111 protein-coding genes, 2 tRNA genes, 7 pseudogenes and 1 riboswitch (1 of these 121 running past the window's edge) are annotated in these 110,213 nt (G+C 62.8%); of the genes and pseudogenes, 60 read left to right on the top strand and 60 right to left on the bottom strand.

The window, feature by feature from the left end; all coding sequences use genetic code 11:
- Positions 1–488 carry the beginning of a hypothetical protein gene (locus tag M2D63_RS07050; RefSeq protein ID WP_285862115.1) on the bottom strand. It extends 652 nt beyond the left edge of the window, so the window shows 488 of its 1,140 coding nt (coding positions 1–488); the start codon lies at positions 486–488; its stop codon lies off the left edge, out of view.
- An 87-nt stretch (positions 489–575) separates the two neighbouring features.
- Here M2D63_RS07050 and M2D63_RS07045 point away from each other — a divergent pair, with 87 nt between their 5' ends.
- Positions 576–1,193 carry a D-Ala-D-Ala carboxypeptidase family metallohydrolase gene (locus tag M2D63_RS07045; RefSeq protein ID WP_405309296.1) on the top strand — a complete coding sequence of 206 codons (618 nt, stop codon included), beginning with the start codon at positions 576–578 and terminating at the stop codon, positions 1,191–1,193.
- Here the strand turns inward: M2D63_RS07045 and M2D63_RS07040 are convergent.
- Entirely contained in the window at positions 1,181–2,059 is an 879-nt protein-coding gene (locus M2D63_RS07040) for a LysR substrate-binding domain-containing protein (RefSeq protein WP_285862113.1), read from the bottom strand. The genes M2D63_RS07045 and M2D63_RS07040 overlap by 13 nt on opposite strands.
- Before the next feature lie 123 nt (positions 2,060–2,182).
- Between M2D63_RS07040 and M2D63_RS07035 the strand changes: the two genes are divergently transcribed.
- The gene (locus M2D63_RS07035; protein ID WP_285862112.1) at positions 2,183–2,797 is read left to right on the top strand and encodes a LysE family translocator; all 615 of its coding nucleotides are present in this window, start codon (positions 2,183–2,185) and stop codon (positions 2,795–2,797) included.
- Between the two features lie 62 nt (positions 2,798–2,859).
- Here the strand turns inward: M2D63_RS07035 and M2D63_RS07030 are convergent.
- Positions 2,860–2,936, bottom strand: a tRNA-Met gene (locus tag M2D63_RS07030).
- A gap of 86 nt (positions 2,937–3,022) precedes the next feature.
- A complete protein-coding gene (locus M2D63_RS07025; RefSeq protein ID WP_285862111.1) occupies positions 3,023–3,784 on the bottom strand; it encodes a FecR domain-containing protein in 762 nt (253 codons plus the stop codon).
- A gap of 175 nt (positions 3,785–3,959) precedes the next feature.
- On the opposite strand from M2D63_RS07025, the gene M2D63_RS07020 reads away from it, so the two are divergent.
- The 5 genes from M2D63_RS07020 (at position 3,960) to M2D63_RS07000 (ending at position 8,238) form a co-directional block, all read left to right on the top strand.
- Entirely contained in the window at positions 3,960–5,177 is a 1,218-nt protein-coding gene (locus tag M2D63_RS07020; RefSeq protein WP_285862109.1) for an MFS transporter, read from the top strand.
- 77 nt (positions 5,178–5,254) lie between these two features.
- Positions 5,255–5,398, top strand: a complete 144-nt coding sequence (locus M2D63_RS07015) for a hypothetical protein (protein WP_285862108.1) — start codon at positions 5,255–5,257, stop codon at positions 5,396–5,398.
- 103 nt (positions 5,399–5,501) lie between these two features.
- Entirely contained in the window at positions 5,502–6,659 is a 1,158-nt protein-coding gene (locus M2D63_RS07010) for an MFS transporter (RefSeq protein ID WP_285862106.1), read from the top strand.
- 419 nt (positions 6,660–7,078) lie between these two features.
- Positions 7,079–7,402 (top strand): hypothetical protein, encoded by a 324-nt coding sequence (locus M2D63_RS07005; protein ID WP_285862105.1) that lies wholly within the window; start codon positions 7,079–7,081, stop codon positions 7,400–7,402.
- An 80-nt stretch (positions 7,403–7,482) separates the two neighbouring features.
- The gene (locus M2D63_RS07000) at positions 7,483–8,238 is read left to right on the top strand and encodes a FadR/GntR family transcriptional regulator (protein WP_285862104.1); all 756 of its coding nucleotides are present in this window, start codon (positions 7,483–7,485) and stop codon (positions 8,236–8,238) included.
- 115 nt (positions 8,239–8,353) lie between these two features.
- Here M2D63_RS07000 and M2D63_RS06995 read toward each other — a convergent pair whose 3' ends face one another.
- The 16 genes from M2D63_RS06995 to M2D63_RS06920 form a co-directional block, all read right to left on the bottom strand.
- Positions 8,354–9,937 carry an aldehyde dehydrogenase (NADP(+)) gene (locus M2D63_RS06995; RefSeq protein ID WP_285862103.1) on the bottom strand — a complete coding sequence of 528 codons (1,584 nt, stop codon included), beginning with the start codon at positions 9,935–9,937 and terminating at the stop codon, positions 8,354–8,356.
- A gap of 136 nt (positions 9,938–10,073) precedes the next feature.
- Positions 10,074–11,627, bottom strand: coding sequence for a galactarate dehydratase (gene garD / locus M2D63_RS06990; protein WP_285862102.1), 1,554 nt, complete (start codon positions 11,625–11,627; stop codon positions 10,074–10,076).
- Between the two features lie 70 nt (positions 11,628–11,697).
- The gene (locus tag M2D63_RS06985) at positions 11,698–13,074 is read right to left on the bottom strand and encodes an MFS transporter (protein WP_285862101.1); all 1,377 of its coding nucleotides are present in this window, start codon (positions 13,072–13,074) and stop codon (positions 11,698–11,700) included.
- 109 nt (positions 13,075–13,183) lie between these two features.
- Positions 13,184–14,095, bottom strand: coding sequence for a 5-dehydro-4-deoxyglucarate dehydratase (gene kdgD, locus M2D63_RS06980; protein ID WP_285862100.1), 912 nt, complete (start codon positions 14,093–14,095; stop codon positions 13,184–13,186).
- A 167-nt stretch (positions 14,096–14,262) separates the two neighbouring features.
- Entirely contained in the window at positions 14,263–15,072 is an 810-nt protein-coding gene (ppk2, locus tag M2D63_RS06975; protein ID WP_285862099.1) for a polyphosphate kinase 2, read from the bottom strand.
- A gap of 105 nt (positions 15,073–15,177) precedes the next feature.
- Positions 15,178–16,608, bottom strand: a complete 1,431-nt coding sequence (locus M2D63_RS06970) for an aldehyde dehydrogenase family protein (protein WP_285862098.1) — start codon at positions 16,606–16,608, stop codon at positions 15,178–15,180.
- Positions 16,609–16,621: 13 nt separating this feature from the next.
- Entirely contained in the window at positions 16,622–18,121 is a 1,500-nt protein-coding gene (locus tag M2D63_RS06965; RefSeq protein WP_285862097.1) for a cytosine permease, read from the bottom strand.
- 95 nt (positions 18,122–18,216) lie between these two features.
- Positions 18,217–18,612, bottom strand: a complete 396-nt coding sequence (locus M2D63_RS06960; RefSeq protein WP_285862095.1) for a nuclear transport factor 2 family protein — start codon at positions 18,610–18,612, stop codon at positions 18,217–18,219.
- 208 nt (positions 18,613–18,820) lie between these two features.
- Complete coding sequence (gene ychF / locus M2D63_RS06955; RefSeq protein WP_285862094.1) at positions 18,821–19,921, bottom strand: redox-regulated ATPase YchF; 1,101 nt, start codon at positions 19,919–19,921, stop codon at positions 18,821–18,823.
- 22 nt (positions 19,922–19,943) lie between these two features.
- Positions 19,944–20,528 (bottom strand): aminoacyl-tRNA hydrolase, encoded by a 585-nt coding sequence (gene pth / locus M2D63_RS06950; RefSeq protein WP_285862093.1) that lies wholly within the window; start codon positions 20,526–20,528, stop codon positions 19,944–19,946.
- 76 nt (positions 20,529–20,604) lie between these two features.
- A complete protein-coding gene (locus tag M2D63_RS06945) occupies positions 20,605–21,204 on the bottom strand; it encodes a 50S ribosomal protein L25/general stress protein Ctc (RefSeq protein ID WP_285862092.1) in 600 nt (199 codons plus the stop codon).
- A gap of 139 nt (positions 21,205–21,343) precedes the next feature.
- Positions 21,344–22,285: a ribose-phosphate pyrophosphokinase gene (locus M2D63_RS06940; protein WP_009405962.1), complete on the bottom strand. Its 942-nt coding sequence runs from the start codon at positions 22,283–22,285 to the stop codon at positions 21,344–21,346.
- A gap of 48 nt (positions 22,286–22,333) precedes the next feature.
- Positions 22,334–22,408, bottom strand: a tRNA-Gln gene (locus tag M2D63_RS06935).
- Between the two features lie 34 nt (positions 22,409–22,442).
- Positions 22,443–23,288 carry a 4-(cytidine 5'-diphospho)-2-C-methyl-D-erythritol kinase gene (gene ispE, locus M2D63_RS06930; RefSeq protein WP_285862091.1) on the bottom strand — a complete coding sequence of 282 codons (846 nt, stop codon included), beginning with the start codon at positions 23,286–23,288 and terminating at the stop codon, positions 22,443–22,445.
- A gap of 1 nt (position 23,289) precedes the next feature.
- Positions 23,290–23,907, bottom strand: a complete 618-nt coding sequence (lolB, locus tag M2D63_RS06925; RefSeq protein WP_285862090.1) for a lipoprotein insertase outer membrane protein LolB — start codon at positions 23,905–23,907, stop codon at positions 23,290–23,292.
- A gap of 4 nt (positions 23,908–23,911) precedes the next feature.
- Complete coding sequence (locus tag M2D63_RS06920) at positions 23,912–25,639, bottom strand: tetratricopeptide repeat protein (RefSeq protein ID WP_285862089.1); 1,728 nt, start codon at positions 25,637–25,639, stop codon at positions 23,912–23,914.
- Between the two features lie 176 nt (positions 25,640–25,815).
- On the opposite strand from M2D63_RS06920, the gene hemA reads away from it, so the two are divergent.
- From hemA to M2D63_RS06890, 6 genes are all read left to right on the top strand, one after another.
- Positions 25,816–27,093 carry a glutamyl-tRNA reductase gene (gene hemA, locus M2D63_RS06915; protein WP_285862088.1) on the top strand — a complete coding sequence of 426 codons (1,278 nt, stop codon included), beginning with the start codon at positions 25,816–25,818 and terminating at the stop codon, positions 27,091–27,093.
- On the top strand, positions 27,090–28,172 hold the full coding sequence (prfA, locus tag M2D63_RS06910; RefSeq protein ID WP_285862087.1) for a peptide chain release factor 1: 1,083 nt from the start codon (positions 27,090–27,092) through the stop codon (positions 28,170–28,172). The genes hemA and prfA overlap by 4 nt, the downstream gene beginning before the upstream one ends.
- Positions 28,173–29,003 (top strand): peptide chain release factor N(5)-glutamine methyltransferase, encoded by an 831-nt coding sequence (gene prmC, locus M2D63_RS06905; RefSeq protein WP_285862086.1) that lies wholly within the window; start codon positions 28,173–28,175, stop codon positions 29,001–29,003.
- Positions 28,997–29,752 carry a molybdopterin-synthase adenylyltransferase MoeB gene (locus M2D63_RS06900; protein ID WP_285862085.1) on the top strand — a complete coding sequence of 252 codons (756 nt, stop codon included), beginning with the start codon at positions 28,997–28,999 and terminating at the stop codon, positions 29,750–29,752. Before prmC ends, M2D63_RS06900 begins: the two co-directional genes overlap by 7 nt.
- Positions 29,745–30,545, top strand: coding sequence for a glutamate racemase (gene murI / locus M2D63_RS06895; protein ID WP_285862084.1), 801 nt, complete (start codon positions 29,745–29,747; stop codon positions 30,543–30,545). Before M2D63_RS06900 ends, murI begins: the two co-directional genes overlap by 8 nt.
- Positions 30,546–30,659: 114 nt before the next feature.
- Complete coding sequence (locus M2D63_RS06890) at positions 30,660–31,178, top strand: acyloxyacyl hydrolase (RefSeq protein ID WP_285862083.1); 519 nt, start codon at positions 30,660–30,662, stop codon at positions 31,176–31,178.
- A 38-nt stretch (positions 31,179–31,216) separates the two neighbouring features.
- Here the strand turns inward: M2D63_RS06890 and M2D63_RS06885 are convergent, their stop codons facing one another.
- From M2D63_RS06885 to M2D63_RS06865, 5 genes are all read right to left on the bottom strand, one after another.
- Positions 31,217–31,921 carry an SDR family oxidoreductase gene (locus tag M2D63_RS06885; RefSeq protein ID WP_285862082.1) on the bottom strand — a complete coding sequence of 235 codons (705 nt, stop codon included), beginning with the start codon at positions 31,919–31,921 and terminating at the stop codon, positions 31,217–31,219.
- Entirely contained in the window at positions 31,918–33,363 is a 1,446-nt protein-coding gene (gene phrB, locus M2D63_RS06880; protein ID WP_285862081.1) for a deoxyribodipyrimidine photo-lyase, read from the bottom strand. Before phrB ends, M2D63_RS06885 begins: the two co-directional genes overlap by 4 nt.
- Positions 33,354–34,268, bottom strand: coding sequence for a MerR family transcriptional regulator (locus tag M2D63_RS06875; protein WP_285862080.1), 915 nt, complete (start codon positions 34,266–34,268; stop codon positions 33,354–33,356). Before M2D63_RS06875 ends, phrB begins: the two co-directional genes overlap by 10 nt.
- Positions 34,258–35,226 carry a DUF523 and DUF1722 domain-containing protein gene (locus M2D63_RS06870; RefSeq protein WP_285862079.1) on the bottom strand — a complete coding sequence of 323 codons (969 nt, stop codon included), beginning with the start codon at positions 35,224–35,226 and terminating at the stop codon, positions 34,258–34,260. Before M2D63_RS06870 ends, M2D63_RS06875 begins: the two co-directional genes overlap by 11 nt.
- A 143-nt stretch (positions 35,227–35,369) precedes the next feature.
- A complete protein-coding gene (locus M2D63_RS06865) occupies positions 35,370–36,356 on the bottom strand; it encodes an NAD(P)/FAD-dependent oxidoreductase (RefSeq protein ID WP_285862077.1) in 987 nt (328 codons plus the stop codon).
- 182 nt (positions 36,357–36,538) lie between these two features.
- Here M2D63_RS06865 and M2D63_RS06860 point away from each other — a divergent pair, with 182 nt between their 5' ends.
- Together M2D63_RS06860 and hemH are read left to right on the top strand one after the other, a co-directional pair.
- Positions 36,539–37,444: a TIGR01777 family oxidoreductase gene (locus M2D63_RS06860; RefSeq protein ID WP_285862076.1), complete on the top strand. Its 906-nt coding sequence runs from the start codon at positions 36,539–36,541 to the stop codon at positions 37,442–37,444.
- Between the two features lie 13 nt (positions 37,445–37,457).
- Positions 37,458–38,471: a ferrochelatase gene (hemH, locus tag M2D63_RS06855; protein ID WP_285862075.1), complete on the top strand. Its 1,014-nt coding sequence runs from the start codon at positions 37,458–37,460 to the stop codon at positions 38,469–38,471.
- A gap of 57 nt (positions 38,472–38,528) precedes the next feature.
- On the opposite strand, the gene M2D63_RS06850 is transcribed toward hemH, so the two are convergent.
- Positions 38,529–39,791, bottom strand: coding sequence for a uracil-xanthine permease family protein (locus M2D63_RS06850; protein ID WP_285862074.1), 1,263 nt, complete (start codon positions 39,789–39,791; stop codon positions 38,529–38,531).
- A 2-nt stretch (positions 39,792–39,793) separates the two neighbouring features.
- Positions 39,794–40,432 (bottom strand): uracil phosphoribosyltransferase, encoded by a 639-nt coding sequence (gene upp / locus M2D63_RS06845; RefSeq protein WP_285862073.1) that lies wholly within the window; start codon positions 40,430–40,432, stop codon positions 39,794–39,796.
- 162 nt (positions 40,433–40,594) lie between these two features.
- Here upp and M2D63_RS06840 point away from each other — a divergent pair, with 162 nt between their 5' ends.
- The 4 genes from M2D63_RS06840 (at position 40,595) to M2D63_RS06825 (ending at position 42,557) form a co-directional block, all read left to right on the top strand.
- Positions 40,595–41,152, top strand: a complete 558-nt coding sequence (locus M2D63_RS06840) for a hypoxanthine-guanine phosphoribosyltransferase (RefSeq protein ID WP_274117932.1) — start codon at positions 40,595–40,597, stop codon at positions 41,150–41,152.
- A 4-nt stretch (positions 41,153–41,156) separates the two neighbouring features.
- Positions 41,157–41,630 carry a WbuC family cupin fold metalloprotein gene (locus M2D63_RS06835; RefSeq protein ID WP_285862071.1) on the top strand — a complete coding sequence of 158 codons (474 nt, stop codon included), beginning with the start codon at positions 41,157–41,159 and terminating at the stop codon, positions 41,628–41,630.
- A 101-nt stretch (positions 41,631–41,731) separates the two neighbouring features.
- Positions 41,732–42,199, top strand: a complete 468-nt coding sequence (locus M2D63_RS06830) for a hypothetical protein (RefSeq protein ID WP_285862070.1) — start codon at positions 41,732–41,734, stop codon at positions 42,197–42,199.
- A 70-nt stretch (positions 42,200–42,269) separates the two neighbouring features.
- A complete protein-coding gene (locus M2D63_RS06825; RefSeq protein ID WP_285862069.1) occupies positions 42,270–42,557 on the top strand; it encodes a PA4642 family protein in 288 nt (95 codons plus the stop codon).
- A 54-nt stretch (positions 42,558–42,611) separates the two neighbouring features.
- Here the strand turns inward: M2D63_RS06825 and mqo are convergent, their stop codons facing one another.
- Both mqo and M2D63_RS06815 read right to left on the bottom strand, forming a co-directional pair.
- Positions 42,612–44,117 carry a malate dehydrogenase (quinone) gene (gene mqo / locus M2D63_RS06820; RefSeq protein WP_285862068.1) on the bottom strand — a complete coding sequence of 502 codons (1,506 nt, stop codon included), beginning with the start codon at positions 44,115–44,117 and terminating at the stop codon, positions 42,612–42,614.
- 605 nt (positions 44,118–44,722) lie between these two features.
- Positions 44,723–44,956, bottom strand: coding sequence for a hypothetical protein (locus M2D63_RS06815; protein ID WP_285862067.1), 234 nt, complete (start codon positions 44,954–44,956; stop codon positions 44,723–44,725).
- A 177-nt stretch (positions 44,957–45,133) separates the two neighbouring features.
- On the opposite strand from M2D63_RS06815, the gene M2D63_RS06810 reads away from it, so the two are divergent.
- Complete coding sequence (locus tag M2D63_RS06810) at positions 45,134–45,718, top strand: YajG family lipoprotein (protein ID WP_285862065.1); 585 nt, start codon at positions 45,134–45,136, stop codon at positions 45,716–45,718.
- Positions 45,719–45,780: 62 nt separating this feature from the next.
- On the opposite strand, the gene M2D63_RS06805 is transcribed toward M2D63_RS06810, so the two are convergent.
- Complete coding sequence (locus tag M2D63_RS06805) at positions 45,781–45,987, bottom strand: hypothetical protein (RefSeq protein ID WP_285862064.1); 207 nt, start codon at positions 45,985–45,987, stop codon at positions 45,781–45,783.
- A gap of 161 nt (positions 45,988–46,148) precedes the next feature.
- On the opposite strand from M2D63_RS06805, the gene M2D63_RS06800 reads away from it, so the two are divergent.
- Positions 46,149–46,409 (top strand): hypothetical protein, encoded by a 261-nt coding sequence (locus M2D63_RS06800; protein WP_133212023.1) that lies wholly within the window; start codon positions 46,149–46,151, stop codon positions 46,407–46,409.
- 8 nt (positions 46,410–46,417) lie between these two features.
- Here the strand turns inward: M2D63_RS06800 and M2D63_RS06795 are convergent.
- Positions 46,418–47,503 (bottom strand): annotated as a pseudogene (locus M2D63_RS06795) (1-acyl-sn-glycerol-3-phosphate acyltransferase); the annotation flags it as partial.
- A gap of 121 nt (positions 47,504–47,624) precedes the next feature.
- Here M2D63_RS06795 and M2D63_RS06790 point away from each other — a divergent pair.
- The 3 genes from M2D63_RS06790 to M2D63_RS06780 are packed head-to-tail and all read left to right on the top strand — an operon-like array spanning position 47,625 to position 48,704.
- Positions 47,625–47,807, top strand: coding sequence for a CPXCG motif-containing cysteine-rich protein (locus M2D63_RS06790; protein WP_285862063.1), 183 nt, complete (start codon positions 47,625–47,627; stop codon positions 47,805–47,807).
- The gene (locus tag M2D63_RS06785) at positions 47,807–48,067 is read left to right on the top strand and encodes a putative signal transducing protein (protein ID WP_285862062.1); all 261 of its coding nucleotides are present in this window, start codon (positions 47,807–47,809) and stop codon (positions 48,065–48,067) included. The genes M2D63_RS06790 and M2D63_RS06785 overlap by 1 nt, the downstream gene beginning before the upstream one ends.
- A 13-nt stretch (positions 48,068–48,080) precedes the next feature.
- On the top strand, positions 48,081–48,704 hold the full coding sequence (locus M2D63_RS06780; RefSeq protein ID WP_285862061.1) for an SOS response-associated peptidase: 624 nt from the start codon (positions 48,081–48,083) through the stop codon (positions 48,702–48,704).
- A 43-nt stretch (positions 48,705–48,747) separates the two neighbouring features.
- On the opposite strand, the gene M2D63_RS06775 is transcribed toward M2D63_RS06780, so the two are convergent.
- On the bottom strand, positions 48,748–49,491 hold the full coding sequence (locus M2D63_RS06775) for a methyl-accepting chemotaxis protein (RefSeq protein WP_405309321.1): 744 nt from the start codon (positions 49,489–49,491) through the stop codon (positions 48,748–48,750).
- Positions 49,492–49,602: 111 nt separating this feature from the next.
- Positions 49,603–49,797, bottom strand: a pseudogene (locus M2D63_RS06770) (HAMP domain-containing protein); the annotation flags it as partial.
- 1,244 nt (positions 49,798–51,041) lie between these two features.
- Here M2D63_RS06770 and M2D63_RS06765 point away from each other — a divergent pair.
- Positions 51,042–51,857 (top strand): M48 family metallopeptidase, encoded by an 816-nt coding sequence (locus tag M2D63_RS06765; protein ID WP_285862059.1) that lies wholly within the window; start codon positions 51,042–51,044, stop codon positions 51,855–51,857.
- 64 nt (positions 51,858–51,921) lie between these two features.
- On the opposite strand, the gene M2D63_RS06760 is transcribed toward M2D63_RS06765, so the two are convergent.
- The 5 genes from M2D63_RS06760 to M2D63_RS06740 all read right to left on the bottom strand — a co-directional run bounded on the left by M2D63_RS06760 (position 51,922) and on the right by M2D63_RS06740 (position 55,763).
- On the bottom strand, positions 51,922–52,509 hold the full coding sequence (locus tag M2D63_RS06760) for a TMEM165/GDT1 family protein (protein ID WP_285862058.1): 588 nt from the start codon (positions 52,507–52,509) through the stop codon (positions 51,922–51,924).
- Positions 52,510–52,597: 88 nt separating this feature from the next.
- Positions 52,598–52,717, bottom strand: a riboswitch (yybP-ykoY riboswitch).
- A 39-nt stretch (positions 52,718–52,756) separates the two neighbouring features.
- On the bottom strand, positions 52,757–53,755 hold the full coding sequence (locus M2D63_RS06755) for a class I SAM-dependent methyltransferase (protein ID WP_285862057.1): 999 nt from the start codon (positions 53,753–53,755) through the stop codon (positions 52,757–52,759).
- A 51-nt stretch (positions 53,756–53,806) separates the two neighbouring features.
- The gene (locus M2D63_RS06750; RefSeq protein WP_285862056.1) at positions 53,807–54,772 is read right to left on the bottom strand and encodes a 2-hydroxyacid dehydrogenase; all 966 of its coding nucleotides are present in this window, start codon (positions 54,770–54,772) and stop codon (positions 53,807–53,809) included.
- 28 nt (positions 54,773–54,800) lie between these two features.
- On the bottom strand, positions 54,801–55,172 hold the full coding sequence (locus M2D63_RS06745; RefSeq protein ID WP_285862055.1) for a MerR family transcriptional regulator: 372 nt from the start codon (positions 55,170–55,172) through the stop codon (positions 54,801–54,803).
- A gap of 12 nt (positions 55,173–55,184) precedes the next feature.
- The gene (locus tag M2D63_RS06740) at positions 55,185–55,763 is read right to left on the bottom strand and encodes an NAD(P)H-dependent oxidoreductase (RefSeq protein WP_285862054.1); all 579 of its coding nucleotides are present in this window, start codon (positions 55,761–55,763) and stop codon (positions 55,185–55,187) included.
- 201 nt (positions 55,764–55,964) lie between these two features.
- Here M2D63_RS06740 and M2D63_RS06735 point away from each other — a divergent pair, with 201 nt between their 5' ends.
- From M2D63_RS06735 to M2D63_RS06685, 11 genes are all read left to right on the top strand, one after another.
- A complete protein-coding gene (locus tag M2D63_RS06735; protein ID WP_285862053.1) occupies positions 55,965–56,594 on the top strand; it encodes a LysE family translocator in 630 nt (209 codons plus the stop codon).
- Between the two features lie 123 nt (positions 56,595–56,717).
- Complete coding sequence (locus M2D63_RS06730; RefSeq protein WP_285862052.1) at positions 56,718–58,400, top strand: fatty acid--CoA ligase; 1,683 nt, start codon at positions 56,718–56,720, stop codon at positions 58,398–58,400.
- A 333-nt stretch (positions 58,401–58,733) separates the two neighbouring features.
- On the top strand, positions 58,734–60,617 hold the full coding sequence (locus M2D63_RS06725; RefSeq protein ID WP_285862051.1) for a DUF1302 domain-containing protein: 1,884 nt from the start codon (positions 58,734–58,736) through the stop codon (positions 60,615–60,617).
- 27 nt (positions 60,618–60,644) lie between these two features.
- Positions 60,645–62,009 carry a DUF1329 domain-containing protein gene (locus M2D63_RS06720; protein ID WP_285862050.1) on the top strand — a complete coding sequence of 455 codons (1,365 nt, stop codon included), beginning with the start codon at positions 60,645–60,647 and terminating at the stop codon, positions 62,007–62,009.
- A 207-nt stretch (positions 62,010–62,216) separates the two neighbouring features.
- Positions 62,217–64,940 (top strand): LuxR C-terminal-related transcriptional regulator, encoded by a 2,724-nt coding sequence (locus M2D63_RS06715; RefSeq protein WP_285862049.1) that lies wholly within the window; start codon positions 62,217–62,219, stop codon positions 64,938–64,940.
- Positions 64,941–64,995: 55 nt separating this feature from the next.
- Complete coding sequence (locus tag M2D63_RS06710; protein WP_285862048.1) at positions 64,996–65,580, top strand: MliC family protein; 585 nt, start codon at positions 64,996–64,998, stop codon at positions 65,578–65,580.
- Between the two features lie 106 nt (positions 65,581–65,686).
- Entirely contained in the window at positions 65,687–65,872 is a 186-nt protein-coding gene (locus M2D63_RS06705; RefSeq protein ID WP_353050861.1) for a hypothetical protein, read from the top strand.
- A complete protein-coding gene (locus M2D63_RS06700) occupies positions 65,842–67,449 on the top strand; it encodes a tetratricopeptide repeat-containing response regulator (protein ID WP_285862047.1) in 1,608 nt (535 codons plus the stop codon). The genes M2D63_RS06705 and M2D63_RS06700 overlap by 31 nt, the downstream gene beginning before the upstream one ends.
- The gene (locus tag M2D63_RS06695; protein ID WP_285862046.1) at positions 67,446–68,138 is read left to right on the top strand and encodes a sensor histidine kinase KdpD; all 693 of its coding nucleotides are present in this window, start codon (positions 67,446–67,448) and stop codon (positions 68,136–68,138) included. Before M2D63_RS06700 ends, M2D63_RS06695 begins: the two co-directional genes overlap by 4 nt.
- 85 nt (positions 68,139–68,223) lie before the next feature.
- Positions 68,224–68,868, top strand: coding sequence for an MBL fold metallo-hydrolase (locus tag M2D63_RS06690; RefSeq protein ID WP_285862045.1), 645 nt, complete (start codon positions 68,224–68,226; stop codon positions 68,866–68,868).
- A 92-nt stretch (positions 68,869–68,960) separates the two neighbouring features.
- Entirely contained in the window at positions 68,961–69,656 is a 696-nt protein-coding gene (locus tag M2D63_RS06685) for an OmpA family protein (RefSeq protein WP_285862044.1), read from the top strand.
- A 178-nt stretch (positions 69,657–69,834) separates the two neighbouring features.
- Here M2D63_RS06685 and M2D63_RS06680 read toward each other — a convergent pair whose 3' ends face one another.
- From M2D63_RS06680 to M2D63_RS06665, 4 genes and pseudogenes are all read right to left on the bottom strand, one after another.
- Entirely contained in the window at positions 69,835–70,413 is a 579-nt protein-coding gene (locus tag M2D63_RS06680) for a hypothetical protein (protein ID WP_285862043.1), read from the bottom strand.
- A 155-nt stretch (positions 70,414–70,568) separates the two neighbouring features.
- The gene (locus M2D63_RS06675) at positions 70,569–71,471 is read right to left on the bottom strand and encodes an acyltransferase (protein ID WP_285862042.1); all 903 of its coding nucleotides are present in this window, start codon (positions 71,469–71,471) and stop codon (positions 70,569–70,571) included.
- A 2-nt stretch (positions 71,472–71,473) separates the two neighbouring features.
- Positions 71,474–73,570 (bottom strand): phosphate acetyltransferase, encoded by a 2,097-nt coding sequence (pta, locus tag M2D63_RS06670; protein ID WP_285862041.1) that lies wholly within the window; start codon positions 73,568–73,570, stop codon positions 71,474–71,476.
- Positions 73,571–73,679: 109 nt separating this feature from the next.
- A pseudogene (locus tag M2D63_RS06665) lies at positions 73,680–73,799 on the bottom strand (DUF3565 domain-containing protein); the annotation flags it as partial.
- Between M2D63_RS06665 and M2D63_RS06660 the strand changes: the two are divergent.
- From M2D63_RS06660 to M2D63_RS06650, 3 genes are all read left to right on the top strand, one after another.
- Positions 73,768–74,253: a peptidylprolyl isomerase gene (locus tag M2D63_RS06660; RefSeq protein ID WP_285862040.1), complete on the top strand. Its 486-nt coding sequence runs from the start codon at positions 73,768–73,770 to the stop codon at positions 74,251–74,253. The pseudogene M2D63_RS06665 and the gene M2D63_RS06660 overlap by 32 nt on opposite strands.
- Before the next feature lie 156 nt (positions 74,254–74,409).
- Positions 74,410–74,892: a glutathione peroxidase gene (locus tag M2D63_RS06655; RefSeq protein WP_285862039.1), complete on the top strand. Its 483-nt coding sequence runs from the start codon at positions 74,410–74,412 to the stop codon at positions 74,890–74,892.
- Between the two features lie 102 nt (positions 74,893–74,994).
- The gene (locus M2D63_RS06650; RefSeq protein ID WP_285862038.1) at positions 74,995–76,098 is read left to right on the top strand and encodes an NADH:flavin oxidoreductase; all 1,104 of its coding nucleotides are present in this window, start codon (positions 74,995–74,997) and stop codon (positions 76,096–76,098) included.
- Here M2D63_RS06650 and M2D63_RS06645 read toward each other — a convergent pair.
- Positions 76,067–77,275, bottom strand: coding sequence for a glycosyltransferase family 1 protein (locus M2D63_RS06645; protein WP_285862037.1), 1,209 nt, complete (start codon positions 77,273–77,275; stop codon positions 76,067–76,069). The two genes, M2D63_RS06650 and M2D63_RS06645, sit on opposite strands and share 32 nt — an antisense overlap.
- A 114-nt stretch (positions 77,276–77,389) precedes the next feature.
- Here M2D63_RS06645 and M2D63_RS06640 point away from each other — a divergent pair.
- Together M2D63_RS06640 and M2D63_RS06635 are read left to right on the top strand one after the other, a co-directional pair.
- Positions 77,390–78,226: pseudogene (locus tag M2D63_RS06640) on the top strand (PAS domain-containing protein); the annotation flags it as partial.
- A gap of 114 nt (positions 78,227–78,340) precedes the next feature.
- Entirely contained in the window at positions 78,341–78,772 is a 432-nt protein-coding gene (locus M2D63_RS06635; protein WP_403044630.1) for a methyl-accepting chemotaxis protein, read from the top strand.
- A gap of 3 nt (positions 78,773–78,775) precedes the next feature.
- Here the strand turns inward: M2D63_RS06635 and M2D63_RS06630 are convergent, their stop codons facing one another.
- Complete coding sequence (locus M2D63_RS06630) at positions 78,776–80,116, bottom strand: amidohydrolase (protein ID WP_285862035.1); 1,341 nt, start codon at positions 80,114–80,116, stop codon at positions 78,776–78,778.
- Positions 80,117–80,267: 151 nt separating this feature from the next.
- On the opposite strand from M2D63_RS06630, the gene M2D63_RS06625 reads away from it, so the two are divergent.
- On the top strand, positions 80,268–81,209 hold the full coding sequence (locus tag M2D63_RS06625; RefSeq protein ID WP_285862034.1) for a LysR family transcriptional regulator: 942 nt from the start codon (positions 80,268–80,270) through the stop codon (positions 81,207–81,209).
- A gap of 2 nt (positions 81,210–81,211) precedes the next feature.
- Here the strand turns inward: M2D63_RS06625 and M2D63_RS06620 are convergent.
- The 3 genes and pseudogenes from M2D63_RS06620 to M2D63_RS06610 form a co-directional block, all read right to left on the bottom strand.
- A pseudogene (locus tag M2D63_RS06620) lies at positions 81,212–81,403 on the bottom strand (EI24 domain-containing protein); the annotation flags it as partial.
- A 320-nt stretch (positions 81,404–81,723) separates the two neighbouring features.
- Positions 81,724–82,221 carry a hypothetical protein gene (locus M2D63_RS06615; protein WP_285862033.1) on the bottom strand — a complete coding sequence of 166 codons (498 nt, stop codon included), beginning with the start codon at positions 82,219–82,221 and terminating at the stop codon, positions 81,724–81,726.
- A gap of 139 nt (positions 82,222–82,360) precedes the next feature.
- Positions 82,361–83,266: a helix-turn-helix domain-containing protein gene (locus M2D63_RS06610; protein ID WP_285862032.1), complete on the bottom strand. Its 906-nt coding sequence runs from the start codon at positions 83,264–83,266 to the stop codon at positions 82,361–82,363.
- Positions 83,267–83,393: 127 nt separating this feature from the next.
- Between M2D63_RS06610 and M2D63_RS06605 the strand changes: the two genes are divergently transcribed.
- Complete coding sequence (locus M2D63_RS06605) at positions 83,394–84,542, top strand: DNA cytosine methyltransferase (RefSeq protein WP_285862031.1); 1,149 nt, start codon at positions 83,394–83,396, stop codon at positions 84,540–84,542.
- A 526-nt stretch (positions 84,543–85,068) separates the two neighbouring features.
- Here the strand turns inward: M2D63_RS06605 and M2D63_RS06600 are convergent.
- The 5 genes and pseudogenes from M2D63_RS06600 to cysZ form a co-directional block, all read right to left on the bottom strand.
- The gene (locus tag M2D63_RS06600) at positions 85,069–85,635 is read right to left on the bottom strand and encodes a recombinase family protein (RefSeq protein ID WP_285862030.1); all 567 of its coding nucleotides are present in this window, start codon (positions 85,633–85,635) and stop codon (positions 85,069–85,071) included.
- A gap of 439 nt (positions 85,636–86,074) precedes the next feature.
- On the bottom strand, positions 86,075–86,305 hold the full coding sequence (locus tag M2D63_RS06595; RefSeq protein ID WP_405309250.1) for a helix-turn-helix domain-containing protein: 231 nt from the start codon (positions 86,303–86,305) through the stop codon (positions 86,075–86,077).
- Between the two features lie 229 nt (positions 86,306–86,534).
- Complete coding sequence (locus M2D63_RS06590) at positions 86,535–87,227, bottom strand: hypothetical protein (protein ID WP_285862029.1); 693 nt, start codon at positions 87,225–87,227, stop codon at positions 86,535–86,537.
- Between the two features lie 180 nt (positions 87,228–87,407).
- A pseudogene (locus M2D63_RS06585) lies at positions 87,408–87,596 on the bottom strand (DUF6538 domain-containing protein); the annotation flags it as partial.
- A gap of 54 nt (positions 87,597–87,650) precedes the next feature.
- Positions 87,651–88,415, bottom strand: a complete 765-nt coding sequence (gene cysZ, locus M2D63_RS06580; protein WP_285862028.1) for a sulfate transporter CysZ — start codon at positions 88,413–88,415, stop codon at positions 87,651–87,653.
- 265 nt (positions 88,416–88,680) lie between these two features.
- Here cysZ and M2D63_RS06575 point away from each other — a divergent pair, with 265 nt between their 5' ends.
- Together M2D63_RS06575 and trxB are read left to right on the top strand one after the other, a co-directional pair.
- Positions 88,681–89,280 carry a peroxiredoxin gene (locus M2D63_RS06575; RefSeq protein WP_285862027.1) on the top strand — a complete coding sequence of 200 codons (600 nt, stop codon included), beginning with the start codon at positions 88,681–88,683 and terminating at the stop codon, positions 89,278–89,280.
- Between the two features lie 134 nt (positions 89,281–89,414).
- Positions 89,415–90,377: a thioredoxin-disulfide reductase gene (gene trxB, locus M2D63_RS06570; protein ID WP_285862026.1), complete on the top strand. Its 963-nt coding sequence runs from the start codon at positions 89,415–89,417 to the stop codon at positions 90,375–90,377.
- A 119-nt stretch (positions 90,378–90,496) separates the two neighbouring features.
- Here the strand turns inward: trxB and nadC are convergent, their stop codons facing one another.
- Entirely contained in the window at positions 90,497–91,345 is an 849-nt protein-coding gene (nadC, locus tag M2D63_RS06565) for a carboxylating nicotinate-nucleotide diphosphorylase (RefSeq protein ID WP_285862025.1), read from the bottom strand.
- Between the two features lie 150 nt (positions 91,346–91,495).
- On the opposite strand from nadC, the gene M2D63_RS06560 reads away from it, so the two are divergent.
- The 8 genes and pseudogenes from M2D63_RS06560 (at position 91,496) to M2D63_RS06525 (ending at position 100,539) form a co-directional block, all read left to right on the top strand.
- The gene (locus M2D63_RS06560; protein ID WP_285862024.1) at positions 91,496–93,679 is read left to right on the top strand and encodes a DUF1631 domain-containing protein; all 2,184 of its coding nucleotides are present in this window, start codon (positions 91,496–91,498) and stop codon (positions 93,677–93,679) included.
- Positions 93,680–93,758: 79 nt separating this feature from the next.
- A complete protein-coding gene (gene ampD / locus M2D63_RS06555) occupies positions 93,759–94,325 on the top strand; it encodes a 1,6-anhydro-N-acetylmuramyl-L-alanine amidase AmpD (protein WP_285862023.1) in 567 nt (188 codons plus the stop codon).
- The gene (gene ampE / locus M2D63_RS06550) at positions 94,322–95,155 is read left to right on the top strand and encodes a regulatory signaling modulator protein AmpE (protein WP_285862021.1); all 834 of its coding nucleotides are present in this window, start codon (positions 94,322–94,324) and stop codon (positions 95,153–95,155) included. The genes ampD and ampE overlap by 4 nt, the downstream gene beginning before the upstream one ends.
- Positions 95,156–95,344: 189 nt before the next feature.
- Positions 95,345–96,487 (top strand): annotated as a pseudogene (locus M2D63_RS06545) (HAMP domain-containing protein); the annotation flags it as partial.
- A 141-nt stretch (positions 96,488–96,628) separates the two neighbouring features.
- Complete coding sequence (locus M2D63_RS06540) at positions 96,629–97,342, top strand: methyl-accepting chemotaxis protein (RefSeq protein WP_405309317.1); 714 nt, start codon at positions 96,629–96,631, stop codon at positions 97,340–97,342.
- Positions 97,343–97,511: 169 nt separating this feature from the next.
- On the top strand, positions 97,512–98,723 hold the full coding sequence (fabV, locus tag M2D63_RS06535) for an enoyl-ACP reductase FabV (protein WP_285862017.1): 1,212 nt from the start codon (positions 97,512–97,514) through the stop codon (positions 98,721–98,723).
- A 179-nt stretch (positions 98,724–98,902) separates the two neighbouring features.
- Positions 98,903–99,601 carry a GNAT family N-acetyltransferase gene (locus M2D63_RS06530; protein ID WP_285862015.1) on the top strand — a complete coding sequence of 233 codons (699 nt, stop codon included), beginning with the start codon at positions 98,903–98,905 and terminating at the stop codon, positions 99,599–99,601.
- The gene (locus tag M2D63_RS06525) at positions 99,598–100,539 is read left to right on the top strand and encodes an alpha/beta fold hydrolase (RefSeq protein ID WP_285862014.1); all 942 of its coding nucleotides are present in this window, start codon (positions 99,598–99,600) and stop codon (positions 100,537–100,539) included. Before M2D63_RS06530 ends, M2D63_RS06525 begins: the two co-directional genes overlap by 4 nt.
- Here M2D63_RS06525 and M2D63_RS06520 read toward each other — a convergent pair.
- From M2D63_RS06520 to M2D63_RS06505, 4 genes are read right to left on the bottom strand one after another with little or no spacing between them, the layout of a single operon-like run.
- On the bottom strand, positions 100,532–100,870 hold the full coding sequence (locus M2D63_RS06520; RefSeq protein ID WP_285862013.1) for a HopJ type III effector protein: 339 nt from the start codon (positions 100,868–100,870) through the stop codon (positions 100,532–100,534). The genes M2D63_RS06525 and M2D63_RS06520 overlap by 8 nt on opposite strands.
- Positions 100,863–101,159, bottom strand: coding sequence for a DUF1244 domain-containing protein (locus tag M2D63_RS06515; protein ID WP_285862011.1), 297 nt, complete (start codon positions 101,157–101,159; stop codon positions 100,863–100,865). Before M2D63_RS06515 ends, M2D63_RS06520 begins: the two co-directional genes overlap by 8 nt.
- Before the next feature lie 24 nt (positions 101,160–101,183).
- Complete coding sequence (gene folM / locus M2D63_RS06510) at positions 101,184–101,882, bottom strand: dihydromonapterin reductase (RefSeq protein ID WP_285862010.1); 699 nt, start codon at positions 101,880–101,882, stop codon at positions 101,184–101,186.
- A 55-nt stretch (positions 101,883–101,937) separates the two neighbouring features.
- A complete protein-coding gene (locus M2D63_RS06505; protein WP_285862008.1) occupies positions 101,938–102,507 on the bottom strand; it encodes an antibiotic biosynthesis monooxygenase in 570 nt (189 codons plus the stop codon).
- 226 nt (positions 102,508–102,733) lie between these two features.
- Between M2D63_RS06505 and M2D63_RS06500 the strand changes: the two genes are divergently transcribed.
- A complete protein-coding gene (locus M2D63_RS06500; protein WP_285862007.1) occupies positions 102,734–103,684 on the top strand; it encodes a MerR family transcriptional regulator in 951 nt (316 codons plus the stop codon).
- Here the strand turns inward: M2D63_RS06500 and M2D63_RS06495 are convergent.
- Positions 103,669–104,286, bottom strand: coding sequence for a hypothetical protein (locus M2D63_RS06495; RefSeq protein ID WP_285862006.1), 618 nt, complete (start codon positions 104,284–104,286; stop codon positions 103,669–103,671). The two genes, M2D63_RS06500 and M2D63_RS06495, sit on opposite strands and share 16 nt — an antisense overlap.
- Positions 104,287–104,358: 72 nt before the next feature.
- Complete coding sequence (locus tag M2D63_RS06490) at positions 104,359–104,817, bottom strand: PAS domain-containing protein (protein WP_285862004.1); 459 nt, start codon at positions 104,815–104,817, stop codon at positions 104,359–104,361.
- Between the two features lie 141 nt (positions 104,818–104,958).
- Here M2D63_RS06490 and M2D63_RS06485 point away from each other — a divergent pair, with 141 nt between their 5' ends.
- Positions 104,959–105,414 (top strand): flavodoxin, encoded by a 456-nt coding sequence (locus M2D63_RS06485; RefSeq protein ID WP_285862003.1) that lies wholly within the window; start codon positions 104,959–104,961, stop codon positions 105,412–105,414.
- Here M2D63_RS06485 and M2D63_RS06480 read toward each other — a convergent pair whose 3' ends face one another.
- Positions 105,415–106,302 carry a LysR family transcriptional regulator gene (locus M2D63_RS06480; RefSeq protein WP_285862002.1) on the bottom strand — a complete coding sequence of 296 codons (888 nt, stop codon included), beginning with the start codon at positions 106,300–106,302 and terminating at the stop codon, positions 105,415–105,417.
- A 97-nt stretch (positions 106,303–106,399) separates the two neighbouring features.
- Between M2D63_RS06480 and M2D63_RS06475 the strand changes: the two genes are divergently transcribed.
- The 5 genes from M2D63_RS06475 to M2D63_RS06455 all read left to right on the top strand — a co-directional run bounded on the left by M2D63_RS06475 (position 106,400) and on the right by M2D63_RS06455 (position 110,027).
- Positions 106,400–106,786 (top strand): CidA/LrgA family protein, encoded by a 387-nt coding sequence (locus tag M2D63_RS06475; protein WP_285862001.1) that lies wholly within the window; start codon positions 106,400–106,402, stop codon positions 106,784–106,786.
- Positions 106,776–107,462, top strand: coding sequence for an LrgB family protein (locus M2D63_RS06470; RefSeq protein ID WP_285862000.1), 687 nt, complete (start codon positions 106,776–106,778; stop codon positions 107,460–107,462). The genes M2D63_RS06475 and M2D63_RS06470 overlap by 11 nt, the downstream gene beginning before the upstream one ends.
- A 187-nt stretch (positions 107,463–107,649) precedes the next feature.
- Entirely contained in the window at positions 107,650–108,555 is a 906-nt protein-coding gene (locus M2D63_RS06465) for an alpha/beta fold hydrolase (protein WP_285861999.1), read from the top strand.
- Between the two features lie 128 nt (positions 108,556–108,683).
- The gene (locus M2D63_RS06460) at positions 108,684–109,598 is read left to right on the top strand and encodes an SDR family oxidoreductase (protein ID WP_285861998.1); all 915 of its coding nucleotides are present in this window, start codon (positions 108,684–108,686) and stop codon (positions 109,596–109,598) included.
- Positions 109,599–109,673: 75 nt separating this feature from the next.
- On the top strand, positions 109,674–110,027 hold the full coding sequence (locus M2D63_RS06455) for a hypothetical protein (protein ID WP_285861997.1): 354 nt from the start codon (positions 109,674–109,676) through the stop codon (positions 110,025–110,027).
- Positions 110,028–110,213: the final 186 nt, after the last annotated feature.

Raw genomic sequence — 110,213 nt, 5'->3', positions numbered from 1 at the left:
GAGCGCAGGTAGTCCTGGGCCTGGGTCAGCGAGTAGTCCGGCGGAAAGTGCAGCAGCTCGATGCTGCGCCGGTTCTCCAGGGCCATCCCCAACGGCAGGAACAAACTCCAGTTGTACGCCCACTTGCCCTCGCGATTGAGCTGCCTGGCGCCCTGGAAGGCCAGCTCGCCGGCGTCGAGCAGGGCCTTGAGCGGCTCGCTGTAGCGGGCGGGCACGCCCTGGATCTCGGCATGCAGCTGGTCGTTGTCGCGGCTGACCCGCACCTTGGCGGCGGGGTAACCGTCACGTTGCACGCTCTGGCTCAGGTAGTGCTCGACAGTCTGTTCCAGGGTCCAGTCGCGGTAGCAGATGACGCCGCAGTTGTTGGGGTAGGCAAACAGCCGGGTCACGCGCGCCTGGCTGCCCAGCTTCAGCTGGGCGTCGGCCAGTGCCGTTGTACTGCAGGCCAGGGCGGCGAGGCCCAGGGTCCATCGAGCCAGGGTGTGCATGCTTAACTCCTTGTCAGTGCCTCCCCGCAGTCGGGAGGCTTGCCATACTGGAGGAGTTTCCCGGGGCGCGGGAAGGGGAGAGGGCTGATGAGGCTGTGGCGCGGGGCGGGAATCTGTGCAGGACTTTTGCTGACGCTGATGGGCAATGCCCAGGCGCAGGCCGAGGAGCGCGACCTGTATATGTTCGCCCAGTGGGCTGGCGACCATGAAACCCGGGCGTTTCGCGAGATGCTGGTGGGCGCGCGCCTGTACGGGATAGTGCCGATCCATCAGTTGCTGCGCTCGGCCAGTGACTGGAAGCTGTGTTCGGCGCAGCCTTTCGCCGTGGCGCCGGCATCGCAGTGGCCGGCGGTGCGATCGACCCTGCAGTTGCTCAAGACCCTGGGCGATCAGCGTGTGCTGCAACGTTATGAAGTGGTCTCGACCTATCGCGACCCGCGCCTGAACCGCTGCGCCGGCGGTGCCGTGGGCAGCGCCCATACCCGGGCCTTCGCGGTGGATGTGCTGCTGCCGGCCTGGGCCGATCCCAACCCCTTGTGCCGCTTCTGGCAGACCCAGGGCAAGGCCTGGAACATGGGCCTGGGGCGTTATCCAAGTGGGCGGATTCACATCGACACCGCAGGCTTTCGCACCTGGGGGGGCGATTTCAGTGCCGGGTCATCCTTCTGCGCTTTACCGGTGGTGGCAAAGCCTCAGAGCAAATGAGCCAGGCACGCCTGCGCTTGCTCGCTGACCCAGCGGGCGAAGCGCTGGCATTTGTCGTCGTCCTCGATCGGCCGGGTACAGAGCAGGTAGTAGGCCGAATTGTCCTGCACGAAACGGTGCGGCGCCCGTAGCTGGCCGATGTCGATTTCGTCCTGGACCATGAGGAAGGACGCCATCGCCACCCCCAGCCCGGCGACGGCGGCCTGGATGCACAGGTAGAAGTGTTCGTAGTCCGCGCGCGACGTGCCCTGGTCGGACTCCCCGCTCAGGCGCAGCCAGGTGTTCCAGGCGCTCGGGCGCGATGCGCTGTGCAGCAGGCGCTGGCCGGCCAGGCCCTCGTCGGCGAGTCTCAGCTGTGTGCTGCACACCGGGCCCACCCATTCGTCGCAGATTTTCAGGGCGTGCAGATCGGCCTCCCAGCGAAAGTCGTCACGGCGCAACGCCAGGTCGACGCCGCTGCGGGCAAAGTCGATGGGCCCACCGGCGGCCACCAGGTGCAGGTGAATGTCCGGATGGGCGGCATGGAAGGCCGGCAGGCGCGGAATCAGCCATTTCATGGCGATGGTCGGTTCGCATGAAAGCACCAGGACGTTTTCCCGTGTCTGCTGCTGCAAGCGGTACACCGTGCCTTCCAGTTGTTCGAATATCGACTGCGTGGTGCCGTGCAGGGCGCGGCCGGCGGCAGTGAGAAAGATTGCCCGGTTGCGTCGCTCGAACAGTTCCACCCCCAGCGATTCCTCCAGCAGGCGCACCTGGCGGCTGACCGCGCCATGGGTGACGTGCAGCAGTTCGGCGGCGCGCACGAAGCTCTGGGTCTGGGCGGCGACGTCGAAATAGCGGAAGGCGGAGAGGGCGGGGAGCTTCATATCTGTGAGAAAAACTAGCGGATTTCACTCACTATAAATCGCTTTTTGCCGCAAGCGCAGCTTTCGATAATGGCGAGGTACAGAGCTATCTGTTCATTTTCCTAGCAGATCGAGGAGCTTTTCGTGAACGAACTCATTGCCGTCGCCCTGTTTACCGTCCTGGCGGTGATCAGCCCCGGCGCCGACTTTGCCATGGTCACCCGCAGCAGTTATGCCTTTGGCCGGCGTGCCGGGTTGTCGGCCGCTGTGGGTATCGCCCTGGGTGTGCAGGTGCATGTGATGTACACCGTGCTGGGCATTGCCGTGGTCATTGCCCATACCCCGACACTGTTTCTGGCCATGAAGGTGCTGGGGGCGGGATACCTGGTCTACCTGGGCTACAAGTCGCTGACCAACACCGGGCGCATTGTCCTGGCGGGCGCTGGCAGCAGCCAGTCCGGTGGCTGGGGCGCGTTTCGCTCGGGCTTTCTGACCAATGCCCTGAATCCCAAGACCATGTTGTTCGTCGTCAGTGCCTACACCCAGGTGGTGCAGCCGGGCAGTTCCCTGGCCACCAGTCTCGGCTATGGCCTGTTCATGTCGCTGGCGCACTGGGTCTGGTTCAGCCTGGTGGCGGTGTTCTTCTCCAGTACCGCGCTGCGCCAGTTGATGCTCGAGCGCCAGCGCACGGTGGACAAAGTGATTGGCCTGGCGCTGCTGGGGCTGGGGGTGGCGGTGATGTTCAGCGGCGTGCGCTGAGCCTGGCCTGAATCGCAGGCAAAGAAAAAGGGCCTACCTTTCGGTAAGCCCTTTTTTGAACTTGGTGGCTACACAGGGACTTGAACCCCGGACCTAAGCATTATGAATGCTCCGCTCTAACCAACTGAGCTATGTAGCCAAGTGGCGCGCATTATTCGCTTGAAACGATGTTGTGTCAACACCTGATTTGAAAAATTTTTACGCACGATCAACCGCTTAGCGTTTTCAGGGCAGGCGCGGCACGTCGCTGACCGACAACTGGCCCGTGCGCCAGGCCAGCAGCCGTTCGGCGTCAACGTTCTCGACCGTCCCCAGGCCCTTGTCGCTGATGCGCAGGCGCTGGCCGGCGACGAGCTGGCGCTTGTCGCCATCGCTGCTCACCTCGACCCGGCCCTTGAGCAATACCACCTGATCCTGGTCGCGGCCACGGCTGACCGCAAAACGTGTGCCCAGCACCTGCACCTGGGCATCGCCGACCTCGACCACGAAAGGCCGGCCGTCGTGAATCACTTCCAGGAACACCTGGCCTTGTACCAGGCGTACCTTGCGCACTGCGCCCCGCAGGTCGACATCCACCGCACTGGCGCCGTCGAGCAGCAGTTTCGAACCGTCGGCCAGCTGGATTTGCCGACGTTCGCCGGAGTCGGTGGAAACATCGCTGCTCAGCCGTTGCAGCCAGGGTAACTGCAGTACCACCAGGCCGCTGATCAGCAACACGCCGGCCACCACCGCCCAGCCGGTCCAGGAGCGTGGGGCCGATCGACGTTCACTACGCTGGGCCCGGCGTGGCGGTCGTTCCAGTTGCTGCCAGAGCATTTCGACCTCGGCCAGGGTCCGGGCGTTGTCAGGATCCTGGCGCCAGCGCTCGAAGGCCTGCCGCTCAGCGCTGCCAAGGTCGCCTGCGCGCAGCCGGGTGAACCAGTCGAGGGCCTGTTGTTCGCGGTCGTCGGTGTCGAGCGGGTGGGGTAACGCAAGCGCTGGCTTCATGGCAGATCGGTCTTGTTTTCGGGGTTACGGCATCGTGAATGGCGAAGTTCAGGGATGCTAAAGCTATTGAGAATTATTAACAAGTACGTCATCGAAACGCTCGTCGAAAAGAATAGTGCGCTTGCTAACGAAATCGGGATAATTGGATCCCAATCACCTGATGGACGTTCTTGTCATGGCTGTGAGCAGTGTTTCATCCTCGTCACCCGCCAGCACCGCGACGGCCCAGAGCAGCCCGCTGGTCATGCGGATCATCGCTGCCTGTGCCCTGGCGCACCTGATCAATGACCTGATCCAGGCGGTGCTGCCGTCGATCTACCCGTTGCTCAAGGACAACTACGGGCTGACCTTCGCCCAGGTGGGGATGATTACCCTGACCTTCCAGATCACCGCCTCCTTGCTGCAACCCTGGGTGGGCTTCTACACCGATCGCAAGCCGATGCCGAACCTGCTGCCCCTCGGCACCCTGTGCACTCTGGTGGGGATCGTCATGCTGGCCTATGTCGGCAGCTTTCCGATGATTCTGCTGGCGGCCGCGCTGGTGGGCATCGGTTCGTCGACCTTCCACCCGGAAACCTCGCGTATCGCCCGGCTCGCCTCTGGGGGGCGCTTTGGCCTGGCGCAATCGACCTTCCAGGTCGGCGGTAATGCCGGCTCCGCGTTCGGCCCGTTGCTGGCGGCGGCGATCATCATTCCGTTCGGCCAGGGCAATGTCGCCTGGTTTGGTCTGTTCGCGGTGTGTGCGGTGCTGGTCACCTATGGCCTGAGCCGCTGGTACCGCGAGCATTTGAACCTGTTCAAGGCCAAGCAGGGCCAGCGCGCCACCCATGGCTTGTCCCGCAACCGGGTGATCGGCGCGCTGGTGGTGCTGGGGCTGCTGGTGTTCTCCAAGTATTTCTACATGTCCAGCCTGACCAGCTACTACACCTTCTACCTGATCGAGAAGTTCGACCTGTCGGTGGCAAGTTCCCAATTGCACCTGTTCCTGTTCCTCGGTGCGGTAGCGGCGGGGACCTTCTTCGGCGGGCCGATCGGTGACCGCATCGGGCGCAAGGCGGTGATCTGGTTCTCGATCCTCGGTGTTGCGCCGTTCACCCTGGCACTGCCCTATGCCGACCTGTTCTGGACCAGCGTGCTCAGCGTGATCATCGGCTTCATCCTGGCCTCGGCGTTCTCGGCCATCGTGGTCTATGCCCAGGAGCTGGTGCCGGGCAATGTCGGCATGATCGCCGGGATTTTCTTCGGCCTGATGTTCGGTTTTGGCGGCATCGGTGCGGCGCTGCTCGGCTACCTGGCCGACTTCAAGGGCATCGAATACGTCTACAGTCTGTGCTCGTACCTGCCGCTGTTCGGCCTGCTGGCGATCCTACTGCCGTCCACCGGCAAGCGTTGAGCGCTCAAGGACGGGCTATTGACGGGTGGCAAGGGTTCTCCTAGAGTGCCGCCCGTCCTTTCCTGCGTAGCCGACGAATGAATCGCTCCACTGCCATCCGCCCGTTCCACCAGCCGGTCATCCTGACCCGCTGCTGCGACTGGCCGAGCGATACCGTCCTCAAGCGTCGGCGCAGCGTGCTGTTCGCCTTTACCTTCTCGCCACCCGTACACGCCCACTGACGAGGCGGCCGCATGGCCTTGCCTTTGTACACCTGAATGTTTTCCTGGTCGTGTTAGCGCGGGCCCGGGCGATATCACGCCTGGGCCGGCGGATGGAGTGGTAATGAACAAGCGTTTTCTGGCGGGCCTGTTGTTCGCCGTGTCGGTGGTCGGTTTCAGCCTGGGGGCGAGCCTGCCGCTGGTGTCCCTGCGTCTGCTCGAAGCGGGGGCGAGCACCCTGCAGATCGGTATCCTTTCGGCCATTCCGGCGGCGGGCATGATGCTCTCGGCGTTCATGGTCGATGCCTGCTGCCGGCACCTGACCCGACGCACCATCTACCTGCTGTGCTTCGGCCTGTGCGCCTTGAGCATCGGCTTGCTCGAATGGGCCTTCTCCTCGATCTACCTGCTGGGCCTGTTGCGCCTGGGGCTGGGCATCGGCATGGGCATCGCGATTATCCTCGGCGAGTCCTGGGTCAATGAACTGAGCCCGGAGCATAACCGCGGCAAGATCATGGCCCTGTACGCCACGGCCTTCACCGGCTTTCAGATGCTCGGCCCGGCCATGCTGGCCCTGGTCGGCGCGCAGAGCGCGTGGGTGACCGGGGTGGTCACTGCCTGTTATGGACTGGCGCTGCTGTGCATCGTGCTGACGGTGCCCAATGATCATGTAGAGCATGGCGAAGAGGCTGAAAAGAGCTTCTCCCTGGCGGGCTTCTTCCGGGTGGCGCCGGCGTTGTGCATGGGTGTGCTGTTCTTCTCCTTCTTCGATGCGGTGATCCTCTCGCTGATGCCGGTGTATGCCTCCAGCCATGGCTTTGCCGTGGGCGTGGCGGCCTTGATGGTGACCGTGATCCTCACCGGCGACATGCTGTTCCAGCTGCCGTTGGGCTGGCTGGCGGACCGTAGCGAGCGGACGCTGGTGCACCTGGTCTGCGGCGTGGTGGCGATGCTGATCGGCATTGCCTTGCCTTGGCTGCTGCAGGTGCAGTGGCTGCTGTGGCCGGCGCTGGTGCTGTTGGGCGCGGTGGCCGGTGGGGTCTACACCCTGGCGCTGGTGCTGATCGGCCAGCAGTTCAAGGGCCAGGACCTGGTCACGGCCAATGCCAGCGTCGGCCTGCTGTGGGGTGTGGGCAGCCTGGTGGGGCCGCTGGTCAGCGGCGCGGCCATGGATGTCGCACCGCATGGCCTGCCCATGGCCCTGGCGATCATGGCAGCGCTGTTCGTCTGCTTTGCCCGCAATGCCAATCGCAAGGCGTATCGGCTCAGGGCGGTGGAGTAATCGCCAGGTGGGAGCGGGCTTGCCCCGCGATTGTGGTGCGTCAGCTACATCGCATCGCGGGGCAAGCCCGCTCCTACCGGTAATGACAAGACAAACACTGAATCGGGGTGTAGCTGTTTTCTGTCAGACGCTTCTGAATCATACTGCCCGCGCCGCTGTTCTGTTGCGCCCGCCCGGGTGCGTGCCTACCCTGCGCCTGTCGTTGCCAATTCAACGACCGGATGTCGCAGTCCGAGGCATAAGTCAGCACTCCATTTTCCTGACGCAGGTGATTACCTGCATCACGGGTCAATGGCGGTTGTGCGTGGGGCACCTTCGGGTGCGCCGGTTCCTATGCCCGGTCTGCGAACCCGCGTACAGCTGCCACCCATTCGTTTCGCAGCGAACGGTGGCCGCTCCCTCTGCATAGGAGTAGCCCGATGAAAAAGCCCGTTCCCGATCCGCCCAGCCTGCATCTTGTCGAAACGGTCGAAAGAGCGGTGGCGAGCTGTCCGGAGCACCCGGCGTTGTTCAGCGTCTGCGCCGGCGTCCGTGCCGAAGACGCGCTGGTGCATGCCTCGCTGTACCTCAGGTGCGCCAGTGCCGATATCGGCCAAGTGCTGCAGCACACCAGCGAAGTCGGTCGCAGTTTCGCCTGGTCCACCCAGCATTCGCTGGAGCTGGCGCGGGCGCTGATCGATGCGCTGCTCGACGGCATCGAGCTTCCAGTAGGAGCGGGCTTGCCCCGCGATGAGGTGGTGTGATCGATCGCAGTTGATGCATGTGATCGTACAACCAATTGCGCTATGATCCGGGTGAAGAATAATCAGGACAGATGTTCGCCATGAAAGACCAGAGCGCACTGCCACGCGCCCGCAGAAAGCCTCGCAGCCTGGCCCAGGAGCTGGTGACCATCCTCACCGAGCGCATTCGCGACGGCCACCTCAAACGCGGTGACAAACTGCCGACCGAGTCGGCGATCATGGAAGAGCAGGGGGTCAGCCGCACCGTGGTGCGTGAAGCCATTTCCCGCCTGCAGGCGGCCGGCCAGGTGGAAACCCGCCATGGCATCGGCACTTTCGTGCTCGACACGCCGAGCCCTAGTGGTTTTCGTATCGATCCGGCGACCATCGTCACCTTGCGTGAAGTGCTGGCGGTGCTGGAGCTGCGGATCAGCCTGGAGACCGAGTCGGCGGGCCTTGCGGCGGTGCGTCGTAGCCCGGAACAACTGGCGGCCATGCGTGAGGCGCTCGATGCCCTCAACGAAAGCGTGGCCCATGCCAGCGATGCGGTGGCCTCGGACTTCCAGTTCCACCTGCAGATCGCCATGGCCACCGGCAACCGCTACTTCACCGACATCATGACCCACCTGGGCACCAGCATCATTCCGCGCACCCGCCTGAACTCGGCGCGCCTGGCCCATGATGACCAGCAGCACTACATGAACCGGCTCAGCTATGAGCACGAAGCGATCTACGAGGCCATCGCCCGCCAGGACGCCGAAGGCGCCCGCGCGGCCATGCGCCTGCACCTGACCAACAGCCGCGAGCGGTTGCGCCTGGCCCATGAAGAGGCCGAGGCGCAGGGGCACAACGGCTGATAGCGGTGGTGATGCCATCGCCGGCTACGCCAGCTCCCACAGTAGGTCGGTGTGCACCAGACCTTGTGGGAGCCGGCGTAGCCGGCGATGGGCCGCAACGAAAAAGGTGTGGGGGTCAGGCAATCGGCGCAGCCGACCACTCACCATTGACCAGGCGCTTGAGGCCCAGCGGGTTGCTGTTGCGCAGCGCCTCGGGCAGCAAGGCCTCCGGGTAGTTCTGGTAGCACACCGGCCGCAGGAAACGGTCGATCGCCAGGGTGCCCACCGAGGTACCACGGGCATCGGAGGTGGCTGGATAAGGACCGCCGTGGACCATGGCGTCGCAGACTTCGACACCGGTCGGGTAGCCGTTGACCAGGATGCGCCCGACTTTCTGCTCCAGCAGCGGCACCAGCCACTGGTAGTCCTGCAGGTCGCCCGGCTCGCCGATCAGGGTCGCGGTCAACTGGCCGCGCAGGCCCTGAAGGGCCGCCTTGAGCTCGGCATCGTCACGGGCTTCGACGACGATGGTGGTCGGGCCGAATACTTCTTCCTGCAGCAGTTCATCACCCTTGAGCAGCAATTCGACATCGGCCTTGAACAACTGTGGCCGCGCCTGGTTGCCTTCCTGCGGCTGGCCGGCCAGGTGGCTGATCCCGGCGTGGGCGTGCAGGTGCTCCAGGCCTTTGCTGTAGCTGCGCAGGCCACCGGCATTGAGCATGGTCTGCGGCGCCTGGGCAGTCATCTGCTCCTGCAGTTGGGCCTGGAAGGCGCTGAAGGCCGGCGAGCTGACGCCCAGCACCAGGCCCGGGTTGGTGCAGAACTGACCGCAGCCCATGACCACCGAGGCCGCCAGTTCGCGGGCCACGGTTTCACCACGGCCGGCCAGTGCCTGTGGCAACAGGATGACCGGGTTGATACTCGACATCTCGGCAAACACCGGGATTGGCTGTGGACGTTCGGCAGCCATCTTGCACAGGGCATTGCCACCGCTGAGGGAGCCGGTGAAACCCACCGCCTGGATCGCCGGGTGCTTGACCAGCCACTCACCGACACCGGCACCGAAGATCATGTTGAACACGCCCTTGGGCATGTCGGTGCGCTCGGCGGCGCGGATGATGGCGCAGCCGACCAGGTCGGCGGTGGCCATGTGGCCGCTGTGAGCCTTGAACACTACCGGGCAGCCGGCGGCCAATGCGGCAGCGGTATCACCGCCGGCGGTGGAGAAGGCCAGCGGGAAGTTGCTGGCGCCGAACACTGCGACCGGGCCAACGCCGATGCGCATCTGGCGCAGGTCGACCCGTGGCAGTGGCTTGCGCTCGGGCAGCGCCAGGTCGATGCGGGCGCCGAGGAAGTCGCCACGCTGCAGCACCTGGGCGAACAGGCGCATCTGGCCACTGGTGCGCGCCCGCTCACCTTGGATACGGGCAGCGGGCAGGGCGGTTTCCTGGCAGACGATGGCGACGAAGTCATCGCTCAGGGCGTCCAGTTCGTCGGCGATGGCCAGGAGGAATTCGCCACGGCGCTGTGGGCTCAGTTGGCGGAAGGCGGGGAAGGCGGCTTCGGCGGCCCGGGCGGCGCTGTTCACTTCGCCTTCGGTGGCCTGGACGAAGGTGAAGGGCAGGGCTTCGCCACTGGTGGCGTCGATGCTTTTCAGCTGTTGTGTACCCGCCGCGCTGCGCGCACCAGCGATGAAGTTATGACCGAGAACGGTGGACATGGGGATCTCCTGGTTCGGTGATTGAGGTTTGATGACGGACATCGTATGAGATGGATGTGAGCACTGTGGGAGCGGGCTTGCCCCGCGATAGATCGCATCGCGGGGCAAGCCCGCTCCCACAGAGAGGATGAGTCGTTCAGGTGATAGGGGCGGGGTTGAACAGGGTGATGTCGTTGTGCAGCTTGTAGCGTTCGGCCCAGGTCTGTTTGCGTCCGCTGGCCACGTCCAGGTAGTAGTGGAACAGCTCCCAGCCCAGCTCTTCGATGGTGGCGCGGCCGGTGGCGATGCGCCCGGCGTCGATGTCGATCAAGTCGGGCCAGCGTTCGGCCAGTTCAGTGCGGGTCGACACCTTGACCACCGGTACCATGGCCAGGCCATACGGCGTGCCGCGCCCGGTGGTGAACACATGCAGGTTCATGCCGGCGGCCAGTTGCAGGGTGCCACAGACGAAGTCGCTGGCCGGTGTGGCGCAGAACACCAGGCCTTTGCCGGATACGCGCTCACCCGGGCCGAGCACGCCGTTGATGGCGCTGCTGCCGGATTTGACGATCGAGCCCAGGCTCTTCTCGACGATGTTTGAGAGCCCGCCTTTCTTGTTGCCCGGTGTGGTGTTGGCGCTGCGGTCGGCTTCGCCGCGTTGCAGGTACTGGTCGTACCAATCCATCTCGCGCACCAGCGCGGCGGCGACTTCCGGCGTTTCGGCGCGGGAGGTCAGCATGTAGATGGCATCGCGCACTTCGGTGACTTCCGAGAACATCACCGTGGCCCCGGCGCGGATCAGCAGGTCGGAGGCGTAGCCCAGCGCCGGGTTGGCGGTGATGCCGGAGAACGCGTCGCTGCCACCGCACTGCATGCCCAGGATCAGCTCCGAGGCCGGTACGGTTTCGCGGCGGCGCTGGTCGAGTTTCTTCAGCCGTACTTCAGCCAGTTCCATGATCTGCTCGACCATTTCGCCGAAGCCGTGGCTAGCGTCCTGCAGGCGGTACAGCCAGGGTTCGCTGAGGTCGACCGAGGCGTCGTCCTCGTGCATGACCTGCCCGGCCTGCAGCTTCTCGCAGCCCAGGCTGATGACCAGGGCTTCGCCGCCCAGGTTGGGGTTGCGGGCGAGGTTGCGCACCGTGCGGATCGGGATGTAGGCGTCGCGGGCGTTGATCGCCACGCCGCAGCCGTAGCTGTGGGTCAGGGCGATCACGTCGTCGACGTGCGGGTACTTGGGCAGCAGTTCCTCGCGGATGCGTTTGACCGCGTGATCGAGCACGCCAGTGACACACTGCACGGTGGTGGTGATCCCGAGGATGTTGCGTGTGCCCACCGTGCCGTCGGCATTGCGGTAGCCCTCGAAGGTGTAGCCTTCAAGCGCTGGCAGGGCGGCGGGCACGGTATCGGCCATCGGCAGGCTGTCCAGCGCCGGTGCCGAGGGCATCGCCAGTTGGGTCTCCCGGACCCAGCTGCCCTGGGGCAGGTCCTGCAGCGCGTAACCGATGACCTGGCCATAGCGCACCACCGGCTCGCCCTTGGCAATGTTCACCAGGGCCACCTTGTGGCTTTGCGGAATGCCTTCGATCACCGTCAGTCCATCGGTGAAACGGCTACCTTCTGCGACACCCTGATCATTCACCACGACAACGACGTTGTCCTGTTCATGCAGACGTACGTAGCGGGGTGAGTCGGCGTGTTCGATCATGTGCATCGGTTGGCCCTTCTTGTCATGTATTCAGGCGGATCAGCGGTGCCTGCAACCGCGGTTGCAGGCGTTTCACTCAACGACGGTTGTCGGCCAGCGTGCCGGCGGCCGGCTGCGCTTGCGGGTTTCCGTTCTGGCTTGGATCTTCACGCAGCTCGATGCGCTTGATCGGGCCGACGATCACCAGGTAGCTGAACACCGCGACCAGGGCGTTGGCGCCGACATACACCAGGGCCCATTTGAACGAACCGGTGGCACTGATGATGTAGCCGATGATGATCGGCGTGGTGATCGAAGCGATGTTGCCGAAGGTGTTGAACATGCCACCGGACAGCCCGGCGATCTGCTTGGGCGAGGTGTCGGAGACCACCGCCCAGCCCAGTGCACCCAGGCCCTTGCCGAAGAACGCCAGGGCCATGATGCCCACCACCATCCACTCGGCATCCACGTAGTTGCAGATCACCATCGAGGTCGACAGCAGCAGGCCGATGACGATCGGCGCCTTGCGGGCGAAGGTCAGCGAGTTGCCGCGACGCAGCAGGTGGTCGGAGATGATCCCGCCCAGCACGCCGCCGATGAAGCCGCAGATCGCCGGCAGGGAGGCGATGAAGCCGGCCTTGAGGATCGACATGCCGCGCTCCTGCACCAGGTACACCGGGAACCAGGTGAGGAAGAAATAGGTGATGGCGTTGATGCAGTACTGGCCCAGGTAGATACCGAGCATCATGCGGCTGCCGAGCAGTTGTTTGATGTAGCCCCACTTCGGCCCGCTCTTGCCGCTTGCCTTGGGTTTGTCCATGTCCACCAGGCCGCCGTTGCGCTCGATGTGCTCAAGCTCGGCAGCGCCGATCATCGGGTGTTCCTTGGGGTTGTAGATGAGCTTCATCCAGGCGATGGAGAACAGGATGCCCAGCACGCCCATGACGATGAACACATGCTCCCAGCCCCAGGCGTGGACGATCCAGCCCATCAGCGGGGCGAATAGCACGGTGGCGAAGTATTGCGCAGAGTTGAAGATGGCCGAGGCGGTGCCGCGTTCGGCGGTCGGGAACCAGGCCGCGACGATGCGCGCGTTACCCGGGAAAGAGGGCGCTTCGGCAAAACCGACCAGAAAGCGCAGCATGAACAGGGCAATGACCGCGTTGGCCACCGGCAGGTAACCGACGAAGCCTTGCAGCACGGTAAAGGCCGACCAGGTGAAGATGCTCAGGGCATAGACCTTTTTCGAGCCGAAGCGATCGAGCAGCCAGCCACCGGGGATCTGCCCCAGCACATAGGCCCAGCCGAAGGCCGAGAAGATGTAGCCCAGCGTCACGGCGTCGATGCCCAGGTCCTTCTGCAGGCTGGAGCCGGCGATGGAAATGGTGGCGCGGTCGGCATAGTTGATCGTGGTCACGACGAACAGCATGAACAGGATCAGGTAGCGCACATGCGTCTTTTTAGTCGCTTGCATGCTGGTGTACTCCCACTAATTATTTTTGTGCGGGGTTCTGATTAGCGTGGAGCCGAAGCGGTTCAGGCTTCGACTCCGGCGACCAATGGTCACCCGGGGGCGTCAGGCGTTATTGCGCACCCTGCTTGTCCATCAGCGCGGCGAGCATTTCGTACTCTTCGGCCGTGAGGTCAGTCAACGGCGTACGCACCGGGCCTGCATCGTAACCGGCGATCTTCGCCCCGGCCTTGACGATGCTGACCGCGTAACCGGCCTTGCGGTTGCGGATGTCCAGGTACGGCAGGAAGAAGTCGTCGATGATCTTGGCCACGGTGGCGTGATCGTCGTGGGCGATCGCGTGGTAGAAGTCCATCGCGGTCTTGGGGATGAAGTTGAACACCGCCGAGGAATACACCGGTACACCCAGGGCCTTGTAGGCGGCGGCATAGACTTCTGCGGTCGGCAGGCCGCCGAGGTAGGAGAAGCGGTCACCGAGGCGACGACGGATCGACACCATCAGCTCGATATCGCCCAGGCCATCCTTGTAGCCGATCAGGTTCGGGCAGCGTTCGGCCAGTTGTTCCAGCTGCACGGCATTGAGGCGGCAGACGTTGCGGTTGTACACCACCACACCGATGTTCACCGACTTGCACACCGCCTCGACGTGGGCGGCAACGCCGTCCTGGCTGGCTTCGGTCAGGTAGTGCGGCAGCAGCAGCAAGCCCTTGGCACCCAGGCGCTCAGCCTCTTGTGCGTATTCGATGGCCTGGCGGGTCGAGCCGCCGACACCGGCCAGGATCGGTACGCTGGTGGCGCAGGTATCCACGGCGGTCTTGATGATTTGCGAGTACTCACTGGCGGCCAGGGAGAAGAACTCACCGGTGCCGCCGGCGGCGAACAGGGCGCTGGCGCCGTACGGGGCCAGCCATTCCAGGCGCTTGATGTAGCCGGCGCGGTTGAAGTCGCCCTGGGCATTGAAGTCGGTGACCGGGAAGGACAGCAGACCGTGGGAGAGGATGGATTGCAGTTCTTGTGGATTCATTGTTGTAGAACACCCTGTAGGACACATTGGAAGACGCAGTGGTACTCGAGTAGAGATACGTTATCGTACAACTTAAAATGTGACTAGCCCCACTGGTCCTCTTTTTCGCGGCAAGGGGCTTGAGGGTAAGAGAGGGGGAGGTGGTGCGCAGGTTGCCCTGCGCACGCTCAGAAGCGCTCGGGGACCATGCGCGAGGTGTAGTTGGTGCTCTTGTAGCGGCCGATCCTGCCGCGTTTTGGCAGCTCGATCTTGTGTTTTTGCGGCAGTTCTTCGTAGGGCACCTGTTCAAGCAGGTGGCTGATGATGTTCAGGCGCACCTTGCGCTTGTCTTCCGATTGCGCCACGTACCAGGGGGCCCAGGAGGTGTCGGAGGCGGCGAACATCTTGTCGCGGGCGCGGGTGTAGTCGTCCCAGCGGGTGAACGACTTGAGGTCCATGGGGGTCAGCTTCCAGATCTTGCGACCGTCGGTGATACGGTCCGTCAGACGTCGTTCCTGTTCCTTGGCACTGACCTCCAGCCAGTATTTGACGAGGATGATGCCCGACTCGATGAGCATCTTCTCGAAATGCGGCACCACGCTGAGGAACTTGTCCGCCTGCTCTTCGGTGCAGAAGCCCATGACCCGTTCGACGCCTGCGCGGTTGTACCAGCTGCGGTCGAAGATCACCACTTCACCCGCCGACGGCAGGTGCTGGATGTAGCGCTGGGCATACATCTGGGTCTTTTCCCGCTCGGTCGGGGCCGGCAGTGCGGCCACGCGGAACACCCGCGGGCTGACACGCTCGGTGATGGCCTTGATGGTGCCGCCCTTGCCGGCACCGTCGCGGCCCTCGAAGATGACGCAGACCTTCAAGCCTTTGGCGACCACCCACTGTTGCAGTTTTACCAGTTCGACGTGCAGTGCCTTGAGCTCGCTTTCGTAGTCCTTGCGGGGCATACGCTCAGGGTTTTTTGCCTTTTCCTTCTTCTTGGCCATGTTGCCGTGCCTCGTCAGCTGTAGGGGAATCCGGGTTTCCAAGCTGTTCGAGTATAGTCCCGCCCCTGGCCGGGGGCGGGATCTGGGTCAATGCTTTGGCTGGCGCTATCCCAGGCAACGGGTCACGTGTTTGACCGACTGGTAGGCCGACAGTCCCCACGGGCCGAGCTCGCGGCCGATGCCGCTGCCCTTGGTGCCGCCCCAGGACGTTTCGACGAACACCGCCTGGACCGAGTTGATCCACACATGGCCCACTTCCAGCGCGTCGGCCACCCGTTCGGCGCGGACAAGGTCCGCCGAGCAGACGGTGGCGACCAGGCCGAAGGCGCTGTCGTTGGCCAGCGCGATGGCCTGTTGCTCGGTGCTGAACCGATGGCTGCAAAGAACCGGGCCGAAGATTTCCTCGGTCCACAGGCGGCTGTCGGTTGGCACATCGGCGTAAAGCGTGGGGCTGACGAACCAGCCGTCACGGTCCAGGGCCTGGCCGCCGGTGAGGCACTGCAGGCCTTCCTCGCGGGCGCTGGCGAAGTAGCCGCAGACCTTGTGCCACTGTGCCTGGCTGGTCAGTGGGCCCATGTCGACTTCCTCGGCCAGCGGGTTGCCGACGCGCAGCTTCTGCAGCGCCGCCTGCAGGCGTGGCAGCAGGGTGTCGGCGATACCATCCTGGACCAGCAGGCGCGAGGTGGCCGAGCACATCTGCCCGGCATTCCAGCAGATACCGGCGACGATCCACTCCACCGCCTGGTCCGGGTCACAGTCGTCGAACACCAGGATCGCCGATTTGCCCCCCAGCTCCAGGGTCACGGGCCGGCACTGTTCGGCAGCGCTGCGCATGACCTGGCTGCCGACGGTGTTGCTGCCGGTAAAGGAGAGCTTGTCCAGGCCTTTGTGGTTGCTCAGTGCCGCACCGGTCCGGGCCATGCCGTTGATGATGTTCAACACCCCGGGCGGCAGGCCCAGGGTGTCGGCGATCTGCCCGTAGGCCTGCTCGATCAGCGGGGTGACCTCGGACGGCTTGAGTACTACGGTGCAACCGGCCGCCAGGGCCGGGGCGAGCTTCCAGGCACTGGTCACCAGCGGGAAGTTCCACGGTACGATCAGGCCGACCACGCCAACCGGCTCCAGGCGCGTACGGGCGCTGAAGCCGACGGCGGCCAGTGGCACGTCGCGATTTTTCCCGGGCAACTGCTCAGCCAGGTCGGCGTAGTAGTGGAAGGTGGCGATGGCGTCATCGAGGTCAATTTCGGCCTCGTGACGCGGCTTGCCGTTGTTCTGCATCTGCACTGCGAGCAGGGCTTCGCGGCGCTGGTCGAGTTGTATGGCGAAGCCGCGCAGCAAGCTGGCGCGCTCGCTCGGGCAGGTGTTTTTCCAGGCGGGCAGGGCCAGGCGGGCGGCGGCCACGGCCTGGTCGACCTGGGCAACGCTAGCGGCCCGGAGTTCGGCAAAGGGTTGGCCCCGTGCCGGTTCGAAGACGCTGATGCAGTCATCGCCAAGGCCTTCGACCCAGCGCCCATCGATGTAGTGTGGGGTGTGCATGGTCAGGCTCCTGTCAGGCCAGTTCGGCAGTGCTCAGCGGTGTGCTTGGGGCGCGCTTGCTGCGCACCCAGCGCGGGCCACGCGGGCCATAGACACCGGCAGGTTCGGGGAACAGGTTGAGGAGGGCCAGGTAGAGTGCACCGGCCAGGCCCAGGGTGATCGGCAGGCTGAGGTCGATGCCGCCCGCCAGGTCGCCCAGCGGGCCGACGAACTGCCCGGGCAGGTTGACGAAGCACAGGCCGACCAGCGCGCTGGGAATCCACGCACCCATGCCGCGCCAGTTCCAGCCATGCTGGAACCAGTAGTGGCCACCGCGCTCGCCGCGGGTGAACACCTGCAGGTCATCGGCGTGGTAGAAGCCACGGCGGGTGATCAGGCCGAGGATCATGATCACCATCCAGGGGCTGGTGCAGGTGATGATCAGCACGGCGAAGGTCGACACGCTCTGCACCAGGTTGAAGGTGAAGCGGCCGATGAAGATGAAGGCAATCGCCGCAACACCGATCAGTACCGTGGCGCTGGCACGGCTGAGCAGGCGAGGGAACACGCTCGACATATCCAGGCCCGTGCCGTACAGCGCCGTGGTGCCGGTGGACATGCCGCCGATCACCGCGATCAGGCACACCGGCAGGAAGAACCAGGTTGGCGAAATGGCCAGCAAGCCGCCCACATAGTTGTTGGTCTCGATATATTGCGGCGCCTGGGTGGCCACCAGGGTGGCGGTGCACAGGCCGAACAGGAACGGAATCAAGGTACCGGCCTGGGCGGCAATCACTGCCAGCATGATGCGCGACTTGGGCGTCTGGCGCGGGATGTAGCGCGACCAGTCACCGAGGAAGGCGCCGAAGGACACCGGGTTGCTCATGGCCAGGATCGCCGCGCCCATGAACGCCGCCCAGAAGCCAGGCTGGCCGAGGTTGACGCTGCCGGCGAAGTGGGTGTCGAAGGGGCCGGCGAAGGCGAAGATGCCCAGCAGGAACAGCAGGCTCGATGCCGATACCGCGACCTTGTTCACCCACAGCATGAAGCGAAAGCCGTAGATGCACACCACCAGCACCAGCACGGCGAACAGGCCATAGGCCAGGCCCAGGGTCAGGTCGGTCTCCGGCAGGCCGGCCAGGCGTTTGGCGCCACCGACCAGGGCGTCGCCCGAGCTCCAGACCGACAGGGAGAAGAAGGCCACGGCAGTCAGCAGGGACAGGAACGAGCCGACGATGCGCCCGTGCACACCAAAGTGCGCACCGGACGACACCGCGTTGTTGGTGCCGTTGAGGGCGCCGAACAGGCCCATCGGGGCGAGGATCAGGGCGCCGACGGCGACCCCGAGGATGATCGACCACAGGCCCGCCTCGAAAGACAGCCCGAACAGTACCGGGAAGCTGCCCAGTACCGCGGTGGCGAAGGTGTTGGCGCCGCCGAAGATCAGGCGGAACAGGTCGGTCGGGGTGGCGTGGCGTTGATCGTCAGGGATCTGCTCCACACCGTTGGTTTCGATACCACTCGATTGCGTCATCGTAGGGCTCCAGCGCTGTTGTTGTAGGTCTTCACCCAGGGGGTGGACCGTTTTTTAGGGGGCGTTGGCAGGGGCGGCAGGGCCGCGTAAAAGGATCAGGCAGGGCTGGCGACCGACAGGTGCTCGTGACAGGCCAGCCAGCGACCGGCGTGCTGGCGGAAGATGATGGTTTCCCGTTCTTCGAGCTGGTGCTCTTCGCCGGCCAGGCGAATGTGCGTGGCCACATCGTGCATGAAGATCGCCACGTCGCCGTGCAGGCTCACCGTGGCATTGCTGGAACGGCAGCCGAGAACGGCAAAGCCTTCGGCCTGCCATTGCTGCCACACCTGCTCATAGGCGAGGCGCGAATGCAGGGGCTGGGGCAGGGTGTGGAAGAGAAAGCTGGCGTCTTCGCTGAAACAGGCGAAGTAGCGTGCGGTGTCGTTGCTGGCGAAGGCGTCGACGAGGTCGGCGGCAGCCTGCCGCACCTGGTCCAGGGGAAGGTGCTCCACGAGGGGGCCTCACTATTATTGTGATTATGGTGGGGCGATTCTGGTGAGGGGCGGTGGCAGGAAGAATCGCTGGCGGTAAATAATCAGTTCAGCATTTTCTGAACATAGGCCAAGGCGTGCAGCGCAGACCCTGCCTGCGTCATCGGTGCTGGAAATAAAAAACCCCTTGAGACGAGCGTCTCAAGGGGTTTTTGTCATCTGAGCGGTATCAGACGTTGAAGCGGAAGTGCATCACGTCGCCGTCCTTGACGATGTAGTCCTTGCCTTCCAGGCGCCATTTACCGGCTTCTTTCGCGCCGCCTTCACCCTTGTACTGGATGAAGTCGTCATAGGCGACCACTTCGGCACGGATGAAGCCTTTCTCGAAGTCGGTGTGGATCACGCCAGCGGCTTGTGGTGCGGTAGCACCGACGCGTACGGTCCAGGCGCGGACTTCCTGAACACCTGCGGTGAAGTAGGTCTGCAGGTTGAGCAGGCCATAACCGGCACGGATCACGCGGTTCAGGCCAGGCTCTTCCAGGCCCAGGGCCTCGAGGAACATGTCCTTCTCTTCGCCTTCGTCGAGCTCGGCGATTTCCGCTTCGATCTTGTTGCACACCGGCACCACGACTGCGCCTTCTTCTTCGGCAATGGCGCGGACCACGTCCAGGTGCGGGTTGTTGTCGAAGCCGTCTTCAGCGACGTTGGCGATGTACATCACCGGCTTGCTGGTCAGCAGGTGGAAGCCACGGATCAGCGCCTTTTCGTCGGCGGCCATGTCTTTCATCAGGCTGCGCGCAGGCTTGCCTTCGGTGAAGTGCGGAATCAGTTTTTCCAGGATCGCCTTCTGGGCCAGGGCGTCCTTGTCACCGCCCTTGGCGTTGCGCGCCACTTTCTGCAGTTGCTTTTCGCAGCTGTCGAGGTCGGCGAAGATCAGTTCCAGGTCGATGATCTCGATGTCGCGCTTGGGGTCGACGCTGTTGGAGACGTGGATCACGTTCTCGTCTTCGAAGCAGCGCACCACGTGGGCGATGGCGTCGGTCTCGCGGATGTTGGCGAGGAACTTGTTGCCCAGGCCTTCACCCTTGGAGGCACCGGCAACCAGGCCTGCGATGTCGACGAATTCCATGGTGGTCGGCAGGATGCGGTTCGGCTTGACGATTTCTGCCAGGGCATCCAGGCGGGCATCGGGCATCGGCACGATGCCGCTGTTCGGCTCGATGGTGCAGAAGGGGAAGTTCTCCGCTGCGATACCGGATTTGGTCAAGGCGTTGAACAGGGTGGACTTGCCGACGTTGGGCAGACCGACGATGCCGCAATTGAAACCCATGGTGAATCCCTCTTCTAAAGAGTCAGGCCTTCTGGCTGTGCAGCTCTCTCATCGCACGCGTCCAATCGCCGGCGAGGATATCCGGCAGCACGCCGAGGGCAAAATCGATACTGGCGTCCAGCTTTTCCTGCTCGGCGCGTGGCGCCTTGCCCAGGACGAAACCGGAGACCCTGCTGCTGTCACCCGGGTGGCCGATGCCAAGCCGCAGACGGTGAAAGTCGTTCTTGTTGCCGAGCTGCGCGATGATGTCGCGCAGGCCGTTATGCCCACCATGGCCGCCACCCTTCTTGAGTTTGGCGACGCCCGGGGGCAGGTCGAGTTCGTCGTGGGCCACCAGGATGGCATCTGGCTCGATACGGAAGAAATTGGCCAGTGCGGCAACGGCCTGGCCGCTGCGGTTCATGTAGGTGGTCGGGATCAGCAGACGAACGTCGTTGCCCTGATGGCTGAATTTAGCCGTCAGGCCGAAATACTTGCGGTCAGCGGTCAGGTTGACGCGCTGGGCGCTGGCGATGCGTTCTACGAAAAGAGCCCCTGCGTTATGCCGGGTCTGTTCGTATTCGGGGCCGGGGTTTCCCAGGCCGACGATCAGTTGAATGGCGGTCACGTCAGGGGCTCTTCCTTGGAGTTGGGGTTACAGTGCGGGGCACTGTAACCCGATCAACGCCGGCGTGCTGAGTAGATTACTCGGCAGCGCCTTCTGCAGCTTCAGGCGCAACACGCGGAGCGTGAACGTTGGCAACAGCCAGGTCGTTACCGTGAGCCAGAGCGACGAACTCGACGCCTTTCGGAGCTTTCAGGTCCGACAGGTGAACGATGGTGCCGACTTCGGCGTTGGCCAGGTCGACTTCGATGAACTCAGGCAGGTCCTTGGCTTCGCAGGAAACTTCGATCTCGGAAACGACGTGGGAGATCTCGCCGCCTTTCTTGACCGGAGCTTCTTCGTTGACGAAGTGCACTGGGACTTTGGCGGTCAGTTTCTGGCCAGCTACAACGCGGACGAAGTCAGCGTGCAGGATGATGCCTTTGGACGGGTGACGCTGCATCGCTTTGACAACGACGTTCTGCTTGACGCCGTCAACGTTCAGTTCGATGACGTGGCTGAAAGCAGCTTCGTTTTCGAACAGCTTGGCGATTTCCTTGGCCACGATGGTCAGGGATTGCGCTTCTTTGTCACCACCGTAAACAACGGCAGGGATGCTGGAGGCGAGACGACGCAGGCGGCGGCTCGCACCTTTCCCCAGGTCGGTACGCGCTTGGGCGTTCAGGATGAAATCAGTCATTTTACATCTCCAAAATAGCCATTCCCGAGTGGCGTTTGCGACCAGCGCCAAAGCGGGATGGGCAAAAAAGCCCCGCCCCAACAACAGGTGTTGGGGCGGGGCGCTTTACGTCAACGTGGTGTTCGCCAGGGCCGAGCCCTTAGCGGAACATCGCGCTGATCGATTCTTCGTTGCTGATGCGGCGAACCGCTTCAGCGACGACCGGTGCGATATCCAGTTGGCGGATACGGTCACAGGCTTGTGCAGCGGCCGACAGCGGGATGGTGTTGGTCACCACCAGCTCGTCCAGCACGGAGTTCTCGATATTCTCGATCGCCCGACCCGACAGGACAGGGTGCGTGCAGTAGGCGTAAACCTTGGCAGCGCCGTGTTCTTTCAGGGCCTTGGCCGCGTGGCACAGGGTGCCGGCGGTGTCGACCATGTCGTCGACGAGAATACAGGTACGTCCTTCGACGTCGCCGATGATATGCATCACTTCGGAGTGATTGGCCTTTTCACGGCGTTTGTCGATGATACCCAGGTCGACGCCCAGGGACTTGGCAACAGCACGTGCACGCACGACGCCGCCGATGTCCGGGGACACGATCATGAGGTTCTCGAAACGCTGGTCTTCGATGTCATCCACCAGAACGGGGGAGCCGTAGATGTTATCTACCGGAATATCGAAGAAACCCTGGATCTGGTCAGCGTGCAGGTCGACGGTGAGAACACGGTCGATACCGACGACGGTGAGCATGTCAGCGACGACTTTGGCGCTGATGGCAACACGCGCCGAACGCGGACGGCGATCCTGGCGGGCATATCCGAAGTAAGGAATCACGGCAGTGATTCGGGACGCTGAGGAGCGGCGGAAGGCATCGGCCATCACTACCAGTTCCATCAGATTATCGTTGGTTGGCGCACAAGTCGGCTGAATAATGAAAACGTCTTTACCGCGAACATTTTCATTGATCTCAGTGCTGATTTCGCCGTCGGAAAACTTACCGACAGAGACGTCACCGAGAGGGATATGCAGCTGACGTACGACACGCCGAGCCAGATCGGGGTTAGCGTTCCCCGTAAAGACCATCATCTTGGACACGCGCAGTACCTGAAGGCTGAGGGTATACCTGGATGAGTATAAGGAAAATGGCAGGGGCGGCTGGATTCGAACCAACGCATGGCAGGATCAAAACCTGCTGCCTTACCGCTTGGCGACGCCCCTGTATCTGTTGCTGCGAGCACCTTGTACTCGATTCCTAGAGCAGGCTCTGTAGCGATCGATGCAACATCGAGATGTTGCTACCCTTGGCTACAAACCCTGATTGGGTCTCTGCAAGAAGGGCCAAAACTTTATCAGCTTCAGCTTTGCTTGGGAAGGCCCCAAACACACAACTTCCAGTTCCAGTGAGTCGAGCATCTGTGAATTTGCCAAGCAAATTCAACGAGTTACGTACTTCTGGATAACTCTGCTCTACCACTGGTTGGCAGTCATTTCGACTGTTTCCCTTGGGAACGGGGCGCATCTTAAGGGGCAAAGAATCACGTGTCAACTGCGGATGCGAAAAAATTTCTGCTGTACTAACAGAGACTTGTGGCACCAGCACGACGTACCAGGGTTCTTCCGGGTCGGCGGGGGTGAGGATTTCGCCGACACCCTCGGCGAAGGCTGCGTGGCCGCGCACGAACACCGGCACGTCGGCGCCCAGACTCAGGCCCAGTTCAGCCAGCTGGTCTTCGCTGCAGCCGAGTTTCCACAGGTGATTGAGGCCGAGCAGGGTGGTGGCGGCATCCGAGCTGCCGCCACCGATGCCGCCGCCCATGGGCAGGACTTTCTTCAGCCAGATGTCGGCACCTTGGCTGCAGCCGCTCAAGGCCTGTAGTTTGCGCGCCGCCTTGACGATCAGGTTGCTGTCATGGGGGACGCCGTCGATCTCGGTTTGCAGGCGGATTTCGCCATCTTCGCGCACGGCGAAGGTGAGTTCATCGCCGTAGTCGAGGAACTGGAACAGCGTTTCCAGCAGGTGGTAGCCATCGGCGCGGCGCCCGAGGATATGCAGCATCAGGTTGAGCTTGGCCGGGGCGGGCAGGGTCAGTCGGCTCATGTCAGTGCCCCAGCTGGCGCGGCTGCCAGTCCTTGACCACCAGGGTCACGTCGATGTTCTGGCCGTGCAGCTTGAGACGTTCGGGCAGCCAGTAGCCGTTCTGCTCGGTGTAGCTCAGGTACTGCACGTCCCAGCCGTCCTGCTTGAGGCGGGTCAGGCGGCTGTCGTTGCCCAGGGTCAGCTGGCTCTTGCTGTCGGGAGCGGGCAAGCCGCGCACCCACCAGACCAGGTGCGAGACCGGCAATTGCCAGCCCAGTTGCTCTTCGAGCAGGGCTTCGGGGCTTTCTGCTTCATAACGGCCCTGGTTGGCGACCTCCAGGGTCACGCCACCCGGGCGTCCGGTCAGGCGCGCCGCACCACGGCCCAGCGGGCCGGACAGGCGAATGTCGTAGTAATCCTGGCGCTGCAGCCAGAACAGGGTGCCGCTGCCGGAGTCTTTCGGTGCGCGAATGCCGACCTTGCCGTTGATCTGCCAGCCGTCGAGGCTGCTCAGCTGTTGCTTGTGCTCGCGCCACAGTTGCGGGTTGCCCTGGCCCTGGAGGGCTTCACGGGAGCCGAAACCGGCACAACCGGCGAGCAGGGCGATCAGGCTGAAGGTGATGAGATGGCGCAAGAACATGGCGTTAAAGAGTCTCGGATCCGGTCAGGCGCAGGACAGTCTTGCGCAGGATTTGGCTGTCGGGCTGGGCTTCGAAGGCCTTGGCCCAGATTTGCCGGGCTTCGCGGCGCTTGCCGTTGGCCCACAGCACTTCACCCAGGTGGGCGGCGACCTCGTGGTCGGGGAAACGCTCCAGGGCCTGGCGCAGCAGGCGCTCGGCTTCGTCGAGGTTGCCCATGCGGTAGTTGACCCAGCCCAGGCTGTCGAGCACGGCAGGGTCTTCCGGGTTGATCTGGTGGGCCTTGTCGATCAGCGCCTTGGCTTCGGCGTAGCGCGTGGTGCGGTCGGCCAGGGTGTAGCCCAGGGCATTGAGGGCCATGGCGTTTTCCGGCTCGCGGGCGATGATGCTGCGCAGGTCCTTTTCCATCTGGGCCAGGTCATTGCGCTTTTCGGCCAGCATGGCGCGGGTATAGAGCAGGTTGTTGTCGTCCGGGTACTGCTTGAGTGCTTTCTCCAGCACTTGCAGGGCCTGGGCGTCCTTGTCGTTGTTGCCCAAGGCCTCGGCTTCGATCAGGTACAGCTGGATGGCGTAGTCGGGCTGGGTGTCGCGGGCCAGTGCCAGGCGCCGCGAGGCCTCGGCGCTGCGGCCATTGGCGATGAGGATGTCGGCCTGGCGCAGTTGCGCCGGCAGGTAGTCGTTGCCCGGGCCTACCAGGGCGTACTCGCCCAGGGCCAGGTCCGGCTGGTTGCGCGCTTCGTGAATACGGCCCAGGTTCAGGTGGGCGGCGTCGACGTGGCTGTCACGCTCGATCAGGTCGTTCAGGTAGCCCGCGGCTTCTTCCCAGTTCTTGGTTTCCAGGCAGATCAGGGCCAGGGAGTAGAGCAGCTCCTCGTCTTCCGGGTACTGCTGGACCAGGGTGGAGAACTCGATCTTGGCGTCGTCCAGGCGATCCTGCTCCACCAGCGTGCGCGCGTAGGTCAGGCGCAGGCGCTTGTCGTCCGGATTCTGGCGGATGGTTTTCTGCAGCAGGGGCAGGGCTTCGTCGCCACGGCCCACGGCCTGCAGCAGACGTGCGCGCAGCAGCACCGGGGCGATTTCGCCTTGCTCTGGCGGATGCGCCTCCAGCAGGCTCAGCGCCTCTTTGGCGTTGCCGTCCTGTTGCAGCAGCAGGGCCTTGCCGAACACCAGCTGGCTGTTGTCGGGGTATTTTTTCAGCAGGCGGTCGAAACTTTTCTGCAGGCCGTCGCGGGTGTCCTGGTCGGTTTCGGCAGCCGACAGGGCGAGGAAGTCGAAATGGGTATCGCCTTTGCCCTGCAGCACTCTTTCCATGTAGACCATGGAATCGTCATAGCGCCCGCCGCGGGCCAGCTGGATGGCGGCGGCGCGTTGCGCATCGAGGTTGTCGGAATCGTTGCGGGCCCAGATCAGTGCGGTGTCCAGGGCTGCCTGGTCGGCGCCCAGGTATTCGGCGATGCGGTAGGCGCGCTCGGAAATCCCCGGGTCCTGGGTCTTTATCGCCTCACTGACATAGTTGTCCAGGGCGATGTCGAAGCGATCGCGCTGGCCGGCAAGCTCGGCGGTCAGCAGGTTGTAGACGGTGTCCTGGCTGAACGATCCGTAGACGACGGGTTTGTCCGCCTGCTTTTGCGCGGCATCGAGGGCAGGCGCCTGGGCGTCGGTGGATTCCGGGGCCAGGATCTGACAGCCCTGGAGCAGGGCAACGGCAAGGAACAACGCGTAGGATCTATTCATAATGAGGAATTGGGCGACTTACCAGCGGTCGGATCATCATGACACAAGCGCGGTGGCAAACCCATAAGCGAAGGTCTCGGTAGGGGTAGACTATAGAGACAATAGCGAGCGGTGGTTGTTCTGAAACCTGCGAAGTAGGACAATTATCGGCTTCACGTCACAATCAGCGACCTTGCATGGCCTTTCTTGCACTCGGTATCAACCATAAGACTGCCTCGGTAGACGTACGCGAGCGCGTGGCGTTTACCCCTGAGCAGCTGGTAGACGCCTTGCAGCAGCTCTGCCGACTGACCGCCAGCCGCGAAGCGGCGATCCTGTCGACCTGCAACCGAAGCGAGCTCTATATAGAGCAGGACCACCTGGCGGCAGAGAGCGTCCTGCGCTGGCTGGCCGAATACCACCAGCTGAGCCTCGATGAACTGCGCGCCAGTGCCTACATCCACGAGGATCATGACGCGGTCAAGCACATGATGCGCGTGGCCTCGGGCCTCGACTCGCTGGTGCTGGGCGAGCCGCAGATCCTCGGCCAGATGAAATCGGCCTACGCCGTGGCCCGCGAAGCCGGGACCATCGGCCCGTTGCTCGGGCGCCTGTTCCAGGCCACGTTCAGTGCCGCCAAGCAGGTGCGCACCGACACCGCCATTGGCGAGAACCCGGTGTCGGTGGCTTTCGCCGCGGTCAGCCTGGCCAAGCAGATCTTCAGCGACCTGGGCCGCAGCCAGGCGTTGCTGATCGGTGCCGGCGAAACCATCACCCTGGTGGCGCGTCACCTGCACGAGCAGGGTGTGCGGCGCATCGTGGTGGCCAACCGGACCCTGGAGCGGGCCAGCACCCTGGCCGAACAGTTCGGCGCCCATGCGGTGCTGCTGTCCGACATTCCCCAGGAGTTGGTCAACAGCGACATCGTCATCAGCTCCACCGCCAGCCAGTTGCCGATCCTCGGCAAGGGCGCGGTGGAAAGCGCCCTGAAGCAGCGCCGGCACAAGCCGATCTTCATGGTCGATATCGCCGTGCCCCGGGACATCGAACCGGAAGTCGGCGAACTGGACGACGTTTACCTCTACACCGTCGATGACCTGCACGATGTGGTCGCCGAGAACCTCAAGAGCCGCCAGGGTGCTGCCCAGGCGGCCGAAGAGCTGGTGTCGGTGGGCGCCGAGGATTTCATGCTGCGCCTGCGCGAGCTGGCGGCGGTGGATGTGCTCAAGGCCTACCGCCAGCAGAGCGAACGCCTGCGCGATGAAGAACTGCAAAAGGCCCAGCGCCTGCTGGCCAACGGCAGCAGTGCCGAGGACGTGCTGGTGCAACTGGCCCGTGGCCTGACCAACAAACTGCTGCATGCCCCCAGCGTGCAACTGAAAAAGCTCTCTGCCGAAGGCCGCCTCGATGCGCTGGCCATGGCTCAGGAACTCTTTGCCCTCAATGAGGGTTCGACGGATAAAACCCCGCAATGAAAGCGTCGCTGCTCAATAAGCTGGACACCCTCCAGGACCGTTTCGAGGAATTGACCGCCCTGCTGGGCGATGCCGAAGTCATTTCCGACCAGACCCGCTTTCGCGCCTACTCGCGCGAGTACGCCGAGGTCGAGCCGGTGGCTGCCGCCTACGCCCAGTGGCGCAAGCTGCAGGATGACCTGGCCGGTGCCCAGGCGCTGCTGAAGGACAGCGACCCGGACCTGCGCGAAATGGCCGTGGAAGAAGTGCGCGAGGCCAAGGAGCAACTGGCCGAGCTGGAGAACCAGCTGCAGCGCATGCTGCTGCCCAAGGACCCCAACGACGGGCGCAACGTGTTCCTGGAAATCCGCGCCGGCACCGGTGGCGACGAAGCGGCGATCTTTTCCGGTGACCTGTTCCGCATGTATTCGCGCTATGCCGAACGCCGTGGCTGGCGTCTGGAGATCCTCTCGGAGAACGAGGGCGAACATGGCGGCTACAAGGAAATCATCGCCCGGGTCGAAGGCGAGAACGTCTATGGCAAGCTGAAGTTCGAGTCTGGCGCCCATCGCGTCCAGCGCGTGCCGGAAACCGAATCCCAGGGACGTATCCACACCTCGGCCTGCACCGTGGCGGTACTGCCCGAGCCGGACGAGCAGGTGGCCATCGAGATCAACCCGGCGGACCTGCGCGTGGACACCTACCGCGCCTCCGGCGCCGGTGGTCAGCACGTCAACAAGACCGACTCGGCGATCCGTATCACCCACTTGCCGACCGGCATCGTGGTCGAGTGCCAGGAAGAGCGTTCCCAGCACAAGAACCGGGCGCGGGCCATGTCCTGGCTGTCGGCCAAGCTCAACGACATGCAGACCAGCGCCGCGCAGAACGCCATCGCCAGCGAGCGCAAGCTGCTGGTGGGCTCGGGCGACCGCTCCGAGCGTATTCGTACCTATAACTATCCACAGGGCCGGGTCACCGATCATCGCATCAACCTGACCCTGTATTCCCTGGACGACGTCCTGGCCGGTGGCGTGGAAGCGGTGATCGAGCCGCTGCTGGCCGAGTATCAGGCTGACCAACTGGCTGCACTGGGTGAGTAAATGACGATTATCGCCAGCCTGCTTCGCGCTGCGGAGCTGCCCGATTCGCCGACGGCGCGTCTGGATGTGGAACTGTTGCTGGCCGCGGCCATCGGCAAGTCGCGAAGCTACCTGCACACCTGGCCCGAGCGGATTGTCAGCAGCGAAGCGGCGCTGACCTTCGCCGGTTACCTGCAGCGCCGCCGCAGCGGCGAGCCGGTGGCCTATATCCTCGGCCAGCAGGGGTTCTGGAACCTGGACCTGGAAGTGGCGCCGCACACCCTGATTCCGCGCCCGGACACCGAACTGCTGGTGGAAACCGCCCTTGAGCTGCTGCCACCTTCACCTGTACGGGTGCTGGACCTGGGCACCGGCACCGGCGCCATTGCCCTGGCCCTGGCCAGCGAGCGGGCGAACTGGCAGGTAACGGCCGTCGATCGCGTGCTCGAGGCCTTGGCCCTGGCCGAGCGCAACCGCCAGCGCCTGCAGTTGGACAACGTCCAGGTACTCAACAGTCACTGGTTCAGTGCCATCGAGGGCGAGCGCTTCGACCTGATCATCAGCAACCCACCGTACATTGCCGCCGAAGATCCGCACCTGGTCGCCGGTGACGTGCGCTTCGAGCCAAGCAGCGCCCTGGTGGCCGGCGTCGACGGGCTGGACGACCTGCGCACCATCATCAGCCAGGCGCCCGCGCACCTGCAGCCCGGCGGCTGGTTGCTGCTCGAACATGGTTACGACCAGGCCGTCGCCGTGCGCGAGTTGCTCGCCCTTCATGACTTCGAGCAGATCGAGAGCCGTGTCGACCTCGGCGGCCACGAACGCATCAGCCTGGGGCGACTGTCATGCTGAGTGATCAGGAACTGCTGCGCTACAGCCGACAGATCCTCCTGGCCCAGGTCGATATCGACGGCCAGTTGCGGCTGAAGGACAGCCGGGCGCTGATCGTCGGCCTCGGCGGCCTGGGCTCGCCGGTGGCCTTGTACCTGGCGGCCGCCGGGGTCGGTGAACTGCACCTGGCGGATTTCGATACGGTCGACCTGACCAACCTGCAACGTCAGGTGCTGCACGACACCACCATGGTGGGGCAGAGCAAGGTCGATTCGGCCCTGGCCCGTTTGCAGGCGATCAACCCCGAGATCCGCCTGGTTGCCCACCGTCATGCGCTGGACGAGGATTCGCTGGCTGCCGCCGTGCAGGCGGTGGACCTGGTGCTCGACTGCACCGACAATTTCTCCACCCGCGAGGCGGTCAATGCCGCCTGCGTGGCACAGGGCAAGCCGCTGGTCAGTGGCGCGGCGATTCGCCTGGAAGGGCAGCTGTCGGTGTTCGACCCGCGTCGCCCCGACAGCCCTTGCTACCACTGCCTCTATGGTCATGGCAGCGAAGCCGAGCTGACCTGCAGCGAAGCCGGTGTGGTCGGCCCGCTGGTCGGCCTGGTGGGCAGCCTCCAGGCCCTGGAGGCGCTGAAGCTGCTGGCCGGATTCGGCGAGCCCATGGTCGGCCGGCTGCTGCTGATCGATGCCCTGGGCAGCCGCTTCCGCGAACTGCGGGTCAAGCGCGATCCAGGGTGCAGTGTCTGTGGTAAGCCTCATGACTGAGCCGGCAGCCGCGCCGATCGGCGTGTTCGATTCCGGTGTGGGCGGCCTGTCGGTGCTGGCGGAAATCCAGCACCTGCTGCCCAACGAGTCGCTGCTGTACGTTGCCGACTGCGGGCACATTCCCTACGGCGAGAAATCACCGGCGTTCATCCGCGAGCGTTGCCGGCTGGTAGCCGAGTTCTTCCGCGAGCAGGGTGCCAAAGCCATGGTGCTGGCCTGCAATACCGCCACCGTGGCGGCGGTGGCCGACCTGCGCGAGCAGTATCCGCACTGGCCGCTGGTGGGCATGGAACCTGCGGTCAAGCCGGCTGCGGCGGCTACCCGCAGCGGCGTGGTTGGTGTCCTGGCCACTACCGGCACGCTGCAAAGCGCCAAGTTCGCGGCCTTGCTCGATCGCTTCGCCAACGATGTGCAGGTGATCACCCAGCCGTGCCCGGGTCTGGTCGAGTGCATCGAGGCGGGCGACCTGAGCAGCCCGGCCGTGCGTGAGTTGCTGCAAGGTTACGTGCAGCCCCTGCTCGACGGCGGCTGCGACACCTTGATTCTCGGCTGCACCCATTACCCTTTCCTCAAGCCGTTGCTCAAGCAGATGGTGCCCGCCAACATGGCGATCATCGACACCGGTGCCGCCGTTGCCCGCCAGCTGCAACGCCTGCTCGGCGAGCGTGATTTGCTGTCTGCCGGCGTTGCTCGTGACACGCAATTCTGGACCAGCGCCAGCCCAGAACATTTTGAAAAGATCCTTCCAATGTTGTGGAAGAAATCTGACACTGTGCGAAGCTTCATTAAGTAAGAAGTGCCTTAAGCACTCACCGTTTACTGAACTATCGCAGCGTCTCCGATTTCTATAAGTTTTTCTGATGTGACGGAAAAACCAACAACAGCATTAGGAAATAGGACGTTTCTCATGAGGAAACTGCTTTGCTTGGCTGCCATTGCAGCCGTCACCCTGGGGCAATCTTTCACAACTCAAGCAGCAGATGTTTCTTTCTCGGTCGGACAAACCGGTGAGTCGACCATGGTCTATCGCCTGGGGTTGCAATCGAACTGGGATGTTAGTTGGTGGCAAACCAGCGTAGGCCGGATCACCGGCTACTGGGACGGTGCCTACAGCTATTGGGACGGCGACGAGACCTCAAGTAGCCACAGTCTTTCCTTTGCACCGGTGTTCGTCTATGAGTTCGCCGGCGAGTCGATCAAGCCCTATATCGAATTAGGCGTCGGCGTAGCGGCCTTTTCCAGTACCGAAGTCGAAAACAATGAACTGGGCTCATCTTTCCAGTTCGAAGACCGGATCGGTGTCGGCCTGCGCTTTGCCGGTGGGCATGAAGTGGGTGTGCGCGCCATTCACTATTCCAATGGCGGGCTGCAGACACCCAACGATGGTGTGGAAAGTTACTCCCTGCATTATCGCATGCCGCTGTAACCCTACCTTGGCCCTGCGCCTGGCGCAGGGCCGCTCAACTACCTGGGCAACGGCCAGAGGCTGTTGACGCCCAGCGCTTCGAGTACCAGGTCCGGCGCACGATCAGGCAAGTGCTTGAGGATGACCTCGGCGGCGCTCTGGGCGGTCCACTGTTCGGGGATCGCCTGCACCGGCACGACCGGCGCCTTCAGGCTCAGCGGTGCGACGACGGTCAGGTCGATGGCCTGCGCGCCAAGGGCCGCGCGCTGGCTGGCGAACAGCGCTGGCAGGCTGTTGTCGGGCCTGGCCGGCTGGCTGGGTTCATGGATCTGCAACGCAGAATAGCGGCTTAGCACCGCCAGTACCTGGGGGGAGCTGCCTTGCTTGAGCAGCGCCAGCGCGCTGGCCAGGCAATTGGCCGATGCCTGGAGGTTGCTGCTGACAATGGCTTCGAACAGGGCCGATGCCGGCGTGTCGGGTGCCAGGTAGTCACAGGTACCGGCATTGACGATCAGGCAATCGAGCGCGCCCCAGTGGTCCTTGACCTGTCGGGCAGCCGCCGATGCCTGGGCCGCGTCGCTCAGGTCGTAGTCTTGTACCAGCAGGCGTGGGCCGTATTGGCCGGCCAGTGCCTGCAATTGCTCCGAGGGGCGTGCGCTGGCCGTGACCAGCGCACCCTGCTCCAACAGTCGTTCGGCCAGGGCTAGTCCAAGGCCGTCGCTGGCGCCGGTTACCCACACCCGTCTGGTAATAGGCGCGTTCAAAATAGGTGTTCCTCATGCTGCCGTGTGGATAACTGCTTGAATGCATCCAATGCACGCTGGCGACTACTTCCGAGGTCCACAATTGGTTGCGGATAACATTGATTATTAGCAAAGAGTCCACATTCAAACAAAGGGTCGTGGATATTTTTTTCATCTATATCGATCAGTTCCGGCAGCCATTGCCTGATGAAGCGTCCCTGGCTGTCGAATCGGCGCGATTGGCTGACGGGATTGAAGATCCGGAAATAGGGCGCCGCATCGGTACCGGTCGAGGCGCTCCATTGCCAGCCTCCGTTGTTGGCGGCCAGGTCGCCGTCGATCAGGTGACGCATGAAGAAGCGCTCGCCCTCGCGCCAGTCGATCAACAGGTTCTTGGTCAGGAACATGGCAACGATCATGCGCAGGCGATTGTGCATCCAGCCGGTGGCCAGCAACTGGCGCATGGCGGCATCGACGATCGGGATGCCGGTGCGGCCTTCTTGCCAGGCCTTGAGGTCTTCGGGGGCATGGCGCCAGGGCAGGGCCTCGGTTTCCGGGCGAAAGGCCCGATGCCGGGACACCCTGGGGTAGCCGACCAGGATGTGTTTATAGAACTCGCGCCACAGTAGCTCGTTGATCCAGGTCACCAGGCCCGGGTTGCCGCTGTCGAATTCGCCGCGATTGTGCGCCAGCGCCCGGTGCAGGCATTGGCGGGGCGAGATCACTCCGGCGGCCAGGTAGGCAGAGAGCTGGCTGGTGCCGGCCACGGCGGGCAGGTCGCGCAGTTGCTGGTAATCCTCGGCAACTTCGTCGACAAAGCGCTGCAGGCGCTCATGCGCCTCGGCTTCGCCCGCTGGCCAGAGGGCGCGAAGACTGCCTGGCGGCGTAGAAAAGCCAGGAATTTGGTCGGGGAGCGGATCACTGGCGATCGCCATGGGCGCCTGGGGGGCAATGGCGCGCTGCAGGGCCGGCAGGGCCAGGTGCAGCCGTTCATGGCAGACCTTGCGGAACTGGCTGAAGACCTGGAAGTAGCCTCCGCTGCGGGTGAGGATGCTGCCGGGTCTGAACAGCAGTTGGTCGAGGTAGCGATGCACGCTGATCCCCGACTGTGTCAAGGCGGCTTCCACGGCCTGGTCCCGGCGACTTTCGTGAATACCGTATTCGTCGTTCAGGTGCAGTGCCTGCACCTGGTGCTCGCGGCAAAGCTGCAACAATACGGCTGGCGCCTGATCCCAGGTGTCGGCCTGGCGAATCAGCAGCGGGATGTTCAGCGCCGCCAGTTGCTCTCCCAGTGCGCTGAGGTTGCGCAGCCAGAAGTCGACCTTGCACGGCGCGTCGTCATGCGCCTGCCACTGCCCGGGGCTGGCCAGCCATACCGCCAGGGTCGGGCCTTGTTCGCAGGCGGCGGCCAGGGCCGTGTTGTCATGTACGCGCAGGTCGCTGCGCAACCAGATCAGTTGCATGGGGCTTCTCGGTCTAACGCGGTGTCCCGGGTAACCTGCAGTCGCCGCAGGTCCGCAAGTGCCGCCAGGGGAGTGGTGGAAAGCTGCAGCTCGGTGTGCATCCAGGCCTCGATGGCCGCTTTATGGATGCTGACGGCGCTGCCGCTGAGGCATGTTGGCAGCTCGATGCCGGTGAGGCTGCGCTCGAGCTGCTGCAGGTTGACGGCCTTGCCCAGGCACACCAGCAGGGCCCGTGGTCGCAGGCGTGCCACGGCGACGGCCAGTTCATTGGCCGGCACGCTCCACTCCAGCATGGCCACAGGGCAGCCCGCATCACTGCCCAGCCAGGCGCAGAGCCACAGCTGTGGGTCGAATTCCAGGGTCGAGCCGTTGACCACCAGCAAGGGCGGGCCAGCGAGCGAGTGATTGTTGTGATGAATCCGTGCCCCGAGCTTGCTGCGCAGCCAGGAGCCGAAGAACACCTGTTCCAGGCGGGCGCTGAACTGGCCCTGCCAGCGCAGCTCCAGCTGCTCGAACAACGGCATCAGCAAGTGCTCGCACAGGGTCGCGGCAGGGTAGAGCGCCATGACCTGGTTCAGCTGCTGGTCCAGGCGTCGTTCGGCGAGGGTGGCAATGGCGTCGATCAACTGCTGTTGCAGACTTGCCCAGTCATTGCCGACCCGTTGCACGGGCTCGTCGGTCGGGCTGCCCAGCAGCGCCTTGACCTGGCCGACCGCAACCCCATGGTTGAGCCAGCGCAGGATCTGGCGGATGCGCTCGACATGCTCCTGGCTGTAGAGCCGGTGGCCTTTGCCGGTGCGCTGCGGAACGATCAGCCCATAGCGCCGCTCCCAGGCGCGCAGGGTGGCCGGATTGACGCCGGTCAGACGTGTCACTTCGCCGATCGGCAACCGTTCAGATGGCATTGCGCAGGCCCAGGCGTTCCGGGTGCGGTTGCAGGTAGACCTGCTGCAGCACATAGGGATCGGGGTGGCTGCGCAGATGGTGCTTGAGCAAGGTCAGCGGCACCACCAGCGGCACCACGCCGGCCTGGTACTGGTCGATCAACTGGCGGACCTCCCGGCGGTCTTCGTCGCAGAGGACATCGCGCAGGTAGCCGCTCAGATGCAGCAGGACATTGCTGTGATTACCGCGGCTGGCGCAACGCCTCAGGGCCTGCATCAACTGGCTGAAGTAGCGCGGGCCGATCACCTCGGGGGCGTCGTCGCGGGTCATGCTGCCCAGCAGTTTGCCCAGGGTCCGGTATTCCCGGGGGTTGTTGGCCATCAGTTGATACTTGTAGCGGGCATGGAAGGCGATCAGTGCACCACGGCTCAGGCCGTCTGCCAGCAGGTGCTGCCACTGGGCGTAGGCGTAGACCCGGGTGATGAAATTCTCGCGCAGTACCGGGTCGCACAAGCGGCCGTCTTCCTCCACCGGCAGGTCCGGGCGCAGTCGACAGAACGCCGCCGCGTACAGGCCGCGAGCGCCTTCTCGGGCGGGGTAGCCGTTGGCCTGGTAGACCTTGGCCCGTTCCAGCGCACAGGAAGGCGACTTGTGCATGAAGATGTAGCCGCAGATCGCATCCAGCTCAGCCGCCATCCGCTCACCGTAGGCCTGCAAGGGCGCGGACAGGTCTTGCGCCGGATCACGACTGCCCACGGCCCGGGGGGCGGCAGGGTCGCCGACCAGGCGAATGGGCGCGCGGGGAACGCCCAAGCCGATGGCCACTTCCGGGCACACCGGCACCAGGTCGAAATACTCACCCAGGACTTCATTGCACAGGCGCGAGGCCTTGTGGCCACCGTTGTAACGCACCTCGGCCCCGGTCAGGCAGGCGCTGACAGCGATTTTCGGCTTGGCGGCAAATGAGGAGGCAGGCATGCGGGTGTCCTGTAAAACTTGTACAAATAGATGGGCATGTACAGGTTTATCATAGGGCGATACCTGTGCAAGTCAATTAATCTGTACAAGTTTTGGATAGGACAACGGGGTAACGGGGCGCCGAATGCGCGCCCCGGCTGAGGTCATTCCAGGTGTTCGATCAGCCGCCGTGCCGCTTCCTGGCCGCTGAGCCACGCGCCTTCGACCCGGCCGGACAGGCACCAGTCGCCACAGGCATACAGGCCCAGGTCGGCATCGGCCAGGGCGCCCCATTCATGGTTGACGGTCGGGCGGGCGTACAGCCAGCGATGGGCGAGGGAGAAACTGGGGGCGGGCACGACGCAGCCGACCAGTTCGGCGAAATCGCCCCACAGCTGTTCGATCACCGCCTCCTTGCTCAGGTCGATGTGCTGCTTGCTCCAGCTTGAGGTGGCGTGCAGCACCCAAGTGTCCATATGGCTGTCGCGCCCGGGTTTGCTACGGTTGCGGGCCAGCCAGTCGAGGGAGCTGTCCTGGACGAAGCAGCCCTGCATCGGTGTCTCCAGCGGCGTGTCGAACGCCAGGGCAATGGCCCAGGTCGGGTCCATCTGCACGCTGGCCGCGGTTGCTGCGAGCTTGGGTGCGGCGGCCAGCAACGGGGTGGCCTGGGGCGCGGGGACGGCGACGATCACCCGGCTGAACGGGCCATGGCTGCAGCCTTCGGTGTCTTGCAGGTGCCAATACTGCTTGCCGCGAAACACTTCGGCGATGCGGCAGGTGAAATTGACCGTCACGTCCTTGAGCAGGCCGCGGGTGATGGCGCTCATGCGCGGCACGCCGACCCAGCGGGTCTGCTCATCGGGAGAGGGGCTGAGGACACCGTTCTGGTAGTGGTAGAGCTGCGGCTTCCATTCGGCGGCCCAGCCGGCAGCCACCCATTGCTGGACTTGATCGACGAAGCGCCGGTCGCGGGCCGTAAAGTACTGGGCACCGAGGTCCAGGGCACCGGCATCGCTGCGTTTACTGGCCATGCGACCGCCGCTGCCATGGCCCTTGTCGAACAGGTGCACGGCCTGTCCGGCCTTCTGCAGTGCCTGGGCCGCTGACAGGCCGGCGATGCCGGCGCCGATGATTGCAATGGGTACAGTCATGATGGCCTCTTCGAACCTGATGGTTGCAGACGGTGCTGCCGGGCAAATCTGTACAATAAACGAATCCTGTATAAGATTGCGCTCAATGCTGCAGGTTCGCCTATGTTTATCCGAGAGCGTTCGGTCAAAAAAGTGCCTTGATCTTAAAAATAGACCAGGCAGCGCCATGTGAGGACACAGCCATGCATATATTGCTGACCGGCGGTACTGGATTGATAGGCCAACAGCTGTGTCAGCACTGGCTGGCCCAGGGGCATCGACTGACCGTGTGGAGCCGGCGACCGGAACAGGTAGGCAGATTGTGTGGTGTGGGTGTGCGCGGCATTGCCCGTCTTGAGGATCTGGCCGCGGACGACACGCTGGATGCGGTGATCAACCTGGCCGGTGCGCCGATTGCCGATCGCCCCTGGAGTGCGCGACGCCGAGCCGTGCTCTGGGCGAGCCGGATCACCCTGACCGAGCAACTACTGGCCTGGCTGGAAAGCCGAGAGCAGCGCCCCGAGGTGCTGATTTCCGGTTCGGCCGTAGGCTGGTATGGCGATGGTGGCGAACGCGAGCTGACCGAAGCCTCGCAGCCGGTCAAGGAGGACTTTGCCAGCCAGCTGTGCATCGCCTGGGAAGAAACCGCCCAACGCGCACAGGCGTTGGGCATTCGCGTGGTGCTGGTGCGTACCGGGTTGGTGCTGTCGAGCGAGGGCGGCTTTTTGTCGCGCCTGCGCCTGCCGTTCAAACTGGGGCTGGGCGGGCCGATTGGCGATGGTCGGCAGTGGATGCCCTGGGTCCATATCGATGACCAGATCGCCCTGATTGATTTTCTCTTGCAGCACAAGGATGCCAGCGGTCCTTATAATGCCTGCGCCCCGGAGCCGGTGCGCAATCGCGAGTTTGCCCAACGCCTGGGCAAGACCCTGCATCGCCCGGCGTTCATGCCGTTGCCGGCCCTGGTGTTGAAGGCCGGGCTGGGCGAGTTGTCGACCCTGCTGCTGGGCGGTCAGCGGGCGCGGCCGGTGCGTTTGCTCGCGGCCGGGTTCACCTTCCGCTTCAATGATCTGCAATCGGCGCTGGACGCCTTGTCCAGGCGCCTCTGATATAGGACGTTGCATGACCGATCACGCGTTGTTGCTGGTCAACCTGGGTTCGCCTGCTTCCACCTCGGTGGCCGATGTGCGCCGCTACCTCAATCAGTTCCTGATGGACCCCTATGTCATCGACCTGCCCTGGCCGGTGCGGCGCCTGCTGGTGTCGCTGATCCTGGTCAAGCGCCCCGAGCAGTCGGCCCATGCCTATGCTTCGATCTGGTGGGACGAAGGCTCGCCACTGGTGGTGCTGACCCGCCGCCTGCAGGCGGCAATGCGTGACTACTGGCGCCATGGCCCGGTCGAGATCGCCATGCGCTATGGCGAGCCGTCCTTGCCCAACGTGCTGGCGCGCCTGGCCGCCCAAGGGGTGAAGAAAGTCACCCTGGCGCCGCTCTATCCGCAGTTCGCCGACAGCACGGTGACGACGGTGGTCGAACAGGCGCGGCAGGTGATCGCCGAGCAGCAGTTGCCGTTGCAGATGGCCGTGCTGCAGCCGTTCTACGACCGCCCCGAATACATCGATGCCCTGGTGGCCAGTGCCAGGCCGTACCTTGCGCAGGACTACGATCACCTGCTGTTGAGCTTCCACGGCCTGCCCGAGCGTCACCTGAAAAAGCTCGACCCGACCGGTACCCACCGTTTCCAGGACCCTGACTGCTGCCGTGACGCGTCCCCTGAAATGCTCGCCGTCTGCTACCGCGGTCAGTGCCTGCGCACGGCCCAGGCGTTCGCCCGGCAGATGGGCATACCGGATGGCAAATGGTCGGTGTCGTTCCAGTCGCGCCTGGGCCGGGCCAAGTGGATCGAGCCCTATACCGAGACCCGTCTGGACGAACTGGGCAAGGCGGGGGTGAAGAAGCTGCTGGTGATGTGCCCGGCGTTTGTCGCCGACTGCATCGAAACCCTGGAAGAGATCGGCGATCGCGGGCGTGAGCAGTTTATCGAGGCGGGCGGGGAGGAGCTGGTGCTGGTGCCGTGCCTGAATGATCACCCGCAGTGGGTACAGGCGTTGACCGGGATGTGCGAGACGGCTTGAGGGCTGATCGCGGGGCAAGCCCGCTCCTGGTAGGAGCGGGCTTGCCCCGCGATGCAGTCAGCCCTGCACCTTGTGCTTCCAGCTGTCGTTACCCGGCAGCAGCAGGTTCAAGGCGATGGCCACCACGGCGCACAGGGCGATGCCCTTCAGGCCCCAGTCATCCGGGCCGGTACCGGTACCGATCAGCACGCCACCGATGCCGAACACCAGGGTCACCGAAACGATCACCAGGTTGCGTGCTTCGCCCAGGTCGATCTTGTGGCGGATCATGGTATTCATGCCCACCGCCGCGATCGAGCCGAACAGCAGGCACAGGATGCCACCCATCACCGGCACCGGAATGCTTTGCAGCAAGGCGCCGAACTTGCCGATGAAGGCCAGGGTGATGGCGAAGATCGCCGCCCAGGTCATGATCTTCGGGTTGTAGTTCTTGGTCAGCATCACTGCACCGGTCACTTCGGCGTAGGTGGTGTTGGGTGGGCCACCGAACAGGCCCGCCGTGGTGGTGGCGATGCCATCACCGAGCAGGGTGCGGTGCAGGCCCGGTTTTTTCAGGTAGTCGCGACCGGTCACGCTGCCCACTGCGATCACCCCGCCGATGTGCTCGATGGCGGGCGCCAGGGCAACCGGGACGATGAACAGGATCGCCTGCCAGTTGAACGCCGGCGCGGTGAAGTGTGGCAGTGCCAGCCAGGGCGCGGCGGCGATCTTGGCGGTGTCGACCACGCCGAAGTAGAACGACAGGCCAAAGCCCACCAGCACACCGGCAATGATCGGCACCAGGCGGAAGATGCCCTTGCCGAATACCGCGACGATCAGGGTGGTCAGCAGCGCCGGCATGGAGATCATCATGGCGGTGCCGTACGGCAGCAGTTCGGTGCCGTCGCCGGCCTTGCCCATGGCCATGTTGGCGGCGATCGGCGCCATGGCCAGGCCAATGGAAATGATCACCGGGCCAATCACCACCGGCGGCAGCAGGCGGTCGATGAAGCCGGTGCCCTTGATCTTCACGGCCAGGCCCAGGAAGGTGTAGACGAAGCCGGCCGCCATGACCCCGCCCATGGTCTCGGCCAGGCCGAACTGGCCCTTGGCGAGAATGATCGGGGTGATGAAGGCGAAGCTGGAGGCGAGGAACACCGGGACCTGACGGCCGGTCACCAGCTGGAACAGCAGAGTTCCCAGGCCCGCAGTGAACAGCGCGACGTTCGGGTCGAGGCCGGTGATCAGTGGCATCAGCACCAGCGCGCCAAAGGCAACGAAGAGCATCTGCGCGCCAGAGACGACCTGACGCCAGAGCGGGTCGTTGAACTCATCCTGCATGGTCAGGCGTCCTTCTGCTTGGTGCCGAAGATCTTGTCGCCGGCATCGCCCAGGCCAGGAATGATGTAACCGTGCTCGTTCAGGCGCTCGTCGATCGAGGCGGTGTAGATCTGCACGTCCGGGTGCGCTTTCTCGACCACGGCAATGCCTTCGGGCGCGGCAACCAGCACCATGGCGCGGATGTCCTTGCAGCCGGCTTTCTTGAGCAGGTCGATGGTGGCGACCATCGAGCCGCCGGTGGCCAGCATCGGGTCGATGATCAGTGCCAGGCGCTCGTCGATTTCCGGGGCGAGCTTTTCCAGGTAGGTGTGCGCTTCGAGGGTTTCCTCGTTGCGGGCGACACCCACGGCACTGACCTTGGCGCCCGGGATCAGGCTGAGCACGCCGTCGAGCATGCCGATGCCGGCACGCAGGATCGGTACTACAGTAATCTTCTTACCGGCGATCTTCTCGACCTGGACCGGGCCGCACCAGCCTTCGATTTCGTAGGTTTCGAGCGGCAGGTCCTTGGTGGCCTCGTAGGTCAGGAGCGTGCCGACTTCCTGGGCGAGTTCGCGAAAGTTCTTGGTGCTGATATCGGCACGGCGCATCAGGCCGAGCTTGTGACGGATCAGCGGGTGGCGGATCTCACGGGTAGGCATAGGGAAGGCTCCGGGGGGCGGGCAAAAAAACCGCGGTAGATTAATCTATTCAGCCGCGTGTGTCCTTACGCATTCTGGACGTTAGTCCATAAATGCTTGATCTGGCGTCGCCGGATGCGTACCTTTGCCCGCTTTTCTCAATTGCAGCCCCTGGAGAGCGCCATGTCCGCTGATCTCGAGCATATCCGTCAAGTCATGCGAGAGGCTGACTGCCTGTACACCGAAGCCGAAGTCGAGGCCGCCATTGCCCGCGTTGGCGCGCAGATCAGCGACGTGCTCGCCGAGCGCAACCCGGTGGTGTTCTGCGTGATGAACGGTGGCCTGATCTTCGCCGGCAAGCTGCTGACGCACCTGCAGTTCCCGCTGGAGTCTTCCTACCTGCACGCCACTCGCTATCGCAATCAGACCAGCGGCGGCGACCTATTCTGGAAAGCCAAGCCGGAAGTCTCGTTCATCGATCGCGACGTGCTGATCATCGACGACATCCTCGACGAGGGTCACACCCTCAGCGCCATCATCGACTTCTGCAAGCATGCCGGCGCCCGTGCCGTGCACACTGCGGTACTGATCGACAAGGACCACGACCGCAAGGCCAGCGCCGAGCTCAAGGCCGATTTCTGTGGCCTGAGCTGCGTCGACCGCTACGTTTTCGGTTACGGTATGGACTACAAAGGCTACTGGCGTAACGCCAATGGCATCTTCGCCGTCAAAGGACTCTAACACCATGCGCCAGCCCGGATTTCTCGACCAGTCGTTGTTTGCCGAGCTGGCCGCCAAGTCGTCAGCCAGCCCACGTGGCCGCCAGCACCATAACTTCCATGAAATGGAAGAGCCTTGCCACCGCATGGCGGTAGGGCTGCAACCGTCCACCTACATCCCGCCACACCGTCACCTGTCCGACGATAAGGCGGAGTGCCTGATCGTGTTGCGCGGCAAGCTGGGCCTGCTGATCTTCGATGAGCAGGGCGCCGTGCTGGACAAGCGGGTGCTCGAAGCGGGCGGCGATTGCCTGGGCGTCGATCTGGCTCCGGGTACCTTCCATGGCCTGGTGGTGCTGGAAGCGGATAGCATGATGTTCGAATGCAAGTCCGGCCCGTATCGGCCGATTGGCGAGGGTGAGCAGGCCAACTGGGCGCCACGTGAGGGCGAGCCGGGCGTGGCCGAGTACCAGGCCTGGATGCGCGCGCAGTTCGCCTGAATGTTCGCGGGGCAAGCCTGCTCCTGTAGGAGCGGGCTTGCCCCGCGATGAGCCCACAAGATTCTCATGCTAAAGTGCCAGGCCGCCCCAAGGAGCCTGTCATGCGTGCGATTGTCCCCCTGCTTCTCGTGTTGAGCATGCCACTGGCTGCTGCGCCCCTGCACAGCCAGTTCCTGCCGCCGGACGACCTGTCCCTGCGCCAGGAAACCCCGCAATCCCAGCAACTGCTCCAGGTCACCGAGTACTCGGTGGTGGTGGGCAACCAGCGTCAGTCCAACCAGCAGCCGATCCCGGTGACGTCACCCCTGGTCCTGCGCCTCAAGGGCAAGCCCCTGAGCAAAGGCGCGACGGTGCGCCAGGTGCTGATCAGTTTCGACGCCGAGAGCAAAAGCCTGAAGAAGCCGGTGTTCGACGAGCAGCGCAAGATCCTCAGCCTCAACTACCCGATCAGCCAATACCGGGTGATTCTCGACCTGCTGCGCAACGACACCGTGTATGTGCAGTTCCTCAGCTATGCCAACGGCCATGTCTGGGCCGATCTGCACACCGGAGCGGTACGCGCGCGTTGAGCCGGCGTGCCGGGCAGGGGTACACTGCCGGCCCGTGAAAATGTCCGTGATGGTTCAGTTGGAGTCGGCAATGCGTAAAGACAAGAAGCAAGTGATTGGGGATGAGATCAGCGACGAGTACGTCAAATCCTTCCTGCAGTTCGAACCGGCGGATGCCACGTCCCCGTCGCTGCACAAGCTGGTCAAGGCCTACCGTGGCCTGCGCATCGATGACTTCGAGCGTTTTGTCGGCTTCTTCGTCGAGGCGGGCCTGGATGTGGACGGCAAGGACGAGCACGGCAAGACCTTCGTCGATCTGATCCAGGACCAGCGCAACGCCGCTGACTACATCGAGATCATCGAAAAGGCCCGCGGCTGATCGCCAGGCGCCCATAAAAAAACGCCCCGAAGGGCGTTTTTTTATGCCGGTGCGTTACGCGTAGTGCTGCGCCGGGCTGTTTTCGACCAGGCCCAGGGCCTCGTCGTTGTGGGCGCTGATCTTGTGGTACAGCGCGGCATCGGCAGCCAGGACCTTTTCCCGGGCCGGGAAGATTTCCTTGAGCTTGCCTGCCCAGGCACCCTTGGTTTTCTCGGGGAAGCAGCGTTCGATCAGCTCGAGCATGATCGACACGGTCACCGAGGCACCTGGGGATGCACCCAGCAGGGCGGCCAGGGTGCCGTCCTTGGCCGCCACCAGTTCGGTACCGAACTGCAGGATGCCGCCTTTTTTCGGGTCTTTCTTGATGATCTGCACGCGCTGGCCAGCCACTTCCAGGCGCCAGTCCTCGGCTTTCGCCTCGGGGTAGAAGCGGCGCAGGGATTCCATGCGCTGCTCCATCGACTGCATCACTTCGCTGACCAGGTACTTGGTCAGGTCCATGTTGTCGCGGGCCACGGCGAGCATCGGGCCGATGTTGCCCATGCGTACCGACAGCGGCAGGTCGAGGAACGAGCCGTGCTTGAGGAACTTGGTGGTGAAGCCGGCGTAGGGGCCGAACAGCAGCGAGGTCTTGCCGTCGACGACGCGGGTGTCCAGGTGCGGCACCGACATCGGTGGCGAACCTACCGCAGCCTGGCTGTAGACCTTGGCCTGGTGTTTCTTGACCACGTCCGGGTTGTCGCAACGCAGCCACTGGCCGCTGACCGGGAAGCCGCCAAAGCCCTTGCTTTCCTCGATGCCCGACTGCTGCAGCAGCTGCAGGGCCGCGCCGCCGGCGCCGAGGAACACGAAGCGGGCGTCGAGTTCACGGCTGGCGCCGCTGTTGACGTCCTTGAGGCTGACGGTCCAGCCGCTGCCGTTACGGCGCAGGCCGGTGACACGCTTGCAGTACTTGACCTGGGCGTCCGGGGCGCTGGCCAGGTGCTTGAGCAGCTTGTTGGTCAGGGCGCCGAAGTTGACGTCGGTGCCTTTGATGACGCGGGTGGCGGCGATTTTCTGGTCGGCAGGGCGACCAGGCATCATCAGCGGCATCCACTCGTTCATCACCGACTTGTCTTCGGTGTATTCCATGTCGGCGAAGGCGTGGTGCTGCTTGAGCAGCTCGAAACGCTTCTTCAGGAAGTCGATGCCTTTTTCGCCTTCGACGTAGCTCAGGTGCGGCACGGGGTTGATGAACGCCCGTGTCGAGCTGAACGCACCCTTCTTGCTCAGGTAGGCCCAGAACTGCCGGGATACCTCGAACTGGGTATTGATGTGCACCGCTTTCTTGATGTCGATGCTGCCGTCGGCGGCCTGCGGCGTGTAGTTCAGTTCACACAGCCCGGCATGGCCGGTCCCGGCGTTGTTCCACGGGTTGGAACTTTCCGCGGCACCCGAATCCATCAACTCGACGACTTCCAGCTTGATTGCCGGGTCGAGTTCCTTGAGCAGTACGGCCAGGGTGGCACTCATGATGCCTGCCCCTACCAGTACTACATCGACTGCTTCGTTCTGCGCCATTTAACGCGTCTCCAAAATCTACAGCACCAAATTGACAGCATAGGATCCCTGGCTTGGCCAGGATCGCCATGTCCGATTCTTCGCAGGTTTTGCAACTTCAGCGGACACCGCCAAACGGGCTTTGCGTTGCCTATGAACGCATTTTAAGACCGGTGCGGCAATTCGACTTATGGTCAAGGTGTCCGTCGTGCGTTATGGACCGGCCTCAGTCACTCATCCTGGATGAGCGCTGTTGCCAGCTGTTCAGGGCTGTTCGGGACACTTTAGGTGCTTTTGCACATGCCAGACTGTTCATTGCTCGCCACACTCTCGTGAAGTTGTGAAAACCCGTTTTTTCACGCTCTTTTGGAGACGTGAACCTCAAAAAGGACTGCGCGATGGCAGACCTGGCAGGTTCATGCAGGGCAGGAGCCGGATGACGCAGGCGCGCTGACGTGTGCAAGACCTGTGTGGAAGGCTCTCTGTGGGCGGTGCGGAGGATGCGCAATGGTCGACATTGGCGGTGCTGCGAGGCCCGATCAGGAGACGTCCTTATAATCGGGGGGAGATTATAACGATGTCTCGGGCAGAAATGATCTTTATTAGCGACTTTTATTGACGCAAGGTCAGGCGGCCATGCTGCGCTGTACCCAGTTGCCGCGGGCCGGTGGGCAGATTCGTGCGCTGGCGGGCAGCGGCTGACCCAGCCAGGCGAGGCGAATTTCGTCGATCTGCACCCAGTCGCTGCCATCAGGGCGTTTGGCGCATTGCTTGAAGGCCAGGCAATGGCCACGGCTGTCGAGACGGACGAACGTGCGGGTGGGCGGGCGACCGAACAGGAATGTCCAGAACCGGGACATGGTGTACTCCCTCATGGCGTGTGCTGGGCGCCAGCATAGCCACAGGGCGATGAAACGATTGTGACAGCGAACCGGCAGCGTTCGCGCCTGTCTTATTCGCTAATGGCACGCCGATGGCTGGGCCGCGTCGTGCTGGTTATACTGGCGGCCTTTGCTGCCTATTCTGGAGAGATGAGCATGTTGCAACGTTTGTTGTTCGGTTTGATCGCGGTGACCAGCCTGACGCTGGTCGGTTGTGCCCACAGTCCGCAACAACTCAGCCCGCAACCGAAACTCACCGCCCAGCTGGCGCCGGTCGGCCACGGCCAGCCGGTAGTGGTCAAGGTGGTCGACGGTCGCGCTTCGCAAACCCTGGGCACCCGTGGCGGCATGTACCCTGAAACCAGCGCCATCACCGTGACCGGCAACGACCTGCTGCCCAAGCTGCAGGCCCAGGCCGAAGCCGCCGTGCGCCTCTTGGGCTTTACCCCGACGCCCAACGCCTACAACGCGCCGCAGCTGACCCTGACCCTGGCCGAGCTCAAGTACCAGTCGCCCAAGGAAGGCCTGTACGTGACCGAAGCCACCATCGGCGCCACCTTCCGTGCCGACGTGTCCAACGCCAACCGCCGCTACAGCGGCCGCTACGGTGCCTCGCTGGACCAGCGTTTCGGCATGGCGCCGAACCAGGAAACCAACACCAAGCTGGTGGGTGACGTGCTCAGCGATGCGCTGACCCGTGTATTCAAGGACCAGGCCATCGGCCAGATCCTCGGCGAATAAGCCCCCGCTGATGAAAAGCCCGATGCCGGGGTTGCCGGCATCGGGCTTTTTTGTGCTCGGGTTCAGGCCGCTTCGACGTAGAAATCCAGCAGGCTGATGCCGGTCGCGCCATCGACCTCGGGCAGGTCGTCGTGGGGATGCCCGCCGAGGGCGCAGTACACCAGCCACTGGCGGTCCTGGACGTTGAAGGCCAGGCCGTCGATCAGCGCCTGCTGTTCATCGCTCTGGGCGATCAGATAAAGACGGTCCTGGTTTTCGGCGTGCAGCATGACAAGCTCCCTTTGATGACGAAGGCCGACAGGGTGGCGTGTTTGCATGACGATCGTATGACGCGGGCCGTCATTGGTCGAAAAGGGCGGGAATCGACGCACGGCTTGGGTAGAATGCCCGCCGTGTCGAGTGTGTCGATGGTTGAATTCGAGGTTCTGTAATGTCGCTGCAAATGCTCTGGGGGCTGATCGCCGCCCATCCGGCCAAGCTGATCAACCTGCTGGCGCTGGTGATTACCTGCCCCGGCGGCCTGCTGCTGCACAGTGCCCGGCGCCGTGAAGCGCAAGCGCTGGCGGGCGCGCCAAGCGATGAAGCAGTGGTCGACGGCATGACCCAGCGTATCAACCGCTTCTACTACATCCTGGGCTTTGCCTTCCTGGCCCTGGCCCTGCTGCTGTCCTGGTTCAGCACCTGGGTGTGAACCCCTATCGCGGGGCAAGCGTCCAGGCGGCGCTGCCACTCGGCCTGGGCACGGGCCAGCTCATCGGCCGGGAACAGCGTGGCGGCCTTGGGCACTTCCAGCGCCGGATCGGCATCGGCCCACTGCGCATACGCCAGGTAATGCACCGGGAACAAGCGGTAGCCACCGAGGATCTGCCGATCGATCTCCGCCGCCAGCTGCTTGGTGTCTTCGAAGAAAGCCGTGACCGGCGGGGCGAAGTTGATGTGTACCCGACCTTTGTAGCCGGTGATGCCCTGGGCGATGCTCAGGTCGTCCTCGCCCGGCGCCTTGCTGTAGCTGCCAGTGGTGGCGCGGATGTACAGCTCGCGGGCCTTGGCCTGGTCGCAAGGGTCGTATTCGTAGCTGATCGATACCGGGCTCAGGTTCAGGCCCTGGATGACCGCACCGAAAGGCTCGTCCTTGCGGCTCATGTGGAACATTTTCAGGATTGCCGAATCGGTGCGATCGTCACCATCCTTGGCCCGGCCTTCGGCCTGGGCGATCCAGATCGACTGGCCGTCGTTGCGGATCGAATGGTTGATGTAGGCCGAGAGCAACTGGTAGGCCGCGAGCTTCTCCCGGCGACCGGTGATCGAACGGTGGACGATGAAGCTCTTGTTCAGGCGCATCATGTCGCTGACGAACGGCTTTTGCAGCAGGTTGTCGCCGATGGCGATCCGCGGCGTCGGCAGGCCGGCGTGGTACACGGCGTAGTTGACGAACGCCGGGTCCATGACGATGTCACGGTGGTTGGCCAGGAACAGGTAGGCGGTGCCGGACTTGAGCAACTCGACGCCGGTGTAGGTGACACCATCGGTGGCGCGCTCGATGGTATGGTCGACGTAGAACTCGACCTTGTCCTGCAGGGTCGAGACACAGCTGACCCCGGCGAACTCTTTGCGCAGGCGTCGGGCGATCAGCGGCTTGAGCAGCCAGCCGAAGGCCCCGGCCATGCGCGGGAAGCGAAAGTGGGTGAGGATATCGAGGAATGCCGGGTCGCTGAGCAGGCGTGCCAGAACGGCAGGGACCTCAGCGTCGTCGTACGGTCGGATGGCATCGAATTCGCCCATCATGCTCTCTTGTTGGAAACGGCTAGGGTAATAGGTAGGGCCGGGGTCCGAAAAACGGCTCGAACACGCGCAGGTCCTGTAAATAGACCGGCAATTATACGCACAAGTCACTCCGGAGGCCGCGATGCTGGAGACTGCACACTACGATTGTCCTTATTGTGGTGAAGAAGTTGAGACGACGGTGGACCTGTCCGGCGGTGACCAGGAGTACATCGAGGACTGTCAGGTCTGCTGCAAGCCCATTCGCTTTGTGCTTCAAGTGCACGATGGAGAATGGATGCTGGATGTCTATGGCGAGAACGACTGATGCAACGAATCTATGAGCCGGAAAACCTGTTGGAAGCTGAAATGCTGATCGGCATGCTCGGCAGCGAGGGTGTCCAGGTACACCTGGTCGGCCGCGACCTGATGGGGGCGATGGGCGACCTGCCGATGCAGGGCCTGCTGGGCCTGGCGGTCGCCGACGACCAGGCCGAATACGCACGCCAGTTGATCGCCGCGTACAATGACGCCCAGCCACTGGCTGGCGACGAACCGGAGAGTCTCCCCGGCACCCTGATTTGCTAGGTTTTTTATCCCCATGTGTGGACGTTACGCGCTGTTTCGCTGGTCTCCTGCCTTTGCCGCCTTGCCGGGCTTCCCGGCGGACCAGCAGGCGCAATGGAACATTTCCCCTGGTGCCTCGGTACTGATCCAGCGCCAACTTGAAGCCGGCAAGCTGGAGCTGGCCCGTGCCCGCTGGGGGCTGACGCCGGCCTGGCTGACTGACCTGTCGCGTACCCCGGCCCATGCCCGGGCCGAAACCCTGGCCGAGCAGCCGATGTTTCGCGAGGCCTTTCGCCAGCGTCGCTGCCTGATGCCGGCCAACGGCTTCTACGAGTGGCGCGGCACGGCGCGCAAACGGCCCTACTGGTTGACGCCGGGGGAGGGCTCGTCGTTGTTCTTTGCCGCCATCTGGGAGGCCTACCCGGTACAGGACCAGGTCTGGCTGAGCACGGCGGTGGTGACCCAGGCGGCGATGAGCCTGCGTCGGCCTCTGATTCTCGATGCGGCGGGGCAGGCGGCCTGGCTCGACCCCGAGACGCCAGCCGCCCGGCTGTACGAGTTGCTGGCCAGCAACCAGGCGCCGTTGCGCGAGCGGGTGCTGGCCAACTTCGTCAATGATCCGAAGCTCAATGGGCCGGAGTGCCTGACCCCGGCTTGAGATCGCATCGCGGGGCAAGCCCGCTCCTACAGCCGCGATGGATTCACACCCTGAACTGATTGATCAAGCGCCGCTGCTGCTCGGCCAGCTTGGTCAGTTCGGCGCTGGCGCTGCTGGACTCATCGGCCCCGCCTGCCACTTCATTGGCCACCTGGCCGATATTGATCACATTGCGGTTGATGTCATCGGCCACCGCGCTCTGCTCTTCGGCAGCGCTGGCGATCTGGGTGTTCATGTCGTTGATCACCGAGACCGCCCGGGTGATGCTTTCCAGCGCCTGGGCGGCGCGAGCGGCCTGCTGCACGCTGTCGTCGGTCTTGCCCTGGCTGTCTTCCATGACCCGCACCACATCGCGGGTGCCTTGCTGCAGTTGCTGGATCATCTGCTGGATTTCTTCAGTGGCCTGCTGGGTCTTCTGCGCCAGGTTGCGCACCTCGTCGGCCACCACGGCAAAGCCGCGGCCCTGCTCGCCGGCACGCGCCGCTTCGATGGCCGCGTTGAGTGCCAGCAGGTTGGTCTGCTCGGCAATGGCGCGGATGGCGATCAGGATCGCGTTGATGTTCTCGCTGTCGCGGGCCAGGGTCTGCACCACGCCCACCGCCCGGCCGATCTCCTCGGCCAGGGCGCTGATCGAGTCAGAGGTGTTGCGCACGATCTGCAGGCCCTGGTGGGCGGCCTGGTCGGCGTTGCTGGCGGCCTGGGCGGCATGGGTGGCGTTGCGCGCCACGTCCTGGGCGGTGGCGGTCATCTCGTGCACTGCGGTGGCCACCAGTTCGATCTCGGCCATTTGCTTGTGCACGCCCTGGTTGGTGCGGATGGCGATGTCGGCGGTGTGCTCCGACGAGTCGCTGACCTTCTGCACCGAGGCCACCACCTGGCTGATCATCGCCTGCAGCTTGCCCAGGAAGGTGTTGAAGCCCTTGGCGATCGAGCCCAGCTCGTCGGCGCGGTCGCTGCTCAGGCGGCGGGTCAGGTCGCCTTCGCCCTGGGCGATGTCGTCGAGCATGGCCACCATCTGCCGCAGTGGGCGGGCGATGCCGTGGGCCAGCAGCCAGATCACCAGCAGGCCGACGGCGGCGATGCCCAGGCCCATCAGGGTCATGCCGGTGATATCGGTGCGGCGCTGGGCGCTGAGTTCATCCTGGAGTTTGTTGACGTCGGCCATCACCGCGCTGACTGGCAGTTCCAGCAGCAGGGTCCAGCGTGCGTCGGTGTTGGCGATCTTGAACGGCAGGTACAGCTCGATGCGGCCGGCTTGTTGATTGACCTTGTAGTGCAGGGTTTCGCCGGCAAGCTGGCTCAGGGTGGTGGCGACGCTGGCGTCGAGGGCATCGCTGGCCTTTTCGCCGAACTTGCCCGGGTCCTTGGTGAAGGCCACCAGGCGACCGTTGCCGGACACCAGTGCCAACTCGCCTGCACCGTCATAGAGCTGGCGGTCGGCGGCGTTGAGCAGTTCCTGAATGAAGTTCACCGACAGGTCGGCACCGGCGATGCCCTGGAACTGGCCGTCGATCATGATCGGTTCGACGAAGGAGGCGAGCATCACCACCTTGTCGCCTACCTTATAGGGGGCCGGGTCGATGACGCAGGCCTTCTTCGACTCCTGCGGGCACAGGTAGTACTCGCTGGCGCGTACGCCAGTGGCGAGGATGGTCTGGTCGTTGACGTCGGCCAGCTTGTCCTGGCCCAGGCTGCCGTCATCGTTGCGGAACCACCAGGGCAGGAAGCGGCCGGTGGCACTGTCGATACCGGTGATGGCGCTGCCGACATAACGGCTGTCATCGTGGTCCAGGGCGCCCGCTTCCCAGCCCAGGTAGGTGCCGAGGATCAGCGGGTTGGTCACGGCGGTCTGCTTGAGCAGGGCGATCAGTTGCTCACGCTCGATCTTGAGCTGTGGATTGCCGTTGGCGTCCTTCATGCCGAGCATGGCGTTGCTGGTGGCCAGGCTGCGGGCGATCAGCAGTGGCGCTTCCAGGCCGCGCTGGATTTCGCTGACCTGGGTGCGGGCCAGGGCGGTCAGGCGCTGTTCGATCACCGCTTCGAACTGCTGTTGGGTGCGGGCCTGCACCAGGTCCTGGGTGCGCTGGCCGGAATACACCGCATAGAGCACCAGGGCGGCGACTATGCTTAATACGATGGCACCGGCCAGGGCGGCAACGGAAAACTGGATCGACCTGAACTTCATGAAGGGCTCCAAGCGCAAAAAAACGTCTGCTACGGCTTATCGGCTTGTGCAGGTCAAAGCATGAGTGCCGTCTGGAGAAATCTTCGTCCGGGATATGGCGGGCGCAATCGAGTCGGCCTAGGATACGCGGCATGTTCGAAGGGAGTGTTTTCATGCGTAAGTCATTTGTTGTCGGTGCCCTGGGTGCCAGCATCCTGCTAGCCGGTTGCCAGGCGGTGAACACCACCAGCGGCGGTGCCGTCGGTGTCGAGCGTACGCAATACATGTTCAGCATGCTGTCGACCGAAGAGGTCAACCAGATGTATGCGCAGTCCTACCAGCAGACGGTGGGCGAAGCCACGAGCAAGGGTGTGCTCGACAAGACCAGCGCCGAAGCCAAGCGTGTCCAGCTTATCGCCGACCGCCTGATTGCCCAGGCGCCGAAGTTCCGCCCGGATGCGGCGCAGTGGAACTGGGAGGTCAACCTGATCAAGAGCGACGAGCTCAACGCCAACTGCGGCCCTGGCGGCAAGATCTTTTTCTACACCGGGCTGATCGACAAGCTCAAGCTGACCGATGACGAGATCGCCGCGGTCATGGGCCATGAAATCGCCCACGCCCTGCGCGAGCATGGCCGTGAAGCGATGTCCAAGGCCTACGGTGTGCAGATGGCGCGCACGGGGGCCGGTGCCTTGCTGGGCCTGGGCTCGGACAGCCTGGCGATTGCCGATGCCGTGGTGCAGTACAGCATGACCTTGCCCAACAGCCGCGCCAACGAGAACGAAGCCGACCTGATCGGCCTGGAACTGGCGGCCCGGGCGGGCTACAACCCGAATGCGGCGATCACCCTGTGGGACAAGATGAGCCAGGCCTCGGGTGGCTCGCAGCCTGAATTCATGAGTACGCACCCGGCCTCGGATAGTCGCCAGGCGTCGTTGCGGGCAGCGATTCCGAAAGTGATGCCGTTGTACGAGCAGGCCAAGAAGTAAACAGCCCATCGCGGAGCAAGCCCGCTCCTACCGGTGTAGGAGCGGGCTTGCCCCGCGATTGCATTCAGCCTATCCAGCCACTGACCTCCATCGCCGAATACACCGCTACGCCCGCCAGTACGAAGAAGGCGGCCGAGGCCAGGCGACGGATCAGGGTCAACGGCAGCTTCTCGGCGGCGAAATTGCCCGCCAACACCACCGGCACGTTGGCAATCAACATGCCCAGGGTGGTACCGATGATGACCATGATCAGGTGCGGATACTGGGCCGCCAGCATCACCGTGGCCACCTGGGTCTTGTCACCGATTTCAGCGATGAAGAACGCGATCAGGGTCGTCAGGAACGGGCCGTAGCGGCGCGCCGCGCTGGTTTCGTCATCGTCCATCTTGTCCGGGATCAGCGTCCACAGGGCCGTGGCGGCAAAGCTGGCGGCGAGGATCCAGTGCAGGGTGGCGGCGGAGAAGAAGGTGCTGACCCAGGCGCCAACCGCACCGGCAGCCGCATGGTTGGCCAGGGTCGCGGCGATGATGCCGGCGATGATCGGCCAGGGCTTGCGAAAACGGGCAGCGAGGATGAGCGCGAGCAGTTGGGTCTTGTCACCGATTTCGGCGAGGGCCACGATCGCGGTCGGGACGAGCAATGATTCCAGCATCAGGATTCCTACGGGGGCGGGTCGACACGGCTATGACACGTACAGCCTTCCCGCCCCGGGTAAGGTGTGCGTGTCATAGGTCTTGTCAAACCCTGGGTCCGTCTGTGCGGACCGTGGGTCGCACGCGCCATGGTCTGTGGACCAAGTATGTTGACGCGTACCGGGCGAGCGGGGTGCTCGCGGGAGACTACTCCCCTAGGACGGAGCGGATTCTGCCTAGGCAAATCCGTTTCGGCAAGCGCTGATTTTATCCGTGTGTTGCCTGGTAGATCCGGAAACCTTGCCCTTCGGCGCGGATCCGGCAGTTGCCCAGGGCGTTTTCGATCAGCGGTTGGTAGCGCAGGAAGCTGTTGGCGACCAAGCGCATTTCGCCGCCTTTTTTCAGATGTTCGGCTGATTTTTTCAGCAGGTTTTCCGAAGCCTGGTAGTTGGTGTGGACCCCGGTATGGAACGGTGGATTGCTCAGGATCACCTCCAGGCCACGGGGCGCGGCATCGATGCCGTCACCGCAGATCACCTCGCCTTCCAGACCGTTGGCGGCCAGGGTCAGGCGACTGCTGGCCACGGCAAAGGCATCGACATCCAGCAGGGTGACCCGGCTTTGTGGGTAGCGGCGCTTGAGGGTAGCCCCGAGCACGCCGGCGCCACAGCCGAAATCGAGCACATGGCCGACCGGCAACTGGTCCAGGTGCTCGAGCAGCAGGGCGGTGCCACGGTCCAGGCGGCCATGGCTGAACACCCCCGGCAGGCTGACGATCTGCAGCGCGCCGTCGGCCAGCGGCAGCTCGAAGCGCTCGGCCAGGCTTTCCAGCGGCGTGGCTTGCGGTGCGTGCTCCACCGTCACCTGCCAGAGCTGGCAGTGGCGGGCGCTATCGAGTTTGCGCGGCTTGCCGAAGGCATGCAGCTGTTTCGCCGCGCCTTCGATACCGCCACGTTTTTCGCCGACCAGGTACAGCTCACGCCCGGCCAGGCGCGAGGCCAGGGCATTGAGCAGGTAAGCGGCCAGGTCGCGGGACTTGGGCAGGAACAGCACGGCGCCGTCGAAGGCGTGGGCGGGGGCCTCTACGCCGAAATGGCTGCGGCCGGCAAAGCGTGCATCGAGGGCCGCCTGGTCACCGGCATGCCAGCACCAGCCCTGGGCTGCGGGCAGCTTGCCGAGCAGGTCGTCGGCAGGCAGGCCGGCGAGCAGTAGCGAGCCCTGGAAAAGTTCGGCCTGACGAAGCAACACTTCACTGCGCGGGTCCATGGACGCGGGCTCCTGAAAAAAGTGGCGGAGTTTACCAGAGCCGGGCGCGGCTTAGCCGACCTGTCGACGTGGGTTGCCGGCAAAAAAGGCCTCGGCGTTCTCGCTCAGTTGCTCGACGATGCGCTGGCGCGACTCCACCGCACCCCAGGCACTGTGCGGGGTGACGATCAGGCGCGGGATGTCGCCGGCCAGCAGCGGATTGCCGTCGACCGGCGGCTCGACGCTCAGCACATCGGTGGCCGCACCGCCCAGGTGACCGGCACGCAGGGCATCGGCCAGCGCCTGCTCGTCGATCAGGCCGCCACGAGCGGTGTTGACGACGAAGGCGCCGGGCTTGAGCAAGGCCAGTTCGCGGGCGCCAATCAGGTTGCGGGTGTGTTCGTTGAGTGGGCAGTGCAGGGTCAGGGCGTCGACCTGGGGCAGCAACTCGTCCAGGGTCAGGCGGTCTTCGCGCGCGGGGCGTCCCGGCAACTGGCCGAGCAACACCTGCATGCCGAAGGCTTCGGCCAGGCGCGCCACGGCGCCGCCCAGCTCGCCATGGCCGAGCAGGCCCAGGGTCTTGCCTTCCAGTTCAACGATGGGGAAATCCAGCAGGCAGAACTGCTTGGTGCGACCCCATTGTCCCGCCGCCACGGCCTGCTGGTAGTCCGGCAGGCGGGTGGCCAGGGCCAGCAGCAATGCCAGGGTGTGCTGGGCGACCGACGGCGTGCCGTAGCCCTGGCAGTTGCTGACGACCACGCCCTGGGCCCGGGCGGCCTGCAGGTCGACGTTGTTGGTGCCGGTGGCAGCCACCAGGATCAGCTTCAGGGTTGGGCAGGCGGCCAGGGTGTCGGCGTCGATCATCACCTTGTTGCTGATGGCCACGGTCGCCCCCTGCAAGCGTTCGGCAACCTGTTCGGGGCTGCTGGCCGGGTACAGTTGCAGCTCGTCGAAGCAGCCGCGCAGGCGATCCAGGCTCAGGTCGCCCAGGTCCAGGGAATGATGATCGAGGAAGACGGCGCGGCGAGGGGCGGACATGGGCGGCTCCAGTGAGTGACAGGGGGACTCAGGTCGAATAGGTGAAGCAGTCGTACCGGGTCTGCTTGAGGTTGGTCTCGAAGGCGAGCAGGTTTTTCTGCTGCTCGCGCAGGTTGTCGATCTCGACCTGCAGCTGGGCCTTCCTGGCGCTGATGGCCTGGTGGATACGGGTCACGGCGGGCTCGGCCTGGTCATCATCATTGATCATCGTCTGCATCTGCTTGAGGCTGAACCCCAGTTTCTGCCCACACTTGATCAAGCTCAACAGCGCCACGCTCTGCTCGTCATAGACACGGTAGCTACCCTGGCGCCTGGGCGCGGGCAGCAGGCCGATCTTCTCGTAGTGGCGTATGCATTTGATGGTGGCGCCGGACAGCTTCGCGGCCTTGCCGATGTACATTGTAAAGTCCCTTTACCTGGCAGTTGCCAGCTTGTGCGCACGCCGCAACCATTTGTCGCGTTGCGTAGCGCTCGAGCTGATGATGGGACCGAACGTTAACGTCTTTTGCGGCCTGATTCCACAGAAGCTCAGGGTTGTGCGGCGCATCTGCTCCAGTGCCGGCATGCGCTGGACCCAGCGGTAGTACCAAGGTGGCGTATCCATGCACACCAGCAAGTCGGCGCTGCGGCCCTTGAGCAGTCGCTGGGGAAAGATCGAATCGCTGTGGTACTTGAAGGCGAAGCCGGGCAATAGGACACGGTCGAGAAAACCTTTGAGCAGCGCCGGTATGCCACCCCACCAGATCGGGAAGACGAACACCAGGTGTTCGGCCCAGTCGATCAGCGCCTGGGCATGCAGCAGGTCGGGTTCCAGCGGCTGCCGGTGCTGGTAACCGCTGCGCAGCACCGGGTCGAACTGCAGGGCGCCGATTTCCAGGACCTGGACGTCGTGGCCGACGGTGCGGGCGCCGCCAACGTAGGCAGCGGCCAGCGCTGCGCAGAAACTCCGGTTCGAAGGGTGGCCGAGTAGCACCAGGATACGTTTGCTCATCAAAGACTGATCTGCCGTGCAAAGCGCACAGGCTAGCGGCTGCCCCTTGGGGGAGAGTCAAGCATGCCTTCTTGTAGGAGCGGGCTTGTCCCGCGATGCAATGTGACCGACACGCAAGCTCGCTCCTACAGGTTGTTACGAGGTGTGTCGTGGGCGTAATGTACAGCCTTCTGTTTTCACCCACTGCCGCAAGGAGCTCCCATGTACTGGGCTGAATTTCTCACCGTCGCCCTGATTCACCTGCTGGCCGTGGCCAGCCCCGGTCCCGATTTCGCCGTGGTCGTGCGCGAGAGCGTGACCCATGGCCGGCGTGCTGGCACCTGGACCGCCTTCGGCGTGGGCACGGCGATCTTCCTGCATGTGGGCTACTCGCTGTTGGGCATCGGCCTGATCGTGTCGCAGTCGATCATGCTGTTCAACGCCCTGAAATGGCTGGCCGCCGCCTACCTGCTGTACATCGGCTACAAGGCCTTGCGTGCGCGCCCTGCAGCGCCGGGCAGTGAAAACGTGGCGGATTCGACCGTCGAGCGCACCCCGCGCGCCGCATTCGTTGCCGGTTTCATGACCAATGGCCTGAACCCCAAAGCCACCTTGTTCTTCCTGTCGCTGTTCACCGTGGTGATCAATCCGCATACGCCGCTGGCGATCCAGGCCGGTTATGGCATCTACCTGGCCCTGGCCACCGGCCTGTGGTTCTGCCTGGTGGCCATGCTGTTCAGCCAGCAGCGTGTGCGCGCCGCGTTCGCCCGCATGGGCCACTGGTTCGACCGGACCATGGGCGCGGTGCTGATCGCCCTGGGCGTGAAGATCGCCTTCACCGAAATGCATTAATGGCAATTGGCCGCTAATCCCTCGCCCGGTCAAATCATTCCTTTGGCTGATTTGATCGGCGTTGCGGCGTTCTAGAGTGGGAAAAGTCTTGCCCAGCCTGTGCACTCTAGAAAAGGGACTCTTATGTTGCAGACTCGTGTCATTCCTCCCGCCGAGGGCGCCTATCAGTTTCCGCTGTTGATCAAGCGCTTGTTGCTGTCTGGCAGTCGCTACGAGAAAACCCGCGAGATCGTCTACCGCGACCAGTTGCGCTACAGCTACCTGACCCTCAACGAACGCATCGCCCGGCTGGCCAACGTCCTGACCGAGGCCGGGGTCAAGGCCGGTGACACCGTGGCGGTCATGGACTGGGACAGCCACCGTTATCTGGAATGCATGTTTGCCATCCCGATGATCGGCGCGGTGGTGCACACCATCAACGTGCGCCTGTCTCCGGAGCAGATCCTCTACACCATGAACCACGCCGAAGACCGCTTCGTGCTGGTCAACAGCGATTTCGTCGGCCTCTACCAGGGGCTCGCCGGGCAACTGACCACGGTAGAGAAAACCCTGCTGCTGACCGACGGCGAAACCAAGACTGCCGACCTGCCGAACCTGGTCGGCGAGTACGAGCAACTGCTGGCGGCGGCCAGCCCGGTGTACGACTTCCCCGACTTCGACGAGAACTCGGTGGCCACCACCTTCTACACCACCGGCACCACCGGTAACCCCAAGGGCGTGTACTTCACCCACCGGCAACTGGTGCTGCACACCCTGGCGGCGGCGTCGGTGACCGGCAGTATCGACAGCGTGCGCCTGCTGGGCAGCGACGATGTGTACATGCCCATTACCCCGATGTTCCACGTCCATGCCTGGGGTATTCCCTACGTGGCCACCATGCTCGGGATCAAGCAGGTCTACCCCGGGCGTTACGAGCCGGAAATGCTCTGCCATCTGTGGCGCAACGAGAAGGTCACCTTCTCGCACTGTGTGCCGACCATCCTGCAGATGCTGCTCAATGCCAAGGGCGCGCAGCAACAGGACTTCGGCGGCTGGAAGATCATCATCGGCGGCAGCGCGCTGAACCGCGCCCTGTACGAGGCCGCCAAGGCCCACGGCATCCAGCTCACCGCCGCCTACGGCATGTCCGAGACCTGCCCGCTGGTGTCCTGCGCGCATCTGAACGACGAACTGCTGGCCGGCAGCGAGGACGAGTGCATCACCTACCGGATCAAGGCCGGAGTGCCCGTGCCGCTGGTGGAGGCGGCCATCGTCGACGGCGACGGCAACTTCCTCCCCGCCGACGGCGAGACCCAGGGCGAGCTGGTGCTACGCGCGCCCTGGCTGACCATGGGCTACTTCCGCGAACCGCAGAAGGGCGCCGAACTCTGGCAGGGCGGCTGGCTGCACACCGGTGACGTCGCCACCCTCGACAGCATGGGGGTGATCGACATCCGCGACCGCATCAAGGACGTGATCAAGACCGGTGGCGAGTGGATCTCCTCACTGGAACTCGAAGACCTGATCAGCCGTCATCCGGCGATACGCGAAGTGGCCGTGGTCGGGGTCGCCGATCCGCAATGGGGCGAGCGTCCCTTCGCCCTGCTGGTGGTGCACGAGGGCCACAGCATCGACGCCCGCTTGCTCAAGGAACACCTCAAGCCGTTCGTGGAACTGGGGCACATCAACAAGTGGGCGATCCCCAGCCAGATCGCCCTTGTTACTGAAATTCCCAAGACCAGTGTCGGCAAGCTCGACAAGAAGCGCATCCGCGTGGATATCAGCCAGTGGCAGGCCAGTAACAGTACCTTCCTCTCGACCCTGTGATCAGGTGCGGGTCGCGCCATGCGAGGCGCGACCCGCACGCCAGACGCCTGCAAGCCTTGTCAAATGACAGAATTCAGCCATCCTTGCCCCTGCCAGCGCAGCTGGCCGGTCCCAAGGGCCGCGCCAGGGGGCGGGGATGCAAATCACACTTTAGAGGGATCAAGCACCGGTACCTGCTGGCTATAGTCGGGCCAGGGGATTTTCAGGAACGGGGGACTGCACATGAATGTGCCTGGTCACTTGCTCGATCACCGGATGCACTGACACCGGTCGAACGAAGCGTTTCTGCAAAGGACTCACTGCCATAAAAATAAAGTACATGGAGTAGCGTCGATGACATCTGTAAATCCGTTCTGGCGCCGGGCGAAACTGCCACTGGCCGTCAGCCTCGCTTCTACGCTCGCCGGTCCTGCATTCGGCGTCAGCTTCAACATCGGTGAAATCGAAGGCTCGTTCGACTCGTCCCTGTCCGTGGGCGCCAGCTGGTCGACGGCCAAGCCGAACGAGAACCTGATCGGCGTCAACAACGGCGGCAAGGGCCTGTCCCAGACCTCCGACGACGGCCACCTGAACTTCAAGCGCGGTGAGACCTTCTCGAAAATCTTCAAGGGCATCCATGACCTGGAGCTCAAGTACGGCGATACCGGCGTGTTCGTGCGCGGCAAGTACTGGTACGACTTCGAGCTCAAGGATGAAAGCCGTCCGTTCAAGGACATCAGCGACTCCGGCCGCAAAGAGGGCGCCAAGTCCGCGGGCGGCCAGATCCTCGACGCCTTCGTCTACCACAACTATTCCATCGCCGATGAGCCGGGCTCGGTGCGCCTGGGCAAACAGGTGGTGAGCTGGGGTGAAAGTACCTTCATCGGTGGCGGTATCAACTCGATCAACCCGATCGACGTGGCCGCGTTCCGCCGCCCCGGTGCCGAGATCAAGGAAGGCCTGATCCCGGTCAACATGTTCTACATATCCCAGAGCCTGACCGACAACCTGTCGGCCGAAGCCTTCTACCAGATCGAATGGGACCAGACCGTCGTCGACAACTGCGGCACCTTCTTCTCGCAGCCAGACGTCATCGCCGACGGCTGTACCGATAACCTGCGCCTGCTCAACAGCAGCCGCAGCCTGCCGCCGGCTGCACTGGGCTTCCTCGCCAGCCAGGGTGTCGACATCAACCAGGAAGGCGTGCTGGTCGACCGCGGTCCCGATCGCGATGCACGTGACAGCGGCCAGTTCGGCGTCGCCATGCGCTATATGTTCGAGCCGCTGGATACCGAGTTCGGCGCCTATTTCATGAACTACCACAGCCGTGCACCGATCTTCAGTGCCACGGGTGCGGCACCATCGGTCTATGCCGGGCTGGGTCGCCTGCCAGCCAGCCTGCAGGCACTGGCGCCGCTGATCGTCGCCGGCAACTCGCAGTACTTTGTCGAGTACCCCGAAGACATTCGCCTGTATGGCCTGAGCTTCTCCACCACCCTGCCTACCGGTACCGCGTGGAGCGGTGAAATCAGCTATCGGCCGAATGCGCCGGTTCAGCTCAACACCACCGATATCCTCTACTCCGGCGTTACGCCAATCCCGGGCTTCGGTAACGCATCGCTGCTCAAGGGCGTGCCGGGCCAGGACCAGCACGGCTACACCCGCAAGGAAATCACCCAGTTCCAGACCACCCTCACGCACTTCTTCGACCAGGTCATGGGCGCAAGCCGTCTGACCGTGGTGGGTGAAGTCGGCGTGACCCACGTCGGCGGCCTGGAGAGCGCGCATGAGCTGCGCTACGGTCGCGATCCGGTCTACGGCCCAGGCCCACTGCCGGCTACCGGCCCGCTGAACACCTGTGAGTTCCTCAACAGCCGGACCATCGCCGGTGCCGGTAACAATGCCTCGTCGGCCAACCTCAGCCGCAAGTGCGAAAACGACGGTTTCACCACCAGCACTTCCTGGGGCTACCGTGCCCGGGCAATCTGGGACTACAACGACGTCTTCGCCGGGGTCAACCTCAAGCCGAACGTGGCCTGGTCCCATGACGTCTCCGGTTACTCCCCGGGCCCTGGTGGCAACTTCGAGGAAGGGCGCAAGGCCATCAGCCTGGGCCTGGATGCCGAGTACCAGAACACCTACACCACCAGCCTGTCGTACACCAACTTCTTCGACGGCAAGTACACCACCGTGGATGACCGCGATTTCATCGCCCTCAGCTTCGGCGTGAACTTCTAAGAATTCGGATTCAGGACGAGCATGAACATGAAAATGACCAAGAATCTGCTGCAAGCCGGTGTACTGGGCCTGTCGCTGCTGGCGACCAGCGTCATGGCGGCGGTGTCCGCCGACGAGGCAGCCAAACTCGGCACCACGCTGACCCCGATGGGTGCGGAAAAAGCCGGTAACGCCGATGGTTCGATCAGCGCCTGGAAGCCACTGTCCAAGACTGCCGGCGCAGTCGACGCCAAGGGCTTCCTCGCCGATCCGTACGCTGGCGAGAAGCCGCTGTACACCATCACTGCGCAGAACGTCGACCAGTACAAGGACAAGCTGTCCCCGGGCCAGGTGGCGATGTTCAAGCGCTACCCGGACACCTTCAAGATCCCGGTGTACCCGACCCATCGCGGTGCCACCGTACCGGATGAAGTGTTCGCCGCCATCAAGCAGAACGCCACCAGCACCAAGCTGGTCGAGGGCGGCAACGGTCTGGTGAACTTCAATACGGCCGTTCCCTTCCCGATTCCCCAGAGCGGTCTCGAGGTGATCTGGAACCACATCACCCGCTACCGTGGCGGCAGCGTGACCCGTCTGGTCACCCAGGCCACGCCACAGCAAAACGGCTCCTACAGCCTGGTGTACTTCCAGGACCAGTTCGTCTTCCGCGACCGGATCAAGGGTTACGATCCGGCCAACCCGGGCAACGTACTGTTCTACTTCAAGCAGAAGGTGACGGCACCAGCGCGCCTGGCCGGTACCGTGCTGCTGGTCCACGAGACCCTCGACCAGGTCAAGGAGCCGCGCAAGGCGTGGGTCTACAACGCCGGTCAGCGTCGCGTGCGCCAGGCACCACAGGTGTCCTACGACGGTCCGGGTACCGCGGCTGACGGCCTGCGTACCTCCGACAACCTGGACATGTTCAACGGTGCGCCGGACCGTTACGACTGGAAGCTGGAAGGCAAGAAGGAGCTGTACATCGCCTCCAACAGCTACAAGCTCGATGACCCCAAGCTCAAGTACGCCGATATCATCAAGGCCGGCCACATCAACCAGGACCTGAGCCGTTACGAGCTGCGCCGCGTCTGGCATGTGGTGGCGACCCTCAAGCCAGGCCAGCGCCATATCTACGCCAAGCGTGACTTCTACATCGACGAAGACACCTGGCAGGCCGCAGTGATCGACCAGTACGACGGTCGTGGTCAACTGTGGCGCGTTTCCGAGGCCCACTCCCAGGACTACTACAACGTCCAGGTGCCGTGGTACACCCTGGAAGCCATTTACGACCTGCAGTCGGGTCGCTATCTGGCACTGGGCATGAAGAACGAGGAAAAGCGGGCCTACGACTTCGGTTTCACGGCCAGCATCAGCGACTTCCAGCCCGCAGCGCTTCGCCAGGAAGGTGTGCGCTAAGCTTCAAAACCTCCGTGTGATCTCCCAGAACGCCCCGGCTTGCCGGGGCGTTTCTGTTTTTGTCTCCCCCGCCTGTCAGGTGTTGTTGCTTTTTGTTGTAGTCTTTTTTCGGCAAAGTGCGGCAATCATCTTCAAATACGGGTTTTTAACCGCTAGTCTGGCCTGATCCGAATTGCCGAAGATTCCCTAACTAGAACGAGCCGGCGAATGACTGATCTGTCCCGTACGCAAGGATTCGCCAACCAGGCCATGAGTGTCCTGGAGGGTCGCTTCTATCGTCCGCCGTTGCCGGAAGGGCACGTGCCGCGGGCGCGTTTGTGCAAGCGCTTGCAATCGGGGCTGGGCGGGCGGCTATTGCTGGTCAATGCACCGGCCGGTTTCGGTAAAAGTTCGCTGGCCGTGGAGTTCTGCCAGGGCCTTCCCAATCACTGGAGCAGCCTGTGGCTGGGCCTGAGCCGGCGCGACAGTGACCCGGGGCGCTTTCTCGAACGCCTGCTCGAAGGCCTGCAGCAGTACTGCCCGGCACTGGGCAACCAGGCCCTGGGCCTGCTGAAGATGCGCCAGCGCCACCAGCCGTTCGCCTTCGAAGAATGGCTCGATGGCCTGCTCGATGAACTGGCCCGTCATCTACAGCCCCACAATCCCTTGCTGCTGGTGCTGGATGACTACCACCTGGCCCAGGGCCCGGTGCTCGACCGCTGCCTGCAGTTCTTCCTCAACCACCTGCCGGCGGGGCTGGTGCTGCTGGTCACCAGCCGCCAGCGCCCGGACTGGCACCTGGCGCGCCTGCGCCTGTCGCGGCAATTGCTCGAACTCAACGAGCAGGACCTGCGCCTGACCCCTGACGAATCGCTGGCGGTGCTCGGCCAGCAGCCCACGGTCCTGCGTGGCCAGGCGCTGGACAACCTGATCCAGCGCAGCGACGGCTGGGTGGCCGGCCTGCGCTTCTGGCAACTGGCGGCCAGCGAGGCGGGCGCCGACAGCACCTTGCCCCAGGCACTGCATGGCGGCGAAGGGCTGATTCGCGACTATCTGCTCGAAGAAGTCATCGACATCCTGCCGGGCGAGGTCCAGGGCTTTCTCAACGACACCGCCTGCCAGGAGCGCTTCTGCGCCGAGCTGTGCGACGCCCTGCGCGAGAGCCACGACAGCGCCGAGATCATCCGCTACCTGCAGGCCCACCAGGTGTTCCTGGTGCCGCTGGACGAGCACGGCCGCTGGTACCGTTATCACCACCTGTTCTCCGACCTGCTGCGCAGTCGCCAGACCAGCCTGCCGCTGTCGAGCCTGCACCTGCGCGCCTGTCGCTGGTTTCATGGCCAGGGGCTGCTCGACGAGGCGGTGGAGCAGGCCCTGCGGGCGGGGCACCTGGATGTCGCCGCCAACCTGGTGCAGAACCTGTCGGAAGAGCAACTGCTGGCCGAGCAGAACGTCGGCATGCTGTTGCGCTGGAAAATGGACCTGCCCGACAGCTTGCTGATCAGCACGCCGCGGTTGATCGTGCTGTACAGCTGGGCCCTGGGCCTGGCCGGGCAGCTCGATGCCGCCGAAGAGCTGGCCAGTCACCTGAGCCGTTTCTTGCCGGCGCCCTCGGCAACCGCACAGAAGTCCATGCTCGCCCAGTGGCTGGCCCTGAGCGGGGTCATTGCCCGTGGTCGTGGCGACCGCGAACGGACCCTGGCCTATTGCGCAGAAGCGCTGCACAGCCTGCCGTTCAAACGCTATGGGCAACGCCTGGTGTGCCTGTCGACGCTGTCCAACCTGGCCATCGCCGATGCCGACTTCTGGCGCGCCCGCGGCTGGAACCGCGAGGCCCTGGAGCTGGCCCAGCGGGTCGGTAACCCGTTGTTCGAAGCCCTTGCCCATTACGACCGGGCCCGGGTGCTGCATGCCCGTGGCGAGGTGCTGCGCGCCCTGGATGAAGTGCGCCAGGGCCTGCAGCGCTTGCAGGGGCTGTCGGCGCAGCGCCTGTATGCGGCGCGGGCGCGCCTGACCCTGTACGAGGGCTACCTGCTGGCTGCGCGCCTGCAGCCTGAGGCCGGGCGCAGCCGCCTGCGTGCCGGCCTGGTCGAGGCCCGGGCCTGTCGTGATATCAGCGTGCTGATCGGTCACTGCGTGATCGCCACGCTGGACGGTCGCGAGGGGCGCTTTGCCGAGGCCTTTGCCGAACTGGCCGAGGCCGAGCGGCTGATGCACATCTGGGATGTGCCGCCGATTTTCTATCTGGCGATGATTACCCTGGTCAAATGCGAACTCTGGCTGGCCCAGGGCCGCACCGACCTGGCCGAATCCTGGCTGTTGCGCCTGGGGCAGACCTACGGTGGCGAGCAGGCGGCCGCCGCGCCGGAATTCCACCCGTTGCTGCCATTGCATATCGAGCTGCAGCAGGCGCTGCTGGAGCAGACCCAGGGGCGCGGGGAACAGGCCGGGCGACGCTTGCAGGCACTGGTCGAGCGTGGCCAGGCCAGCGGCGGGCACCTGCTGAGCACCACGGCATTGTGCCAGTGGATCTGCCTGCTGCTGGCCAGTAATGCCGAAGTCCAGGCCCGCGACCTGCTCGTGCTGAGCCTTGAGGCCGCCGGGGGCGGCGCCTTGCAAGCTTTCCAGCGATTGCTCCGCGAGCATCCGCTGTGGTTGCGCGAGCAATTGCTGGCCCAACCGGCAAGCCCGGCTCAAACGAGCCTGCTGGCCCTGTTACCGGCCCTGGAGACCCAGGAGGCTGCCAGCACCAGCTGCGAAGCCTTGAGCACCCGGGAGCGGGCAGTGCTGGAGCTGATCGCCCAAGGCTGCTCCAACCAGGAAATCAGCGAGCGGCTGTTCATCTCCTTGCATACGGTCAAGACCCACGCCAGTCATATCAACAGCAAGCTGGGTGTCGAGCGTCGTACCCAGGCCGTCGCCCGGGCCAAGGCTTTGGGGCTGTTGTCCTGACGGCAACAGCCGCTATCTGCTGTACTCTCTAGAATGACGCTTCTGGAGAGATCCCATGTCCCTTACACGCCCCCTGTTGCTGCTGGCCTGCCTGTTGTCCACAGGCCTGGCCCTGGCGGCCAACGGGCCGTCGTTCTCCTGTGACAAGGCCGAGGGCATGGCGCTGAAGGTCTGCCAGAGTCCGCAGCTCAGTGAACTGGATCAAAAGCTCGCCGCCCTTTACCAGCGCGCGCTTGACCAGGCCGACAGCGATACCAAAAAGCAATTGAAAGCCACCCAGCGTGGCTGGATCAAGGGCCGCGACGAGTGCTGGAAGGCCAGCGATGCAGACGCCTGTGTGCTCGAGCAGTACCAGGTGCGCCTGGTCGAATTGCAGATCCGCTCAGGTGCGGTGCAGGTGCCGGCGGCGGTCGAGTTCGACTGTGACGATGGCAGCAAGCCCTTCACGGCAGTGTTCTACAACCAGCTCGATCCCCAGGCCGCGGTGCTGACCTATGGCGATGACCAGACCATCGTCATCGCCCAGCGTTCAGGCAGTGGCAGCAAGTATGGCCGCGAAGGCGTCGAGTTCTGGGAGCATCAAGGTGAGGCCAAGGTGAAGTGGTACGGACAGGAACTCACCTGCACCGCGGTGCGCTGAGCGCAGGCTGGCGGCGCTTTACTGGCGCCGGAGGATAGAAGAAGATGGCTTCTTGCCATTAATCTTCAATGGCTGCAACGACCACGCCGTCGGCGATCAGGTGTTGATGTCGACGGCAATCCCGCTCAAGCAAATGCTCCGCGCGGCCGATAGCGTGGCCAGGATTGGTGGCGACGCGTTCATCCTGGTCCCGGAAGTCGACCGCTGTGATGGCAGCGGTCCGTGCATCCTTTTTTTTATTTGCCATGTCAGGTTTGGTGGATGCAGGTCTACAGCCAGAAAAGCTTTTTGATCGTCGATGACTTTTCCGATTTTCGCAGTTCGGCCCGCTCCATGCTCCGCGAACTGGGCGTGCGGGATGTCGACACTGCCGACAGTGGCGAGCAGGCCCTGCGCATGTGCTCGCAGAAACGCTACGACTTCATCCTCCAGGACTTTCACCTGGGCGACGGCAAGAAGAACGGCCAGCAGGTGCTCGAAGACCTGATCCTCGACAAACTGATCAGCCATGAGTGCGTATTCATCATGGTCACCGCCGAAAGCAGCCAGGCGATCGTGCTCAGTGCCCTGGAACATGAGCCGGACGCCTACCTGACCAAGCCGTTCAACCGCATCGGCCTGGCCCAGCGCCTGGAAAAGCTGGTGCAGCGCAAGACCCTGCTCAAGCCGATCCTCCAGGCCCTGGACCGTGGCCGCCCGGCCGAGGTGTTGGCCGCCTGCGCCGAGCTGTGCAAGCGAGACCCGCGTTTTGCCCCACTGTGCCTGCGCTACCGTGCCGACGCCTTGCGCGACCTGAACCGTCATGACGAGCTGGGTAAATTCCTCACCGCCATCATCGCCAGTCGGGCGACGCCCTGGGCCTATGCCGCCCTGGGCGGCCTGTTGTTCAAGCGCAATCAGTTTGCCCAGGCCCAGGGCGTGTACGAGCAGGCGCTCAAGGCGTTCCCGATGATGCCCGGCCTGTATGACGGGCTGGCCGAGGTGTTGATGGCCCTGGGGGAGAACAAGCGTGCCCAGGGTGTGCTCGAAGAAGCCGTGCGTCTGTCGCCGCTGGCGGTGCGCCGGCAGATGATGCTGGGCAAGCTGGCCCTGAGCAACAATGACTTCGAGACGTCCTCCAAGGCCTACCGGCATGCCGTCAACCAGGGCCAGAGCTCGCGCTACAAGAGCCCGGAGAGCAACCTGGGACTGGTCCAGGCATTGATGAGCAAGAATGCCGGCAATGGCCTGGATGCACGCACCCGGGTCGAGATCAACACGGTGCTCAGTGAAGTGGCCAAGGAGAACGCCGAAGACCAGGGCTTGCAGGTGCGTGCCCGGTTGATGAAAGCCGCCAGCCTGCAGCAGGCCGGCGACCCTGATACCGCCGCCAAGCTGACCGAGCAGGCCATGGCCCGGCTGGACAAGATGGAGCAATTCTTCTCCGTGGAAGCGGCGCTGGTGGTGGCGACCCAGTTGCAGCAACTGGGCCAGGAAACGGCCAGTACCGCGATCCTCAAAGGTTGCGTGGAAACCTACGGCGACGACCCCAAGGTGATGCAAAGCGTCTCGCGCCTGACCGACGACCCAACGGTGCTCAATGCCGTGACCGAAGCGGTCGATCTCAACCGCCAGGGCGTGCGCAATTACCAGGGCAATCAACTCGGCGAGGCACTGGCACTGTTCCGTCGTGCCCTGAAACTGCAACCGAAGAACATCAGTATCGCCCTCAACACAGCCCAGGCGCTGCTGCGCATCGGCGGTGAAACGCCACCTCTGGCGATCATGGAAGAATGCCGCGCCAGCCTGACCTGCGTGGCCGGTATTCCGGAAAGCGACAGCCGTTACGAGCGCTATCGCAAACTGCATCAACGGGCATTTGGCGCATGAACCAGGACAATCAGGGGCTGGATTTTTCCACGGTGATCGCCTCCACCGTGCATGACATGAAGAATTCCCTGGCGGCCCTGACCCAGGCACACAGCCAGTGGCTGGCGCGCCTGCCCGAAGGCCAGCGCAGTGGTAGCGAGCAGGGGGTGATCGAGCACGAATTCACCCACCTCAACGGCATGCTGGTGCAGCTGTTGGGGCTGTACAAGCTGGGCGTCAACCAGTTGCCCATGTGCCCGGACTACCATGAACTGGACGACTTCATCGAGGCCCAGCTGGCCGCGCAGCAGAACCTGCTGCAGCACCGCGACATCCTCGCCAGCTGGCGTATCGAGACGGCCAGCCCCCTGGGCTTTTTCGATCGCGAACTGGTCGGCTCGGTGGTCGCCAACATCCTCAACAATGCCATTCGCTATGCCGGCCACACCCTGCTGATCAGCGTCAGCGACGAAGACGAGCAACTGGTCCTGACCATCAACGACGACGGCCCGGGTTTTCCCCTGCGCATGCTGGAGCGCCAGCAAGCGTATGTGCAGGGCATCGACGGGCAGAGCGGCAGCACGGGCCTGGGGTTGTACTTCGCCGCGCGCATTGCTGCGCTGCATGAGCGCGACGGGATCAAGGGGCGGATCGAGATTGCCAATGGCGGGGTGCTGGGCGGCGGGGTGTTCAGGCTTTACCTGCCTTGATTGATGGTTGGGGCTGGTCAGCGGCGTCAATTGAGGTTATGAAGTGGCATCGATCCGTTTATCTCACTTCCTTCCCGGTACACCCATGCAAGCCGCTCAGCCCAAGCTCATTCGAGAAACCTTCCCCGTAGGCCCCCTGCAGTGCAATTGCACCATCATCGGCGACCCGATCAGCAAGAAGGCCATTGTCGTCGACCCGGGCGGCAATCATGAGCAGATCATCGCCCGCCTGGAGGCCCATGGCCTGAAGCTGGTGAGCATCATCCATACCCACGCGCATCTGGACCACTTCCTCGCCTCCGGGCAGTTGAAGGAGAAGACCGGCGCCACCCTGCACCTGCACAAGGACGACCAGTTCCTCTGGGACAACCTGGAGATGCAGTGCCAGATGTTCGGCGTGCCCTACACCCCGGTGCCGTCGCCGGATCGCTGGCTGGCCGACGACGAGGAACTGGCCTGTGGCTGTGGCGTGGCCCTGCATACTCCGGGACACACGCCGGGGTCGATGAGTTTCTGGTTCGCCGATGCCAAGTTGCTGATCGCAGGCGACACGCTGTTCCGCCGTGGTATTGGTCGCACCGATCTGTGGGGAGGCGACCAGGCGACCATCGTTCGTTCGATCAAGCAGCGTCTGTACAGCCTGGATGAAGAAGCCACGGTGGTCACCGGCCATGGTCCGGATACCCGCCTGGGTGACGAAATGCGCCAGAACCCGTTCGTCCGGGCCTGAGCGTCCAGGGAATTTTTTTGTCGTTTTACTGTCTAAGGCTCGCGTCGGTCCGCAGCGCGGTCCGCAATTCGAATTTCTGTAGGAGCTTGTCCATGTTCACCATGCGTCGTTTGATTATCGTCGCTACCGCTGCCGCCCTGATGACCGGCTGCGCCGCTCCCGGCCAATACGACAACCAGGGTCAGGCACAACAAGGCTCCACCGGGATGAGCAAGACCGCCAAGTACGGCGGCCTGGGCGCACTGGCTGGTGCCATCGCCGGTGCTGCCATCGACCATGACAACCGTGGCAAGGGTGCGCTGATCGGCGCCGCTGCCGTGGGTGCCGCAGCTGCTGGCTACGGCTACTATGCCGACAAGCAGGAAGCCGCCCTGCGTGCCAGCATGGCCAACACCGGTGTCGAAGTTCAGCGTGAAGGCGACCAGATCAAGCTGATCATGCCGGGTAACATTACCTTCGCTACCGATTCGGCGAACATCGCTCCAAGTTTCTACTCGCCGCTGAACAACCTGGCGAACTCCTTCAAGCAGTTCAACCAGAACACCATTGAAGTGGTCGGCTACACCGACAGCACCGGCAGCCGCCAGCACAACATGGACCTGTCCCAGCGCCGCGCCCAGTCGGTGGTCTCCTACCTGACCTCCCAGGGCGTCGATGCCAGCCGCGTAAGTGCTCGCGGCCTGGGCCCGGACCAGCCGATCGCCAGCAACGCCGACGCCAATGGCCGTGCGCAGAACCGTCGTGTCGAGGTCAACCTCAAGCCGATTCCTGGCCAGCAGTACCAGTAAGGTTCAAGGGATGTGAAAAAGGGGAGCGCAAGCTCCCTTTTTTATTGATGCCCGATTGCGATCTGTAGGAGCGGGCTTGCCCCGCGATACGATACACCTGACGGTACGCAATCGCGGGGCAAGCCCGCTCCTACATGCAGTCGATCGCTGCCTGGCGCAGGGGCGCGATGATTCGGACTCAGTGCTTGGTGGTGATCTTCAGCACGTCGGTAAAGACCATATCGACGGTCTGACCCACCTTGAGATTTTTCATCCGCGCCTGCAGCTCCGGATCTTCGACCTTCACCACCTTTTTCGGGCCTTCAGGCGGCAGCAGGGTGACTTCGTGCTTCTTCAGGTCGATGTCGGTGATCTTCGAGGTGACCTTGACCTGGCGGAAGGCTTCGCCGCCCGGGTTGGGGTTGTCCTTGGTAGCGCGGATCACGCCGGCTTCCTTGCTGACACCCGGCTCAGCTCCCACTTCGGTATTGAGCACGGTCGCTACGGAGCGGTTGACCTTCACATTGACCAGATCGCCGACCTTGAGGTTGTGCAGGTCCTTGGCGTTTTCGCTCAGCTGGATAGGCACCTGGGTGTTATCGGGGCCCTCTACTGTTACCAGGCGCTTGTCCATGTCGATGGCCAGGACCTTGGTGTCCACGATACTTTCACTGGCGATACCGTCGATCAGAATATCGGCTGCCTGCACCGAGAAGCTGGCTGCAGACATGAGCGAAGCCAGCGCGATGGCGTGGGTCAGGTTACGCAAGGGTTTCATAGGCTTACATTCCGTGTGATGGCTATTGAGAAACATCGTGGGAATAGAGCATAGATGCTGAACGAGCGTTCGTGGGCGGCGGGGAGACTTTCTGTTGATCTGTCTCAGTCCCAGGGAGAAGAAAATCTCCCCCCTTGGTTGAGTTTCCGCGTCGATCAGGCGGTGGTGCTGCGTTGCAGACGTTCCAGCAGGTCGTCCTTGTCCTGCCAGAGCTGGTTGATCCACTGCTGGAAGGCCAGGCGATAGGCTTGGTCCTGGTCGTAGTTCTTGCCCAGGAATTCGGCCGGAATCTGCACCTCTTCAAGCTGCACCACGACGTGCTTCACCCGTCCGCACAACAGGTCCCAGAAACCCGGCGCGCCGGCCGGGTAGTGCAGGGTGACGTTGACGATCGACTGCAATTGCTCGCCCATGGCGTCCAGCACGAAGGCGATGCCGCCGGCCTTGGGCTTGAGCAGGTGCTTGTAGGGCGATTGCTGCTGACGGTGCTTTTCCCGGGTGAAGCGCGTGCCTTCGGCAAAGTTGAAGATGGCGGTGGGCTTTCCGCTGAACTTTGCACAGGTGCGGCGGGTGGTTTCCAGGTCCTTGCCGGCCTTTTCCGGGTGCTTGGCCAGGTATGCCTTGGAGTAGCGCTTCATGAACGGGAAGCCCAGGGCCCACCAGGCCAGGCCGATAACCGGCACCCAGATCAGCACTTGCTTGAGGAAGAATTTCAGCGGCCGGATCCGCCGGTTGAGCACGTACTGCAGCACCAGGATATCCACCCAGCTCTGGTGGTTGCTGGTGATCAGGTAGCTGTGCTGGTAGTCCAGCCCGGCCAGGCCCTGGACCTGCCAGCGGGCCTTGCCCAGCCGGTTGATCCAGGCGTTGTTGTTGCTGATCCAGGCTTCGTGGATGTGGCGCATCAACGCGTCGGTGACCCGCTGCGCCGCCGCGAACGGCAGGCACAGCTTGAACAGGCTGACGATGAACAACGGGGTACAGCAGACGATGGTGTTGAGCCCCAGCAACAACGAGGCAATCACCCCGCGCACCGGCGCGGGTAGCAATCCGAGCATGTTCAACTATCCAGTGAGCGGTTGGCCTGAATCGCGGTCAGGGCGATGGTGTAGACGATATCGTCGACCTGGGCACCACGTGGCAGGTCGTTGACCGGTTTGCGCAGGCCTTGCAGCATCGGGCCCAGGCTCACGCAGTCGGCGCTGCGCTGCACGGCCTTGTGGGTGGTGTTGCCGGTATTCAGATCGGGGAACACGAACACCGTGGCACGACCGGCCACCGGGCTGTTGGGCGCCAGTTGCCGGGCGATGTCGAGGTTGGCCGCGGTGTCGTACTGCAGCGGGCCGTCGATCTGCAGGCTGCGCTGGGTTTCCTGGGCCAGCAGGGTGGCTTCGCGGACTTTCTCCACTTCCTCGCCACTGGCCGAATCACCGCTGGAGTAGCTGATCATCGCCACCCGCGGGGCAATGCCGAAGGCTTCGGCGGAGTCGGCGCTCTGCAGGGCGATTTCCGCCAGTTCGCTGGCGGTGGGGTGGGGGTTCATCACGCAGTCGCCGTACACCAGCACCTGCTCGGGGAACAGCATGAAAAACACCGAGGACACCAGGCTGCAACCCGGCGCGGTCTTGATCAGCTGCAGGGCCGGACGGATGGTGTTGGCAGTGGAGTGCACCAGGCCCGAGACCAGGCCATCGACCTCGTCCAGGGCCAGCATCATGGTGCCGATCACCACCGGGTCTTCCAGTTGTTGTTCGGCCATCGGTGCGTTCAGGCTCTTGCTCTTGCGCAGGCTGACCATCGGCTCGACATAGCGCTCGCGGATCAGGTCCGGATCGAGGATTTCCAGGCCTTCGGGCAGGCTGATGCCCTGGGCCCGGGCCACGGCCTGGACGTCTTCGGGCTTGGCCAGCAACACGCAGCGAGCAATGCCGCGGGCCTGACAGATGGCGGCGGCCTGAACGGTCATGGGCTCGGCGCCCTCGGGCAGGACGATGCGCTTGTTGGCCTGCTGGGCCCGCTGGATCAACTGATAGCGGAACACCGCCGGCGACAGGCGTAATTCGCGCGGGGTGCCACAACGCTGGTGCAGCCAGTCGGCATCCAGGTAGCTGGCGACGAAATCGGTGATGATCTCCGCGCGTTCGCGGTCATCCACCGGGATTTCCTTGTTCAGCTGGTTCAACTGGTTGGCGGTGTCGTAGGAGCCGGTGCTTACCGAGAGGATCGGCAGGCCGGCCAGCAGTGCGCCCTGGCACAGTTCGAGGATGCGCGGATCGGGTTTGCTGTCGCTGGTCAGCAGCAGGCCGGCCAGCGGCACGCCGTTGATCGCCGCGAGGCTCACGGCGAGGATGATGTCGTCGCGGTCGCCCGGGGTCACCACCAGGGTGCCGGGCTTGAGCAGCGGCACGGTGTTGGCCACGGTGCGGGCGCAGATGATGATCTTGTTCATGCGCCGCTGTTCGTAGTCGCCGGCGTTGAGCACCTGGGCACCGAGCAGCTCGGCTACATCGCGGGTACGCGGGGCGTTGAGGTCGGCCTGGTAGGGAATGCAGCCGAGCAGACGGAAGTCGCCACCGCGCAGCAGCGGCGAGTGCTCCTTCAGGCGCTCGGCGAAGGTACCCATGCTCTCGTCGGCGCGTACCTTGTTGAGGATCACCCCGAGCACTTTCGGGTCCTTCGGCCCGCCGAACAGCTGCGCCTGCAGTTCGACCCGCCCGGAGAGCTCGGTGAGCACTTCGTTTTCCGGTGCCGAGACCAGGATCACCTCGGCGTCCAGGCTCTTGGCCAGGTGCAGGTTGACCCGCGCCGCGTAGCTGGCGTGGCGGGTCGGGACCATGCCTTCGACCACTACCACGTCCTTGCCGACGCAGGCTTGCTGGTACAGGGTGATGATTTCTTCGAGCAGTTCATCCAGCTGGCCGTCACCGAGCATGCGCTCGACATGGGCCAGGCTCAGCGGTTGTGGCGGCTTGAGACCGTGGGTACGGGCGACCAGTTCGGTGGAGCGCTCCGGGCCGGTGTCGCCGGGGTGCGGTTGGGCAATCGGCTTGAAGAAGCCGACTTTCAGCCCGGCGCGCTCAAGGGTGCGTACCAGGCCCAGGCTGATGGAGGTCAGGCCGACACCGAAGTCGGTCGGCGCGATGAAAAATGTCTGCATGCGAGCTTCTCGAAAAACACTGTGCAAAAGAATCAATTGCCAAGGGTATCGCTATCGGCACCTTCTACGCATGTGGCAGCGTGCAATGGCCTTATTGTGGGAGCGGTCTGTCCCGTTTGTCCGGGTTGCGTTCGCTTTCGGGCGATGCGTTGGTTACACTTGTGGGCTCTACATTCTTATGCAAAAGGTCTCGCCCCATGCTGATCGCCGCCAACAAGGCTGTCTCCATCGACTATACCCTGACCAACGACGCTGGTGAGGTCATCGACAGCTCCGCCGGCGGCGCTCCGCTGGTTTACCTGCACGGCGCAGGCAACATCATCCCGGGCCTGGAAAAAGCCCTGGAAGGCAAAGCTGCCGGTGACGAACTGACCGTTGCCATCGAGCCGGAAGACGCCTACGGCGAATACCTGGCCGAACTGGTCAGCACCCTGAACCGCAGCATGTTCGAAGGTGTCGACGAGCTGGAAGTGGGCATGCAGTTCCACGCCTCCGCGCCCGATGGCCAGATGCAGATCGTTACCATCCGTGACCTGGACGGCGACGACGTCACCGTCGACGGCAACCACCCGCTGGCTGGCCAGCGCCTGAACTTCAAGGTCAAGGTCGTCAACATCCGTGACGCCAGCGAAGAAGAAGTGGCTCATGGCCATGTTCATGGCGAAGGTGGCCATCACCACTGATTTTCTGCGCTAAGCTCAGAAAGTCGCGAAGGCGCCCGGGCAAGATCGTCGCTCTCCTGCAGGGGAAGACGGCTTGGCTGGGCGCCTTTTTAATGGGCTGGTGATACTCGAACACAGCTCGCAGCGGCAACCGGGATCTGGAGAGGGGAGTACGTCATGAGTGCATTTCACGACCTGAAGTTACAGGCTCTGGATGGCAAGGACTTGTCGTTGGCGCCGTTCAAGGGCCAGGTGGTGCTGGTGGTCAATGTCGCCTCCAAGTGTGGTCTGACCCCGCAGTACGCAGCGCTGGAAAACCTGTATCAGCAGTTCAAGGGCAAAGGCTTCAGCGTCCTGGGCTTGCCGTGCAACCAGTTTGCCGGGCAGGAGCCGGGTAGCGAGGCAGAAATTGCCACGTTCTGCAGTCTGAATTACGGGGTGAGTTTCCCCCTCGGCAGCAAGCTGGAGGTCAACGGACCGCAGCGCCATCCGCTGTACCGCCTGTTGGCTGGCGAAGGGGCGGAGTTTCCAGGCGATATCACCTGGAACTTCGAGAAATTCCTGGTCGGCCAGGATGGCCGGGTGCTGGCGCGCTTCGCGCCACGTACCGCACCGGATGATCCAGCGGTAGTTCAGGCTATCGAGAAAGCGCTGGGCTGACTTGCCCCGCGATGCTGTTAAATCACCCAGATCAATAGTACTGGGCTGCCCGAACGGCTCACCCTATCCTCAGGCGCATTCCTACTTCCCCTGGAGCGCCACATGTCCGCCAATGCACTGTTCACCCCCTTCCAGCTGGGTGCCCTCCAATTGCCAAGCCGTGTGGTCATGGCGCCCATGACGCGCACCTTCTGCCCGGGTGGCGTGCCTCATGCCCAGGTCGTCGAGTATTACCGCCGCCGTGCCGCTGCCGGCGTCGGCCTGATCATCACCGAAGGCACCACCGTAGGCCACCCGGCGGCCAATGGCTATCCGAACGTGCCGCGCTTTTATGGCGAGGACGCGCTGGCCGGCTGGAAGCAGGTGGTGGAGGCCGTGCACGCCGAAGGCGGGCGCATCGTGCCGCAGCTCTGGCATGTGGGTAGTGTGCGTCGCCTGGGTGTGGAGCCAGACGCCAGCGTGCCGGGCTATGGCCCGAGCGAGAGGATCAAGGATGGCCAGGTGCTGGTCCATGGCATGAGCCGTGATGATATCCGCGAGGTGATCGCCGCCTTCGCCCAGGCCGCTCGCGATGCCCAGGCCATCGGCATGGACGGCGTCGAGATCCACGGCGCCCATGGTTACCTGATCGACCAGTTCTTCTGGGCGTCGAGCAACCAGCGCACGGACGAGTACGGCGGTGACCTGGCCGCACGTTCACGCTTTGCCATCGAGCTGGTCCAGGCCGTGCGCGCTGCGGTGGGCCCGGACTTCCCGATCATCTTCCGTTTCTCCCAGTGGAAACAGCAGGATTACACCGCTCGGCTGGTGACCAGTGCCCAGGCGCTGGGCGAGTTCCTGCAGCCGCTGGCCGATGCCGGCGTGGATATTTTCCACTGCTCGACCCGCCGCTTCTGGGAGCCGGAGTTCGAAGGCTCCGAGCTGAACCTGGCCGGCTGGACCCGCCAGCTCACCGGCAAACCGACCATCACCGTGGGCAGTGTCGGCCTGGATGGTGAGTTCCTGCAGTTCATGGTCGTCACGGACAAGGTGGCGCAACCGGCCAGCCTGGAAAACCTCCTGACGCGCCTGAACAATGATGAGTTCGATCTGGTTGCGGTAGGACGGGCGCTGCTGGTTGACCCGGATTGGGCGGCAAAAGTCCGCGATGGCCGTGAACAGGACATCCTGCCGTTCAGCCGCGATGCGTTGACGACTCTGGTTTGATCATCAGCGGCGCGGCTTGCCGGGGCACGTTGTGGTCCTGGCAACAGGCCTCGCGCAGGTGGTGTTCGAACTGCTCGACGATCATCGGCCAGCCCTGGCGGCTGGCATGCTGGCGGGCATTGAGGCGTACCCGGCGCAGGGTTTCAGGGTCTTCCAGCAACCAGTTACAGGCATCGATGAAGGCCTCGGCATCGCCGGGCATTGCCAGGGCGCCACTGTGTCCGTGGCGGATGTGCTGGGCGGCGGCGGCCTGGTCATAGGCCACCACGCCGAGCCCTGACGCCAGGGCTTCGAGTACCACGTTGCCGAAGGTTTCGGTCAGGCTGGGAAACAGGAAGATGTCCCCCGAGGCATAGTGCTCGGCCAGCGCTTCACCGCGTTGGGCACCGCAGAAGACGGCCTGGGGCAGTTGCTGTTGCAGGGCGCTGCGCTGAGGGCCGTCGCCGACCACGATCAGGCGAATACGCCGCTGTGGATAAATGCGCTGCGCCGACGCCAGGCAGTGTTGCAGCAGGCCGAGGTTCTTTTCCGCCGCCAGGCGCCCGACGTGCAGCAGGGCGATGTCGTCGTTCCCCAGGCCCCAGCGCTCGCGCAGGGCTTGGTTGCGTCTACCCGGGTTGAACAGCTGGCTGTCCACGCCGCGGGCCATCAACGCCAGGTTGTCGAACCCGCGTCGCTCCAGTTCCAGGCACTGGCTGGGGCTGGGCACCAGGGTGCTGTGGGTACGCCGGTGGAACCAGCGCAGGTAATGGGTGAGCAGGCGCGACAGTAGGCCCAGGCCGTATTCGCTGGAGTATTGCTGGAAATTGGTGTGAAAACCGCTGACCACTGCGATGCCCAGGCGCCTTGCCGCGCGCAGGGCACTCAGGCCCAGCGGGCCTTCGGTGGCGATGTACAGCACGTCCGGGCGCTGCCGACGCCAGCGCCGCAGCAGCTTGTGCATCGACACCTGTCCCCATTGCAGCCCCGGATAGCCCGGCAGCGGCCAGCCGCGGCACAGCAGTTGGAGCTCGTCGGCGCTTGTGCCATCCGCCTCCTGGCGAGGGCGCACCAGTTCGACCTGGTGACCGCGCTGGCGCAGGCCTTCGCTCAGGCGGCCAAGGGTGGTGGCCACGCCGTTGATTTCCGGTGGGAAGGTTTCACTGACCAGGGTGATATGCAGGCGTGCTGTGCTCATGAACGCCAGTTTCAGCGGCGCGGATTGCGGCGCCGTGATGAAAATATGACAGATCGGTGACTCCCGATTTCCGGCAGCTTTCCGGGCAAATATTTCCCAGCGAGCCGCTCAAGAATGACGGGCATTCGGCCGATGCAGGAGTATTCGAATGACCGATTTCGCTCCAGGAGAGCGTTGATGTTCAACAGCAAACTGAAACAAGAAAACCTCCAGTTGCGTGAAGCGCTCTCGTCCATGGAACAGGTCAAGAGCAGTCTCGACAGCGAGATGCTGGTATTGCAGCTTGACCCTCAGGGACGCATCGAATCGGTCAACAGTAATTTTGAAAAGGAAATGCTCTACAGCAGCCATCAACTGATCGGGCGCAACATCGAAGAAATCGTGCCGGCGCATGTCAAACAGCTGGATTTCTACCAGCGCATGAAGGGCGCCATTACCCGTGGCGAGCACCTTAATGGCGCGTTCCGCCTGCTGCGCGGTAACGGCCATGAAGCCTGGTTGCGTTCGATCCTGCAGCCGGTCAAGAACAGTGACGGGCGCATCAAGTACTTCACGCTGCATTCCAGCGACCTGACCCGCACCATTGAAAGTTCACGCGAGCATGAGAGCCTGATCAAGGCGCTGATGCGTTCGACTGCGGTGATCGAGTTCAACCTGCAAGGCGAGGTGCTGACCGCCAATGACCGCTTCCTGCAGACCATGGGCTATTATCGCCTGGAGCAGGTGGTCGGCAAGCATCACCGGATGTTCTGCGAGCCGGAAGAGGCCCACTCGAGCGCGTACCAGGCGTTCTGGGACAAGCTGCGCCGTGGCGAGTTCGTTGCCGAGCGCTTCAAGCGCATTGACGCCCATGGTCGTGTGGTCTGGCTGGAAGCGTCGTACAACCCGATCATCGATGCCCATGACGTGCTCTACAAAGTGGTCAAGTTCGCCACGGTAATCACCGAGCAGGTCAACCAGGAAGTGGCCGTGGCCGAGGCTGCCGATATTGCCTACACCACCTCGGTCGAAACCGACAACAGTGCGCGCAAGGCCACCGATGTCGTGACCCAGACCGTCGAGGTGATGCGCGGCCTGGAATCCTGCATGCAGGAGGCGGCCAATGGCATCGAGGCACTGGACAAGCAGTCCCAGGTCATCGGCTCGATCATCAAGACCATCAGCGACATCGCCGGCCAGACCAACCTGCTGGCGCTCAACGCGGCCATCGAGGCGGCCCGGGCCGGTGAGCAGGGCCGCGGCTTTGCCGTGGTCGCCGACGAAGTGCGCCAGCTCGCGTCGCGCACCAGCGTCGCCACCGAGGAAATCGCCCGGGTGGTGCAGCAGAACGAACAACTGGCCAAGGCTGCGGTGGATATCATCGACAGCAGCAAGCGCCAGGCCGAGCAGGGCCTGGCCCTGGCGGGGCAGACCGGCTCGGTGATCGTCGAGATCCAGGAAGGGGCGCAGAAGGTGGTGAATGCTGTCGGGCAGTTCTCCAGCCAGCTGTCTGCCTGACGTTCAGCGCGGTGTCTTGAAGAAGGCAGTCAGTGTTGCGCTGACTGCCCGTACGCCGGTGGCGATGGCGGGCAGCTCGACGACGAAGCCGGGTGTGTGGTTCATCGCTGCCGGCAGTTGTTTCTTCTCCACCAGGTTCTTGTAGACATCGGGCTTGCCCGATCCCACCTCGATGAACAGCACTTGGGTGCCCGGGTAAGGGCTGGCCAGCATGTGGAAGTCTTCCGAGCCCATCAGCGGCGGCATGCCCGGCAACACCTTGTCGGCCCCCAGTTGCTGCACCAGGGCGGCCTGGGCCAGCTCGGTCTGCGCCTTGCCGTTGACCACCGGTGTGGCATGCCCCTTCATGGTGTATTTCGCCTGGTAGTCGGCGGGCATGTCATTCATCACCAGCACGCCCTGGGTCACCGATTTGATCCCGGCAATCAGTCGCTCGCGCACTTGCTCGTCGTACCAGCGCAAGTTCAGTTTGAGCGTGGCGCCCACCGGGATGATGTTGTTGTTGACCCCGGCCTGGAAGGCGCCGACGGTGAGGACCGCTGGCTTGGACTGATCGACCATGCGGCTGATGATGGTCTGGTAGCCCAGGACGGCCATGGCGCCCATCACCACCGGATCCTTGGTGACATGCGGGGTCGATCCATGGCCACCGATACCGGGCAGTTCGACGTCGATCTGGTCGGTGCCGGCCAGCCGGGGCCCTTCGCGCAGGCCGACGCTGTCGGCCGGGTAGACCGGGGAAACATGCGCAGCCACCAGCACATCCGGCTTGGGGACGAAGTCGTAGAGGCCGTTGTCGACCATGGCAGTGGCGCCTTCGAGCAGTTCCTCCGCCGGTTGCGCGACCAGCACCAGGGTGCCGGACCACTGGTCCTTGAGCTGGGCCATGACCTTGGCCACCTCGATCAACCAGGTGGTGTGCGCATCGTGTCCACAGGCGTGCATGACCGGCTGGGCGGGGTTGCCAAGCCAGGGCGTGACCTTGCTGCTCGCATAGGGCAGGCCAGTGGCTTCCTTGATCGGCAGGGCATCCATGTCGGCGCGGTACATCACCACAGGCCCCGGACCGTTGCGCAGGATACCGGCCACGCCGGTGGTGCCGATCGCGGTCTTGACCTCGAAGCCTTGCGCTTGCAGGGCCTTGGCTACCTGGGCAGCGGTTTCCTTCTCCTGGAAGGCCAGTTCGGGGTTGCGATGCAACTGCTTGAACAGCTCGATCATCTGTGCGTTGTCCTGCTCCACCAGGGTATCGATCCGGGTTTTCAGGTCGGTGGGCGCGGCATGGGCCGACAGGGCGCCGAGGCAGGCGAGGGCAAGAAGCGGCTGGCGAAGACGCAAAGACATGGCGTAAGTCCCTTTACAGGTAGCCGGACACAGCAGGGCAGCTGCGCGGAGGCTGAATGTTGTTGTTCTGAGGGGCGAGGTTGCACCCTGTAACAAGTCTGTGTATCTATGCCTGGTGCGTCCAATGCAAAAATAATCAGGAACTGATGCATTGCCTGAATCAATTGATCTGAAACGAATTCGCCACCTGATCCTGCTCAGCGAAGAGCTGCATTTCTCCCGTGCGGCTGAGCGGGCCAATCTGTCGCAGACCGCCTTCAGCCGCAGCATTCAGTCACTGGAGGCCGACCTCGGGGTGCGACTGTTCGACCGTGACACACGTTCGGTCGTGCTGACGGCAGCGGGGCGGCAGTTGTTGGCAAGCGGGCGGGAATTGCTCGGTTGTGCCGCCCGGTTGATGGGTGAGGCCCGCGACATTGCCCAGGCCGATGGCGGCGAGTTGAGCTTCGGTGCAGGCATGATGGCGGCCAACCTCTACCTGGAGGAGGCGCTGACCTCGCTGCGCAAGCGTATTCCCGGGCTGGTGATGAAGGTCGAGGTCAATCACTGGAACCAGTTGGTCCAGCGCCTGGAGCAGGACCAGATCGAGTTCTTCGTCGCCTACACCTGTGACCCGTCACTCAAGTCCGACCCGCGATTTGCCATCACCCCGCTGCCTGGCGTGCCGGCCTCGGTCTTCTGCCGCGGCGACCATCCGTTGATCCGGCAGCAGGCGCCGGTGACCCGCCAGCAGTTGCTGAGCTATCCCTGGAGCTCGGTGCTGTTCGATGACATAGCTCCCGCGCGATTGCGTGAGCTGATGGACTTGCCCGAAGGCACGATCGCGCCACTGGCCCTGGGCTGCAACGACTTGAAGCTGTTGCGGGCCACGACCCTGGGCAGCGATGCGCTTTTGTTTACCTGGCGAACCTGGCTTGAAGGGGATCTGCGCAGTGGCGCCCTCTGCGATGCGGGGGCATTGCTGCAGCCAGCCCTTCCGGGCGGCGGCTGCAGCATTGCCAGTGCGATTGTCTGTCATGCCGGGCGTAGCCTGTCGCCGATTGCGCGGCAGGCCATCGAGCTGATCAGGTCAGCGGCCGACAGCTTGGCCTGAGGTCAGCGCTCGCGTACCCAGAACAGGGTCGCACCGGCCACCGCTGCCGGCATCATCAGGATATTGAGGAAGGGCGCCATCAACACCAGGTACACCGAGCCGCCGAAGCCCAGGCTCTGCCAGCGCTTCTCGCGCAGCCAGGCGAGCATGTCCTGCCAGCTCAGCTTGTGGTTGTCGGCCGGGTAGTCGATGTACAGCAAAAGCTAGGTACATCGCCTGCAAGCCACGTAAATCAAGGCCCTTTCCCAAGGGATTGGACGAGAAATGTACCAGCTGAGCGGATGTTCTGAAAAGACCCTAGGGTTTGCGTCAAGGAGATAGGACACCGCCCGCTGCAGGTGGTCTATGAGTCATACTCAGGCGGTAATAGGGCATGCATCACGATCACGTTATGGTTCTGGGAGGCAGGGTGGCACAATTGCAGAGCTACTCAAAAAAGCGCTTTAACGTTGGTATCATATGACTTGAGGGCAGTTGACGGACTAACAACGGTTATGGATGGCAAGCGGGCGAGCTAGGATTTATCTGAGCCGTAGGCAAACACGCTTTTAAAACACCTGCTTTTGATTTCATTTTTTATAATGTCAAATGGGAGGTTTGAGTGATATTTCTTCCCGTTCATCACGCATTCCATAACGCTCGGCGGTGTCGTATCGACCACTGAGTGGGTGCTTTGCAGAGCTTGTGACGTAGTTTGAGGTTGCGCGACGCTTATGCCTTTTTCACGCTCCAAGCCCTTCTGGCTGAGAAGGCAGCCAATCAGCAGCGCTGCGGATACCAAGAGCCTGCCAGAACCTATAAGTAATTTTGCGATAGCACCTTTATTTTTGGTGGCAGAGTTAAATAAGCCAGGAATAAGCACGGTTACCGACAGAAACAGATAAACCGACCAAACTGGAATCTGTTCGTCTTGGGCGTAGCCGGTATAAACCTTCACACCTTCGGTAAGGCAGATGAGCCAGTAGCCAAGAAAGTAAAAGATCTTTGTGAACTTCCAGAGCTTCTTGTTCAATGTTCGTAGCCTACTAGATTTGTAGAAATTATTTTTTGTGAGTTTATAAAGTGCCTGGTAATGGACCAAGGTCGCCAAAGGCGCGAGATTTTTTTGCCCGTGGCTTTGGCGGTCAGGTGAATGTCGCAGCTTCTTTCGCTTAGTTAAACGCGGGATATGTTCCAGCTCTCATTGGATGCGGGCAGTAGGCCGGATCAAAATAAACGAGTGGCATTGCATTAAAGACAGACGTTTTAATTACGGCCGTTTTTCCCGAGTCTCCTGGAGTATTGCTGAGGTCGAAGTCATCAATGCCAACCTCTCCGACCTTAACTTCCCATATCCAAACTGTGTTTCCGCGAGAGGACTTGCCACGATTGTAGGCGCCGTGTTGATCGCCTAGGACATATCTGAAAGTTATATAAGTACCGGGCTTTGGTAGATGCCCCTTAGGGCGATTGGTCTCAAGAGCCATCTTGAGCTCGAGATTTTTTGCATTGTGACGTTGCGGTAGAAGGTCCGGGTAGTGATGAGGGCGATTTCGAATGTACATTCCCTCGGAGGCCTCGGCAATTGAACCACCCACTATATTCCCTACCATCGAGGAAAGATTTGCCAGTTCTACAAGTCCGCCAATAGGAACTAGTCCACTTGCAACTAACTCTGCATCAATTGTGTCGAGTGTGTTGTACGTGTTATGTATCGCTTGCAGTAACATAGAGCCAGTCAGGCCAGTATAAAATTCTAAGGCGTCGAGATTTCTCAGGCACTGAGTTTTTTCGGCTCTTACTGCCATTGCTAAAAAAGCATCGTGCTCGTTTAATTTGCCGCCTTCGATGAGTTCGGCTTTGAGCAAAAGCTCAGAAAGTTGGAAGTCCAAAGCTTCCGATATGTTTGCAGCAATACTAAGGGTAGGTTGTCGTTCGCCACGCTCGAGCAGGCCAAGAGTAGTTCTGTGTATGCCAGCCCTATCTGCCAGGGCCTCTAAGCTTAACCCTTTAGCTTCACGTAACTGCTTGACTAGACGGAACAGAACATCAACTGTACTACGCTTTGGTTCATCCATGCCGCACCACCACCACCATCATACTGTTTATGTGGTGGCATTTTGATCCAAATCATGCTTTGAGTGTAGGAGACTATTGTCTCCACCGGGCTTGTGTGGTATGGTGCTGCCCAAATGGAGATTGCTAATGAAAGTTTTAGACCTATTCTGTGGTACAGGTGGTTTTTCTCACGGATTTGAACTCGCTGAATTAGGATTTGAGACCGTTTTTGGAATTGATGTGCTTCCAATCGCTACCCAGACATTTAACGCCAACAGACCTAATTCACTAAGTGTTTGCTCAGACATTAGGAAGATAAGGCGCTCCGAACTTAGCGAAAGATTGAAGCTGAAGCGTGGAATGGTTGATGTGATCGTGGGGGGGCCGCCATGCCAAGGCTTTTCGTCTATCAGGCCATTTCGTTCAACCAACGATGATGATCCACGCAATAGCCTATTTGAAGAGTATGCTTCGTTTGTAAACTACTTCCGTCCTCCTGTTTTTGTTCTTGAGAACGTAGTTGGGTTGGCAACACATAAGGATGGTTCGACTGTTGCTCTGATGGAAGAGTGCTTCAAAACTCTGGGGTATGACACTCAGTGGCGTATCTTAAATGCTGCTAACTATGGTGTTCCTCAGAAAAGAGAGCGTCTAATCATGATTGGTGTGGAGCGTGGAGGGAAAATAGAGTTTCCTGATACGACCCACAATTTTTCTGGGGCAACGATTAGTGTCAAGGATAAGCGCCGAGTTCATGCTCCTACATATGATTTGTTTAGTATGAAAGAGGAAGTACTGAAGCCCGCTGTCTCTGTCATGGATGCAATATCTGATCTTCCACCGGTTCAGTCTGGCGAAGAGGCAAAGCGTTATATCGAATCTCCTCGTAATGAATATCAAAAGCTCATGCGTCGTGATGTGAAGGATGAGTTAAGCTTGCATTTGGCTACGGCTCACTCAAAAAAAATGCTTGAAATTATTAAATATTCAGGGAAAAACATAAATTGCATCCCCAAAGGAATGGTGACGAGCGGATTTAGTTCCTGTTATTCGCGGCTTGATGCTGATGAGCCTGCGGTAACTATTACAGTGAATTTTGTACATCCTGCCTCGAACCGATGCATTCACCCGGTTCAAAATAGAGCGTTAACACCACGGGAAGGTGCTAGGCTTCAGTCTTTCGATGACGCCTATGTATTCTGTGGTAATCGCTCACAGATTACAAAGCAGATTGGGAACGCAGTTCCACCTTTGTTAGGTAAGGCGATTGCCGGTTCAATCGCTAAAATTTTTTAACTCAGATTTACACAGCAATTTCTAGGGCCTTTTTTAAAATTTAAAAGGCCCTGCAGGCTATGCCGCTTAAGGCCGATTATATGGATGTTTTAGGGACTGTGGTGCCAATGTATTTTCAGCGGCCGCTTGCCTAAGTGGAAACACCGCATATGTTCCAGGTGCGAACTATCGAGGAGGGGTATCGGAGGGTCGGCCAGCGCTGGCAAATTGGCGGTCGAGCCTAAGAGCCGTTCCCGTGCCAACTCGTTGTTACCGGCGATTTCTCCAAAGTATCTGAGGCGAAGAAAACCATCGTGGCGGGGCAATGTCCGAAGCCGCTCTTTCGCTGATGCAATGGCATCAGCGTTCGTATCCAGTGTCTGTAGCGCTGAGCCCCTGGCTCGTAACCATAGGGCGATTTCTTCAACCCTTGCCCTTATAGCCTGCTGGTTCATGTACAGCAACTCCAACGCGTCCGCTATTGCTGCGTTCTGGCCGTCCATGTTCCGTCCTCAAGGTGGGTAAGCAACTCATCGTATGGCGCCTGTTAGGCGCTGGCTTTCATCGCACGCTGTACGGTACTCAGGCTTAAGCCAAGGCTTTCTGCGGCCTTGCGGAACGATAGCCCACCACTGACAGCGGCATGTATTGCTTCGTCATCCACGGTCTTCGTACGGCCCTTGTATACCCCTTTTTCCTTGGCCTTGGCGATTCCTTCCCGTTGGCGTTCCTTAATCATCGCACGCTCGAACTGGGCCACCGCTCCCATCATCGACAGCATAAGTTGCTGGGTCGGATTGTCCTCGCCGGTGAACTCCAGTTGTTCCTTGTGGAAGCGGATATGGATACCACGCTTAGTTAGGTCTTCCACCAGCTTGAGCAGGTCGGCCAGGGAGCGGGCTAGGCGGTCGATGGAGTGGACAGCGATTGTATCCCCCTCCCGCACGTACTCAAGCATCGCCTGGAGTTGGGGGCGGTCGGTCGTGGCACCGCTTACCTTCTCTGTGAAAACCTTGTCCAAGGTGATGCCGGCAAGCTGCCGTTCCGTGTTCTGATCAACTGAGCTAACGCGAATGTACCCGACCTTTGCCATCTCCCTGCCTTGTGTATTCATTTGACTCTAGATGTTGTGAGTGTGACTGTATTCAGGTTCTAAATCAAGGCAAATGAATACGGAAAATGCCGGGGTGGCGTATTCAGACTGCTGTATTCCCACGGGTAAACCTTAATGAATACGGGTGGGCTTTCCTGCAGGCGTAAAAATGCCCCGCTCGATGGCGGGGCAGTGACACGGGAAGACGGTGGAACGGCCGGTACTGGTAAATCCCTGGCGGGAGATGCAATGCAAACCGATGTGCAACAAGCAGCGGGGGCCGTAACCGAAATTATACTAAATTAGTCGGATATTGCATCAAGGTGGCGACTTGCTTGACCCAATCCCCCGCAATGCCAAGGAATTCGGGGCGTGCGATCAGGATCGATGCCTGGGGTAAGGGTGGACGCAGTGGTGGAAGGTAGCTAAATGGCAGTTTTCTTATAGTTTTCTGCGGGCGTTACAGGCCTTCGAACAGGTCGGAAATACTTACGCCCAACGCGTCAGCCAACACCTTGATAGCGTTGATGGAAGGGTTGGCGCCACCCGTCTCGATGCGGGACATGTACGTCCTTGCGAAGCCACACCGATCAGCAAAAGCTTCCTGGCTCATGCCCATGACTAGGCGTAGCTCCCTGACGCGGGTGCCAAATTGTTGCTGGAGTGCTGGAGACGGTGGAGGTGCGGGCATTCCCCAATGCTCGGGGAGTGTGCTTTAATCGTGAACACACTAATCGTGACATTCGAGGCCTAGTCACCCATGGCGGTGACCCGCACGGGCCTTGTAAGTCAGTCAATGGTGTACGGCGTCAATGGCCAGTCAAAGGCAGTCGTCGGGTAAGTCAGCGAGTCAGCGAGTCCAGTTAGTAGGCGAGTTCAGCAAGTACAGCAAGTCCGCGAACCAACTAACTTTTAACTGCTTAGCAGAGGACGACTGATGACTGATCGAAATGTAACCGATGACCAATTGGTCCGTGTTCCAAGGTATGCGTTTGAGGCCTTGGCGGCGTATAGCGCCCTGAATGAGGATAAGGTGGCAGTGATGCTCCTTCTCCAGGATGCACGGGAATCTCTCGACGGCTGCTGTCAGTTTTGACCGATTTGTCAGGGCGGTCGTCAATGACCCGAATGAACCATGAGCCTCCTTCGTGCTGGTGAATGTCATCTACATAAAGCTGTGCGATCTCTTCACGTCGCCCTCCGGTGTATGCCGCTATCAACGGTATCCAGAACACCGCATTTCCTGGGCGTCCCTCGGTATATCGCAGTCGCTGAAACTCAGGGTGGCTGAACAAGGTAACAAGCTCTCCCCAGGTATAGCCCCGGTTATCGTCCAAGCGTCGTTTCGGTTTGCCCGACCCGAGGCGTTTGTGAATGCGTGAGGCAGCCACGGGGTTGGTGTCGATCAATCCGGAGTCGACGGTGAACGCCATCACCGATGACAGTCGTGCCAGTAGCAAGCGAGTGGATGAGGTTGCCAGCGGTTTAACGTTGTCATCACCAGGCTGGAGCAGGTTCGCTGCGAAAGTGTGGATATCTGAGGGCTGAATCGAGGCAATAGGCTTGTCCCCCATGTCCGAGATGAACCGGTTGATGGCACGGCTGTAGTCCACTGCATGACGCCGTGAGACGTATTCGGACCTACCAGACATGGATATGGATTTGACGTACCGCGTGAGGGCTTCTGACAGCCTAATGGAGCGTTCTGTAGGGGCAGGCATTAAAGGCGTAGGTTGAGACATGTCTACCGTCTGCGGCGTATAACGCTCAACGTAGTGCCCCTGACGGGCATCATTAAACAACCTCTCCGACTCTGCATACGCAAGGGCAAACGCAGCTTTCGCTTGATGGTGGTGTCGCGTGTTCAGTGAGCGACGAATCTCGGTCTTGCCGATGATGTGCCTGAGATCATCCGGCACCCTGCGACGTAGGTAATAAATGCCCGAGTCGGGGTGCCTGAATGGTTGTGCTATGAGTGCCATGTGTACCAGCCTTGTGTATCAGTTGGCTGGGAAAGGGCATCGCTTACGTGGTTATCAGGCGCCCTGATTAGCCGGCTTCGTGACGCGGGTATCACCCTTCTCCCGCACCCAGAACAACGTAGCCCCCGCCACCGCCGCCGGCATCATCAGCACGTTCACGCCCGGTATCATCAGCGCCAGGTAGGTAATCCCGCCAAACCCCAGGCTCTGCCAGCGCTTGCTGCGCAGCCAGGCGAGCATGTCCTGCCAGCTCATCTTGTTGTTGTCCGCCGGGTAGTCGATGTACTGGATGGCCATCATCCAGATACCGAACAGCAGCCACAACGGAGCGGCGATGATGTTGATCACCGGGATCAGCGAAAGGATGAACAGGGCGATCGCCCGGGGCAGGAAGTAACCCAGCTTGCGCATTTCGCGGCCCAGGGTACGTGGCACCATGGCCATCAGCTCGCCCCAGCTGAACGCCGGGAAGTTATCGGTGCCGCGCACCACCACTTCGGTTTTTTCCGCCAAAAAGCCATTGAACGGCGCGGCAATGATGTTGGCCAGCATGGTGAAGGTGAAGAACACCATCAGGATCACCAGGGCCACGAACAGCGGCCACAGGACATAGCTCAGGAAGCTCAGCCAGTCGGGCAGGCTGGGCATCAGGGCGTCGACCCAGAGGCTGAACTGATGGCCGGCAAAGTAGATCAGGCCGACGAACAGCAGCAGGTTGACCGCCAGGGGCAGCAACACGAACAGGCGCAGGCTCGGGCTCAGGACCAGTTTCAGTCCTTCGCGCAGGTACTGTGGGCCAGAGAGGACAGGGGCTTGCATAGGGGGCTCCGGGTTAAGGCAAACGCGCTGACCTTACCGAGTTTGAGCGGCCGGTGAAAGCGCGGGGCAAGCAGGGAAACGGACTGTAACAAAGCTCGCCGGTCCGCTCGGCTTGCCTTCATAGGCAAACAGCTGAAGCTTTTGGCGATGAATAGAGTGGGCCTATAAGGTGGATTGTCTAAGGATATTTCCTTAATCTCTGCGGCCTCGCTACAGTGCGCACAACTTTCCAACCCCTTCGAATACTATTCTTCAAGGAGTTTTCATGAGCATTCTGGTCAACAAGCAGGCCCCGGATTTCGATGCGGCGGCGGTGCTGGGCGACGGTTCGATCGTCGACAGCTTCAAGCTTTCTTCGCTGCGCGGCAAATACGTCGTGCTGTTCTTCTGGCCGCTGGACTTCACCTTTGTCTGCCCGTCGGAAATCATTGCCCACAACAACCGCATGGACAAGTTCCGCGAGCTGGGTGTGGAAGTGGTCGGTGTCTCGATCGACTCGCAGTTCACCCACTATGCCTGGCGCAACACGCCGGTGGAGAAGGGCGGCATCGGCGAAGTCGAGTTCACCATGGTGGCCGACGTGACCCACGAGATCACCCGCGCCTACGGCATCGAGCACGATGACGGCGTGGCCCTGCGTGCCTCGTTCCTGATCGACCAGCAAGGCGTGGTGCAGCACCAGGTGGTCAACAACCTGCCGCTGGGCCGTGAAGTCGACGAGATGATTCGTCTGGTCGAAGCCCTGCAGTTCACCGAACAGTACGGTGAAGTCTGCCCGGCCGGCTGGCGTCCAGGCCAGAAAGGCATGAAGGCCGATGCCAAGGGTGTCGCCGATTACCTGGCGGAAAACGCCAACAGCCTGTAAGGCACCGATCGACAGTTTTCAGGACCTGCGGCCAAAAGCCTTCCCCAAGCGCTTCGCAGGTTCTTTTTATTCCAGCCGGCGATCCCGGCGATACGAAGCGGGCAATCCAGCGTCCGCTTCGACAGGAGAGAGTCATGTCTGAAGTACGTCATTCGCGAGTGATCATTCTCGGCTCCGGCCCTGCCGGTTACAGCGCTGCGGTCTATGCCGCCCGTGCCAACCTCAAGCCGCTGCTGATCACCGGCATGCAGGCCGGCGGCCAGCTGACCACCACCACCGAAGTCGACAACTGGCCGGGCGACGCCCATGGCCTGACCGGCCCGGCGCTGATGCAGCGTATGCAGGAGCACGCCGAGCGCTTCGAGACCGAAGTGGTGTTCGACCACATCAACGCCGTGGACCTGGCCAGCAAGCCGTACACCCTCAAGGGTGACAGCGCCACTTACACCTGCGACGCACTGATCATCGCCACCGGTGCCAGCGCTCGTTACCTGGGCCTGCCGTCGGAAGAAGCGTTCATGGGCAAGGGCGTCTCCGCCTGCGCGACCTGCGACGGTTTCTTCTACCGCAACAAGCCAGTGGCTGTGGTCGGTGGCGGCAACACCGCCGTGGAAGAGGCCCTGTACCTGGCCAACATCGCCAGCAAGGTCACCCTGGTCCACCGTCGCGAGACCTTCCGCGCCGAGAAGATCCTGATCGACAAGCTCAACGCCCGTGTGGCCGAAGGCAAGATCGAGCTGAAACTCAACGCCACCCTGGACGAAGTGCTGGGTGACGACATGGGTGTCACCGGTGCGCGTCTGAAGAACAACGACGGCAGCTTCGACGAAGTCAAGGTTGACGGCGTGTTCATCGCCATCGGCCACACCCCGAACACTTCGCTGTTCGAAGGCCAGCTGACCCTCAAGGACGGCTACCTGGTGGTCAACGGCGGCCGTGACGGCAATGCCACTGCCACCAACGTCGAAGGTGTGTTCGCCGCTGGCGACGTGGCTGACCATGTCTACCGTCAGGCCATCACCTCCGCCGGTGCCGGCTGCATGGCGGCGCTGGATGTCGAGCGTTACCTGGACGGTCTGCAGAACGCTGCGCACTGATAGACCCGATCGCGGGGCAAGCCCGCTCCTACAGTGGCCTGGTGGGAGCGGGCTTGTCCCGCGATGCAGTCATAAAAAAACCGGCCTTCTGGCCGGTTTTTTTATGACTGACAATGACCTCAGAGGCTCAAGCGCATCGACAGGTCCACCGCCTTCACATCCTTGGTCATGGCTCCGATCGAGATGTAGTCCACGCCGGTCTCGGCAATCACCCGCAGGGTGCTTTCGTTCACGCCGCCACTGGCTTCCAGCTTGGCCTTGCCGGCGTTCAGGCGCACGGCTTCGCGCATGTCATCCAGGCTCAGCTCGTCGAGCATGATGATGTCGGCGCCAGCGTCCAGGGCCTCTTTGAGTTCGTCCAGGCTCTCCACCTCGACTTCCACCGGCTTGCCCGGGGCGATTCGCCGTGCGGCGGTGATGGCCTGGGCAATGCCGCCGCTGGCGGCGATGTGGTTTTCCTTGATCAGGAAAGCGTCGAACAGGCCGATCCGGTGGTTGTGGCAGCCGCCGCAGGTGACCGCGTACTTCTGCGCCAGGCGCAGGCCCGGCAGGGTCTTGCGGGTGTCGAGCAGCTTGACCTGGGTATCGGCGACCAGGTCGGCGAGAAACTGCGCACGGGTCGCGACGCCCGACAGCAGTTGCAGGAAGTTCAGCGCGCTGCGCTCGCCGGTCAACAGCGAGCGGGCCGGACCTTCGAGGTGGAACAGCGGCTGGTTGGCTTGTGCCCGATCACCGTCCTTGACCTGCCAGTGCACGGCCACCCGCGGGTCGAGCTGACGGAACACGGTATCGACCCAGTCGGTGCCGGCGATGACGCAATCGTCGCGGGTAATGATGGTGGCCTTGGCCAGGCGCTCGGCCGGGATCAACTGGGCGGTGATGTCACCGCTGCCGATGTCTTCGAGCAACGCACGGCGCACGTTGGCTTCGATTTCGGCGGTCAGGTCGGCGAGGCGTAAATTCGGCATGGCAGGCTCCACAAGCTAAGTGCCGGGGATTATAGGGCAAGCCTGTGCTGGCGAGTGGGGTGAATTTGCCCGATAATGCGACTTGAATTTGGCGTCATGGCTTTGACGATGCGCCGGTTCATCTCACCCTAGCCCAGCAAGGAGTCCTGGATGCACGAAGACGGGAAGGTGGTGCCGATCACGGCATCCCTCGATCACGCGCGCAATGTGCCGCTTGCTCGTTTGCCCGTAGTGCTCCTGCAAGTGCGTGACATGGCTGCGCTGCAACTGCGCAAGAGCCTGCAGACCTTGTTCGACAATGCCGATGACACGCTGTTCGAGATGGCTGACAAAGCCGCCAGCAACAGTGAGCAGAATTTCCTGTTCGAGGCCATGCGCGACCTTCGCCTCAAGCGCAAGAGCATTGAGCGCGGCTACCTTGATCGTTTCTACCAGGCCTTTGCGCGTATCGGTCAGGTCGATGCGGTGGTGTCGGCGGGGTATGACGCACCCGCCTGGATGAGCAGCGAGCCGCAGCGCAGGGTGGCGCTGGATGCCATGGTCGATCGGGTCCTGGCCCGCGACGGTTGCACCCTCAACCAGTTGACCCTGCGCTTGTCGGCATTGACCGGACAGCCCCTGGATGACCGGCGTAACCCGCTGGGGCCGGCCATGCTGTGTGACTACCTGCTCCTGGCCGGACGCCATCTGGGGGTCGCCACCCGGGTCAAACTGGTCATCCTCACGCTGTTTGAACGTTATGTCCTGGAGGATGCCGACCAGCTCTATGGCGAGGCCAACCAGTTGCTGATGGCCACTGGCGTACTGCCCGAGCTCAAGACCATACCCCGGCGTCCGGTCCAGGACGGCGATCTGCGCCATCGGCGGGCCCCGGCCCGGCCAGGCACTGCGGGGGGGATGGCGGCGGAACTGGATGCCGACGAGCAAGCGGTGTTCGCCTCGCTGCAAGGCTTGCTGGCCCGGGTGCGTGGTCGCCTGGCGCCGCGCCTGGAGGCGGGCAGCCCGGTGCAGCCGGTCAGCACCGCGGATCTGCTGCGCCTGCTCTCGCACCTGCAACACTATGTGCCTTCAAACCAGGACGCCGACGACTTCGACCTGCACCAGCAGCTTGAACAACTGCTGACCCGCTTCAGTATGAAAAGCGGCACCTGCCGCAAGGTCGAGGGCGTGGATGAGGATGTGATCAACCTGGTCAGCATGCTGTTCGACTACATCCAGGCCGATCGCAACCTGCCTCAATCCTTGCGCAGCCTGATCGGCCGCCTGCAGATCCCCTTGCTCAAGGTGGCGGTCCTGGACAAGCGTTTCTTCAGTCGCAACCACCACCCGGCCCGACGCCTGCTCAACGAGATTGCCAGCGCCGCCATCGGCTGGGACGCCAGTGACGACTGCCGGCGCGATGTGCTTTACCTGCGGGTCGAGCAGATCGTCCAGCGCCTGCTCAACGATTTTGCCGATGACCCGGCGATCTTTGCCGAGCTGCTGGCAGAGTTCCAGGCGTTCAACAGCGAGGAACGGCGGCGCAGCGAATTGCTCGAACAGCGCGCCCGGGACGCCGAGGAGGGCCGCGCACGCTCGCATCTGGCGCGTCAGCGGGTGCAGCAGGCACTCAACCAGCGACTGCTGGGCAAGACCTTGCCCCGTGTGGTGGTACGGGTTCTCGAGGAGGCCTGGAGCCAGGTGCTGTTGTTGGCCTGCCTCAAGCATGGCGACACCTCGGCGCAGTGGCTCGAGAGCCTTCAGACCATGGATGCGCTGATCTGGAGTGTCGGCCCCCATGATTCGCCCGTGGCCCACCAACACCTGCTGGACATGCTGCCCGGGTTGCTCAAGGCTTTGCGCGATGGCCTGGCCAGCGCCGCCTTCGATCCCTTCGCCACCCGTGAATTCTTCGCCCGGCTGGAAACCCTGCATGTGCAGGCCTTCGAGGCGCCATCGACAGGTACCGACCGGCTATGTGAGGTCAGCGAGTGGGTGCTGGTGGCCGATGAAATCATCCTGGCGGCCCAGGAACCTTTGATGCCGGTCCTCGACCTGGTGCCCCTGGCCGAGGACGATCCGGCGATGCTGCAGGTACAACGCTTGCGCGTCGGCAACTGGGTCGAGCTGTTCGAGGAAGGCGACGGGCTACGCTGCAAACTGATCGCGCGGATCGACAGCAGCGGTGCGTTCATCTTCGTCAATCGCACCGGCCTCAAGGTCCGCGAGTATTCGCCCATGGCCCTGGCCAAGGCCGTACGCTGCGGTGAGGCACGCCTGCTCGACGACACCTTGCTGTTCGACCGGGCACTGGACTCGGTGGTCAGTCAGTTGCGCCACTATCAGGTGCGTTAGTTTCAGTCACGTTTTAACGATGCATCCGGGGGCGCCTCGGGGCATACTGGGGCGGTGCTCTCGTGCCTCAGGATCTTCTATGCAACTGGACCGCGCTACAGGCTGGTTCGCCGGTATCACCCACTGCCCCTCGCCGAACTTCAACGCACGTCCCGAGGGCGAAGTCATCTCCCTGCTGGTGATTCACAACATCAGCCTGCCGCCGGCGCAATTCGGCACCGGCAAGGTCCAGCAATTCTTCCAGAACCGCCTGGACCCCAACGAACACCCCTACTTCGAAGGGATCAAGCACCTGACCGTTTCGGCGCATTTGTTCATCGAGCGTGACGGTCAGGTGACCCAGTTCGTCTCCTGCCTGGACCGCGCCTGGCATGCCGGGGTGTCCCGCTTCGCCGGGCGCGAGGGCTGCAACGATTTTTCCATCGGCATCGAACTTGAAGGCACCGACGAGCTGCCCTTCACCGATGCCCAGTACCAGGCGCTGCAGGCCCTGACCCGGCAGATCCAGACCGCCTGGCCGGCTATCGGGGTGGAACGGATTCAAGGCCACAGCGACATCGCCCCGGGACGCAAGACCGACCCGGGCCCGGCTTTCGACTGGCCGCGCTATCGGGCGGCCCTTGAGGACGATGGGGGCAGATCATGAGTTTTCTGGTGTTGTTACTGGTGCTGTGGGTCGAGAAGTTCTCGGCCTTGCGCCAGCAGCTGCAACGCGATGGTTTTTTTCGCGCCGAGCTTGCGCGCCTTGAGCGCAACGGCAAGAGCCATCCCTGGTGGGTGCTGGCGACCCTGGTGCTGCTGCCGGTCGTGTTGCTGGCCTTGCTGATGCATGTACTGGAGCCGGTTGCCTACGGCCTGCTGGCCCTGCCGGTGCACCTGCTGGTGTTGATCTACAGCCTGGGGCGCGGCGATGTGAAAGCCTCGCTCGGGCCGTTTCGCGATGCCTGGCGGCGCGGCGACGAGCAGGCGGCGGTGCATGTGGCCGAACGCGACCTGGGGGTGACCGGCGACAATGCGCGATCCCTGCTCGAACGAGTCCAGGGCCATCTGTTGTGGGAAGCCTTCCAGAGCTTTTTCGCGGTGATTTTCTGGTATGTCCTGTTGGGACCGGCGGCAGCCCTGGCCTATCGCCTGCTTGCCCTGACGGTCGAACATGCGCGTAATCCGGCCTTGAGGGAGCGTGCCCAGCAACTGCGCCACGCCTTCGACTGGGCGCCGGTACGGGCGCTGGGCATCAGCTTCGCCCTGGTGGGCAATTTTGTCGCCGTCAGCCGGGTGATGCTGCATGAGCTGCTCAACTGGAACATCAGCGCGGCGCGTTTGATCGCCTCGGTCGGTCAGGTCGCCGCAGACATGCCGGCCAGCGCCGAGGCCGGGCCCCAGGGCCTGGTCGGGCTGGACACGCTGTGGGAGCTGCTGTTGCGCTCGGCAGTGCTCTGGTATGCCTGCTTTGCCCTGTGGACCGTACTGGGCTGAACATGAGTGTGGGGCAGCCGTTGGTCTGCCCCGGCACTGATTAACCTTAAGTTACAAAACCCCATACCGATATGCGTTATACAGGTGCTGGTGAACATCATCAGTGGCCTAGTGCCATTGTGCGCGCAGAACAATAAGAATCGGAGGGGACCACTCGTGAAGAGCCTGTTGTATCCGGCCATCGCGCTGATGAATCGATTGAGCTTCGGGATGAAGTTCAGCCTGATCAGTATCCTGTTTTTCCTGCCCATGCTGGTGACCAACTACTATCTGGTCCGCGATTCCTATGCGAAGTTCCACGCCACCCAGGTCGAACTGCAGAGCCTTGAGCTGCTCGAGAGCAGTCTGGCCTTGCGGAGCGAGCTGGAGAGCCTGGGCAACCTGATGCAAATTAATGCCATTCTTGGCCAGTCGGGCAAGGCCGAGACGGTCGAGAAGCAGATCGCCGACCTGGAGCGACAGGTCCTGGGTCGGTTGTCGGGCCTTGCCGCCGTCACCGCCGATGAAGCGCAGGCCCGGGACTTTCACGACAAGCGCGACGAGATGCTCGCCCAGCTCAAGGCGGCGCAGGCGGAGTCGTCGTTGTTGAGCAAGGTCGCCATGCTGGACAAGGTACTGGGCCAGGCCCAAGTGCTGAGCAAGATGATCGCCAGCCAGGCCGGGCTCAGCCAGGACAGCGATTCGGCCATTCGCCAGCTCAGCGAACTGATGACCACCGTCACCCCGCAAGTCACCCAGACCCTGGGCGAAGGCCGGGCCATGGGCGCTTACTCACTGGGCCAGGGCTTCCTCAATTCGGCGACCAGTACCCGTTTCGAGGATTTGCTACTGCGCCTGGACAAGCTCGCCGCCGACTATGCGCTCAGGCTTCAGGATGCCCTGGCCACCGAGCCCGGGGTCCAGGTGCGCCTGGGCAGTCTGGCGGCCAGCAGCCAGGCGTCGTTGAAAGCGGCCAGCGACCTGTTCGAAGAGCAGGTGGTGATGGCCGATACCCTCGACGCGCCGTGGTCGGCCTTCTATCAGCAGGTCAGTGGCCTGATGGCGCAGACCTATGCCCTGAATACCGCCACCGGTGAGTTCCTCGACCAGCAATTGCAGCAGCGCCTGGGCGAGCACCGCCTGCACATGATCCTGCTGGTGTCGGCCCTGGCTTGTGTGTTCCTGCTCATCGTCTACCTCTACGGCGGCTTCTATGCCTCGACCCGGCATACCCTCAAGTCGCTGGGCGCGGTGATGGACAAGGTGGCTGCCGGTGACATGACGGTGAATTTCAAGCCCGACAGCCGTGATGAGCTGGGCGAGCTGGGGCAGGTGTTCAACGGCACGGTACAGCGGATTCACGACCTGATCGAGCAGGTCGGCCACACCGTGGTCGAGGTCGAGCGCCAGGCCGAGCAAGTGCATGCGGTGTCGGCGCGCAGCAACCAGGCCGTCAGTGGCCAGCGCGGGCAGATCGAACAGGTGGCCACCGCCATGAACCAGATGTCGGCCACGGCGCAAGAGGTGGCGCGCAGTGCCGCCGCGGCGGTCAGCAGCGCCCACAGCGTCAACCAGGAGACCGTCAGCGGTCGCGGCCTGGTCGAGTCCCAGCAAGGCAATATTGCCCGCCTGGCCGGTGAAATCGATCAGTCGGTGGTGGTCATCAACCAGCTGGCCAGTGACAGCCAGGCGATCAGCCGGGTGCTGGAAGTGATCAAGAGCATTGCCGAGCAGACCAACCTGCTGGCCCTCAACGCTGCCATCGAGGCCGCCCGTGCCGGGGAGCAGGGGCGCGGTTTTGCCGTGGTGGCCGACGAAGTGCGGACCCTGGCCAAGCGTACCCAGCATTCGACCGAAGAAATCGAACAGATGATCTCGCGCCTGCAGGGTGGAGTCGGGGCGGCAGTCAAGGCCATGGATGCCAGCCATCAGGTGGCGGCCGGTACCGTCAGCCAGTCGCAGCAGGTCCAGCAGGCCCTGGCGAACATTCTTGGCGCGATCGGCAGCATCGTCGACCAGAACCAGCAGATCGCCGCCGCCGTGGAGCAGCAGACCGCCGTGGCCCATGACATCGACCAGAACATCGTCGAGATCAACCGCGCGGCCGAGCACACCACCCAAGGGGCGCACCAGACCGAGGATGCCAGCCTGCAGCTGTCGGCCCAGGTTCTGGAGCTGAAGCGCCTGATCGGCGCGTTCAGGGTCTGAGGCAGCGGTTGCTGAACTTTTCCACGCTGTGACAAAGTAGCGCCCTGACGGATTCCAGGGAGCCGGATGTGTCGGCAACGCTGCGGGTGTAGTCTCACCCTCACAGCAACGGAACCTCGAGTCCACGCGATTCGGCTCCCTCAGCATATTCACTGACGAGGTACAGACATTGGCCATCATCCATCCTAAAGTTCGCGGTTTTATCTGCACCACTACGCACCCGAAAGGTTGCGAGCTGAACGTACGTGATCAGATCGAAGCCACCCGCAAGCTGGGCGTGCGCGAGGATGGTCCGAAGAAGGTCCTGGTGATCGGTGCATCCAGTGGCTACGGCCTGGCAGCGCGCATCACCGCCGCTTTCGGCTTCAAGGCCGACACCCTGGGCGTGTTCTTCGAAAAGCCGGGTACCGAGACCAAGGCCGGCACTGCCGGTTGGTACAACGCCGCTGCTTTCGACAAATTCGCCAAGGCCGAAGGCCTGTACAGCAAGTCGATCAACGGTGACGCCTTCTCCGACGAAGCGCGGGCCAAGGTGATCGAACTGATCAAGAACGAAATGGGTGGCAAGGTCGACCTGGTGGTCTACTCGCTGGCCTCGCCGGTGCGCAAGCTGCCGCAGACCGGTGAGCTGGTGCGTTCGGCGCTCAAGCCGATCGGCCAGCCGTACAAGTCGACCGCCATCGACACCAACAAGGACACCATCATCGAGGCGTCCATCGAGCCGGCCACCGAGCAGGAAATCGCCGACACCGTGACCGTCATGGGCGGCCAGGACTGGCAGCTGTGGATCGACGCCCTGGCGGGCGCCGGTGTGCTGGCCGAGGGTGCACGCACTGTTGCCTTCAGCTACATCGGTACCGAAATCACCTGGCCGATCTACTGGCACGGCGCCCTGGGCCAGGCCAAGCAGGACCTGGACGAAACCGCACTGCGCCTGGACAAGAAACTGGCCGGCGAGATCAAGGGCGGCGCCAACGTGGCGGTGCTCAAGTCGGTGGTCACCCAGGCCAGTTCGGCCATCCCGGTGATGCCACTGTACCTGTCGATGGTCTTCAAGATCATGCAGGAAAAAGGCGTGCACGAAGGCACCCAGGATCAGCTGGACCGCATGTTCCGCGATCGTCTGTACCGTGCCGACGGTGCGCCGGCAGCCGTGGACGAGAAAGCCCGCCTGCGCCTGGACGACTGGGAACTGCGCGACGACGTGCAGGACGCCTGCAAGGCCATGTGGCCGCAAGTGACCACCGAGAACCTGTTCGATCTGACCGACTATGCAGGCTACAAGAAGCAGTTCCTCAACCTGTTCGGTTTCGAGCGTCAGGATGTTGACTATGACGCCGATGTTGCCACCGACGTACGGTTCGACTGCGTCGAGCTGTAAGTAAGCCCGCCTAAGGCCTTGTTGCCGCACCTGTTTTTGCGCAGGTGCGGCAGCCGTCTCAGGTCTTTAACACAATTTGAAACAACTCCGCCTCTGGCCATTTGATATCCCCTCGGCCGCCTGTTCTATACCACTCCCTACATGCCCTGTTTTAACCGCCGGGTTCATCGGGAGGCTTCATGAGTGGACTGCAAAAACTAAAAGAGCGGATCAGGCAAAAGGGCCTGCAAAAGACCCTGAAAACCCTGTGCGAGCGCTACATTTTCTTCCATTGGGAACTGCTGTGGATGGAGCGTGACCTGGTCAGCCCCGTGCCGCCGCACAGGTTGCGCGACCACCCGCCGGTACGCCGAGTGGACATCACGCCCGAGAATGCCGATGCCTTTGCCCGCTACTTTGGCGACCGCGTGCAAACCATGCGTGAGCTGGCCGCCGAGGGCCATACCGGGCACATGTACCTGGATGAGAAGGGCGATGCCGTGGCGTTTATCTTCGGCAGCATGCGCGATTATCACGACCGCCATTACTACGGCTGTACCTTCCCGGTAAAACCCGGCGAATTCTTCGAATTCGGCGGTGAAATGACCCGCGCCTACTTCGGTACCCGGCTGTCGGTGGATGCCCAGGTCGCCCTGTGGGACGCCATGCGCGCCAAGGGCTGTACCCGGGTGGTGGACGTCTGTGAAACCCACAACATCCCGGCGCTCAAGCTGCATATCCGCATGGGCTATCACGAGCAGGGCCGGGTGATGCATGTGTATGGCCTGTTCGGACGCTGGCGTTTGTTCCGTGAAACCCGCTACGATGGCTCTCGCCTTGACGACCTGCGCAAGGTCCCGGCGCCGCGGGTAGCGGCCTCGGCATTAGAGGGTCGATGAGCAGTCTCGAAGCCTTTCCCCCCCTGGCTGTATCCAGCAACAGCGGACAAGCCTTTCGTGAAGTCGCCGCCGATGGTTATGCCCTCGGCGGCTTCAGCTGGCGCCACGGTGTGCCGGATCCGGCGCGCCCGGTGGTGATCATCAATGCCGCCACCTCCGTGCGCTGCAGCTACTACTCACGCTTTGCCCAGTACCTGTTCGACCGCGGTTTCGATGTCATCACCTATGACTATCGGGGCATCGGCGAGTCGCGTCCGGCGCGCATGCGCGATTTCAACGCCTCCTGGACCGACTGGGGGGCGCTGGATTTCGAAGCCATGCTGGGGCGTGCCGCGCGCGAGTTCCCCGGGCAGCCGGTCGATGCGGTCGGGCACAGCTTTGGCGGGTGTGCGGCGGGGCTGGCGGCCTCGGCCGGTCGCTTGCGTCGGCTGGTCACGGTCGGTGCGCAGTTCGCCTACTGGCGTGATTACGCCCCGGACAGCCGTTGGCAGCTGATTGGCAAATGGCATGTGCTGATGCCGTTGCTGACCCGTGTGTTCGGCTATTTTCCCGGCAAGCGCCTGGGCTGGCTGGAGGACACCCCGGCCGGGGTGGTCAAGGACTGGAGCACGATGACGGCGGCCTATGAGCAGCGCCCCAGCGGCAAGGCGCTGGCCGAGCTGCCGTTTGCCCGGGTCAGGGCGCAGACCCTGGCCATCAGCCTGACTGACGACCCGTTCGGCACGGTGCCGGCCATCGAGCGGCTGCTGCGCTACTTCGAATCGAGCACGCGCAGTCATTTGCGCATCGCGCCTGTCGACATCGACGAGACGCAGATCGGCCACTTCGCCTTTTTCCACAAGCGCTTCGAAACCCGGCTCTGGCCAATTGCCTTGCAGTGGCTGCAACAGGGGCAACTGGCCGACGGGACGCCCGGGCGGCTGTCGAGCCTTACTTGAGGGTAAGCGGCTGGGCGTTGAACTTGACCCCGGCAAGGCCGTGCTTGATCAGGGCACGGATGTTGCCGTGGTCGCTGCCTTCAGGCGTCGCCAGTACCGAACGATAGTGCTCGCCGAAGGCCAGCAGCGCTTCCTGATCGCTCAGGCCTTCGAGCAGGGCCAGGCCCAGGGTCTTGCAGGAACCTTCGTTCTGCCCGGCGGCGTTTTCCACGCCGCCGTTGTTGAAGGCTTGTGGCTGGTAGTCATAGTGCGCTGCGATGAACGCCAGGGTGTCGGCAAAGACGTGCTCGCCGCTGGCCAGGCTGCTACGCAGGGTGTTCAGGTCAGTCATGGGGTTTTCCTTTGGCGAACGCCGCTTGTTGTTCGGCGCTGGCTTCTTTCTGGTAGTGGGCTTTCCATTCGGCGTAGGGCATGCCGTAGACCACTTCGCGGGCCTCGTCCATGCTCAGTTCGATCTGCTGCTCGTCGGCGGCGGCCTTGTACCACTTGGACAGGCAGTTGCGGCAGAAGCCTGCAAGGTTCATCAGGTCGATGTTCTGCACATCCTTGCGGCTGTCCAGGTGGGCGACCAGCCGGCGGAAGGCGGCGGCTTCGAGTTCGAGTTTTTGCTGGGCGTTCATGGTCATTCTCGTGACAAGGACAATTCAGTCTACCGCGATGCGGTTCTTCAGATGGCGGCCACCGTTGATGACCACATTGCTGCCAGTGCTGTACTGGCTTTCGAGCAGGAAGCGCACCGCCTCGATCAGCGGCCGGGCGCCGGGTTCGAACTCCAGCAGGGCCTTTTTCAGGGTCTGCTGGCGATAGGCTTCGTCGCTGTTTTCCTTGAGGATCAACAGCCCCGGCAGGATGGCGTTGACCCTGACCACCGGCGCGTATTTCTCGGCGAAGGACAGCACCATGTTCTGTAGCGCGGCCTTGGTGGCGGCATAGCCGATATGGCTCTTGCTGCCACGCGAGGAGGTCTCGTCGCAGATGTGGATGATATCGGCCTTGTCCATCTTGAGCAGTTGTTCGCCCAGCGCCAGGTTCAGGTGATAGGGCGCCTCGACGTGCAGCTTGAACATGGTGTTGAGGTTGTCCAGATCGTCGTCGAGCCACAGCGAGGCATTGTGGACGATCGCCCGCAGGCCGTCGTAGTTGTGCGTCAGGTGGTCGATCAGGGCCAGGCGGTCCTGCTCCAGGCACAGGTCGGCCTGGAACTGGATGATGTTCGGGTGCGCGGCTTCGGGTGTTTTGCTACGACTGGCGCTGACTACGGTATGGCCGGCCTGCGCCAGGTTCAGGGCCAGGGCCAGCCCGACTCGCTGGCTGGCTCCGGTGACAAGAATTGGGCTGTTCATGGTGGGGGCGGTCAACTTTCACAGGTTCGCTGGGATAACCCCCAGCATACCCGAACTAGGCCGGGTTGCGTGCGCCCTGCGGCCTTGAAGGGCGGCGCGGGGCATTGAGCCAGCCGGCCAGCAGACGGGTCGACAGGGGAATGAAGAAATACACCATCAACGGGGTCAGCCCCAGGGTGCTGAGCAGCACGCGCGGCACCAGGTCCAGGGCCGCCAGCCAGTGGCCGAACAGCAGGTTGAACAGCAACGAGACCGGAAAAAAGGCCAGCCAGATCGCCACTGCCTGCTTCCAGCGTGGCGGGCGTTGCACCGGATTGGTGCCGAACCAGCCTTCCAGGCCACTGGCGCGCAGCTCCAGGGGTTGCTCGAACAGGCCGTTGCCGCGCGCCAGCCAGGCCTTGCGCGAGGCCGAGTGTTCCCAGGCCTGCATGGTCTGCTCGTTGGCGAAGCGGAAGATGATCTGGAACTCGTCGCCCTGGGGCGGCGGGGCGAGGACGCCCGAGCCCAGGTAGCCGGTGAAGTCGGTGGCCAGCTGTTCGCCTTCATTGAGCCAGGCCATCAGGTCCTGGTAGCGGCCATCGGCGACGCGGCGCGTCACCATCAGGGTAACGGGAGGGGTAGACATTGTGTATCTCCTGGCAACCGGGCATGGCGGGTGGCCTGCCCATGAAATGCCGCCCGGGGTGGTGGGCGGCATTTGCTTGCATGCAAAAAACGGGCGCGGATTATTGCTGAATTAACCTGACCCGTCAGTGCTGGCACGGGAGTAGCGTCAGGGAAAACCCCAATAGTGCTGTTTCCACTCCCCGGAGTAGAATGCCCCTTGACCCCTGACTCGTGGTTTCCCGGCAATGATTGAACCTGCCCACGCTTCGTTGAAACCTGGCGATCTCGATCACGAGGAGCTGTTTCCCATTCGCGAAGTGTCTCGCCTGACCGGTATCAACCCGGTGACCCTGCGTGCCTGGGAGCGCCGTTATGGGTTGATTCAACCGACACGCACCGAAAGTGGGCATCGCCTCTATTCCCAGGCCGACATCGACGAAGTGCGCAACATCCTCGGCTGGATCGAGCGCGGCGTGGCGGTCAGCAAGGTCGGCAAGATCCTCGCCCGCAGCCACAGCCTCAAGGCTACGGTCGAACCTGCTGGCAACCCGGTTGCCCAGAACGACTGGAAGCAGTGGCAGCTGCAATTGCGCCAGGCGGTGCGCGCCTTCGATGAGCCGCGCCTGGCACAGGTCTATGGCCAGATATTCAGCAATTACCCACTGCTGGTGGCCTTCCAGGACGTGATCATGCCGGTCTGGCAGGAGCTGCGCTGCACCCAGGAGGCCTTTGGCCTGACCAGTGAATGGCTATTTCTCGACACCTTCCTGCGCGGGCGGGTGCTCCAGCGTTTGCAGCTGGCCGCCGAGCAGCAGGAAGTTCGGGTGGTGCTGGCGGCAATGCCCGGGCATTGCCGGGAGCTGGAGTTGTTGGTGACCGCCCTGATGCTGGGCACCAGCGAAATCGCCGTGACGGTGCTGGGCCTGGGGCAACCGCTCGAAGAGCTGGGCCTGGTGTGCGAGCGCATGGCTCCCCATGCCCTGGTGTTGTTCTCCAATCATCCGCCGGCGCTGGACCTGCCCAAGCGCCTGGCGCGTCTGGCCCTGGCACTGGAATGCCCGTTGTTACTGGCGGGGGAGGCGGCGGACCTGGCCCAGGACAGCCTGATTGGCTCGCAGGTGGCGTGCCTTGGCAGCGAAGGGCGCTTGATGCGCCGTCGCCTGCAGCAATACCTGGCCGGTCACCTGGACAGTTGAGGGTGCAGCTCCGGGTGAGCCAGGCGGTGAGCCTGGAGAATGTATTCGCGTAGCCGCTCGATTTCCTGCGGCAGGCTCTGGCACAGGTTGTAGGCGGCCAGGCTTTCGCCAGTGCGGCGTTGCAGCGTGCCGTGCAGGGCAATCGGCGCGGTATTGTCGGGGGAAAACCAGAGGTCGAACGCCTTGGGCGGCTCAGGCTGGTCACGCACTTCGAGCAGCACGCCCTTGAACGAGATTTCCCGGACCCACAGCCCTACACTCAGGCCCAGCTCGTCTTCCAGCGCCACCGGGGTGTCCAGGGTCAGCCGCCAGGGGCGGACCATGGGGCCTTCCTCATAGATGTTGGGTGCGCCCAGTTGCAGGTGCAGGGAATGGAACTCGTCTTCGACCAGTTGCAGCGGAAAGGTCATCTGATGGTTGTCGAACTGCGCCTGCAGGGTGACCTGCTCCTGGGCGATCAGCTGGGTCAGCAGGTCTTTGATCTCAGTGCCGCCATTGACCAGCATGCGCGACACCGACTCAGCCATGACGGGCTGAGGCGAATGCTGCATGGACCGGATGAAATCCAGCTCATCCTGGGTCAGGAGGGCATCTGCTTGCATGGTCGAACTCGACGTATCAATCGTGATTTACGTTTCTTCACCGTCATGGACAAGTAAACGGCAGATTGGTTTTTACCGTTCGTCGCTTTCCAGTTCGGCGATGCGCGCCCTGGCCTGGGCCAGTTCGCGTTCCAGTTCGATGACACGCTGTTCGGCTTCGACCTGGCGGCTGACATTTTTCTGGATGCCGATGAAGTACTTCAACTGGTCGGCTTCGTTGTACACCGGGGTGATCGACAGCTCGTTCCAGAACATGCTGCCGTCCTTGCGGTAGTTGCGCAGGATTTCCCGGCTCGGCTGGCCGCTGCGGATCGCCTCGCGGATCAGCGCCCGCGGGGCCTGGTCGCGGTCATCGTTCTGCAGGAAGCGGCAGTCGCGGTAGAGGATGTCGTTGGCCTGGTAACCGGTCAGGCGCTCGAAGGCCGGGTTTACGTAGATCAGGATGGTATCGTCGTCGCCTTCCTGTTCGGCGACCACGATGCCGTCGTTGGAGGCATCGATCATGCGTTGCAGCAGTTTGGCGTTGATCATCAAGGCGGTCCGCAAGGGCAGGGTGTGGGTACGGCGGGGTGATTCTAGAGGATTGGCCGATGGTCTACACCTCAAGAATGAGGCCTTTTGCCAGTGTCCGATGTTAGTATCCTACGTTTTTACTCAGCTTCGGAATCCACTATGAAAGTCGCCATCCTATCCGGTTCGGTCTACGGCACGGCCGAAGAAGTCGCACGGCATGCCGAGTCGCTGCTCAAGGCTGCAGGCTTCGAGGCCTGGCACGCTGCTCGCGCCACCTTGCAAGACCTGCAGGGCTTTGCCCCTGACGCCTTCCTGGCGGTGACCTCGACCACCGGCATGGGTGAGCTGCCCGACAACCTGCTGCCGTTGTTCAGCGAAATCCGCGATGTGCTGCCCGCTGCCTGGCGCGGCCTGCCGGGCGCGGTGATCGGCCTGGGCGATTCCAGCTATGGCGATACCTTCTGTGGCGGTGGCGAACAGATGCGTGAGCTGTTCGCCGAGCTGGGCCTGAACGAAGTGCAGCCGATGCTGCGCCTGGACGCCAGCGAAACCGTCACCCCGGAAACCGACGCCGAACCCTGGCTGAACGAGCTGATCGGCAACCTGCGCGGCTGATCACACGGGCGCCGGCTGCTCGCGCAGCAATTGCAGCCAGGCTTGGGCGGCCCGTGACAGGTAGGCGCCCTGGCGCCAGATGAAGGCGATGTCCCAGCGCAGGTCGGTGGGCTCGCTCAGGGTCAGGCGTACTACGCCGGGGCGTTCCAGGCCGCGGGCGACCACCCGGGGCAACAGCACCACGCCTTGCCCCGCCGCCACCAGCGCGGCCAGGAAGTCGGCCTGACCGCTGCGCCCGCCTTCCCGGGGGGTGAATCCCAACTGCTGGCAGGCGCTGAGCAGACGGTCGTTGAGCACGAAACTGCGCTGGTACAGCAGGAACGGTGTGTCGGCCAATTGTCCCAGGCTGACCTGGCCGGCACCGGCCAGGGGATGGCCGGTGGGCAGCAGCGCATCGAGGGGTTCATTGCAGAACGGCTGGAAGGCGAACGCCGGGTCGCTCGGCGTCAGGCTGCCGCCCAGCTCCAGCTCACCACTTTGCACCGCCTGCTCCACGCTGCGGCTGCCCCCTTCGAGCAAGTGAATGCTGATATTCGGGTAACGCCTGCGGTATTCGGCGAACAACCCGGCGAACAGCGCGTCACTACCCAGCAGCGGCAGGCCCAGGCGCAATTCGCCACGGCCCAGCTGGCTCAGGTCGTCGAGTTCGTTGTGTAGCTCCTGGCGCAGGCGCAGCATGGCCTCGCCGCGTTCCAGGACGATTCTGCCGGCGGCGGTCAGGTGCAGGTGCGAGCCTTGGCGTTCGAGCAAGGCCGTGCCCAGGTCCTGTTCCAGCTGGGCCACCTGTTTGCTCACCGCCGACTGGCTGATGTGCAGGGTCTGGGCGGCCTGGGTGAATCCGCCGCGGTGGATCACTTCGATAAAACTGCGCAGTTGTTTGAATTCCATGGCTTCGATTCCATTGTGGAATGGCATCAAGTCTAACAATTCGCTTTTGGCGTAGGGGGCGTACTTCTAGAATAAAGGCCTGAAGAGGTCCCCCACGATGAAGCCTGCATCCCTCAAACGATTCCTGCGCCTGCTCACCGAGCTGGCGGTCTTTCTTGCGCTCTATATGTTCGGTGGCCAGCTGGCAGCCTGGCTGGGCTGGCCGATCCCCGGCGGTGTCATGGGCCTGGCCCTGTTGCTGCTGTTGTTCGCCCTGGGCTGGCTGAAGCCGGCCACTTTGCAACTGGGCGCGGGCCTGTTGATGGCCGAGATGCTGCTGTTCTTCATTCCGGCACTGATGAGCCTGCTCGACTACGGCAGCCTGCTGCGTGACGAAGGCTGGCGCATCCTCCTGGTGATTGGCGTCAGTACCCTGATGGTCATGGTGCTGACGGCGGTGACGGTGGAAGGCGTGTGCCGCTGGAGGATGCGTCATGACGCTTGAGCCCATGTCGCTGTTCTGGCTGGCGCTGACCTTGCTGGCGTACCTGGGCAGCCGCTGGCTGTACCGGCGCACCGGCCGTTACCTGTTGTCGCCGCTGATCCTGGTGCCGGCCGTGCTGCTGGCGATCGCCGTACCCCTGCACACCGCCTATGCCGAATATTCGCGCAACACCCATTGGTTGATGTCGGTGCTGGGGCCGGTGACGGTGGCCTTCGCCGTGCCGATCTGGCAACAGCGTGCCCTGCTGGCGCGGCACTGGCCGGCACTGACCCTGGGCATGCTGGTGGGCAGTGCTGCGTCCATCGGCAGCTCCTGGGGCCTGGCCCATCTGCTGGCGCTGGATAATGCGGTGAGCCTGTCGCTGCTGCCGCGTTCGATCACCACGCCCTTTGCCATGCCATTGGCCCGCGACCTGGGCGGGGTGCCGGAACTGACGGCGGTGTTCGTGATGTTTACCGGGGTACTGGGCGCGATGTTCGGCGGGGTGCTGCTCAAGTTCCTGCCGCTGCGCACGCCTTTGGCCCGTGGCGCGCTGTTCGGGGTCGGAGCCCATGGCGCCGGGGTCAGCCGGGCCCACGAAGTCGGTGGCGAAGAGGGCTCGGTGGCCGGGCTGGTGATGGTCCTGACCGGGCTGCTGAACCTGTTCGCAGCGCCGCTTTTGACCTTGATGGTGTGACGCACTGCGCCAATTGGCCACCTGACTCGTAAGGTCAATAAGCTGGCTGCCAATGCAACTTCCCTTTGACCGTGTGCTGACTAGACTGTTTCCCCAGTAGAGCACACGAATGTGCCGAGGTGATTGCAATGATCGCTACCGCTGCCTTGCCCAACACCCCACACATCCACTCACCGGGAGCATGCTGATGCCCCTGGCCGAGATTCCATTGTGCGTCTGGCGGACCCGGGGCCTGAATTTCTCGTTCCGCGGCCAGAGCATCCGCTACTGGACGGCAGGGCAAGGTGAGCCGCTGCTGCTTATCCACGGATTTCCCACCGCAAGCTGGGATTGGCACTACCTGTGGGCGCCACTGGCCCAGCGTTACCGGGTGATTGCCTGTGACATGCTCGGTTTTGGCGATTCGGCCAAGCCGGTGCATCACGACTACAGCCTGATCGAGCAGGCCGATCTGCAGCAGGCCTTGCTCGCACACCTGCAGGTTGACCGACCGGTGCACCTGCTGGGCCATGACTATGGTGACAGCGTCGCCCAGGAATTGCTGGCTCGCCACCATGAAGGTCGCGCACAGGTTGCCAGTTGCGTATTCCTCAATGGTGGCCTGTTTCCCGAGCGGCACCGCGCGCTGCTGATCCAGAAACTGCTGCTCAGTCGCCTGGGCTGGTTGGTGGGGCGCTCGTTCGGGCGCGATGACCTGGTGCGCAACGTCACCCAGGTCTATGGCCCCTGCACCCATCCCAGCGAAAGCGCCCTGGATGATTACTGGAGCCTGATCGCCGCCAACCAGGGCACGCGGATCCTGCACAAGCTGGTCGGCTATGTGCTCGAGCGGGTGGCGCACCGGGAGCGTTGGGTCGGTGCCCTGCAACAGGAGGGCGTGCCGTTGCGCTTTATCAACGGTGCGGTCGATCCGGTGTCGGGCGCGCACATGCTCGAACGCTACCAGGAACTTGTGCCGCATCCCGATACCGTGCTGTTGCAAGGCATCGGCCATTACCCGCACACCGAGTCGCCGGTGCAGGTCCTGCGCCACTACCTGGCGTTTCGCGAGCAGCCTATGGCACAGATTCCACAGAAAGTCGCCTGGTCCTGAAGGGTCGGGCCTGCCCATCATCCGTTGACCTTATCGCCTGCCATTCACCCCGTGCCCGCTTGATTGTGTGTCGGCCGGGCCTGGCCGACACTCGGGCATCCCTTGCCGGTTTCCCTGGAGTGTTGAGCATGAACGATTCGGTGCGCCTGGACGATAAAGTGGTGATCGTGACTGGAGCGGGCGGCGGCCTGGGGCGTGCCCATGCCTTGCTGTTCGCCCGTCACGGCGCCCGGGTGGTGGTCAATGACCTGGGCGGCTCGACCCATGGCGAAGGCGCCAGCGCCTCTGCGGCCGACCGGGTGGTGGCGCAGATTCGCGAAGCCGGCGGCACGGCGGTGGCCAGCCACGACTCGGTGACCGATGGCCAGCATATCGTCGAGCAGGCGCTGGATACCTTCGGGCGGGTCGATGTGCTGATCAACAACGCCGGCATCCTGCGCGACAAGACCTTCCACAAGATGGAAGACAGCGATTGGGACCAGGTCTACCAGGTGCACGTGGAAGGGGCCTACAAGGTGACCCGCGCTGCCTGGCCACATCTGCGCGAGCAGAACTGGGGGCGGGTGGTGTTCACCGCGTCGACGTCGGGGATCTACGGCAATTTCGGCCAGGCCAACTATGGCATGGCCAAGCTGGGGCTCTACGGCCTGACCCGGACCCTGGCCATCGAAGGCCGCAAGCACGGCATCCTGGTCAATGCCATCGCACCCACTGGCGGTACGCGCATGACCGAAGGACTGATTCCGCCCCAGGTGTTCGAACAACTCAAGCCTGAACTGGTCAGCCCTCTGGTGGTGTTCCTCGGCAGCGAGCAATGCCAGGACAGCGGTGGCCTGTACGAAGTCGGTGGCGGCTGGATCGGCAAGGTGCGCTGGGAGCGTAGTTTGGGCGTGGGGTTCAACCCGCACCAGGGCTTTGCCCCGGAGGATGTGGCGGCCAACTGGCAGCACATCGGCGATTTCAGCGAGGCCGTGCATCCGCGCGACAGCCTGGAGGCGCTGCAACAGATGATGGCCAATTTGCAGGCACACGCTCGCGGCTGAGGCGCGCCTGAGGTTGTGGCCGGCCAGGCAACCTGCCTATGCTGGGCGGCCACGATCGATACAGGAGTACAGCGGATGTACGAGTCCAGGACCGAAGCGGTCATTTCGCCCCGGCAGTTTCGTTATCGCCTGATGTGGCATGGCCTTGGCGCCGGCTTGTTGCTGGTTGGCTCGATCCTGTTCGGGGTGCTGGGGCACCTGTACTTCGAGCCGCACATCCCCCTGCACGATGCCATCTTCAACGCCACCTTGCTGCTGGGCGGGGTAGGGCCGGTGATCCTGCCCGAGAGCGTTGGCGGCAAGCTCTTCTTTGCTGGCTACGGCTTGTATGTCGGGCTGGTGTTTGTCGCCAGCATCGGTTTGATCCTGGCGCCGGTCGCCCATCGCGTGTTGCATCGCTTTCACTTTGACGACGGCGGTGATGACTGATCGCTAGGCATGAACAAGGTTCTTCACGGAATTCTGGAGGCTATGATCCTTGGGCTTGGGGGCTGAGGTTGCGAGCTTATCCATTCCATGCGGCGACGCTGCCGGCCCTTTCCGCCCTTACGGCGGCCTACTTTTCTCTTGGGAAAAGTAGGCAAAACCGCTTGCTCCTGCATCCGGCCCTACGCT

Source organism: Pseudomonas sp. BJa5 (assembly GCF_030272875.2).
In the GTDB taxonomy this organism is placed as follows: Bacteria; Pseudomonadota; Gammaproteobacteria; order Pseudomonadales; family Pseudomonadaceae; genus Aquipseudomonas.
This window is presented reverse-complemented; position numbering and strand designations above follow the sequence as displayed.

Bases quoted from the DNA above. Each gene is read 5' to 3' on its own strand.
- M2D63_RS06485 (WP_285862003.1), top strand. From the start codon at position 104,959: ATGAAAGTCGCCATCCTATCCGGTTCGGTCTACGGCACGGCCGAAGAA.
- phrB (WP_285862081.1), bottom strand. From the start codon at position 33,363: ATGCAACTGATCTGGTTGCGCAGCGACCTGCGCGTACATGACAACACG.
- M2D63_RS07020 (WP_285862109.1), top strand. From the start codon at position 3,960: ATGGCTGTGAGCAGTGTTTCATCCTCGTCACCCGCCAGCACCGCGACG.
- M2D63_RS06480 (WP_285862002.1), bottom strand. From the start codon at position 106,302: ATGGAATTCAAACAACTGCGCAGTTTTATCGAAGTGATCCACCGCGGC.
- M2D63_RS06515 (WP_285862011.1), bottom strand. From the start codon at position 101,159: ATGAACGCCCAGCAAAAACTCGAACTCGAAGCCGCCGCCTTCCGCCGG.
- M2D63_RS07010 (WP_285862106.1), top strand. From the start codon at position 5,502: ATGAACAAGCGTTTTCTGGCGGGCCTGTTGTTCGCCGTGTCGGTGGTC.
- trxB (WP_285862026.1), top strand. From the start codon at position 89,415: ATGTCTGAAGTACGTCATTCGCGAGTGATCATTCTCGGCTCCGGCCCT.
- M2D63_RS06530 (WP_285862015.1), top strand. From the start codon at position 98,903: ATGAGTGGACTGCAAAAACTAAAAGAGCGGATCAGGCAAAAGGGCCTG.
- M2D63_RS06460 (WP_285861998.1), top strand. From the start codon at position 108,684: ATGAACGATTCGGTGCGCCTGGACGATAAAGTGGTGATCGTGACTGGA.
- M2D63_RS06635 (WP_403044630.1), top strand. From the start codon at position 78,341: ATGCGCGGCCTGGAATCCTGCATGCAGGAGGCGGCCAATGGCATCGAG.
- M2D63_RS06655 (WP_285862039.1), top strand. From the start codon at position 74,410: ATGAGTGCATTTCACGACCTGAAGTTACAGGCTCTGGATGGCAAGGAC.
- M2D63_RS06860 (WP_285862076.1), top strand. From the start codon at position 36,539: ATGCATATATTGCTGACCGGCGGTACTGGATTGATAGGCCAACAGCTG.
- M2D63_RS06740 (WP_285862054.1), bottom strand. From the start codon at position 55,763: ATGAGCAAACGTATCCTGGTGCTACTCGGCCACCCTTCGAACCGGAGT.
- cysZ (WP_285862028.1), bottom strand. From the start codon at position 88,415: ATGCAAGCCCCTGTCCTCTCTGGCCCACAGTACCTGCGCGAAGGACTG.
- M2D63_RS06455 (WP_285861997.1), top strand. From the start codon at position 109,674: ATGTACGAGTCCAGGACCGAAGCGGTCATTTCGCCCCGGCAGTTTCGT.
- M2D63_RS06825 (WP_285862069.1), top strand. From the start codon at position 42,270: ATGCGTAAAGACAAGAAGCAAGTGATTGGGGATGAGATCAGCGACGAG.
- M2D63_RS07040 (WP_285862113.1), bottom strand. From the start codon at position 2,059: ATGAAGCTCCCCGCCCTCTCCGCCTTCCGCTATTTCGACGTCGCCGCC.
- lolB (WP_285862090.1), bottom strand. From the start codon at position 23,907: ATGTTCTTGCGCCATCTCATCACCTTCAGCCTGATCGCCCTGCTCGCC.
- M2D63_RS07005 (WP_285862105.1), top strand. From the start codon at position 7,079: ATGAAAAAGCCCGTTCCCGATCCGCCCAGCCTGCATCTTGTCGAAACG.
- M2D63_RS06675 (WP_285862042.1), bottom strand. From the start codon at position 71,471: ATGCTCGGATTGCTACCCGCGCCGGTGCGCGGGGTGATTGCCTCGTTG.
- M2D63_RS06785 (WP_285862062.1), top strand. From the start codon at position 47,807: ATGCAACGAATCTATGAGCCGGAAAACCTGTTGGAAGCTGAAATGCTG.
- M2D63_RS06875 (WP_285862080.1), bottom strand. From the start codon at position 34,268: ATGCCATCTGAACGGTTGCCGATCGGCGAAGTGACACGTCTGACCGGC.
- mqo (WP_285862068.1), bottom strand. From the start codon at position 44,117: ATGGCGCAGAACGAAGCAGTCGATGTAGTACTGGTAGGGGCAGGCATC.
- M2D63_RS06965 (WP_285862097.1), bottom strand. From the start codon at position 18,121: ATGACGCAATCGAGTGGTATCGAAACCAACGGTGTGGAGCAGATCCCT.
- ispE (WP_285862091.1), bottom strand. From the start codon at position 23,288: ATGAGCCGACTGACCCTGCCCGCCCCGGCCAAGCTCAACCTGATGCTG.
- M2D63_RS06465 (WP_285861999.1), top strand. From the start codon at position 107,650: ATGCCCCTGGCCGAGATTCCATTGTGCGTCTGGCGGACCCGGGGCCTG.
- M2D63_RS06685 (WP_285862044.1), top strand. From the start codon at position 68,961: ATGTTCACCATGCGTCGTTTGATTATCGTCGCTACCGCTGCCGCCCTG.
- nadC (WP_285862025.1), bottom strand. From the start codon at position 91,345: ATGCCGAATTTACGCCTCGCCGACCTGACCGCCGAAATCGAAGCCAAC.
- M2D63_RS06500 (WP_285862007.1), top strand. From the start codon at position 102,734: ATGATTGAACCTGCCCACGCTTCGTTGAAACCTGGCGATCTCGATCAC.
- M2D63_RS07000 (WP_285862104.1), top strand. From the start codon at position 7,483: ATGAAAGACCAGAGCGCACTGCCACGCGCCCGCAGAAAGCCTCGCAGC.
- M2D63_RS06680 (WP_285862043.1), bottom strand. From the start codon at position 70,413: ATGAAACCCTTGCGTAACCTGACCCACGCCATCGCGCTGGCTTCGCTC.
- M2D63_RS06750 (WP_285862056.1), bottom strand. From the start codon at position 54,772: ATGTCCGCCCCTCGCCGCGCCGTCTTCCTCGATCATCATTCCCTGGAC.
- M2D63_RS06710 (WP_285862048.1), top strand. From the start codon at position 64,996: ATGTCCCTTACACGCCCCCTGTTGCTGCTGGCCTGCCTGTTGTCCACA.
- M2D63_RS06470 (WP_285862000.1), top strand. From the start codon at position 106,776: ATGACGCTTGAGCCCATGTCGCTGTTCTGGCTGGCGCTGACCTTGCTG.
- M2D63_RS06835 (WP_285862071.1), top strand. From the start codon at position 41,157: ATGCGCCAGCCCGGATTTCTCGACCAGTCGTTGTTTGCCGAGCTGGCC.
- M2D63_RS06850 (WP_285862074.1), bottom strand. From the start codon at position 39,791: ATGCAGGATGAGTTCAACGACCCGCTCTGGCGTCAGGTCGTCTCTGGC.
- M2D63_RS06730 (WP_285862052.1), top strand. From the start codon at position 56,718: ATGTTGCAGACTCGTGTCATTCCTCCCGCCGAGGGCGCCTATCAGTTT.
- M2D63_RS06715 (WP_285862049.1), top strand. From the start codon at position 62,217: ATGACTGATCTGTCCCGTACGCAAGGATTCGCCAACCAGGCCATGAGT.
- kdgD (WP_285862100.1), bottom strand. From the start codon at position 14,095: ATGAATCCACAAGAACTGCAATCCATCCTCTCCCACGGTCTGCTGTCC.
- M2D63_RS06605 (WP_285862031.1), top strand. From the start codon at position 83,394: ATGAAAGTTTTAGACCTATTCTGTGGTACAGGTGGTTTTTCTCACGGA.
- M2D63_RS07025 (WP_285862111.1), bottom strand. From the start codon at position 3,784: ATGAAGCCAGCGCTTGCGTTACCCCACCCGCTCGACACCGACGACCGC.
- M2D63_RS06780 (WP_285862061.1), top strand. From the start codon at position 48,081: ATGTGTGGACGTTACGCGCTGTTTCGCTGGTCTCCTGCCTTTGCCGCC.
- M2D63_RS06840 (WP_274117932.1), top strand. From the start codon at position 40,595: ATGTCCGCTGATCTCGAGCATATCCGTCAAGTCATGCGAGAGGCTGAC.
- M2D63_RS06525 (WP_285862014.1), top strand. From the start codon at position 99,598: ATGAGCAGTCTCGAAGCCTTTCCCCCCCTGGCTGTATCCAGCAACAGC.
- M2D63_RS06505 (WP_285862008.1), bottom strand. From the start codon at position 102,507: ATGTCTACCCCTCCCGTTACCCTGATGGTGACGCGCCGCGTCGCCGAT.
- ampE (WP_285862021.1), top strand. From the start codon at position 94,322: ATGAGTTTTCTGGTGTTGTTACTGGTGCTGTGGGTCGAGAAGTTCTCG.
- M2D63_RS06495 (WP_285862006.1), bottom strand. From the start codon at position 104,286: ATGCAAGCAGATGCCCTCCTGACCCAGGATGAGCTGGATTTCATCCGG.
- M2D63_RS06650 (WP_285862038.1), top strand. From the start codon at position 74,995: ATGTCCGCCAATGCACTGTTCACCCCCTTCCAGCTGGGTGCCCTCCAA.
- hemA (WP_285862088.1), top strand. From the start codon at position 25,816: ATGGCCTTTCTTGCACTCGGTATCAACCATAAGACTGCCTCGGTAGAC.
- M2D63_RS06985 (WP_285862101.1), bottom strand. From the start codon at position 13,074: ATGCAAGCGACTAAAAAGACGCATGTGCGCTACCTGATCCTGTTCATG.
- M2D63_RS06805 (WP_285862064.1), bottom strand. From the start codon at position 45,987: ATGCTGCACGCCGAAAACCAGGACCGTCTTTATCTGATCGCCCAGAGC.
- M2D63_RS06920 (WP_285862089.1), bottom strand. From the start codon at position 25,639: ATGAATAGATCCTACGCGTTGTTCCTTGCCGTTGCCCTGCTCCAGGGC.
- garD (WP_285862102.1), bottom strand. From the start codon at position 11,627: ATGCACATGATCGAACACGCCGACTCACCCCGCTACGTACGTCTGCAT.
- M2D63_RS06790 (WP_285862063.1), top strand. From the start codon at position 47,625: ATGCTGGAGACTGCACACTACGATTGTCCTTATTGTGGTGAAGAAGTT.
- M2D63_RS07045 (WP_405309296.1), top strand. From the start codon at position 576: ATGAGGCTGTGGCGCGGGGCGGGAATCTGTGCAGGACTTTTGCTGACG.
- ychF (WP_285862094.1), bottom strand. From the start codon at position 19,921: ATGGGTTTCAATTGCGGCATCGTCGGTCTGCCCAACGTCGGCAAGTCC.
- M2D63_RS06600 (WP_285862030.1), bottom strand. From the start codon at position 85,635: ATGAATACACAAGGCAGGGAGATGGCAAAGGTCGGGTACATTCGCGTT.
- M2D63_RS06900 (WP_285862085.1), top strand. From the start codon at position 28,997: ATGCTGAGTGATCAGGAACTGCTGCGCTACAGCCGACAGATCCTCCTG.
- M2D63_RS06970 (WP_285862098.1), bottom strand. From the start codon at position 16,608: ATGCACACCCCACACTACATCGATGGGCGCTGGGTCGAAGGCCTTGGC.
- M2D63_RS06700 (WP_285862047.1), top strand. From the start codon at position 65,842: ATGCAGGTCTACAGCCAGAAAAGCTTTTTGATCGTCGATGACTTTTCC.
- M2D63_RS06660 (WP_285862040.1), top strand. From the start codon at position 73,768: ATGCTGATCGCCGCCAACAAGGCTGTCTCCATCGACTATACCCTGACC.
- M2D63_RS07015 (WP_285862108.1), top strand. From the start codon at position 5,255: ATGAATCGCTCCACTGCCATCCGCCCGTTCCACCAGCCGGTCATCCTG.
- M2D63_RS06490 (WP_285862004.1), bottom strand. From the start codon at position 104,817: ATGATCAACGCCAAACTGCTGCAACGCATGATCGATGCCTCCAACGAC.
- M2D63_RS06735 (WP_285862053.1), top strand. From the start codon at position 55,965: ATGTACTGGGCTGAATTTCTCACCGTCGCCCTGATTCACCTGCTGGCC.
- murI (WP_285862084.1), top strand. From the start codon at position 29,745: ATGACTGAGCCGGCAGCCGCGCCGATCGGCGTGTTCGATTCCGGTGTG.
- M2D63_RS06760 (WP_285862058.1), bottom strand. From the start codon at position 52,509: ATGCTGGAATCATTGCTCGTCCCGACCGCGATCGTGGCCCTCGCCGAA.
- M2D63_RS06695 (WP_285862046.1), top strand. From the start codon at position 67,446: ATGAACCAGGACAATCAGGGGCTGGATTTTTCCACGGTGATCGCCTCC.
- M2D63_RS06800 (WP_133212023.1), top strand. From the start codon at position 46,149: ATGTCGCTGCAAATGCTCTGGGGGCTGATCGCCGCCCATCCGGCCAAG.
- M2D63_RS06540 (WP_405309317.1), top strand. From the start codon at position 96,629: ATGAACCAGATGTCGGCCACGGCGCAAGAGGTGGCGCGCAGTGCCGCC.
- M2D63_RS06575 (WP_285862027.1), top strand. From the start codon at position 88,681: ATGAGCATTCTGGTCAACAAGCAGGCCCCGGATTTCGATGCGGCGGCG.
- upp (WP_285862073.1), bottom strand. From the start codon at position 40,432: ATGCCTACCCGTGAGATCCGCCACCCGCTGATCCGTCACAAGCTCGGC.
- M2D63_RS06745 (WP_285862055.1), bottom strand. From the start codon at position 55,172: ATGTACATCGGCAAGGCCGCGAAGCTGTCCGGCGCCACCATCAAATGC.
- M2D63_RS06890 (WP_285862083.1), top strand. From the start codon at position 30,660: ATGAGGAAACTGCTTTGCTTGGCTGCCATTGCAGCCGTCACCCTGGGG.
- M2D63_RS06560 (WP_285862024.1), top strand. From the start codon at position 91,496: ATGCACGAAGACGGGAAGGTGGTGCCGATCACGGCATCCCTCGATCAC.
- hemH (WP_285862075.1), top strand. From the start codon at position 37,458: ATGACCGATCACGCGTTGTTGCTGGTCAACCTGGGTTCGCCTGCTTCC.
- M2D63_RS06475 (WP_285862001.1), top strand. From the start codon at position 106,400: ATGAAGCCTGCATCCCTCAAACGATTCCTGCGCCTGCTCACCGAGCTG.
- M2D63_RS06815 (WP_285862067.1), bottom strand. From the start codon at position 44,956: ATGTCCCGGTTCTGGACATTCCTGTTCGGTCGCCCGCCCACCCGCACG.
- M2D63_RS06945 (WP_285862092.1), bottom strand. From the start codon at position 21,204: ATGACTGATTTCATCCTGAACGCCCAAGCGCGTACCGACCTGGGGAAA.
- M2D63_RS06595 (WP_405309250.1), bottom strand. From the start codon at position 86,305: ATGCCCGCACCTCCACCGTCTCCAGCACTCCAGCAACAATTTGGCACC.
- M2D63_RS06705 (WP_353050861.1), top strand. From the start codon at position 65,687: ATGTCGACGGCAATCCCGCTCAAGCAAATGCTCCGCGCGGCCGATAGC.
- M2D63_RS06995 (WP_285862103.1), bottom strand. From the start codon at position 9,937: ATGTCCACCGTTCTCGGTCATAACTTCATCGCTGGTGCGCGCAGCGCG.
- M2D63_RS06725 (WP_285862051.1), top strand. From the start codon at position 58,734: ATGACATCTGTAAATCCGTTCTGGCGCCGGGCGAAACTGCCACTGGCC.
- ampD (WP_285862023.1), top strand. From the start codon at position 93,759: ATGCAACTGGACCGCGCTACAGGCTGGTTCGCCGGTATCACCCACTGC.
- M2D63_RS06755 (WP_285862057.1), bottom strand. From the start codon at position 53,755: ATGGACCCGCGCAGTGAAGTGTTGCTTCGTCAGGCCGAACTTTTCCAG.
- folM (WP_285862010.1), bottom strand. From the start codon at position 101,882: ATGAACAGCCCAATTCTTGTCACCGGAGCCAGCCAGCGAGTCGGGCTG.
- M2D63_RS06810 (WP_285862065.1), top strand. From the start codon at position 45,134: ATGTTGCAACGTTTGTTGTTCGGTTTGATCGCGGTGACCAGCCTGACG.
- prfA (WP_285862087.1), top strand. From the start codon at position 27,090: ATGAAAGCGTCGCTGCTCAATAAGCTGGACACCCTCCAGGACCGTTTC.
- M2D63_RS06765 (WP_285862059.1), top strand. From the start codon at position 51,042: ATGCGTAAGTCATTTGTTGTCGGTGCCCTGGGTGCCAGCATCCTGCTA.
- M2D63_RS06610 (WP_285862032.1), bottom strand. From the start codon at position 83,266: ATGGATGAACCAAAGCGTAGTACAGTTGATGTTCTGTTCCGTCTAGTC.
- M2D63_RS06830 (WP_285862070.1), top strand. From the start codon at position 41,732: ATGCGTGCGATTGTCCCCCTGCTTCTCGTGTTGAGCATGCCACTGGCT.
- M2D63_RS06690 (WP_285862045.1), top strand. From the start codon at position 68,224: ATGCAAGCCGCTCAGCCCAAGCTCATTCGAGAAACCTTCCCCGTAGGC.
- M2D63_RS06870 (WP_285862079.1), bottom strand. From the start codon at position 35,226: ATGCCTGCCTCCTCATTTGCCGCCAAGCCGAAAATCGCTGTCAGCGCC.
- M2D63_RS06630 (WP_285862035.1), bottom strand. From the start codon at position 80,116: ATGTCTTTGCGTCTTCGCCAGCCGCTTCTTGCCCTCGCCTGCCTCGGC.
- pta (WP_285862041.1), bottom strand. From the start codon at position 73,570: ATGCAGACATTTTTCATCGCGCCGACCGACTTCGGTGTCGGCCTGACC.
- M2D63_RS06645 (WP_285862037.1), bottom strand. From the start codon at position 77,275: ATGAGCACAGCACGCCTGCATATCACCCTGGTCAGTGAAACCTTCCCA.
- prmC (WP_285862086.1), top strand. From the start codon at position 28,173: ATGACGATTATCGCCAGCCTGCTTCGCGCTGCGGAGCTGCCCGATTCG.
- M2D63_RS06720 (WP_285862050.1), top strand. From the start codon at position 60,645: ATGAAAATGACCAAGAATCTGCTGCAAGCCGGTGTACTGGGCCTGTCG.
- M2D63_RS06865 (WP_285862077.1), bottom strand. From the start codon at position 36,356: ATGACTGTACCCATTGCAATCATCGGCGCCGGCATCGCCGGCCTGTCA.
- M2D63_RS06520 (WP_285862013.1), bottom strand. From the start codon at position 100,870: ATGACTGACCTGAACACCCTGCGTAGCAGCCTGGCCAGCGGCGAGCAC.
- ppk2 (WP_285862099.1), bottom strand. From the start codon at position 15,072: ATGGCCAAGAAGAAGGAAAAGGCAAAAAACCCTGAGCGTATGCCCCGC.
- M2D63_RS06775 (WP_405309321.1), bottom strand. From the start codon at position 49,491: ATGGCCGAGATCGAACTGGTGGCCACCGCAGTGCACGAGATGACCGCC.